Below are 115,343 nucleotides of genomic sequence, written 5' to 3' on the forward strand. Positions count from 1 at the left end.
TATTTCGATGGCAGAGATCTGCTGATGCTCATTTAATAAATCCTTTGCAAAATCAATCGGAACAATAATCAAGTCATCAAAGCCGGGTTGGAATTTTAAAATGCCGCTTGGTGGAATCCTTCGGGTCCGAATGTCATCTAAAGGATTAACGCTATTTGGGGAGGCTTGTTTATCGGGGCTATGTAAAACTAAGTTGTTTTCTTGATCATCTTGCAAAGGAACTTGCAGGTTTGCCTGCACCTGGGCGCCAAGAATTGCGTAATTTACACTGTCCATTTTAACATCGAGTTCACCAACAAACAACATCTCCTTGGTTGCATGATTGTGAAGGCTTTCAGGCTCGACTCCTTTTATTCGGCCAACAAATTGTTGACTACCAAATTCTGCTAAAATTTTTTCTTCCAGCACTTCACTATAAGCACTAATGTTGGGGTTTGCTCGAAGTTGCTTGAAGTTTTCACCAGCGCTGGAAAACACTTTTCCAGAAGAAGGTTCTATTCTAAGCTCGGGTGAGAAGATACTGTATTGAGAGAGAATGAATTTCTCCAGACCGTTGTAGAAAGACAAGACGATCACCAAGGCCGCTGTACTAACCAACACCCCGATAACACTTATGCTTGAGATAATGTTGATCGCATTGATTGATTTTTTCGAAAAAAGATAGCGTTTGGCAAAAAAGAAGGACAGTCTCATATTTTTATGCTCTAATAAAAGGGTTGGATCGCTTTTCTTCTTTTATCGTTGTACTCGGACCGTGTCCAGGATAGACGGTAGTTTGTTCATCCAATGTATAAATCTCATTAGAAATACTATTCAGTAATTGCTGATGGTCACCACCCGGTAGGTCTGTTCGACCTATACTTCCTTTGAATAGGACATCTCCCCCAATAAGAAAATGATCCTTCTGGCTATACAAACAAAGGTGTCCTGGAGAATGTCCTGGAGCAAATATTAAAGAGAGTTCGTGCGCTCCCAGCTGAATGGTATCCTCAGGTGTAAGAAAGGTTTCTGGGATGGGAGATGGTTCATACCTGATTCCCATTTGCGGCGCATAATTTTGAACGCGGACCAAAAGAGGAAGTTCTTGCTCATGAAATTCAGGGAGAAGACCGTAGGTTTCCCAAATAAAATGATTTCCAAGGACATGATCAATGTGGCAATGCGTGTTGAACAGGCGTGTGGGTTTCAGTCCATCCTTCTCAATAGCCTCAATAAACGCTTGTTCTTCCTGATAACTATGCATCCCTGGATCTATGATGAGACAGTTCTTGTTCTCATCGAAAAGGATATAGGTATTCTCCTGATAAGGATTAAAGACCAAAGTTTTAATTTGTAGCATAATCAAAAATAGAAATTATTTCTACCAAAAAGAGCGTAATTATGGTAATTGTCCTTTTTGAACAGAACAGATTAGTTCCAGATAATAAAAAGCCTTAGGGTAAAACACTCACCTCTTCATTCCAAATCTCCCAGTTTTTCTCAGCCTGTAAAATGAGCATTTGCAAACCGTTTTTAGTGGTAGCTCCTTTTTTTTGTCCAATGCTCAAAAAACGTGTTTGCTCGGGATTATAGATCAGATCATAAAGCAGATGATTTTCAGAGATTCCCTCATAGGGGATATCTGGGCATTCCTGCACATTTGGAAAAGTTCCTAAGGGGCTGCAATTAATTAAAAGGGTGTGTTGCTGTACGCTCTGGACCGTTAACTCTTGATAAGTAATGGTCTGATCGCTTTTGGTTCTGCTAACAACTTGATAGGCAATGCCGAGTTTTTTAAGACTATAGCAAACGGCTTTGGTAGCACCACCATTTCCAAACACATAGGCTTTTTTATGATGTTCTTTCAATAACGGCCTCAACGACATCTCAAAACCAAAGGCATCCGTATTGAATCCCTTGAGAAAGGTTTCTCCATTCTCAAGATGACGAATTTGAATACAATTTACTGCAGAAATTTCTTCTGCCTCCTGAGAGAGTTCATCCAGATAAGCCATCACAGATTGTTTATAAGGAATAGTTACATTTACCCCATAAAAATCCTTGTCTTCTAAAATTTTGCTCGCGAATTGGTCTATATTGGACAAGGGGTAAAGATCATAATCCACATCTTGGATCCCTTCTTTTTTAAATTTATCTAAGTAATATTTTTTAGAGAACGAATGCCCTAAAGGATATCCGATCAAACCTAATTTCTTCATTAATTTCCAGTATATTTTCTAATCAGATCCACTATGGTCATATTGTCTTGAAGCTGCGGCAGATATTCAAACAAGATATGATGTTTGTCAGGATCCGTATATAAGGCTATATCAAGATAGTTTAAGGCCTGGGTGTTTTGCCCGCTCGCAAATAAATATGCGGTCATACGGTAATAAAGAACGGCCTCTTCAGGATTATTGATAATGGCATCCGTGATAATATCAATAGCCTTATCAATTTGCCCCTGTTCATAGAGAAGCGAAGAATAATCCAACCATGCCTCCGGATCCTCCGGATTCAATTCGACAACTTTTGCATAGGCCTCCATGGAAAGGTCAAATTGCTTCAATTTATAACGAGCATCAGCAATAGCAAACCAATAATCTGGATTTGTATCGTCAATTTCCAAGGCTTTTTTGAAAAAGTGGATGGACTCGAAATAGCGGTCCTCAAAATCTAAGGTAACCCCAATTCCAAACCAAGCATCGCTCTGAAAACTATCTAGTTTTACGGCTTTTTTATAATACAATCTTGCTTGATCCATCTCATGGAGCTTCTCATAACATTCTCCAATGGAGCAATACGTATCAGCAGAAGCGGGTTCGTATTCGAAGGTTTGTTTATAAACCTCTATCGCCTCGTTATATCGATCCAAATTTAACAAGGCATTGCCTTTGTTAAAATAGGCGGAGGAAAAATTCTCCTTAATTAAAATAGCATAATCATAGGCATCAATGGCCGCATTAAAATCTTCAAGTTTCAGATAGGCATTACCCAAATTATACCAGGATGCATAAGAATAAGGATCGGTATCGATGTATTTAAGATAAAATTGAATACTATCTTTTTGTTTATCCATGACGTCATAACAGAAGGCAATTTCATACAAGGCCTCTTGGTTATTTTTGTTAATAGATAAGCATTTTTTCAAGTAATGGATTGCCTTCTCAAATTCACCTTGAATCTGATAAAACTCACCGATTTGGTAATAGATCTCATCCTTTGCCTCTGCAAATTCAAGTGCTTTGAAAAAACTTTCCTCAGCTTCTTCATTTTTTTGCAAAACCGTAAGCACAGTTCCTCGAATTAAATGAATTTCAGATTCAGATGAATCGAGTAGTTCTGCTTTCTCTAAGGCTAATAAGGCATGATTATATTGTTGCATGCTGACCAATATCTGCGCCTTTTTCAAATGGAAAACAGCTTTAAAGGGGTGTTGAGCCGAAGCAAAGTCGATAACTTCTAAGGTTTTAATCGGATCATTTCCCATGATATAATAATCAATGATACTCTCAAACGCATTAGCGTCAAAAAAGTATTGGTCTTGATTTCGCAGCATTTCTTCATAACGATCAACCGAGGATTTTTGTTCCTCTGGAGATCCATAATCAAACTCTTCTTCCATATGCCTCTTTTTTTAAAATTACTTCCCCTGAATTCTATGTTGAATTTACCAATTTTTAAAACGCTCTATCCTAAAATCTTTTCAACATATCCACAATATTGGACAAAATAAGTGTACAAAGGTATAGAAGCGAATGTCAATTGAATGTCAAACAAAGCCTAACGCAAAAAAGCCAGCTCATTGAGCTGGCTTTTCGATTATTTAAATTGTTAAAAAATTAACAATTATTTTTTGATCTCAACACGACGGTTTTGAACACGACCTTCTTCAGTATCGTTAGAAGCAACTGGGTTAGCTTCTCCGTTTCCTGTAGCAGTGATGCTTGAAGCAGAAACACCAGCGTTAACTAGGTATTGTTTTACTGCGTTAGCACGGTCAGTAGATAAGTTCATGTTGTAAGCGTCAGTACCTTCAGCAGATGCATAACCATCTAAAGTAACTGATGCATTGTTATCTTTCAATTCTTTAGCTAATTTATCTAAAGTAGAGTAAGATTCAGTTTTTAATACAGAGCTATCAAATTCGAATTGAATTGGAGCGAAGTAACCTGTAGAACCTTCTTCAGTTAATTCTTGCGCTTCAGGGAATTTGATTGGACATCCTGATCCATCAACAACTGTTCCTGCTGGAGTTCCAGCACATTTGTCAAATTTGTCAGAAACACCGTCTCCGTCAGAGTCTTTGCTCAATTGATCAACAGTACCTTCTAAAGTAGATACACGTTGTTTTAAAGCTTCAACTTCATTACGTAACGAAGGATCTTTCAACTCGTCGTACAAAGTAGCAACAGGGTTAGTGAAAGTTAAGTTTTCTTTATCACGCGATCCTAAAGTGAATTCTAAACCACCAGTTAAGTGAGAGAATTTACCTTTGTAGTCAGTTCTAGCTTCACCGTATAACAAGTTATCATCAGAGAAGTTCATTGTGTAACCTAAGTTCAAGGCAACAACTTCAGATAATTTGAATTTAACACCAACTCCAACTGGGATAAATCCAGTTAATTTGTTGTCTTTAGTTCCGTCTGGTTCACGATCTCCTAATACACCTTCACCCCAAGTTCCTTTATAGTCATGAGCAACATTTTGGAAATCGTTGTCTGAATATAATACAGGGTTACTTGCTAATACTCCCATACCTACTTTAGCGTAGAAGTTAACAGCATTTTCTCTTCTCATGAAATCAACAGTACCTAATTGGAAAACTCCATTTAAGCTAGCTGACCAGTTTACATTAACTTCTGCTGATTGAGCGTTATATGGACCTTCGCTTGCAGGACCTGATAGGTCATGGTTGTAAGTTTTGATACGACCACGGTTACCTTCTAATTCTAAACCGAATAAGTGAGAGAATTGTTTACGGATAGTTAATCCATAATATTCACCTACTTTATTTTGGAAGTATCCAACTTTTTGTCCGAAAGGATTAGATCCACCTAGAATAGTTCCTGGTGTAGTGATACCACCTTGAACACCGATTGACCATGTTCTGTATTGTGATCTACCACCAAATACAGTTGGGGTTTGTGCTTGTGCAGTTTCTGCGAAACCTAAAGCGGCTACTAGAGAAGCTGCAACAGCTGTTTTTTTAATTGTAGAATAGTTCATACTCTTTTTTTTAAGGTTATTAAATTTTTAATTGTTTCTAGTTACAAAGCAATTTAACATAACTTAACAATAACGGTGCCAAAAAACGTCGATCAGTCAATTGCTTATTTTGCAAACTAAAACTTTTTCGTTTGCCGCGTAAAAATACTTATAAACGGCATATTTCGCAAATTTTTTATCAATTCTTTATTATAATTCGATAAAAATTAGCCTGTTAGGGTTTGTTGTAGACTTTTCCCTACAGTATATAGTGTATAATAGCCAAGGTTAACCCGCCTAAAATTGCGCTTACAGGTATCGTTAGCACCCAAGCCCATAGTAAACTAATGGTTACACCCCATCTTACAGCAGATACACGTTTAACAACACCAACCCCGATAATTGCACCGGTGATTGTATGTGTCGTTGAAACCGGGATACCAAAGTGTTCCGTAAGTCCTAAGGTAATAGCACCTGCAGTTTCCGCACTTACCCCCTCTAAAGGTGTAACTTTGGTAATTTTGGTTCCCATGGTTTTTACAATCTTCCATCCTCCACTCATTGTTCCTGCTGCAATCGCGGCATAACATGCTAAAGGTACCCATTCAGGCATTTCCTCAAAGGATCCAATTACATTCTGAGCAATTAAGGCGGTGGCAATAATACCCATTACTTTTTGTGCATCATTACCTCCATGTGCAAAACTTAAAGCACCCGAAGAAATTAATTGTAATATTTTGAACCAGCGTTCCGCAACACGTGGTTTTGCTTTCTTGCAGATGTTAATAATAAGCAAGGTTATAATAACAGATATAGTTAAACCGATCAGAGGAGCTAAAACAATAAAGGAAACTATTTTTAAAGTAGCGCTCAAATTGATCGCCTCCATTGGATTTGCACCCAGAAAAAGTGCATAAGCCATACCAGATCCTGCAAAACCTCCAATTAAGGTATGCGAAGAACTTGAAGGAATACCATAATACCAGGTAAACAGGTTCCAGGCAATTGCAGCAACGAGTCCTGCTAGAATAACCTCTAGGGTGATATATTCCTCGATAACGGTCTTGGCGATGGTGTTGGCGACCTTATGGTCGGTAAAAACGAAATAGGCAATGAAATTAAATATTGCCGCCCAAAGCACCGCCATAAAAGGGGTAAGAACTTTGGTGGAAACAACAGTCGCAATAGAATTGGCTGCATCGTGGAATCCATTGATGTAGTCAAAGGCAATTGCCAAAACAATTACGACAACTAATAATGTGGTCATCTTTTATTTTTTTAAAGACGTGAAAAAACAGTGAAAATAGAACGCTTACGCATTCTTCACTAAAATACTTTCTAAAACATTGGCAACATCTTCACATTTATCTGTTGCATCCTCCATTGCTGAGAGAACCTCTTTATGTTTGATTAGGTTAATAGCGTCTTTTTCGTATTCGAATAAATCAGCAACTGCTTTATCAAAAATGTAGTCTGCTTTATTTTCTACACTATTGATTCTTACGCAAGAATCTGTAATATTTCGAATATTTTTTAAATCCTTAAGCTCAAATAAAGCTTTAGCGACATGTTCGGTAGCCTCCACAATTAGTGTTGCGATTTCTTTCATTGGCTCACTTGGTTGCTCCACTTTGTAGAGTTCCATTCTATTGGATGCACCATGAATAAAATCCGCTACGTCATCTAGGGAGCTCGCCAGGGCATGAATATCTTCGCGATCGAATGGAGTGATAAAGTTTTTTCCTAACTCCAGGTGAATCTGATGAGTCAGACCATCTCCTTTATGTTCTAGGTCTTCCAATAATTTCCAGTTTTCTTTCCTAACCAGAGGGTCCGTAGTATGAACACTCTCCTTAAGTAGTTTGGCCATTTCAATTAGATTTGAGCCTGCTTGCTCAAAAAGAGGGAAGAATTTTTTATCCTTAGGGACAAAATATTGAAAAATACCGTTCAATGACATATTTTATATTTTTAGTATGGCAAAATTATGGACTTAATGTTAAGTTAATGTTAAGTTTTGAAAATTCTTAATTTTTCTGCGCTCTAGCGAGTGTAAAGGAGAAAGTTGTTCCAATCCCTTCGGTACTACGCACATGTACATTTTGTTGATGCGCTTCAATGATATGCTTGACAATTGCTAAACCTAAACCAGAACCACCAATATCCCGCGAGCGGCTCATGTCCGTGCGAAAAAAACGTTCAAAAACCCGAGAAAGATTTTTTTCCTCGATTCCTTGACCATTATCGGTAATCTCAATAAGGATTTCATCAATTAACAAATGGGTCTTAACGATTGTTTGACCACCTTTCTTTCCATATTTAATGGAGTTTTCTAGAAAGTTGGTGAGTACTTGGTGGATTTTTTTCCGATCTGCCTTGACAAAAACAGGGATGTTATTTTTAGGGTTGAACAGAAAGGAGATGTCGTTCTCTTTCGCCGAATATTGCAAATCATCCATGGTTTCTTGAATCAAGACATTGATGTCAAATTTTTCCATCTCCAGAGAAACCTCTCCAGATTCTAATTTAGCAATTTCATCCAAATCGTGAATCAGGTAGCTTAAGCGGTCAATATTCCTAGCCGCTCTGTTTAGGAAAGATTTAGCCATCTGGGGATTATCATCAATCATCCCATCGCGCAAGGTTTCTATATATCCCTGTATGGCAAACAATGGCGTTTTGAATTCATGTGAGATATTGGAAAGAAATTCTTTACGGAACTTTTCCTGAGCTTTAAGTTGATCGATTTCCAAAACCTTTTGGCTGGCCCAATCACGAACCACTCTTTCGGCATCGCCAATTAAATCATTTGATCGTTGCTGACCCAAGGCATTTTTTAAGTCTTTACCCAGTTTTAGGTTATGGATGAGCTTATAAACTGATTTGATGCGTTCATAAATAAACTTTTGAAGCAGACTATATAAGAAGATGAAACTTAATGTAAAGCTTATAGAAAGAGAGATAAAAAAAGTGGTTAAGTCCTGATTATAGTAATAGGATATACCCGAGAGGATCGAAGAAAAAACAAAGCTAATAATTAGGATTAGGGTTTGAAAGCTCATTCTTTTTCTCCTTAGGGTTTAAGCTTAAACTTGGGCGATGATGGTTTTCCCGCCAACCACATTATCCCCAATTTTTACATTGACTTTTGCATCCAGGGGAAGAAACAAATCCACCCGAGAACCAAATTTAATAAAACCAAACTCTTCACCTTGTTGAACCTGATCGCCTTGTTTAACATAATAGACAATTCGTCTAGCCAAAGCACCGGCAATTTGTCTGAATAGAATTTCCACATCATTGCTTTTTTTTATGACCACCGTTGTCCGTTCGTTATCTGTGGATGACTTTGGATGCCAGGCCACTAAAAACTTTCCAGGATGGTATTTAAAATAAGAAACGACTCCGGATACCGGATTACGGTTAACATGTACATTGATCGGTGACATAAAGATAGAAACCTGTATGCGTTGATCCTGTAAATATTCTGTTTCTTGGGTTTGTTCAATCACCACAACCTTGCCATCAGCAGGACACAAGATGACTGAATCGTCCAAGAGGATCTTTTTAGTTGGACTGCGAAAAAACTGGACAATCGTGATAAACAGAAAAATAGAAACAAGATAAATAAGGTAACGTAGCCACTCCTGAAACTGAAAATAGTGTGCAAGCGCTAAGAGAATAAAAATAAATAAAACCACTAGCGCTAGGCTTGTATATCCTTCTTTATGAAATTTCATGTATCAAAATTTTTTCAAATATAAATATTAACAATCAAAAAGAATTAAGGTTCTTGTGTTCTAATTACTTTAATGCTGTGAATCAGGATTGAACCTTTTTGATTCAAGGATATCTTGCCTTGAATTTTCAAGGAATCGGCAAGATATTCTCCTTTTGAAAAAGAAGGAATATACTGTTGAACAGATTTTGCTGCTTTTTGAAAATCGGCGGCTATCTCCGGTGGTAATTCGCTTAAGAGCTTGAACATTGAGGCCGCCCCATCAGCATCCACCTGAACGCTATAGGTAAAGTCATGATTAAAAGCATAAGAAGGACGCGTTGCGGATAAGCTGTTGCTAAGGTATTCTCCAAGATAGTAGGTAAAACCAGCGAACTCATCATAGTTACACTGTTTTGAAACTAAATTTTCGGCTCTTTGAAACCCGTCTAACGGGATTTTTGGATATACCGGGCTCAAATATTTTGCCTCAGCGAAAGCGTCATAGCCTTGTTCTAGTTTTCCATTATCATAATATTCCTCTGCGGTTAACACCTGGGACTTGCCGTCCACAAAAAACACTTGCCAATAGCCATTTGGTAGGCCATTTTTAAGCTTTCCCTTGTGTTTAATAAAAGAATAACCATAGGGATTGTATCCAGAAAATGGAACCATCATTTCATAGGATCCATTCCCATTTTCAACACTTAATTTTCCCTTACGGGTTCTGAACTCGACAATTTTGGTGTAATCCACGCCAAAGGCCAAACTCAGCATACGCCTTCCATCGGGATAATAATAATGCATTTGATCTGTGGGAACATCCTTTTGATACGTCATCTCCCATTTCACAGTCCCATTTGGATGATAGGCCTTGAATATTCCATCTTTTAGTCCATCCGAATAGTTTCCCTCCAGAACAATTTCGCCCTTTAGGTTAAAATCAGTGAAACGCCCATTAAATTTTGAATGGGCTGCATCAAAACCAGCTAATCGCTCGATGGATTTAAACTCACATGTTTTATCAACTAAAAAATAATTCTGATCAAAGTAGAACCGAACCATTCCTTCCCCAGAGGGTTCAAAATAAACCGCTTTTTCCTCTTGAGCACTGGCCCAAAACTTACCCAGCAGAGAAAACAGAATAAGAAGAAGAACATGTTTCATACTAATGCGCCTGTAACCAATTATTTCCTTGACCTATTTCAATTTCAATAGGGACCTCTAAATCCATCGCGTTTTTCATGCGTAAGGCAATTATCTCCTTAAACTCATCAGCTTCAGCCAACGGAACATCAAAGACAAGCTCATCATGAACTTGCATAATCATTTTTCCTTTCAAGCCCCTTTGTTCAATGTCCTTTTGAATGTTGATCATGGCTACTTTGATTAAATCTGCTGCCGAGCCTTGGATGGGAGCATTGATCGCATTTCTTTCTGCAAACCCACGAACAGTCATGTTCGCCGAATTGATATCCCTGAGATATCGTCTACGTTTTAAAATGGTCTCCACATATCCATGCTCTTTGGCAAACTCAATCACCTCACTCATGTACCGTTTAATTCCAGTATACTGATTAAAATATTGATCAATAATTTCGGCTGCTTGTTTTCTGGAAATCCCCAGGTTCTGCGATAAACCAAAGGCGGACTGTCCGTAGATAATACCAAAATTCACGGCCTTTGCATTTCTCCTCATCTCTGAACTCACCTGGTCTAAGGGAACACCGTATACTTTGGCTGCGGTGGCCTTGTGAATATCGAGACCTTCTTTAAAAGCCTCAAGCATATTTAGGTCCCCAGATAATTGGGCCATGATACGCAGTTCAATTTGCGAATAATCTGCTGAAATCAATATCCAATCCTTATCACGACTAATAAATGCTTTTCTAACCTCCCGGCCCTTCTCTGTTCGAATTGGAATATTTTGCAGGTTCGGGTTGGTTGAACTCAAACGTCCTGTTGCTGCTACCGCCTGGTTGTAGGAAGTGTGAATCAAGCCGGTCTGTGGATTCACTAAATTTGGAAGCGAATCTACGTAGGTTGATTTAAGCTTCACTAGCTGCCTAAAATCCAAGATATCCTGAACAATGTCAGATTTATGAGCCAAGGTCAACAAAACATCTTCCCCCGTTTTATATTGCCCGGTCTTTGTTTTTTTTGCTTTAGGATCTAGTTGTAACTTGTCAAATAACACCTCGCCCAACTGTTTGGGGGAGGCAATATTAAAGGTAACACCTGCCTTCTCATAGATTTGTTGCTCCAATCGAGCGATATCAAGCTGTAATTCTTTTGAAAATTGATGCAGGGTCTGTTGGTCAATCTTCACGCCATTTTTCTCGATTTCGGCAAGCACATGGACCAATGGAAATTCAACCCTTTGGGCTAATTCTAAGGTATAGGTTTGCTCTAATAAAGGAGCGAGTTTGTTTTTTAGTTGCAGCGTAATGTCTGCGTCTTCACTCGCATATTCCTTGATCTTTGCTAGCTCCACATCACGCATCGTCCCTTGATTCTTTCCTTTGGGACCAATTAGATCCGTGATCGAAACCGGCGTATATTTCAAGTAGGTTTCAGCAAGATAATCCATGTTGTGACGCGTATCGGGATCAATTAGGTAATGCGCTAGCATAGTGTCAAAAACATTTTCACTCACATTTACGCCATAACGAGAGAGCATCAAAATATCGTATTTAAGATTTTGACCAATTTTTGTAATGCGGTTATCTTCCAAAACGCCCTTAAATAACGCCACTGTTTTAATTGCCAGTTCCTGGTCGGCGGGGATCGGAATATAATATGCCTTTGAGGGCGTGATACTAAACGATAAACCAACTAATTCAGCTTGCATGGCATCAAGTCCTGTTGATTCCGAATCAAAGCAGAAAGCAGTTGACTCCGCTAGCTTTTGCACAAGTTCCAATTGGCCCTGCAACTCCTCCAGAAGTATGTATTCATGGGTAGTCGTTAGAATCGTTGCCAGGGGAGTGTCCTGTGAGGAGCTAGAAGCTTCCTGTTGGGGTTCACTAGGAACGTATTGAGTGAATAGATCCATTTGATTGGATTTTGGCTTCCCGGAATCCGACAGGCTAAATTCCTCCCCAAAAATTCTTTTACCCAGAGTCCGAAATTCCAATTCTGAGAACAGGGATTCCAAAATTTCTCTATTCGGATCTTCAAGAATGAGTGCCTTCTCGTCAAATTCTACAGGAACATCCAATAAAATAGTCGCCAGTTTTTTGGAAATCAATCCTTGCTCGGTAAAGAGTTCCAGATTTTCTTTGAGTTTTCCCTTTAGTTTGTCTGTATTGAGCAGCAAATTTTCAACCGAACCGAATTCTTGAATTAGTTTTTTTGCTGTTTTTTCTCCAACACCTGGAATTCCTGGGATATTATCCACTGCATCACCCCACAACCCTAGAATGTCGATCACCTGGTGCACATGTTCAATTTCCCATTTTTGCAGAATTTCATTAACGCCAAGGACTTCTGCTCCATTGCCCATTCTGGCTGGTTTATAGATAAAAATTTGATCGGAAACCAATTGTCCAAAATCTTTATCGGGAGTCATACAAAAAACCGAAAACCCTTGTTTTTCTCCTTCTTTGGCAAGAGTTCCGATTATGTCATCAGCCTCATAACCATCTTTGGTAATGATGGGAATGTTAAATCCTTCAATCAATCGAAAAATGTAGGGAATGGAAGCTGATAGATCTTCGGGCATGGTTTGGCGTCCGGCTTTATAGGTCTCAAATTCCAAATGGCGAAGAGTAGGGGCCTGGGTATCAAAGACCACCGCAATATGTGTTGGTTTTTGATTCGCCAAGACTTCCAGTAAAGTATTGGTGAAACCCATGATTGCCCCTGTATTTAATCCATATGATGTTAAACGAGGGTTTTTACTTAATGCAAAATAGGCTCTATAGATCAGTGCCATCCCGTCCAGCAGAAATAACTTTTTCAAATTCTTAATTTTTTAGCGTTATTAACAAAGTTAGCAAAATCAATTTCACGGAAAGATTAATTATTTTTTTCCATTTTTGTGCAAGCAAGAGAAGAATTTTAGCAGAGCAAAAAACAATATGCGAGGACTAGTGAGAAAATCCACCGGAAGTTGGTACCACGTACTGGACCAACAAGGTAACACCTATGAATGCAGGATCAAAGGAAAGTTTAGAACCTTGGATATCAAGACGACGAATCCTATTGCCGTCGGGGATTGGGTGGAATTTGAACAAGAAGAAGGGCAGCAAAGTGCAATCATTACGAAACTTATCCCGCGTAAAAATTACATTATTCGTCGTTCGGTGAATCTCTCCAAACAAACCCAAATTATCGGAGCTAATCTGGATTTAGCGCTATTGGTTGTTACACTTGCCTCACCTGCAACCTCGACAGGTTTTATTGATCGGTTCTTAGTGACCGCAGAGGCCTATGGTATACCGGCGATGTTAGTGTTTAATAAATTAGACCTCTTCTCAGAGCAGGGATTAGAAATCCTGGAAGAGTATACACAACTCTATGAAAGCTTAGGTTATCCCTGTTATAAGGTCTCGGCTCTCCAGGGATCACATGTGGAAGACCTAAAAAAAATGCTTAAAGATAAAATAACCCTGGTCTCAGGACATTCGGGGGTTGGAAAATCCACCTTGGTGAATGCCATTATCCCCGGTTTAACCTTAAAAACAGGAGAGATATCAGAGTCCAACGATAAGGGAAAGCACACCACCACTTTTGCTGAAATGTTAGATCTTCCCTTCGGAGGCAAATTAATTGATACCCCAGGGATTCGTGAGCTGGGAATTGTGGATATACAAAAAGAAGAACTTAGTCATTATTTTCCTGAAATGAGGAAACTAATGAACCAATGCAGATTCAATAACTGCCAACACCTGAACGAACCAGGTTGTGCTGTCCAGCAGGCGGTTGCCGATGGAGAGATTGAACCTTCCCGCTTTGAGAGCTATATCAGCATCTATCAAAATGAAAATAATAGATCCTAAAGAAACATATTGGCCTTTGGTTTGTATTAAATTTGCCGAATCTCGGTAAATCTAATATATCAAACTATGAAGTTAATCTGGAAATGGATTATTGGGGTATTTTTCCTGCTGCTTATTGCCCTTGTGGGAGTAAGTTGGTATTTGAGTCATAATTGGAAACCAATTCTCGAATCCAGACTCAAAGAAACCGTAGAAAAATCAACTTCTGGACTCTATAAGCTCTCTTTGAAGGATATAGAGATGAATATTCCTTTAGGAAGCGTAACCCTTAGAGAGGTTGAATTAATTTCAGATTCTACGGTTTATAAAAAAATGGTGCTTGCACGTACAGCTCCCAATACCCGCTTCCATTTAAAAGTATCTGCACTAAAAGTGAGACGATTCGATCTCTGGGATGTGTTGATGAATAGGAAACTGTACATCCGAAGCATAGCCATTGAATCTCCGCAAGTACATATGATTAGCCAACGGCATGCCTATAATGATACCATTCGAACCCAAGCACCCAAAACCCTTTACGATAACATAAAGGATGTATTCACCTCGGTAAATGTCCGGGACATGCAACTTGAAAACATCAAGTTCAAATATTCTAAAATAGAAAACGGGAAATCTAGTGACTTGGAGCTGGATTCTGTTGGCGTGAAAATAAAAGATATTTTGGTAGATAAAACCAGCATAGGCGATACCAGCCGGTTGTATTATACAAAAATGGTTGAAATTGATGTGCCAGGGTTCGAGTATGCCCTTTCCAATGGGTTTTATAAGGCTAGCTTTGATCGCTTATTAATCAACACTCAGGACCAGAATGTGCTTTTTACAAAAGTCCGTTATGTACCCCGGATGAGCAAAAAGGAATACTTCAATACCAGAAAAGAAAACATAACCATGGTCGAACTCAAATTCGACACCCTCCGTTTTGAGCAATTGGATTTTAAACAGGTAATCGATAACCAGCAAACTATCGCCCAAAAAGTGCAGATAAAAAACGGGTCGATTTCGCTTTATAACGATAAACGATACCCTAAAAAATCAAGGTCACAAATCGGAAATGCTCCACATCAGCGCCTGATGGCAGTGAAACAGCTCATCCGTCTAGACTCGGTATTCTTGGATCAAATTGACCTTCTTTATGGAGAGTTCAGTGCGAAACATGGCCGTCAAGGTGAGATAACCTTTGAAAAGACGAATGGGGTAATTACCAACCTAACCAACGATAGTTTACTCCTGCTGAATAATCGGATCTTAAGGACCCAGGTCCAGACCCGGGTAATGGGAAAAGGACTTTTAAAGTTGGACATGGGGATGGATTTGCTAAGCAAAAACGGCGCCCACACGTACAAAGGTAGTCTGGGCAGTATGGATGCCAGAGCCTTTAATCGAATTTTGGATCCCTTACTTCGTGTGAAGATCACCTCAGGAAATATTCGTAGGGTCAGTTTTAATATGCAAGGAACTGATCGTAAAAACTGGGGTGAGTTTCGATTTGATTACACAAATCTAAAACTCAATATTGAAAATATTCTAGCACCCAAAACGAGTAAATTTAGGAAGGGACTCGCATCCTTTGTGGTAAACAGCATTTTAATAAATGAGAGTAATCCGGATGAAAAAGGAATTCACCACATCGCCAAGGTAAATTATACGCGTGTTGCTTCTCATTCTTTTTTTAAGACCATGTGGCAAAGTATGCTGGAGGGAATAAAATACTGCGCAGGCATTAGCAAGCAACGAGAAGCCAAGTTGATCGGTGCTGCTCATGAGGCCAAAGAGGTTGTACAGGAGTCGAAAAAAGTAGTGAAAAAGACCAAAAAATTTATCAATGGAATCTTCAAAAAGAAAGATCGTGGAGAGGATAAAGAGGAGGAAAAAAAATAGTTTCACGTGAAAGATTTACGTTTAAGTGCGTATTTTTTTTATAATTGTACTAGATGGACTCATTTTTTAGCTTCCTAACTTACATATTTCGGCACCGCAGAAAAAGAGTAGATCAATTTGTATTCTACGTGAGTCTGGTTTGTGCACTCACCACCATTATTCATGTGGGTTACATTACAAATCAAGAAGTTGCACAGAAAACGGAGCAGGCGGTTCTAGTGATGTATTACTTCCTATTTCTATTTGAGGTGATCCGTACAGCCTCATCGATTCTGGTGGCCCGGCGAATTACCGTTTCTCATTATACAGGTGTATTTGTTTCTGCTTATTTTATATTTATAACTCTAGCCCGGTTCAGCGGAGGGTTTTTACACCCTTTTGAAAAAGATGAGTGGATGTATCTGGGAATTGCCATTATCTTTATTTCTGAGTTGTCTAAGAGCACCTTGTTTTTTGATAATTTTTATTTTAATCCGACCATTCTATTCGTCATTAGCTTTTTAATCCTCATTTTGATTGGGTCATTCCTGCTCATGTTGCCTCGGACCACAACCCAGGCTCCATTAAGCTTTGTGGATGCTTTTTTCATGGCCACCAGCGCGGTTTGCATAACCGGACTTAGCGTAACGGATATTTCCAGTAATTTCTCTGTGTTTGGGCAATCTGTAATTATGGGTTTGATACAAGTGGGTGGGTTGGGAATCATGACATTTACTGGTTTTTTTGGTTATTTTTTCTCCGGCGGATTCTCTTTTAAAAACCAATTGATGTTTGGTGAGATATTGGGAGAGAATAAACTTAACTCGGTTATTTCAACACTTTTAACAATCATTTTTATCACCTTAATATTCGAATTTATTGGCGCAGTTTTAATTTTCAGTTCCCTGGACTCGGCGCAATTTTCATCCCTTGGTCATCAAATTTTCTTTTCGAGTTTTCATGCCATTTCTGGATTTTGTAATTCTGGATTCACCATTATCCACCAAGGCATTGGCAATGAAGTTTACCGGTTTAATTATAATTTCCAGCTTGCTTTGTCTTCCATGTTTATTTTGGGAAGCCTTGGCTTTGGAACTATTTTTAATTTCTATACCTGGGGCAGGGAAAAAGTGAAGGCCTTGATTTGCCGGTTTATTTTAAAAAGTAAGTACCGTCATAAACCTCAGGTCTTCACGTTTAATTCAAGATTTGTGGTCATGTGTAATCTCTCGGTGCTTCTGGTTGCCACGGTATCTTACTTCTTGTTGGAAAGTAAACACAGTTTACTGGCAGATGAATCGATATATGGCCGCTGGGTCTCTTCTATCTTTATGGCCAATTCATCCCGTTCGGCAGGATTTAACAGCATCGATATTAATTTTGTTTCTGTTCCAACACTGATTATGATTGTGACCCTGATGTGGATTGGTGTTTCTCCAGGATCTACCGGAGGAGGAGTAAAAGTAACCACGGTAGCCATTGCCCTGATGAACATATTTTCGCTAGCCAAAGGAAAGGAGTCTCTTGAGCTTTATAAGAGACGAATTGCCCCGGAGTCTATTAATAAGGCATTTGCTATTATGTGGCTTTCCTTTTTAAGCATTACCATTAGCTTTGTGCTGTTGAATTTTACAGATCCTGATAAAGAAATGGTACCCCTTCTTTTTGAATCCGTCTCGGCTTATACGACTTGCGGACTATCTATGGGTATAACCTCTTCACTTTCTGCGAGCGGCAAAATTGTGTTGATGTTTACTATGTTTGTTGGCAGGGTAGGTATGCTGACCTTGCTGGTCGCCTTTATTAAGAATACCAAAAACAAAAGTTATATTTATCCAACAGAAAAAATATTATTCTAAGCTGACGCATATTTTTATACCTAAAAAGCACTCTTTTAATCATGAAATACATCATACTCGGACTTGGACATTTTGGAAGATCACTCGCTATTCATCTTACAGAGCTAGGCCATGAGGTGATTGCTGTGGATAAAAAAATGACCATCGTTGAACAAAATAAAGATCGCATTACCCATACCGTGTGTCTGGACAGCACCGATCAAGAGGCTGTCAGCTCTCTTCCTCTAAAAGAGAGTCATGCCGTCATTGTTGCCATTGGCGAGGAAGAAGGGGCTAGTTTATTGACGGTAGCACTTTTAAAAAAACTGAAGGTCAAGCGCATTATAGGGCGGGTGGTTTCCGATTTGCAAAAAACGGTGTTGCAAGCCATGGATATTGATGAATACATCATGCCTGAGGAGGAAACCGCAGAGCGTTTAGCCATGCGCCTGGATAATATTGATATTGTGGATTCCTTTAAAATTTCTGAAAAATACAGTATTGTTGAGACCAAAGTGCCTGCTAAATATGTTGGGATGACCCTGAGAGAGGCCGATCTGACCAATATCTATAAAGTCATTGTTCTAACCACCATTCATGTACAAAATACGCAACAAAAGGACGGAAGCAACAAAATTTCCAAAGAGGCCTCTGGGATCGCTAAATCGGACACTGTATTGCACGAAAATGATCTTTTAGTCCTGTTCGGAGAGCTATCAAACATAACAAACCTGATCCAAAAGAGTTAAATCGAACCCCCTAAAGGAGGATAAAACCGCCTGTTGGGGCAAATAAAGAACGGGATATTCCTAATTCTGATAACTTCTTGTCAATTATTGAAATCAATTCTATATTTTTGGAGCTAGAACATTCATAATCCTTTATTAAAATACATGAAAAATTGGTTTAAGGAAAATCAGAATCACCTGATCATTATAGGGATCTTTTTATTATTAGTTGTTTTTTATTTTTCCCCTGTTTGGCAAGGTAAAACGCTATTGCAAAGCGATGTGATGCAAGCTCGTGGTTCCCAAAAAGAACTTTTTGATTTTAAGGCAAAAGATGGTAAAACACCATTATGGACCAACTCTATGTTTGGTGGAATGCCAACGTACCAAATTTGGTATGATCATACCAACAACATCACAACCCATATTGGACCCGCGATCCGTTCGGTATTTCCGCCACCGGCCGATGTCTTTTTGTTTTTCCTTTTAGGAGGATATTTCTTGTTCAGTGTGCTGAAAATTCGGCCTTGGCTGGCTGCCGTTGGTGCGATTGCTTTGGCCTTTTCCTCCTATAATATTGTGTATGTTGAGGCTGGGCACATCAGTAAAGCCTATGCCATTGCCTATATGGCACCCATTATCGGTTCTGTTATTCTCTGTTACCGGGGAAGCAGGCTTTGGGGGCCGGTCATGCTTTCGCTATTTTTAGCCTTAGAGCTTAGGGCGAACCATGTTCAGGTTACCTACTATTTATTTATTGCGATGCTTATTTTAGTAGGCTTTGAATTGTATTACGCAATTCGTGATAAAAAAGTAAAAAATTTCATGCAAGCCACCGGGCTTCAGCTAATTGGAGTTGTTTTAGCCGTTTTGGTGAATGCCTCTGTTTTATTCCCAACCTATGAATACAGTAAGCTTACCATTCGCGGAAAAGCTAATCTGAGTAAAGGGACAGACGCCCCAGCACAACCCTCGGCAGGTTTGGATAAAGAATATGCCTATGCCTGGAGTCAAGGAATAACGGAAACGCTTACCTTCTTAATTCCAGATGCTTTCGGAGGAAAAACGGGCGGCCTTTTGGGACCAGAATCCAATGTAGTAAAAACCTTAACGGGTATGGGTATTCCTCAAGCACAAGCCCTACAGGCAGCGAACTCGGCCACACCAACCTATTGGGGGGAGAAAAGCTTTACCCAGGGACCTTGGTATTTCGGGGCGGGTATCATCTTTTTGTTTATTCTAGGTGTGGTGATTGTCAAGGACCGTCTGAAATGGTGGATTCTGAGCGCTGTGGTTTTAACCCTGTTGCTCTCCTTTGGCCGACACTTTCCGCTGGTATCGGATTTATTCTTTGACTATTTTCCGATGTACAATAAATTCAGGGCTGTTGAATCTATATTGATCATTCCTGCAGTTCTTATTCCTTTACTAGCGATCCTGGCTCTTAATGAAATTATAACCAGAGGACCGCAGATTAAAGATTTAGATAAAAAAATGTTATATACGGCGTCAGGAGTTGGTCTGGTGTGCTTATCAATCGCCTTGATGCCAAGTTTGCTTGATCTTCGTACCTCGAAACATCAAGGGTATGTTTCGGAGTTAACCCAAATTCTGGGAGATCCAGGGGCTACCACGCAAGTGGTCAATGCTTTATTGAAGGATCGGGCCGATATGGCCTCAAGTGATGCCTGGCGTTCTTTCTTCATCGTCACATTAAGTTTCGGCCTATTGTGGTTGTATGTGAAGAAGAAATTTAGCGTCGCGGTACTCATTGCCGGAATCGGCGTGATTACATTGGTTGACTTATGGTCACTGGATAAACGGTATTTAAATAATGACTCATTTGTTGATAAGAGCACCTATGAGCGACCAATTCAAGAAAGGGAAGTAGATCAGTTGATTCATTTGGACAAGGATTTGTCTTACCGTGTATTCGATTTAAGTACCTCTCCGTTCCAAGATGCCAGCACCTCGTATTTTCACAAGAGTATTGGTGGGTACCATGCCGCTAAATTGATGCGCTTCCAGGAGTTGTTGGAGAATCAGTTCGATGGAAAGATCAATCAAGATGTACTGGATATGCTGAATGTCCGCTACATTATTTCCAAAGACCCGACAAACAATTCTGAGCGAATTGAGCGCAGAAGTTCTGCGCTAGGCAATGCCTGGTTTGTGGATAATATACGATTTGTAAATAGCAGCAATGCTGAAATGGATGCGTTAGACACCTTTAATCCAAAGAAAGAAGCGATTATCCACGAGGGACTTAAAGATTTGTTCGGAAAGCAAACAGTTGGAGCGCCGGTAAATGCGGACATCAAATTGGTATCCTACCATCCGGATACCATGAAATATGAATACAGTTCAGGAAGCAATGTGTTTGCGGTATTCTCTGAAATATTTTACGATAAAGGATGGAAAGCCTATGTAGATGGAAAAGAAGTGCCGATCATCCGGACTGATTACTTGTTAAGAGGACTTGCTCTTCCCTCAGGAAACCATAAGATCGAATTTGTGTTTGCACCAGCTTCAATGGCCATAGGCAATGTCATTTCATTAATAGCGTCCATCCTCATGATACTGGGCTTTGTTTTTGCCGTTTGGTTATCCTTTAAAGGCAATAAGAAACTAAAAGCGAAGGGATAATAATCCCTTTAGGGAATCCTATTTTTTACTCAGCCTACTTTGATTCTTCAAGGTAGGCTGATTTGATTTGCGACAGGGCGTAACCTGTGGAATACAAACTTCAATTGCGGTAATTAAAGGAATCTCTGAACAGGGGATTTAAATGATTGCGTTCTTTTTGGGCATCGTTGCTTTTGGTTCGGTGACCTTGAAGGTTCTTCGGTGATGTTCCGTAAAACCCAACTTAAGGACCGTTTTGCGATGATGAATGGTTGGATAACCTTTATTACTTCGCCAGTTGTATTCTTGGAAATGATCCGCTAGATTATCCATGTACTCATCCCGGTAGGTTTTTGCCAAAATAGAGGCTGCGGCGATCGATAAATATTTCCCATCTCCTTTGACAATGCAGCTGTAGGGCATATCTCCATAAGGAACAAATTTATTGCCATCGATAATCAAGTATTCGGGCTTGATGGATAATAAATCGAGCGCTCGATGCATGGCTAAATAAGACGCCTGATGGATGTTTATTTGATCAATTTCCTGGGCAGACACGCTGGCAACAGCAAAAGCTACCGCCTCATTTTCAATGATAGGACGTAATTCCATACGCTGTTTTTCCGATAGTTTTTTGGAATCATTGAGCAGTGGGTTGGCATAATCCGAAGCGAAGATCACTGCCGCAGCAAATACAGGACCTGCCAGACAGCCTCTACCAGCCTCATCGCAGCCAGCCTCCAAAAAATCCAACTGAAAACAAGGTAATAAACCAATGGAATGAATCATTGCGCTAATTTAGCAAATTGAATTTGTTCTCGAAAATAATCCGAATTGTAACTATTTTGTGATGCAATGACCTTTACATTAATTTACACTTTTTCTTATTTCCTTTGCTGATGAACATATATGGGATGTTTTCAGGAAGATCCCATTATCGTAAATCATTGGCAATATTTGAAAAAGATGTATCATAAATTATTAATAGCCTTTTTTTTTGTTTTTGCCTGTTCTGTGGCTAGTGCGCAGAAAAAAAAGGGAAAGGACCTTCGGTTTTTAGCACAGATCCCAGTGCAGGTAGATGGAGATATTGAGGAATGGCAAGGCCAACTCAGTCCCATCGATCCGGATTCCAGCTGGAGCTTTGCGGTAAGTAATGATGCCCAGTATATATATGTAGCCCTGGAGATACGGGATCAATCCTTAGTTGCGCAATCTGCCCGATATGGAATCAAGGTAAACATAAACCCCCAGGGGAAAAAAAGAGAAGGGGCTCGACTTTTTTTTCCAACACCTGATGCGGAGTCGTTAAGGGCATTGGGAAACGAAGAAAATTTGGACCAGATGAATGTTCCCCAGGAGCTCATCAAACGCAGCCGAGGGTATAATCTATACGGTTTTGCTCGCATTGTGGATGGTAGTTTATCGCTTGAAAATACCTATGGCGTTCTTGCCAAAGCTAAATTGACCGCTCAAAACAGACTGATCTACGAGTCTAGAATTCCTATATCAGCGATTGGAATTGAAGATGGAGAAAAACCCATCGCTTTAAGCATTGAAATTAATACCCAATTTTCGCAGTTGCAAAAAGCACTCAAGAAAAAGCAGAATCAACGAACCAACCGTTATGGTGGGTACCAACCCAGTCTGAAATCTCCTTATAAAATGGATACCGAGATCTGGATAGTGGATGTATTGAATAAGAATTAGAAGATAGCTATGAATAGTAAAATTTTTAAAGCCGTAATGATACTTTGCCTGATGAGTATTGGGGCAAACCTAAAAGCCCAAAGTGGGCGTCTAGTGCAAGGCATGTTAAGAGATACAGAATCCAGGCCAATTTCAGGAGCTTCAGTCCGACTTTTCTCTGCGCAGGATACTATGGCGACCAGCTCCAACAATGCTGGATTTTATACCTTTGAGAACGTGAAAGCAACCAAATTCACCATTCAGGTGAGTAGTCTAGGTTTCGACACATTCAGCAAACAAGTGGATTTTCCATTGGGCGAAAACGTGATCAGAGTTCCAAGTTTTGAACTGGCTGTTAATTCAAAAGAAATAGAGGAGGTCGTGATTAATGGTGTTTTAACCATTCAGGTTAAAGGTGATACGGTTGAATACAGCACCAAGGACCTAAAGCTTCGTGAGGGATCCGTGGCCGAGGATGCCCTAAAAAAACTCCAAGGAGTGGAAGTTGATAAGGACGGAAATGTCACCGCTCAAGGAGAATCGGTGACCAAAGTTCGAATCAATGGAAAAGATTTCTTTGGTGGAGACGTTAAGACAGCCACAAAAAACCTCCCGGCGAATATAATCGAAAAGATTCAAGTTGTGGACGATTATGGCGACATGGCAAACATCACTGGAAATAAAAGTGGTGATTCGGAGAAGATAATCAATATACAAATAGACCCAAAATACAATAAGGGGTATATGACCACCCTTCGTTTTGGTTATGGTACGGAAAAACGATACCAGGCTACAGCGATGTGGATGGGTATGACGGACAAGTCGCAGGTTTCTGTTTTAGGAAATTTAAACAACATCAACGCCCCGCTGTTTGACTTCAATACCATGGGCTCTGGAGCTCGTAACCGTCAAGGTGGCGGAGGAAGGTCCTCAGGCATGTTTGGGAGTAGAGATGGCCTAACCGATGTGGGATCAATTGGGTTGAATATCCGTCATGATTTCTCTGAAAAGTTAAAAGTTTATGGAAACTATTCTTTTGGTCGGGATGACAATAAAACCTTGACCAACCGGATCAATCAATACGTCTTTACAGAAGGTACGCAAGAAGAATCGAGTAGTCTGGATGCCAATACCATCTCCGCAAGTCACCGTTTGGAGGCGAACTTAGAATGGAACATTTCAGACAATGATTACATCAAGTTGACCCCGCAGTTTGGGTTTAACGACACCCGGGTGAATTCAACTTCCATAAGCCAGTTTTTTGATGTGGATGGAACCTTAAGCAATAAAGACCAGGAGACACTGGCATCCAACTCACAGGTACCGAGGTATAGTTTGTCAGGGCTTTACAATCGTAAACTTGGTGAGAACGGACGTAACCTCTTTATTAATTTCAATTACGACAATGCGCCAACCACAAGCGATTTCGACCGGGTCCTGGATCGTCTGATTAACGATCCAAACAACGCAGGAAGTACCATGAGTGAAATTTATCAGCGTACCCTACAAGAAGTTAATAACAAAAGCTGGAACGCAGGAACCAGTCTGTCCTATACCGAACCGGTATCAACAAATGGGAAAATCGAATTAACCTATGATCTAAACATCAATAATTACGTGAACAAGCGGTATCAAGATGCCTTTGATGAGAATGGGGCAGAATATCCGAACGACGACCAAAGTGTTGTTAATTTTCACTACGATCAGGATTACGCTTTTACGACCCATCGCATCGGGGCAAACTATGCCTTTGAAAATGATAAAGTAAAATATTCCGTAGGGGCAGCGGTTCAACCTTCTTTATTAAAAGGAAACGCCTCTAGCGATACCGAAAATACCCTAATCGATCGCAAGAATTTAAACGTGATGCCTATTGCACGTTTTGAATATAAATTCTCAAGACAAAAGAACCTTAGCGTTAATTATTCGGGACGCTCTTCTGAGCCAAGTCTGGATCAAATCCTTCCTTACGAGGTGAGTTTGAATGAAACCAACAAAACCTATGGAAATCCGAACTTGGACCCAGAATTCGAACACCAATTGAGAATGCGTTATCGGGGTGGAGACTTTCAAAAAGGAAATGTATTCTTCGCTATGTTAAGAGGAAATTTGACCAACAATAAAATTGTTTCATTTGTGAAAAGAGTACCGGATCCGCAGAAAGGGTTATTACAAGAAACGCGTTATTTAAATGAAAAAATTGATCCTGTATATGGCGTGGGGACCTTCTATCATTTCGGTAAATCCATAAAAGAGAAAACGTATAACATTATGCTAATGGGAGGGATTAACTTTAACAAACATGTTTCCTATACCTCCAATGACATAGATGCCGAGCAAGGTCTAAAGAATATCGCTAACAACTGGGTGTTCAATCAAGGGGTTATGTTCAGATACAATCCTTCAGAGAATTTTGAAATCAATCCAGGAGTTCGTTATGCCTATAACTTCACCAAGAATTCTTTAGGAAGCATGAATAACAACGTGTCAACCTGGACTCCGACCTTGATTGGATCGGTGAACTTGAGCCCTACCACTATTTTTGGTGTCGATTTATCAAAGAGCTTCAACAAGGGGTACGGAGACTTAAGTGATGCAAATCCCTTTATCATCAATACCTTTGTTGAGCAAAAGCTAATGAAAGATGACCGGGCGACAATTCGTCTTCAAGCCTTTGATTTGCTCAACGAACAAACCAATTTAAACAGGACTGTGCAAGACAACATCTATTCGGATACACAAACCAATCGTTTGGGAAGGTATTTTATGTTAACCTTTACCTTTAAACTACAGAAATTCTCTGGCGTTCCCCCGAGCCAGGACAATGAATTCCCTGGGGGAATGCGAAGACCAAGAATGTAGTGAGAAAAAAGGAGTAAAAAAGAGCGGTTGTCAGTACAGGCAACCGCTCTTTGTTTGCGGCTGAGAAATGGGCAGAAAGAAGAGTCCCAGTTATCACTTGTATTCCCTACTTTTGTGCATGGATCATAAAATTTTCCAATTAGAGAATGGGTTGCGCATTTTGTTGCATCCTCACGAGTCAACCATAACACATGCCTGTATACTCATCGACGCTGGATCGCGGCATGAGCGAAGCGGTAAATTTGGAACAGCACATTTTATTGAACACTTACTTTTTAAAAGAACTCAGCGCCGCGGGACCAATCAGATCCTCAATCGCCTAGAAGTGGTTGGAGGGGACCTGAATGCGTATACCACCAAAGAATATACCTGTGTCCATGCCTCGTTTTTAAATCCTTATTTAGAGCGAACTTTGGACCTTTTCGAAGACATTATCTTTCACTCGACATATCCTACAGAGGAAATGGAAAAGGAAAAAGGAGTGATTCTGGATGAGATGGCTTCTTACCAAGATAGTCCTGAGGAATCAATTATGGATGATTTTGAAGATTTACTCTTCCAGGGAACGGGGCTTGGCCATAATATTTTAGGACTAGAGGACGATTTAAAGTCGATTTCTCAGCAAGATATCAAAGACTTTACACGCGAACATTACACCACCTCAAATATCATTATCGCCATTTCGGGGAATTACACAGAAAAAAAGGTACTTGCTTATGGACAGAAAATATTTGGTGAGTTAACGCCCACTCCTTGGCATAGAGCGCTCCTTACAGATGTGGCCGTGAACGTGAAACAAGTCAAACAGCAAAAACCGATAAATCAAGCGCATTATGTGCTAGGAAGTAAAGGTTATAGCATTTTCGATGATCGCAAAACCGGTCTTTTGCTGTTAAATAACCTTCTTGGTGGTTTTGGGATGTCCTCAATTTTGAATTTAAATATCCGGGAGAAATACGGCATTGCCTATACCATCGAGTCCAACTACAGCATGTACGCAGATACCGGCCTATTTAGCATTTATTTTGGAACCGATGAAGAAAAGGTTGATAAGGCACTTTCTCTGGTGCACAAAGAACTAAAAAAATTAAGGGATGAACCGTTAAAGGAAACTTTCCTGCAACGTGCCAAAAATAAATTTAAGGGGCAAATTGCCCTTGCAGAGGAAAGCCGCATGAGTTTAATTATTGCTGAGGCAAAAAATATTCTTGATTATGGACACGTAATTGGTCTGCGGGAAGTCTTTGAAAAAATAGATTTGGTGAGTTCTCAGGATATATTAGCAATCGCCAATGAGGTACTGAGTGATAAAAATCTCTCTTCACTTTCTTTCCTTCCCGAAGATTAAGTTTATTTTTGATAAATAAAAGAATTCTATATGAAGACAGCGTATATTTTCCCCGGTCAGGGCGCACAATTTGTTGGTATGGGCCAGGATGTTTATAGTTTAAATGAGCAAACAAAGGAATTGTTTGAAAAAGCAAACGAAATCTTAGGTTTTCGAATTACCGATATTATGTTTCAAGGTACCGAAGAAGATTTAAAACAAACCAATGTTACCCAGCCAGCCATATTTTTACATTCCGTGATTCTGGCGAAAGCGTTAGGAGAAGATTTCCAACCCTCGATGGTTGCAGGTCATTCTCTTGGTGAATTTTCTGCTTTGGTCGCCGCTGGTGCCCTTTCGTTTGAGGATGGTTTACGTTTAGTTGCCAAAAGAGCAAATGCGATGCAAGAGGCAACTGAGCTTCAGGCCGGAACCATGGCCGCTATTTTGGGGTTAGAGGATGAGATCGTCGAGGAAGTATGCCAGGGGATTGATGATGTGGTTGTGGCTGCAAATTACAACTGCCCGGGTCAATTGGTTATCTCAGGGAGCATAGAAGGTGTCGATGAGGCTTGCGAGAAGCTCTTGCAGGCAGGAGCAAAACGCGCTTTAAAATTAAATGTTGGCGGAGCGTTCCATTCCCCGTTGATGGAGGCTGCAAAGCAAGAACTACAGGCAGCCATTGAAGAGGTAACGATTCAAGCCCCGATATGCCCAATTTATCAAAATTACGACGCCCAACCTTATGTTGAGCCTAGTCAGATCAAAGCGAATTTGATTTCCCAATTAACTGGAGCTGTTCGTTGGAGACAAACCATAGAAGCGATGTTGGCTCAAGGGGCTGAAAATTTTGTAGAAGTGGGGCCAGGAAACGTCTTGCAAGGCTTGGTTAAGAAAGTAAACAGACAGATTCCGACAGCCTCAGCAAGTATCTAAAAGAATAGAAACTACATACTGGTTTGTCTATAAAAAAGGGAAAATCTAAAGATTTTCCCTTTTTTATAGACAATTATCCATCAGGAGTTACATTTGAGAAAGGTCTAAGCGGATCGGCAATGAATAACGAACGGGTACTTTGCGTCCATTCTGAACAGCAGGATTCCATTTTTTCGATTTCTTCAAGGCATTGATTGCAGCCTGAGCTGTCCCGTATGATAAATCTTTTACTATCTCGATATCCGTCAAATTGCCATTTCTATCAATAACAAAGGATAATTCTACAGTCCCTTTCACCCCAGCATCGATTGCTGCTTGCGGATATTGATACGCATTAAAAACAAATTTACGGAATTCTTCAATCCCCCCAGGATAGGATGCCGGCACCTCAACCGATTCAAAGTCGTAAACCTTATTTGGGTCTCCACCTTCAACTCCTTTGGTTGAACCTGTAATGGCTCCATCAACCTTGTTAGGACCAAACTCACCCGTTGGAACACCTGTCGCGCCTGGTGTAGCTTTCAGCGTCATTCGGGCCGGTGTTGCATTTTTTTCCTTGATTTCTTGCTGGGAAACCAAGTCTTCTTTCACCCGGTTTGCATCCACAACGATCGCCTCAGGGAAGCGAATCAGATCCACGGCGGGGGGATCCTGGGCAATACGCTCAGGTGGCGCTTCTTCTTCCGGAAGAGGTTCTTCAATTGGGGGATCCGGTACGACCAGATCCTCCAGGGTAACCGGACTCGAAATCTGCACAGCGGGAGTCTCAATCTGAGGAAAAACAGTGATATTGAAGACTTTTAAAGCCACCAAAGAGAGTACTAGGGCGGAGACCGAAAATAAAGCGATATTGGTTGCTTCTGGTCCAAACTTACGTAAGGCATAAGCTCCATATTCCTTATTTCTATTCTCAAAAACAACCTCTAACCACTCATTTTTAAATAAATCTAATTTTGCACCTATCATGTTTTTATGAGTTATGCTGATAACTACCACGATGGAATCAAAACACGCACAAAACCTTTTCCTTCAGATTTTATTGTGTATGACATTCACGCGAGTAACATCGGCTGTGTATTAAATCATTCAAAATGCGGTGGGGCGCCCAATCTCATTTGAAATGATGATGCTTTGTTTGCGCAGATTCCATAAAAATACAACAGATAAAATAATCTGGAACCTAATCTCAAGATGATTATTGGCTTATTTACAGCATCTTAAGAGTTTTAAAAGATTTTTTAGACGACGGGTGTTTCTTGAAATAAGGAACAAAAAACCCCGAGACATGCTCAGGGCCTTCATTGAAATGGATGTATCCACTTAACCTGTAGAATGAATTGATTTGGACAGAATCAACCAAATTGCGGCGACCCAATTTCATCATCCAATCCCACAAATCAACTAGCGCTCCACTAATATGTTAACTTCGCAAAATCAACTTTGGCCTTCTCAAGCTGAGTGAACCAATCTTGACCATTTTTATCTTTTGTCCCAAAAGCCGTTACAGCCATCTCTCTTAGATCCTTACCTGCTGCAGCACTCCAAAAATGTACGAACTCGCCCATATTCATATTCCGAGTATACTTTTTGCCACCAGAAATAGGTTCGGTGGGAAAATTCTCACTCAACATTTTGAAGAAATTATTCAGCACTTTTGTCTGCCCATGATTCTTATAAATGGGGTAAAACCAGTCCTTGTACCAGTGTGTATTCGCTCTAGGAAAATCATCAGTCTGGCCAAGCATACGATTATGCCATGATTCCGCCTTTTCACTCAGACCAATACCTTTATAGAGGTCATATTGATATATTTCCATCCACTTGCTATCGCCCCAGATCGAAAAAGCCGGTGACTCCAGGGTTTGATAAGCACAACTTTCTACGATATGACCAATCTCGTGCGCTAGAATATCCAGGGGTTGCCCTGTGCTGTCGCTCCAAGAGTTTTTTTCTAAGCCAATATCGACCACGTTATTGTACCCATGACTAGCACTCAGATAATAGGCCGGATGTCCTCCGAAGTACTTGTCGGCATGCAAAATGACCTTAAGTCGGTTATCCTCTCCAAATCCACCATAGGTGTTCCATGAATATTTCCACATCTGACTGGCAATCCTTACTGGCCAGGTAATCGCTGTATCCATGTCGTCGTCATAATAGAGCGCGATATATTTCGCGTAATCCTGCAGCTTGACAATCTGCCTGTGCTCAAACCAATCTTCCTGCCAACTGGCTGCAGGAGGATCTTGCTCGTCAATATCGGGGTCAGGAGCAGCATTTTTCTTAGTACATGTACACAATAAGATAAACACAATCAGGGTGCTTCCCAATAGCATAAATTTTCTCATAGTTTTCGTTTTATAAATTGATTTCTAAACGTATACTTTTAATAAACAGTACCTAATAAACAGTACCTAAAGGGAAACGGTTTTCGGGTAGCAATTCGTACGTGGTATTTCCATTATAACCGACTAAAGCTCTTTATTTAAGAATGTTAAGCTGGTTGGGATAATAAAAAACCCCGAGACATGCTCAGGGTTCTCCTTGAAATATGTATAATTACTTATAATGCAAATGCTTTTTTAACCTGCTCTACGTAGTCCAATCTCTCCCACGTAAATAGATTTACTTCAATCGTTTTGCTTTCACCGTTTGAGGTTTCAAAGGTTTTATTAACTGTTTTCGGTGTTCTTCCCATATGCCCATAGGCTGCGGTTTCAGAATAGATAGGGTTTCGAAGACCTAATCGGGTTTCAATACCGTAAGGCGTCATGTCAAACAATTCACCAATTTTATTTGCAATCTCTGAGTCACTCATCTTTACCTTACTCGTGCCGTAGGTATTCACGTAGATTCCCATCGGGTCCTTCACTCCAATCGCATAGGATATTTGAACCAATAGCTCATCAGCCACACCCGCGGCTACTAAATTTTTTGCAATGTGACGTGTTGCATAAGCGGCCGAACGGTCAACTTTTGAAGGGTCCTTACCAGAGAACGCACCACCACCATGACCACCTTTTCCGCCGTAGGTATCCACGATAATTTTCCGTCCCGTAAGACCGGTATCACCGTGAGGTCCACCGATGACGAATTTTCCAGTGGGATTAATGTGGTATTTAATATCATCTGTAAACAAAGCTTGTAATTCAGGTTTAAGTTGGGCTTTCACCCGAGGCACTAAAATCTGAACAATATCTGCTTTGATTTTTTCTTGCATTTCTTTTTCACCGGCAAAATCATCATGCTGAGTAGAAATAACAATAGTATCGATGCGAATCGGTTTATGATTATCATCATATTCCAGGGTCACCTGAGACTTAGCATCCGGGCGAAGGTATTTGATTTCTGAATCTTCTCGTCTTAGGGCGGCAAGTTCAAATAGCAAACGATGGGAAAGATCCAGAGCCAATGGCATGTAGTTCTCTGTCTCATTATTTGCATAACCAAACATGATTCCTTGATCACCGGCCCCTTGTTCTTGTCTAGATTTCCGGTCTACTCCTTGGTTGATGTCTGCTGATTGTTCATGGATAGCGGAAAATACCCCACATGAGTTCGCCTCAAACATATATTCAGACTTCGTATAGCCGATATCCCGGATTACCTGACGCGTAATTTTCTGTACATCAAGATAAATGTTGGATTTTACTTCTCCCGCTAGGACAACCTGTCCAGTGGTAACCAAAGTTTCTATTGCAACCCGAGCATTTTCATCCCATGCCAGGAAGTTATCAATTAAAGCGTCCGAAATTTGATCTGCAATTTTATCTGGATGTCCTTCAGAAACAGATTCGGAGGTAAATAAATATGCCATATGTGTTTAAATGAATTTTAGCACTTTTTTTCAGTGGTTGCAATCTCCCATCAGCATCAGATATAATGCATTATGCAAATCAGTCCACCATTTGTGTGGCACAAAGCTACAATACTTTGTAATATTTAAAAAGTATTTCACTCAAATTATTATCTTTAACCGAATTAAAACAAGGTGATGACAAAAAAACGGATTCTGTTCGTAATCAATCCTATATCTGGAGGAAAGAAGAAAACTGCATTCAATAAGCAGGTACTTGAGGTGTTGGATTTAAACCGGTTTGACCCAACGTTTAAGCTAACCAACCACGCCAATCACGCCTATGAATTAGCCAAATCGGCGATTGATGAGCATTATGATGCGGTGATAGCGGTTGGCGGAGATGGGACTATTAACGAGATCGGTTCCGCTTTGGTGGGCTCCAATATACCCTTGGGTATTATCCCTGAGGGATCCGGCAATGGTTTAGCTCTCTATTTAGGAATACCTATGAATGAATCAGCCGCCTTACGCCGGATAAACCGTTTCGAGACCTTATTAATAGATTGCGCGAAAGTAGCGGATAATTATTTTTTTAATATGGCGGGGCTCGGTTTTGATGCGAGTGTTAGTGATAAATTCGCTGGTCAGACCTTCAGAGGCCCTGCTGGTTATTTAAAAACAGTCCTCAATGTCTTGAGCAACTACAAACCCAAAAAATATGAATTAATTATTGATGGCACCGCTTATGAGCGGGAGGCCTTTATGATTTCAGTAGCCAATTCACCACAATACGGGAACAATGCCTACATCGCGCCAAATGCCTCGGTTACCGATGGTCTTTTGGACGTTTGCATCGTCCATAAATTTCCATTGTACTCCCTTCCGATGATGGTTTTTCATTTATTTAATAAAACAGCCGACCAGTCCGAGTATGTAGAAATTATACCGGGGAAAAAGATAACCATTAGACAAGAAGGAGGATCTCCAGGGCATTTAGACGGGGAGTCGATGGACCTAGGTAACCAGATTGATATTGAGGTAATGGCGAAATCGCTCAATATTATTTGTTAAAAAAAAGCCAAAAGAAATGAGCAAGCACAAAAAACAACGCTTCGAGGGCGTGGTATATTCCACCGCAGATGATTTTCAGTACCAGGATAACCAAGTTGAGGAAAATCAGCAAACCTTACCCGCCAATAAACAAAAAGTAAAAGTGGGACTGGACAAAAAGTCCCGTAAGGGAAAGGTAGTGACGTTAATCACGGGATTTATTGGTTCACAAGAAGATTTGGAGGCTTTGGCCAAGGTTTTGAAGCAAAAATGTGGTGTTGGAGGGAGCGCAAAAGACGGAGAAATATTGATACAAGGAGATTTTAAAGAAAAAATTATCCAATACTTAATGGATCAGAAGTTCCAGGTAAAATCATTTGGTGGATAATTCAAGCAAGGTCTCTAAATGTTTAAGAAACAAAGAAGTAATTGATTTTGAGCAGGACTAAATTTCTCTTTGTATAGTTCTCCATGTGAGTGAATACTTACTTATTTTTTACATTTAACGATTTGATAATTTGCATATCAAAAAAAAAATGGTTTTCATTGTAAAAAAATAAACAGAAATGTTCAACCGTTGTGTGATAGAAAAGAATAGCCATTGATGTAGAACTGCTGAAGAATATCAATGGATGAGTACAAGACCCAATAAACGGTGAAAAACCGGATATCTTCATTTTAATTTTGGTTTTAACAGAAAATGTTATATTTGTTTTGAATTTACGTAATGTAAGGGCATTTAGTTTACATAAAATTGAATTTAACTTTAATAATTAAACAACAGTAAAAAATCTAAAAATTAGTAAAAAATGGCAAACGCACCAAAAACTACATCAGCCCCAGCTAAGCAAGAGAGCGGTAATGCGGGTAATTTATTTGCGAGTTTAGCAATTATCATTTGTTTAATCATTGGTTTCTTGGTTTACAAATTCGTAATGGGAGATCCTGCAAACTTTATTGATAATAACCCAGAGAACCAACCATTACCAGGTAACTATTTAGGTATGGTATACCACGCTGGATATGTGGTTCCGGTACTTATCGGATTATTCTTAATGGTATTTGTTTTTTCAATCGAGCGTTTTATTGTAATTGGTAAAGCTTCTGGAACTGGAAACGTAGGAAATTTTGTGAGAAAAGTACAAGGTTTATTAAGAACCGGTAACATTGACAGTGCAATCTCTGAATGTGATAAACAAAAAGGGTCTGTTGCAAATGTAATTAAAGCAGGTCTTTTGAAATACAAAGACGTTGAAGCTCATCCAGGCTTAGACACAGAAAAATCTATATTAGCTATTCAAAAAGAAATTGAAGAAGCTACTACCTTAGAAATGCCAATGTTAGAGAAAAACTTAACAGTTATCGCTACATTAGTTTCTATCGGTACATTAACAGGTCTATTAGGTACAGTAACAGGTATGATTAAAGCATTCTCGGCTTTAGCAACTGGTGGTACTCCTGACTCGGCAAAATTAGCAAATGGTATCTCTGAGGCCTTGATCAACACGGCTACAGGTATCGGTACATCTACAGTTGCTATTATTTTCTATAACCTTCTTACTTCTAAGATCGACACATTAACATATTCTATCGACGAGGCTGGTTTCTCAATTGTACAAACGTACGCAGCAAACCACAAATAAGAATGAGTGCAAAATAATTGAACATTTTTTATGGAATGTTTAGTTAAAAAGCATCATGATTACAAACGAAATAGAGTGTACAATTTAAAGAAGTAAAGAAATGGGAAAAGCAAAAGTAAAAAGAGCCAGCACGACGATCGATATGACCGCGATGTGTGATGTATCTTTCTTACTTCTTACCTTCTTCGTTTTGACAGCAACTGCTCGTCAACCTGAAACACTTATTGTAGATACTCCTGCATCAACTACCTTGGATAAATTACCAGACGACAATTTGGCAATCATCACAGTAGGAGATAAAGGGAAAGTGTTTTTCACGATCAAAAATCCTAATGTTAAGGAAATGACTTTGAAAAATATGTCTGCTAAATACGGTGTTGCTTTCTCCGAAGAAGATTATGAGAAGTTCAAAGGCCTACAAGATTTTGGCGTGCCTTTCAAGCAATTACGTGCTTTGCTTTCGTTAAAGTCGGATGCCCGTACGCTTGAAGTTCAACCAGGAATTACCGTTGATAGTACTGAAGAACTATCAAATGAATTATACCACTGGGTTCAACAAGCAAGATTGGCAACGGTTGAATTCAACCGTGACCGTGAAGCTGCTGAAAAGAATTTCACCAATCCAGGTCCATTGACAATAGCGATCAAAGCAGATGCTGAAGAGAAGTATGCAGTAATGAATTTGATTATTGAAACCCTGAGAAACCAAAAACAAAACAAGTTCAGTTTTGTAACCGGTTTACGTCAGGAAAATTAACAAAATAAAAAATGGCTGAATTAAATCAAGACTCCGGCGGAGGCAAAAAAGGTGGTAAAGTTAGGTCGAAGAAAAACGGAGGTAGGGTAGATTTAACCGCGATGGTGGATCTTGCTTTCCTTCTGATTACCTTCTTCATGCTAACAACCTCTTTGAACAAGCCACAAGCCATGGATGTTAACATGCCTGATAAGAATAAGGATAAAACTGAACTGAAGCCCGAAATTGAAATCGCGGACAATCGTTCCATCACCTTATTATTAGGTTCTGATAACAAAATTGCTTGGTATTATGGACAATTGGCTAATCCAATTTCTGCGCCAGCTGTAGTGGACTATAGCAAAGAGGGAATCCGTAAAATCATCCTAGAGAAGAAAGCACAGGTTCCTCAGGTAGCAGGTGGTAAAGACTTAATCGTCGTTATTCGTCCAAGCGATAGGGCTGTTCAACGAAATATCGTTGACATATTAGATGAAATGAAAATAACTGATGTTAAACGTTTTATGATCTCGAAAATCAAACCTGAAGAAATTGAGGTTTTGGAATCGAATGGAATCTATAACGAATAATTAATCAGTAAAATAAGGAAAAACATGATTGGTTCAAAATTAGATTTATTTAAGAAAGAATGGCTTGACGTCGTTTTTGAAAATAGAAATAAAGAATATGGAGCTTATGCCTTACGTAAGTTTGCGCCAAGAGCGACCAATATTGCACTATTTTCAGTATCCGCTGTCGTTCTCTCTTTGGTGGCTTTAAAAGCCTTCGATATCAATATTTTTCCTGAGAAAGTAGCTGAGGAAGTAGAAGTTGTGACTCCGGTAACTTTAGAGGATTTGGAATTACCTGAACCTCCACCGGAAGAAGAACCTCTTCCAGAAGAAGAAGCTCCTCCTGAACGTATTGCAGAGGAACCACCGGCAGAAGACTTAATCCGTTTTCCAGAGCCGAAGGTTGTTGATGCAAGACAGGTAACGGAAGAGGTGGTATCTCAGGAAGAAATCAAAGAAAAAGACGCCACACCGGCTCGGATTACCCTGAAGGGTACCCCAGGAGCAACAGGCGTTCCAACTGGAGAGTTTGGCCCTAAAAAAGTTGAGGGAGCCATTACAGGTTCAACTAAAGGAGTTGAAGGCGGAGACCCGAATAAGGTTTACGACTTTGAGTCAGTAGAGGTGCCCGCATCTTATCCAGGAGGGATTAATGAATTCCGTAAATTTGTTAACAGCGCTTACCAATATCCGCAATCAGCGATTGAAGCTGGGGTAAAAGGTACCGTAGAATTATCGTTCGTAATTGATAGAAATGGTAATTTGACCGATATCAAGGTGGTAAAAGATTTATCATACGGAACAGGCCAGGCTGCAATCAATGCATTGAAGAAATCGAAAAAATGGAATGCTGCCGTTCAAAATGGACGTAAAGTACCGGTTCGTTATTCATTGCCGATTCGCTTAGACCTTTCACAAATGTAATTCGATATGTCGAATCATTTAAAAAGAAATAATTTTAGACAGAAATCGCCCACACAGCGATTTCTGTCTATTTTAGGACTTTTCATGTTTGCGTTTTATTTTACCTTGGGCTTACTTATTATTTTTTGGAAAAATTTTCCACTAGAGATAGACCCAACCTATAAAACCATATTTGGAATCCTATTAATCGTATATTCATTTATGCGGTTCGCTCGTCTGTGGCAGAATAATTTTAGAAATTAATTAATCCTTTTCAGGTTTATTTATTCCAAATAATATGAAGTTAACTAATTTTGTATCGTTGTTGCTGCTTGCTTGCGTGTTGATGATTTCTAGTTGTTTTAATCCTCAGGAGAAACAGACTGCGGATCAAGACAGCGTAAAACAACATCAGAATGATATTTTGACAGGTGAAATCTCTGTGATTGTCGATGAGGCTATATTGCCGATCGCCAGTGAGCAGGTCGAGGTGTTTAAAACCTCATATACAGGTTCAACGATCAAACTGATTCCTCTACCTGAGAGAGAGGCTATCAATGCGTTGATTGAAGGACAGGCAGAAATTGCCATTTTAGCGAGAGAATTGACAGCAGCCGAGAGTTCAGGGTTTAAGAGCCGTGAGATTCGTCCAAGAATCTTTCCAATTTTTTATGATGGAGTCGTTTTTATAAATAATATTGCTTCCGCAGATACTTCAATTGACATTAATTCGTTAACTACATTGTTGAAGGGAGAAGACCAGAGTAATACCTTGGTGTTTGACAACATTAATTCCAGCACTGTTCGAATGGTGAAGGATTTAACGAAGGTGGAAAAAATTTCTGCACGTTCTGTGAAAGCCCTTAAAAATTCAAAAGATGTGGTTGAAATGGTTTTAAAAGATAACAAAGCCATCGGGATCATGTCCTACGGACAATATATGGATTGCAGAAGGCAATTTGGAGATGAAAATAAAATTCGTATCTTAAGCCTTCAAAGTCTGAAAGACGGTCAACCAGTCGGGTTCTATAAACCCTCTCAGACGACATTTGCAACGAATGAATACGCATTGAAATCGACTTTTTATGTGTTGAATTACCAACCCAATATGGGGTTGGGCATAGGTTTTTCTGCTTTCTTAACAGGAGACCGTGGACAAAGGATTGTCCTTCGTTCAGGCTTATTGCCTGTAACAATGCCAGGAAGAGAAATTATTATTAGAGAGAATATAAATTAGTTAATAACAAAGAGTAAATAATATATTATGACAAACAGCAAATTATTTTTAAGCCTTCTATTAGCTGGCGCTGTTGGAACAGGAGCTGCTAACGCACAAAGTTTAAAAGATGCTAAAGCAGCCATCCAAGCTGAACAATATGATAAAGCGAAGGTTATGTTGCAACAATTGGTTGAGAAAAAGGCAAAAGATGGTGAAAACTATTTTTATTTAGGACAAATTCACTTGATTAACGATAAGGTTGATTCAGCCGCTCTCGTTTTCCAACAAGGGATTACCAATGCGCCTAAAGAAACAGAACTTAACACAGTTGGTTTGGGTATTGTTGATCTTCAAAAAGGAGATTCTACAGCTGCGGGAACGAAATTTGCAGAGGCGACAAAAGATCTAGGTAAAAAAGATTATTTACCATTGTACTATATAGGTAGAGCTTATATTGATGCACCAAAACCAAACTACAAAAAAGCAGTTGAGTATTTAACCCAGGCAAAGGAAAAGAATGCCAAGGATCCTGATATTCCAACTGCATTAGGAGATGCTTATGCCGGATTACGTGAGAGTAGTCTTGCATTTGTGGCTTACCGTGATGCCTTGGCAATTGATGATCAGTTACTGGCACCAAAAATTGGTCAGGCAATCATTTCACGTAGAGCGCAGGCCTTTGATGTTGTCCTGGAAGATCTTACCGCTTTAGCTGGTGAGCATCCAGAATACGGTCCAATTTACCGGGAGTTGGCAGAGACCTATTACTTATCTTCTGTAAAAGGTCCTGAGGATAAATACCGTGAAACCAATCAGAAAGCGGTAGAAAATTATAAAAAATATCTTTCTTTAACTGGAGATCAATCCATTGAAGCAAAAGTACGTTATGCCGATTTCTTGGTTTATTCAGGAAACTATGAAGAGTTAAAAACAGTAGCACAAGAATTATCTACTGTGGAAGGCGTTGATGCAAAAGTTTACCGTTACTTAGGATATATTACCTTGTTACAAGATAAGGATTATCCAAAGTCATTGGAATACATGAATACCTTATTCTCAAAAGTAGATACGAGCCGTTTGATTGGTCGTGACTACTTATATGCCGGTTTAGCGAACATCATCTCAGGTGATGCGGACAAAGGGGCAGATTTATTGAGGATTGCTGAAACCAAACAAACTGAAGACGAAAACTACGATGAGGAAATCTCTGAAACGGCTTTCGCGAAGTATCAAGAAGGGGAAACCGCTATTGCAGCAAAAATCTTTGCTTTGCCTGCGGCGAATCCTAAGTCAGCTTATTACTACGATTCGAACTTCTATATGGGACAAATCGAATACGGTATCGGTTCCAAATTGGTATCTCCAACAGATGGTACGCAGTTAACACCTGAAGAGGCAACAGCTAAGTTTCAAGAGGCTAAACCGCATCTTGAGGCCGCGGTGAAAGCGTTGGAAATTGCGACTACCTCAGGAAAGAAAGAAGTAGATGATAAGTACAAAATTTCAGGATTATACTACAAAGGCTTAAGTGAATTAGCTTTAGACAACGTGATGTATGACCCAGAAAACGCAAAAGGAATATTTGTGGATTCTTTCACGAACCTTCTAGCTGCTATCGCTGCCTCTGGTAAAACAGATGATGCAACAAACGTAGCATATTCAGCGGATGCACATAATTATATCGGGTATTACGTTTACCTTAAAGGTGATCATCCGAAAGCCAAAGAACATTTTGGTAAAGCTTTGGAACTAAGACCAGATGATGCATTTGCAAAACAAATGTTTGATGCTTTGTAGGTCAAAATAAAAAAAGTAAAAGTGGGGTTTTTCGAAGAGAAGGACCCCACTTTTGTTTTATGCTGTAGTGCCTGGCCGTTACATTGTGTTCAAAGGACACTTATTTATAATCGTTCAAAATAGTAAAAAGGGCTGATTAGCACCAAAACCTCCCTTTTTTTATTGATTTCTTTTGTTAATTTTGTTTGACTACAAATATAGAGAGAAAAACGGTATGAATGAGCTAGCAGGTCAAAGTGCACCTATCGATTATATTCCGATCTTAATACAATTAGCTGTTGCTGTGGGTTTTGGCGTAACCACGATCATCGCCACGCATCTGATCGGTCCAAAAGTTCGCACACAGAATAAATTAGGGGCTTTCGAGTCCGGTATCGAAGTTGTTGGTAATGCTCGACAACCCTTTTCCATTAAATATTTTTTGGTCGCAATCCTATTCGTCATTTTTGATATTGAGGTGATCTTTATGTACCCTTGGGCCGTGAACTTCCGGGAATTTGGATTTGCAGGATTAATTGAAATGTTTGTTTTCATGGGACTCTTACTATTGGGTTTCATTTATATCATAAAAAAGAAAGCATTGGATTGGGATTAAGCGAAAAGCTTATTTTCACTCCTTTACGCTAATTTTACTAAAATGAGTACGATTACTTTAGCAGATACACCTCCAGGAATTGAAGGAGCGGGATTCTTCGCAACAAGTTTAGATAAAGCGATTGGTTTAGCCCGCGCTAATTCGTTGTGGCCTTTGCCGTTTGCAACCTCCTGCTGTGGGATTGAATTTATGGCAACCATGGGATCTACCTATGATTTGGCTCGTTTTGGAGCGGAACGCCCTAGTTTTTCGCCTAGGCAAGCAGATATGCTTTTGGTGATGGGAACGATTGCTAAGAAAATGGCTCCGGTATTAAAACAAGTCTACGAACAAATGGCAGAACCCCGTTGGGTAATTGCTGTTGGTGCTTGCGCCTCGAGTGGTGGTATCTTTGATACCTACTCCGTTCTTCAGGGCATTGATGAGATTATTCCAGTAGACGTATATGTGCCTGGATGCCCGCCGCGTCCTGAGGCCATATTGGATGGCGTAATGCGCTTGCAAGATATTGTAAAAAACGAATCTTTAAACAGAAGAAATACGCCTGAGTATAAGGCGCTATTGGAAAAATACGGAATTGCAACAAACAATGGATAAGTTGACAAATCAGTTGGTTTTAGAAAAACTTACTTCTCAATTCGGGGAAAAAGTAACGAATATATCAGAGCCGAAAGGGCTTCTAACTTTAGAAATCTCCAAGGATCAAATTATAGAGCTGCTTAGGTTCATCAAAGAAGATGAACTTTTGCAGTTTAATTACCTGACCGATATTACGGCTGTTCATTACCCTAATCAGGACAACCCCTTTGCCGTAGTCTATCATATTCACAGTTTCGTCAATCATCTTCGGCTACGGGTGAAGGTGTATTTAGAGGGGACTAACCCTAGCATTCCAACGGCAACGGTTCTATGGAATGGGGCAAACTGGATGGAGAGGGAAACATTTGATTTCTATGGGATCAATTTTGAAGGTCATCCGGATCTACGTAGGATTTTAAATATGGATGATCTGGAGGTTTTCCCTATGCGTAAGGAATATCCTTTAGAAGACCCGAACAGGGTAGACAAGAAAGACCTTTATTTCGGAAGATAAGGAAAGAATCATGAGCAAAACGATTACACAAATCTCACATAATGCACCTGTTTTAGATGATAATGATCCTCAGGATGAACTAACCACGCTGAATATTGGACCCACCCACCCGGCGACGCACGGGGTGTTTCAAAATGTGGTTCAAATTGACGGAGAAAGGATTGTCAGTGGTGTTTCTACCATCGGTTATATTCACCGGGCATTTGAAAAAATAGCTGAACACAGACCTTATTATCAAATTACACCTTTAACCGACCGTTTGAACTATTGTTCATCGCCAATCAATAACATGGGTTGGCATATGACTGTTGAGAAGTTATTGGATATTGAGATTCCTAAAAGAGTACAATACATGCGTGTTATCGTCATGGAGCTTGCTCGGATTGCGGATCATATTATTTGTAATGGAATTTTAGGAGTAGATACGGGAGCGTTCTCAGGATTTCTGTATGTGATGCAGGAACGTGAATTCATTTATGAGATTTACGAAGAGATCTGTGGCGCCAGACTAACCACCAATATCGGTAGGATTGGCGGGTTTGAACGTGATTTCAACGATGTTGCTTTTGCAAAGATAAATGAGTTTTTAGAAAGATTCCCTCCGGTACTTAGGGAATTCCAAGAATTGTTTGACCGCAATCGAATTTTTATAGAACGTACCTCGAATGTTGCCGCAGTAACGCCGGAGCAAGCCTTGGATTATTCCTGGTCTGGACCAATCCTTCGGGCAACGGGCGTGGATTATGATGTTCGGGCACATTCACCTTATTGTTCGTACGAAGAATTCGATTTTGAGATTCCGGTTGGAACCAACGGGGATGTATACGACCGCTATATGGTTCGAAACGAAGAAATGTGGCAATCTATGCGTATTATCAAGCAAGCGCTACAAAAAATAGAAAAAGAACCTAAAGGAGTATTTCACGCAGATGTCCCTGCATTTTATTTACCACCAAAGGAACAAGTATATACCAATATGGAAGCATTAATCTATCACTTTAAAATTGTGATGGGCGAATGGGATGCACCAAAAGACGAAGTGTATCATGCCGTAGAGGGAGCAAATGGAGAATTGGGTTTTTACCTGATCAGCGATGGCGGCAGAACCCCATATAGACTTCACTTCAGAAGACCTTCATTTGTCAATTATCAAATGTTTGCACCAATGAGTAGCGGAATGTTGCTTTCTGATGCCATTCTAAATATGAGTAGTTTAAACGTAATAGCAGGAGAATTAGATGCTTAGTGTTAAAGAAAACCTTATTGTTGAGTTTTCGGTAGAGCTTTTAGGAAAGTTTTCCGAGATTGTTAGCCGGTACCCTGAAGGTAAACAGAAATCAGCACTGTTGCCTATCCTGCATTTGGTGCAGGCGCAATACGGCTGGCTCAGTGTTGATGCGATGGATAAAGTTGCTCTTTTTCTAAACATCAAGCCTATTGAAGTATACGAGGTAGCGACTTTTTATTCCATGTATTTTCTTGAACCTAAAGGGAAATACGTGTTAGAGGTTTGTCGAACTGGACCTTGTTGTCTGGTTGGTGCCGAAAAAATAATGGATCATTTAGAGAATTCCCTTGGGGTCAAAGAAAATCAGGTAACCCCAGATGGTTTATTTTCTTGGAGAGGAGTAGAATGTTTAGCGGCTTGTGGATTTGGACCTGTTCTACAGATTGGTCCTGAATACACTTTTTATGAACAACTAACTCCCCAAAGTGTGGACGAATTAATTGGGGATTTAAAGCAAAAAGCAAAAAGCGAAGCTTAGCATATGGGACGTAAGTTATTATTAGAACATATAGGAGTGCCCGGTATAAACACCTATTCTGTCTACAGAGAAAAGGGTGGATACAGGGCTGTCGAAAAGGCACTTAAAACCATGTCTTGGGAGGATGTCCTGGAGGAGGTTAAGAAGTCCGGACTCCGTGGACGTGGAGGAGCAGGTTTTCCTACAGGCCTAAAATGGAGCTTTTTGGCGAAACCAGAAGGCGTACCACGTTACCTGGTTTGTAATGGTGATGAATCCGAACCTGGAACATTCAAGGATCGTTACCTAATGACCTACATTCCTCATGCACTTATAGAGGGAATGATCGTATCAAGCTATGCCTTAGGAGCAAATACCTCTTATATTTATATACGTGGAGAAATGATGCCACAAATTCGCATCATGGAAAAGGCTATTGCTGAGGCGAAAGCGGCAGGCTTTTTAGGAAAAAATATTCTTGGAACCGGATACGATCTGGAGATTTATGTGCAACCTGGAGCAGGGGCCTATATCTGTGGAGAAGAAACCGCCCTTTTGGAATCTTTGGAAGGCAAGCGAGGAAATCCACGCATTAAACCTCCCTTTCCCGCGATTGCTGGATTGTATGGATGTCCTACTGTTGTAAACAATGTGGAGTCTATCGCAGCAACCGTTCCTATTATCAATGATGGTGGAGAAGAATATGCAAAGATTGGTATTGAAAGAAGTACAGGAACAAAATTAATATCGGCATCTGGAAACCTGGTTAAACCAGGCGTATATGAAATCGAAATGGGTCTTCCTGTTGAAGAATTTATTTACTCAGATGAATACTGTGGCGGTATTGCCGGCGGAAAGCGCTTAAAAGCAGTCGTAGCCGGTGGTTCTTCGGTTCCTATTTTACCGGCGAACTTAGTAAGTAAAACCCTGAAAGGGGATACCCGTCTGATGACTTATGAGTCTTTAGCCGATGGTGGATTTGTGAGTGGGTCATCAATGGGTTCAGGAGGCTTTATTGCCTTTGATGAGGATCAATGTATCGTTCGTAACACCTATAATTTCACCCGTTTTTATAGACATGAGAGTTGTGGACAATGTTCCCCTTGTCGTGAGGGAACGGGCTGGATGGAAAAAATCCTTTACAAGATTGAACACGGGATAGCCAATAGTTCGGACATCGATTTGTTGTGGGATATTCAACGGCGAATTGAAGGAAATACCATTTGCCCATTAGGGGATGCAGCAGCTTGGCCTGTAGCGGCAGCAATTCGCCACTTTAGAGATGAATTCGAATGGCATATTTCTCATCCTGAGCTGGCACAAAGTAGAAACTATGGTTTAGCAAACTATGCCGACCCTTTAGTTACCCTTAGCGAATAAAGGATCAATAGAAAAGGAATTTAACAATGGCAGAAGAAGTACAAAATTTTAAGGTTACCATAGACGGCATCACGATTGATGTTGCTCCTGGTACCACGATATTAAATGCGGCAAGGCAAATTGGTGGAGATATCGTTCCACCGGCAATGTGCTATTATTCCAAATTGGAAGGTAGTGGAGGGAAATGTCGAACCTGTTTGGTTAAAGTTAGCAAAGGATCGGAGAAGGATCCAAGGCCAATGCCAAAACTGGTAGCCTCTTGCCGTACCACAGTAATGGATGGTATGGAGGTCATGAATATTACTTCCCCTGATGTGGTTGATGCAAGGAATGCGATCGTTGAGATGCTTCTTATCAATCACCCGCTGGACTGTCCGGTATGTGATCAGGCTGGAGAATGTAAATTGCAGGACTTAAGCTATGAAAATGGTGTTTTGCAAAACCGGTATGAATTCGATCGCAGAACATTTGAGCGTATCGATATCGGTGAAAAAATTCAATTGCACATGAACCGCTGTATTCTGTGCTATCGCTGCGTGTATGTGGCCAATCAATTGACCCCAGAGCGCGAACACGGAATCCTACACCGCGGAGATCACGCTGAAATTTCTACTTTTATTCACAATGCGTTAGACAATGAATTCATTGGTAATGTGATCGATGTATGCCCTGTTGGTGCTTTAACCGATAAAACCTTCCGATTTAAGAATCGGGTCTGGTTTACAAAGCCTGTTGATGCACACCGAGATTGTCCGAGCTGCAGTGGAAAAGTAACCCTTTGGTATAAAGGAGACGAAGTTCTTCGGGTAACCGGACGCAAGGACGCTTACGATGAGGTGGATGAGTTCATCTGTAATACTTGTAGATTTGACACCAAAAATACCTCGGATTGGGTATTGGAAGCTCCGAGCCCAATAAGCGACACCTCAGTGATTGATGCCAATCATTATCATTCCTTTGATAACCCAGCAGTTATTAAACACGATGCAGTGCTTCAAGAGGCGAACCAGGAACAATTAGAAAGATCTGAAAAATTAAAATAACCGGTAGGGAAGATGGAAACAGCTTTTATTTTAGAGAAGTTAATCTTAGCGGTCATCGTTTTTGTTGTAACCTTGGTTATTGCAATGTATTCAACCTTGGCCGAGCGTAAGATTGCAGGATTTATGCAAGATCGACATGGTCCAGACCGTGCTGGATTATTTGGTATTTTACAACCATTATGTGATGGTGGTAAATTCTTTTTCAAAGAAGAAATCATTCCAGCAGGAGCGCATAAAACCTTATTCATATTGGGACCAACGATTGCGATTATTACAGCATGTATTAGTTCGGCCGTAATCCCTTGGGGAGGAACCCTTACCATTGGGGATAGGGCCATTTCTTTGCAAGTTGCCGAGGTGAACATTGGTGTATTGTATATTTTTGGGGTAATCGCTTTGGGTGTATACGGAATAATGCTTGGTGGATGGGCCTCGAACAATAAATTTTCCCTGATGGGAGCTGTGCGTGCAGCTTCGCAAAGTATCAGTTATGAAATCCCAATGGGGTTGTCTTTAATTGCTTTGCTAATGGTTACAGGGACTCTTTCTCTGGGAGAGATCGTTGCGCAGCAATCAGGGTTTTTAAATTGGAATATCTGGGCGCAGCCTTTGGGTTTTATTGTTTTTATCACTTGTGCTTTCGCCGAGTGTAACCGGGTACCTTTTGACTTACCTGAATGTGAAACCGAATTAATTGGCGGATACCATACGGAATATTCATCCATGAAACTTGGTCTATTTATGTTCTCAGAATACATCAACATGTTTGTGTCTTCTGCGCTTATGGCCGCGTTGTATTTTGGCGGATATAATTTTCCGTTCATGCATGATTTGGGGTTATCTGAAAACTGGATTACCATCATTGGTTTATTGGTCTTTTTCCTTAAAATATTTGGGTTTATATTTTTCTTTATGTGGATTCGTTGGACACTTCCTCGCTTCCGCTATGATCAATTAATGAACCTTGGATGGAAGATGTTAATTCCTCTGGCGATTGCAAACATTGTGCTGACCGGACTTATTACCATTATTAAAGACACTTATTTTTAATCGGAGGGCTTTATGCAGTCGTTATCAAACAGAAAAAAAGTACTTGAACAAAAGCCGATGAGCTTTTGGGAGCGGATTTATTTGCCCGCTATTGCCAAAGGGTTGTCTATTACAATAAAACACTTCTTTCGGAAAATTCCTACCATCAAATATCCCGAGCAAATTAGACCTTACTCGAAGAATTTTCGTGGACAGCATTCCTTAAAGCGTGATGAACAAGGAAGAGAGCGTTGCACGGCCTGTGGTCTGTGTGCCCTATCTTGTCCTGCCGAGGCCATCACGATGACTGCTGCCGAGCGCACCAAAGAAGAGGCTCATCTTTACCGTGAGGAGAAATATGCCGCTGTGTATGAAATCAATATGCTGCGTTGTATCTTCTGTGGTTTGTGTGAGGAGGCCTGTCCAAAAGAAGCTATTTACTTAGATGGTTCCCATGTGACAGCAGATTACCTGAGAAAAGATTTTATATATGGAAAGGATAAATTGTTGGAGGCAAAATTTGACATTACAAAATTATCCGAGCAAACCACAAATAATTAAGATATGACCTTATTCTATTTAGTAGCATTTTTGTCTATATTCTTTGCCCTGATGACCATCTTTGCAAAGAATCCGGTGCATAGTGTGTTGTATTTGGTTATTACCTTTTTTACCTTCACAATTCATTATATTTTATTGAATGCGCAATTCCTTGCGGTCGTTAACTTCATCGTTTACATGGGCGCGATCATGGTTTTGTTTCTGTTTGTTTTGATGTTACTAAACCTAAACAAAGAAACCGAGCCCATGAAATCGCATCTTGTCAAATTTATGGGTGTTATTGCGGGAATGTGTTTGTTGATTACCTTTTTGGGCGCCTTTAAAGTCATCCAAACAGACAACATTATGGTTCAAGCTCATGCCGACATCGGTTTGGTAAAGAATCTTGGGAAAGTATTGTTTAAAGACTTCCTATTGCCTTTTGAGATTTCCTCCATCCTGTTATTGACAGCAATGGTAGGAGCAGTATTATTAGCTAAGAAAGAAACGCGAGTAAAACAAAATGGATAGTATTCTTCAAAATATGCAGGGGATACCCCTCAATCATTATTTGATTTTCTGCAGTGTTATTTTTACCATTGGGGTGATCGGGGTGCTGATTCGTCGGAATGTTATCATCATCATGATGTCCGTTGAATTGATGTTGAATTCAGTGAATCTTCTTCTGGCGGCATTTTCAGCCTACAGGGGAGACGCCAGCGGACAGGTGTTCGTGTTTTTTATTATGGCTCTTGCTGCAGCAGAAGTTGCTGTTGGATTAGCAATTATCATTATGGTTTATAGAAACACCAAATCAGTGGATATTGATTCCCTGAGCAAACTGAGGTGGTAAGAAATTGATTATTAGAGAAACAGAAATATGAAAGAATTAATATGGGTCTTACCGCTGATTCCTTTGTTTGGATTTGTGATTTTGGGATTGCTTAGAAAGTCTCTGCCAAAAACAATCATTTCCTTGATCGGTTGTGGAACTATCCTGATATCATTTGTACTGAGTTGCGGAATATTTAATGAGGTCTATCAATTGCGTGCTACTGGCGCAGATGGTGTGCTTTTAGAACGTGTCTTTAACTGGTTTACGGTCGGAACACTGAGTGTAGATATTGGCTTTTTGGTCGATCCTTTAAGTGCGATGATGCTTTTGATTATTACAGGAGTCGGTTTTCTGATTCACCTGTATTCAGTTGCCTACATGAGTCATGATGAAGGCTTCGGTAAATATTTTTCGTATTTGAACCTATTTATCTTCTTCATGCTATTGTTGGTGCTGGGTTCAAATTACTTGGTGATGTTCATTGGATGGGAAGGCGTTGGTTTATGCTCTTACCTTTTGATTGGATTCTGGTTTAAAAATACGAGTTATGCCAAAGCTGCCAAGAAAGCATTCGTAATGAACAGAATTGGAGACCTCGGGTTTCTGATTGCCATGTTCTTTATCTTGGTCAACTTTGGATCATTAGAATACAATACCGTTTTCACCCAAGCCTCAAATCTTGCCAGTGGAGACAGTACATTGCTTGTTATTACCTTATTGCTTTTTGTAGCGGCAACAGGTAAATCCGCACAAATTCCGTTATTTACATGGCTACCGGACGCCATGGCTGGACCAACTCCTGTGTCTGCTTTAATTCACGCAGCCACGATGGTTACAGCAGGAATCTATATGATTGCCCGCTCAAACATTATGTTTACGCTTTCTCCGGTGACTATGCAACTTATTGCCATCGTTGGGGTAGCAACGGCCTTGATTGCAGCGTTTGTTGCCATTACGCAAAATGACATTAAGAAGGTCCTTGCTTATTCGACCGTTTCTCAACTAGGATACATGTTTCTGGGGTTGGGTGTTGGAGCCTTCACAGGGGCTTTTTTCCATGTTCTTACTCATGCCTTTTTCAAAGCTTTATTGTTCTTAGGTGCAGGTTCTGTAATCCATGCCATGAGCGGCGAACAAGATATGCGTTCCATGGGAGGATTAAAAAAACACTTGCCTAAGACCTATGCAACTATGTTGATCGGTACGATCGCTATTGCCGGTATTCCTCCTTTATCAGGTTTCTTTTCAAAGGACGAGATTTTAGCATACGCTTTCGAGCAAAATCCTGTGTTTTGGATCCTTGGATTTTTAGGCGCATTGTGTACAGCTTTCTATATGTTCCGATTACTTTACCTGACTTTCTTTGGGGAATTTAGAGGAAACACACACCAACGGGAACACCTACATGAATCGCCATGGCAAATGACAGTTCCATTAATTGTTTTAGCGGTGCTTTCAATTTTTGGTGGTTTGCTTAATTTACCTGCTGCTCTGCATGGAAATCATTGGTTAGCGGAGTTCTTATCGCCAGTATTTGCCAAAAGTACTTTGGTGTCCGAACCCTTTAGTCTTTCCCATACGAGTGAATATATTCTCATGGCTGCCTCAGCCATTGGAGCGATCGTGATGGCCTTCGTTGCCTACGGAAAATATGTGAAGAAATCAGCTATTCCACTGGCTGATGATCAAAATAGCGCACCAGGATTCTTGTATAAACTATCCTACAACAAAGTGTACATCGATGAATTTTATGATGCGATCATCGTTCGTCCGCTGGATAAGCTTTCTACCTTTTTCCATCAGGTTGTCGATCGATCAGGAATTGACGCTTTTGTAAACGGTATTGCTGATTTGCTGGGATCCTCTGGAAAGGGAATACGTCAACTTCAAAGTGGATATGTTGGCTTTTATTTATTCATGATGGTGATTGGAGTGGTTGCTTTCATGTTATACGGTTTATTAACGATCTAGAACTGAATTTTAGGAATCAATGGATAACCTTTTTATACTGCTGTTATTACCTGTTATAAGCGCTATTCTTTTAGCCTTTATCAAAACACCATCGAGCAGATGGGCAGCTTTAATTTTATCGCTTTTACAATTGGGACTAACGGTTCCATTTATTTGCAATTTTACGCCCGATGGAAGTATACAATTCCTGCAGTCCTGGAGTTGGATTGAGGCCATGGGTATTCGTTTTCAAATTGGTCTGGACGGCATTAGCCTTCCTATGGTGATTTTAACCAATGGATTAATTCCACTGATAATTCTCTCGAGTTTTGGACAAAACCAAAAAGGTGGTTTTTACGGCCTTGTCTCTTTCATGCAGGCTGGTTTAATTCTTGTGTTTATAGCCTTGGATGCTTTTTCATTCTATGTTGGATGGGAAGCGGCGTTAATTCCAATATACTTTATCTGTGCGTTATGGGGCGATGGGGATCGCATCCGCATCAACCTTAAATTCTTTGTGTACACATTCTTCGGTAGTTTACTGATGTTGATTGCTATCATCTATCTGTATCAGCAGACCAGCGCAAAGGATATGTCCTGGCAGACACTTGCTACCCTGGATTTATCCCTGGAGGCACAAAGCTGGGTTTTCTGGGCTTTCTTTATTGCTTTTGCTATTAAGATTCCTTTATTCCCTTTTCATACCTGGCAGCCGGATACCTATACACATGCACCAAGCACAGGAACAATGCTCTTATCGGGGATCATGCTTAAAATGGGACTCTTTGGATTGTTGCGCTGGCTATTGCCTCTGACTCCACTTGGGGTGGACCGCTTTGGTGAAATTGCCTTGGTGTTGAGCTTGATCGGTGTGGTCTATGGCTCAATTATCGCCTTCAAAATGCAGGATGCAAAACGTTTGATTGCGTATTCCTCTATTGCTCACGTAGGACTTATTGCTGCGGGGATCTTTTCGCTAAATCAACAAGGTCTTCAAGGGGCAATTTTACAAATGATTAACCATGGTATATCGGTTATTGGGTTATTCTTTATTATAGAGATCATCTGGCAACGTACCGGAACCAGGAACCTGAAGGAACTTGGTGGCCTGGCAAGCAAGATGCCTCGACTTGCCATCTGCTTTTTAATCATTCTGATGGGGGCTATTGGCCTTCCACTAACTGGTGGATTTATCGGCGAGTTTCTGCTCATAAGAGGCGTTTTTTCATTTTCAGATTATGGTGTTTGGTATGCCGCCCTGGGAGGAACTACCTTGATATTAGGCGCAGTGTATATGCTTCGGTTTTATCAAAAAAGCATGCTCGGGAGTATTTCTGAACAGCACACTAACATTAAAGATATTCATGGCTACGAGCTGGTACTCCTTTCGATCATTGTTGTTTTGGTGATTGCAATTGGAGTTTTACCGAATGGTTTGTTAGGACTTTCGGAAGTTTCAGTATCGGACTTATTACATCACATTAAATAGAACGAGTTTAACATTATATTATGGGTGCGATTATCACACTTTCTTTATTAGGTATTCTGATCTTATATATAGGCTTGTTCAAAGCAAAGAATGCCTTATTACCGGTGAGTATATTCGGTTTGCTTTTGGCTTTGGGTTTTCTGATATGCGATTGGAGTTCACCGGCAACCCCTTTGTACCAGGGAATGGTCTTGTTTGATCATTTTTCGATTTCTTTTTCCATTCTGAGTATCGCGATTACCGTATTAATCCTATTGTTATCCAGGGATTACTTTAAGTCGATCTCTGAGCACGTTGCTGAATATTATACCTTGATTATTTTCTCACTCACCGGGGCTATATTGGTGTGTTCTTACCATAATTTCGCCATGCTTTTTATTGGTTTAGAGATTATGTCAGTCGCCTTGTACATTCTAGTGGGTATTCGTCGTAAGGATAAATTTTCTAACGAAGCCTCCTTAAAATATTTTTTGATGGGCGCTTTTTCAACCGGTTTCTTATTGTTCGGCATTACCTTAATGTATGGGGCAGCCGGTAGTTTTGATCTGGCGGTCCTAAAACAGTATGTGATCGATAACCCAAACGCTATATCTCCATTGTTTTATGCAGGTATTCTGCTTTTAATGGTGGGATTATGCTTTAAGGTAGGAGCTGCACCTTTTCACTTCTGGACGCCAGATGTGTATGATGGTGCGCCTATTTTGATCACCATGTTTATGAGTACAGTGGTAAAAATTGCTTCGTTTGCTGGTTTCTTAAAGTTATTTAGCATGGTGCTTGTACCCCTTGATGCGTTCTGGATTCCAGTTTTATTGACGGTCGTGATTATCACCTTATGTGTAGGAAACATTTCCGCATTAATGCAGACCAGCTTTAAGCGTATGATGGCTTATTCGAGTATATCTCATGCTGGATATATGTTGTTTGCGATCCTATCTATAGGAGCGAACTCAGCCTCGGCAATCTTAACCTATTCGATGGCTTATGGTCTGGCTTCCATTGTAGGCTTCGGCGCGTTGATTCTGGTCAACCGTAAGGTTGGTTCAGATCAGTTCGAGAGTTTTAATGGATTAGGGAAATCCAATCCATTACTTGCCTTTTTGGTCACCATAGCGATGTTGTCTTTAGCAGGAATTCCGCTAACCGCTGGTTTTATTGCGAAGTTCATGATGTTTACCCATGTGATGAGTGATTATCACACAATTCTCTTAGTACTTGCTGCTGTCAATGCCGCTGTAGGTATCTTCTATTACTTGCGCGTGGTTGTTCATATGTATTTTATGAAAGCAGAAAAAGAACAAACGATTCAATTTCCTGTGAATTTTCAAATTGTATTCATTATCGCAATAATCATCACTTTTGTTTTGGGTGTATACCCAAATGCGATTGTCGGTTTAATTTAAAACCCTTAATCCTCAAGAGAGTCTTATTTATAAAAAAACATAAAGAGATTACAGTGCCAGTTTTCAAACCATTTGAGGTTTGTTACTGGCATTTCTTTTTGAGTTGAATGTTCTTTAAAATATTTTGTAGACAACCATTGACTTTTTGAATGGACAATTTTTAGTATATTGAGAGATGTCTAAGTATAGAACCCGTTGGGACTGGTATGTTTTGTTGCTTTGTAATGGGATTATTCTCTTGATTTTAATACCCTTGATGTTATTCAAGCAGGAGAGTATTGCAGAGATGTTCCTTGTCATTCCTATTGTCCTGGGTATGCTGACGGGAATACTTCTGTTGGTATACATAAGCACTTCCTATAGGATCCATGGAAGATATTTACGGTACCGTTCCTTGGTATTATTTGGAAAGATCAATATAGAGGATATCCATAGACTGGATATCGGGAAAACGCTTCACGTGGGAATGAGGCCCGCCTTTGCCAGAAACGGTATTATTATCTATTATAAAAAATACGATGAAATATATGTCTCACCAGTAGACAGCGATAGCTTTGTCAATGAGCTACTCGGCATCAATCCACAAATTGAAGTGTGCTATCATAAAAAATGAAATAGTTGAAATTCCACCGACTGAGATAATCTCAAGGACGCGAATACTCTTCTATAGCAGATTAAGCGATTTTCCTGTTTTTAAAAAGAGGAAAATTCAAAATTTAGTTCCAGATAATTCAAAGTTTAACTTCAGATAATTCAAAATTAGAATGCATATATTTCAAAGTTTGTGTATATTTGGTTAAATAAAACTAGGTATTTATGTCTGAATGGATAGAGAGAACAATGGCTCAACAGATACGGAAACGGATTACACAATATCCGATACTAGCCGTAACAGGTCCCCGTCAGTCCGGCAAAACCACCTTGCTTAAAACACTGTTTCCCGATTATGAGTATGTGTCTCTTGAAAATCCAGATCATCGGTCTTTTGCTCACCAAGATCCAAACGGGTTTCTTCAACTCTATGCAAGTAACATCATATTGGATGAGGTTCAAAGAGTACCAGAATTGTTTTCCTATTTACAAACAGTAGTAGATAAATCTGGTCAGATGGGACAGTACATCCTTTCGGGATCTCAAAATTTTCATTTACTTCAACACATTACCCAGTCATTGGCTGGTCGGGTTGCACTATTCCGACTATTGCCTCTAGATACCCAAGAACTAGCGTACGCTAAAAAATTGCCTGCTAATTATTTAGATGCTTGCCTTCAGGGAGGATACCCGGCTATTTATCACAGAGGATTGGACCCAACGGATTTTTATGCCAACTACATTCGAACATATATTGAAAAGGACGTAACTGAGTTGATCAACATCCGTGATATTAACAGCTTTCGCACATTTCTGGGCTTGTGTGCAGCAAGAGCAGGGCAGCTTTTGAACTTGAGTGCACTGGCTAATGATTGCAATATTTCACAACCCACAGCAAAAGCTTGGTTGTCTGTTTTAGAAAGTAGCTATCTTGTTTTCTTGCTCTATCCTTATCATGATAACTTTAACAAGCGCTTGGTAAAAACGCCTAAACTGTATTTTTACGATGTTGGTTTACTAACCCATTTATTAGAAATTCGTGAAGCTGAAGAATTGGCTATTAACCGGCTCAAGGGGAATATATTTGAAAATTTCGTGATAGCCAATTTCCAAAAGTTTAACGAGAATTGGTACCAGCACCTTCACTATTATTTTTGGCAAGATCACAATGGACTGGAAATAGACCTGTTGCTAAAAACAGCAAATGCGTTTACCGTATTCGAGGTTAAATCTACTCAAACCTTAGGTGGTACACTGTTTAAAAATCTGCAGCATTTTAGTGAATTGGTGGAGCCGCAATCTGTTCGTTCATACCTGGTTTATGGAGGAGTTAAGGCTTTAGTTCGAAGCAATGTGCAGGTATTGCCGTGGAAAATGCTCGAGCAACCCTGGTGAGCCGGCCTGCAGATTGAGGCACAGGTTCCAAATATTCTCTTTGGCAAAGTCCCAAGTAGAGATTTTTCTTTTAAATTAGGTGATATTCCACTAAAAGGAGAGTAGGGTGGATTTTTGTCATTAAGCATATAAACTTTGACAACAAATTGTATCTTTATGATATCCCAGTATTGATTTATGAGAAGTGTCCGAGGCGGTTATATTTTTTGGTTAATGATTTTATTTCAATTTCTGGCAATGGACTCATTGTCTGGACAGACTTTGTTGAAAGGAAGGGTTATTGATCAAACGACAAAAAGTCCTATTTCAGGGGCGACAGTTACGGACCTTACAAGCAACAGGGCAACCTCGGCTGACGCTCAGGGCGTTTTTTTACTTCCTCTGAGTTCTGAGACCAAAGAAATTGAAATTCGGGCGATGGGTCACAAAACTATTAAGGTAACGATTCCCTCTGATTTAACGGATTGGCAGATTGAGATGCAACCCGATGCCAGTAAAATTGAGGCCGTTTCCATTGAGCATAAAAGGAAATACAGTAATAAAAATAACCCTGCTGTGGATTTAATCGATTTGGTCATCAAACACAAACGCGCCAATCGAATTAGCTCAAAAGATAGTATACAATTTGATCAATACGATAAATTAAAGGTCGGTTTTGTTGATCCACGACCTATATTCAAAAAGGGTAGTAAAAGCTTAAGGTTCTTCTTTGAAAATTTAGACACAACAAGTGTCCCCGGCAGGGAACTGTTAACCTTATACTTAGAGGAAAGCCTTGCTAAAGTGTACGGTCAAAAGGATCCGACCAGGTTCAAGAAACAAATTCATAGTCAAAAAAAGACTGAATTTGATCAACGTTATGTGAATAATACCAATATTCATCAATACATCAATTATCTTTTTCAACAGGTAGATCTGTACGATGAGAGTGTGTTTTTGGTGAACAAACAGTTTTTAAGTCCTTTGGCAGATAATGGTAAACTTTTCTATAAATACTACATTACCGATACAATCTTCAATGACCAAGGGTATTTCATTCAACTGAATTTTGAACCCCGAAATTACAATGACCTGTTGTTTTCAGGAACATTGCAGGTTAGTATGGATGGTAGTTATGCGGTTTATAAGGCAGATGTTCGGGTCGATGAGAAAGCAAATTTGAATTGGATTAAAGAGCTATCTATTTCCTTTCGTTATCAAAAAAATGAAAAAGGAGTCATGCTTCTTCAGCGGACCAATACGTTTATGCTTTTTGGCCTTAGCAATAACGATGCAGTATTTGCGAGCCGCGTTAGTCTGAATAGCAATTACCAGATCCCCTCAAGTTTTCCATCGTCAGTCTTTCAGGGCGCACCTGTGGAAGTCCTGGCCAAGGTGGATGAGAATCTTTCCAACAGACCGGTGGAGCTGAACCCTACAGAGCGAAAAACGTATGAAAATATTGAAACCCTAAATAACAAACAGAGTTTTAAAACACTGCTGGCCTTAGGGTATTTAGTCTCTCAAGGATACCATAATATTGGAAAATTTGAGCTTGGTCCCCTGGAGTATCTCTATAGTCAGAATAACATTGAGGGAGACCGTTTCCGTCTTGGCGGCCGCTCCACACAGAATTTAACAGATAAAGCGTACCTGGAAGGGTACCTTGCCTACGGTGCAAGAGATGAGCGCTTGAAATATTTCTTGCGCACGGCCGTCACCTTAAACGGAGAGTCAGTTGTTCGGTTTCCTGCGCATTATTTGGAGGCCTCCATTCAACGTGATATTCTAGAACCTGGCCAACAGATAGCCTTTTTAAAAGGGGATAGCTTTTTTCGTTCCATCCGTAAAAACAGTCCAACCAAATGGTTCGACACCTGGGCTTACCAGTTTCAGCACGTCATTGAATTCGGAAACCACTTGAGTCTCACGACTGGATTCACTCACATGAATAGAAATACAATCGGCGATTTGCGTTTGGTGAACTCTGGCAATCCGGATTTGCTCTTAAGTAATATACAAACCAATGAAATGCATGCCGAGCTGCGCTGGGCACCGCATGAAAAATTTTACTACCGAAATTTGGACCGGAAGACGGTTGTAGAAAAGCACCCGGTGTTTAACCTAAAATATACCCGTAGTCTGCAAGGCATCAAGAATACGAGTTTCCCGTATGAAAAGTTGAACCTTTCTGCATCGAAAAGGCTTTTTCTAAATCAGTTGGGTTTTGCTGATTTACGGATGAGTTCTGGAAAGATATGGGGAACTCTTCCCTATACTTTATTGGAACTTCCCAACGTAAAGCAAAAAGAAGATCGCCATAAAATTGATTACGACATGATGAATCCAATGGAATTCGTCGCTGATGAATACCTGAAATTGAGTGTTTTTCATGAAATGCAGGGGTTCTTATTGAACAAAATTCCGTTTATCAAAAAGCTAAATCTGAGAGAAATCTGGGGCACTCAAATGTTTTATGGTCAATTAAGTGACCGCAACAATCCGTATTTGAGTGATCAGGTGGTTCATTTTGATACCAATGAGCAAGGACAGACCCTGACACATGTGCCCAATAAAACTGCTTATTTAGAGGGATCAGTGGGTCTTGATAATGTTTTTCGGATTTTTCGCGTGGAATACGTCAAACGATTAACCTATCAAGGATTGCCCGATGTGAATAAAGACCGATTCCGGGTTTCTTTGCATATTAATTTCTAAGTATGGATTATCAAAACTTAAACATCGAGATTCAAGCCGGTACGGCTTGCATTCGTATTCAAAGGGAGGCCCAGTTGAATGCCTTGAACTATCAAACCATCACGGAATTAAAACACGCCCTTATGGCCTTTAAGGAAGAGAAGACGGTGTCTGGTTTGATCATCACGGGAAGTGGTGATAAAGCATTTATAGCCGGGGCAGATATCAAAGAATTTCAGGGAAAAAATGCCCAGCAGGCTGCCGAGCTTGCTCGATATGGTCATGAATTAATGGACATGCTATCCACTTATCCAAAACCTGTGATTGCCGCCATTAATGGTTTTGCCTTAGGCGGAGGATTAGAGCTTGCCCTTGCCTGTCACATGCGAGTTGCATCCACAAGCGCCAAGATGGGTTTGGTGGAGGTTTCCCTTGGCTTAATTCCTGGCTACGGGGGGACTCAACGGTTAGGCGCGTTGGTGGGGAAAGGAAAGGCGATGGAAATGATCCTAACCGGGGAGATGATTGATGCGCAGGATGCCTATAAATGGGGTCTTGTAAACCATCTCGCCTCGCCAGATGAGCTACTGGAAGCCTCTCAAAAGATTCTAGATAAAACGTCTACCCGTTCACAAAATGCGATAGCCCAATCTATTGCGGCAATTTGCGCTGGCGAAAACAAAGATATTGATGGATTTCAGTTTGAGATTGAGACTTTTGGTCAGTGTTTTGAAAGTGAGGATTTCAAAGAAGGATTGCAGGCCTTTATCGAAAAACGCAAACCCAATTTTCCCTCGTAAACTTTTATTTTGCTCCGAAACATTTCTAGTACAAACCAAAGCCCCACTTTTTCTGTTAAGCAGTAGGAAGCGATATCCCGGGGTCTGTGGATTAGCTGGTTGAAACTAGAACAGGTATATGAGTAACAACGATGTTTTTTCGCAAAAAGAGCGTAACATAATCATATTGATCATTGTTTTGGCGCTAGGAGGTGTCATTGTCTATGCTACTTCGGGCATCTTGGGAGCATTTTTGGGCGCTTTGCTCATGTATACCTTATTTCGCAATCTGAATATCTTTTTGATTGAACGTTGGGGATGGCCTAAACCGCTTTGTGCTATCCTGATCATTCTCATTTCCATTTTTATCATCGTTTTACCGGTCGCTGGCATTTCCAAATTACTCATCGAGAAAGCATTGTATTTACAGCAGAACCCTGAATGGATCAAAAAAATAATCGCCACGATTAATCATTTCTTTGGAGACCAGCTCGGACAGCCCGATCTGTTGATCAAACAGCTTCAGAGCAGTTCCACTTTTCTGACTCAATTGCTAAGTTCTGCTGTTGGGGGTGCTGCTGATTTTCTGTTAGAAATCATGGTGTTGTACTTCCTGCTTTATTTTTTGTTTGTCCACTACAAAGCCTTTGAAGGGAGCTTGCTTCATTATCTTCCTTTCGACGATGAACAGGCTTTGGTCTTCGGACAGGAACTCAAAAATATCACATATTCCAATATACTAGGACAAACGGTGGTGGCCATTATTCAAGGTGCAAGTTTATCGTTTGGTTTTTGGGTATTTGGCGTTTCAGATCCTTTATTTTGGGGTGTTATATGTGCGATTTTATCATTTGTTCCGTTGTTGGGACCGCCCCTAATTTTTGTTCCGGCGGCGGTAATTCTTATTGCACAAGGGAAAAATTGGCCGGGGATAGGTTTATTGATCTGGGGATTTGGTTTTGTGATCCAGATCGATAATGTCTTGCGGTTAATCATTGCCAAAAGGATTGGGGACATTCACCCCATAATTACGGTTTTGGGTGTCATTATCGGTATACCCTTATTTGGTTTAATGGGTTTGGTTTATGGGCCCTTGCTGCTTGCCTATTTTTTAATAGCCGTAAAAATCTATAAAAGCAATAAGCGACTCTCCCATAAAAAGGACTTTTTACAGCAGCAAATTAACGACCCTTAAAGGAGAGGAATTAATCCGAAACCACATAGCCCAGCATATAGGCATTAAAACGCTCGTAATAGACGTTAAAATGATGAGTTTGATTGGCCTTACTTAAATCTAAGCTCATCACTCCCTGAGGACGATACTCGAAAGGGGCAATGAGCATGTCATTCAAAAAAGAAATGCCTTTATTGCCTTGTAATTTGTAGACCGCTTCTTTGGCGCACCAACACGCATAAAGCTGATCCACATAATCCTTTTCTTGGATGAAGTCGAGTTCCACAGGTTTGAGAAATTTGTCTTTAATGCGTATGACTTTATCTTTAACAATCTCCAAGTCAATGCCGCAGGGTCCTTTGCTACTGAGCATGACGCCGGCATAATCGTAGGAATGGGTCAGTGATATTTCATAGGGAAAATCAGGCAGGAAGGGTTTACCATTTACATCTGAAGGGCAATTAATATGCTCTGGGGTTTCCAGCAAATAGCGCAAAAGAACTCTTGTTGCCAGCCAATGCAGCGTGCGCTTACCTTTCGATAAACTCTTTAGTTTCGCTTTCTCGGCGTCGTCCAATTGCAATAAAGCCTCTAACTCTTGCGAGCTCTCTTCTATCTTCCAAAGAGCGATGCGACTATGTGCATCTATTTCCTTTAAATAAGCTAATGCCATAATCAAATGTAATAAGAAAGATAGGCTATTGCAATGATTAGATGCTTTTTGCAAAGTGCAAAAAAAAACTATACCCCGAACTGCCTCGAGGTATAGCCCAGTTTATCAAACAGTTTCTAATTAAGAACTAACCTGTCTTGAATACTATTTGATAACCTTATCTATTGGGGTGTGTTGTTTAATCGTTTTAATGGGCACCCACCGTCTCTCCCTTTTGAGACGCAATTGCTTGAACTGTATAGTTATAACGAAACATAAGGAGGACTTATTGTGAACAGACCGACTATTTTTTAATTGAAGTTTATGGCGCGAAAAAGTCGCTAAATAAGGTATTGTATAAGGGCTCATGAAACGCATTTTTTTGCTTGTTTATTTTGAGGCAATCAGCATTATTTGACTTGTATGATCCAAGTGAATAATGTATTTTTGAATCCTGTTCAAGCCGAGCAGCATAGCGCATCAATATGATATTATCAGATAAAAGAATTTTAGAAGAAATCGATAAAGGGAAAATTGTCATAGAGCCTTTTGATAAAAAATGTTTAGGCACAAATTCTTACGATGTCCATTTAGGGAAATATCTAGCCATGTATAAAGAAACTGTGCTGGATGCAAGAAGACATAACGAAATTGAACATTTTGAAATACCGGCAGAGGGGTATGTTTTAGAGCCAGGTAACTTGTATTTAGGGGTAACCCTTGAGTATACTGAAACCCACAGCCATGTTCCTTTTCTAGAGGGTAAATCCAGTACGGGACGTTTGGGAATTGATATTCACGCAACCGCAGGAAAGGGAGATGTTGGCTTCTGTAACACCTGGACCTTGGAAATTTCTGTAGCGCAGCCCGTCCGGGTATATGCAGGGATGCCTATTGGGCAACTGATTTATTTCGTGGTTGAAGGAGACATAGAGACGCTCTATAACAGCAAGGGAAATGCAAAATACAACAACAAAACCATTAGACCTGTTGAGAGTATGATGTGGAAGAATTCCTTCTAATCAAATAAGAAAAGAACAAACTAAAAAGCAGGTTGAATTCCAATTCAACCTGCTTTTTAGTTTGTTTAGTCTTGGGATTTTTTATCCACCAAATTCCATCAGGTAAGATTTCAAGAATTCATCCAAATCTCCATCCAATACAGCTTGCGTATTGGAGGTTTCCGTGTTGGTTCTTAAATCTTTAATTAATTTATAAGGATGCAAGACGTAATTTCGAATTTGGGATCCCCATTCAATCTTCTTTTTCGATCCCTCAATAAGATCTGATGCTTCTTTTCGCTTACGCATCTCAATTTCATACAACTGCGATTTCAGCAAGCGAAAGGCATTTTCTTTATTTTGAAGTTGAGACCTTGATTCCTGATTCTTGATGATAATTCCGGTTGGCTTATGGTGAAGACGAACGGCGGTTTCTACCTTATTTACATTCTGTCCACCAGCTCCACCTGCGCGGAAGGTATCCCATTCAATCTCCGAATCTTTTACATCAATCTCAATGTTGTCATCCACTAGGGGATAAACATAGACCGATGCAAATGAGGTATGTCTTTTCCCGTTGGAATCAAAAGGGGATATCCTTACCAAACGGTGGACTCCGTTTTCGCCTTTTAAATAACCATAAGAGAAATCTCCTGAAAATTGCAGAGTTACTGTTTTAATACCCGCAACCTCACCCTCTTGATGATCCTGCTCGGTAACTTTATACCCCTGTTTTTCGCCCCACATAATATACATGCGCATGAGCATTGCGGCCCAGTCGCAGGATTCCGTACCACCAGCTCCTGCTGTAATTTGTAGAATCGCATCCAGCTGGTCCTCCTCGGCGCTCAGCATGTTTTTGAACTCCAAATCTTGGACTTGCTCTAAAGCAATTTGATACTGTTCTTCAACTTCTTTCTCGGTCGCATCTCCACTTTGAAAAAATTCATGGAGAATCCCCGCATCGTCGATGGAGGCCGCAACAGCGTCGAATTGATCCGTCCATACCTTGTTGTTTTTTATGGCATGAAGGACTCTTTCGGCGGCTTTGGAGTCATTCCAGAAGTCCGCTTGAAGTGTAATCTGTGTTTGTTGGTTTATTTCTTCTTTTTTCGCATCGATGTCAAAGATGCCTCCTTAGAGATACCAATCGATCCCTCAAGTCTTGAATTTGTTCTTTGGTCATAGGCACAAAGATAACATAAAATTGAAGATAGATTTCCTGTTATTGTTTATCTTTGATCAAAAAAGAAGGATATGTTACCAAAAATAGATTTTACCACAACGCAAGCCTATAGATATTTAGCCGATCATTTTATCAGTATCAATGAAAAAAGCTTAAAAGAGCTTTTTGAGGATGATCCGCAGAGGTTCCAAAAATTCTCGATCGAATTCCAGGATATCTTAGTGGATTATTCAAAAAACAGGATTGACGAGCAAACTATTGGTTTACTCATGCAACTTGCCAGAGAGTGTAAACTCGATGTTGCAATTAAAGCAATGTTTGATGGGGAAAAAATAAATGAAACCGAAGGTAGGGCGGTTTTGCATACGGCGTTAAGAAATCAATCATCGAAACCTGTTTATGCCGATGGAAAGGATATTATGCCCGATATCCGTGGCGTTTTGGCCCGAATGAAGGACTTTAGTGAACGCATCATATCGGGAAGCTGGAAAGGGTATACAGGAAAAGAAATCACCGACGTGGTGAATATTGGCATTGGAGGTTCTGATTTAGGACCTGTGATGGTGAGTGAAGCCCTAATGGCCTATAAAACCAGGTTGAACGTACATTTTGTGTCCAATGTAGATGGAACTCAGATAGCCGAAACCTTAAAAAACCTAGATCCTCAAACCACGTTATTTTTGGTTGCCTCTAAAACCTTCACAACCCAAGAGACCATGGCTAATGCCTTAACAGCTAAGGAATGGTTTCTAAAATCAGGTGCTGCCTTAGAGGATGTAGCTAAACATTTTGCAGCTTTAAGTACCAATGAGCAAGGAGTTTCGGCATTCGGTATCGATACGCAGAATATGTTTGAGTTTTGGGATTGGGTAGGAGGAAGATATTCGTTATGGTCAGCAATTGGATTATCCATATGCCTAGCTGTGGGATTTGATAATTTTCAAGAATTATTAGAAGGAGCCTATCAGGCAGACGAACATTTTAAAGAAACTGAATTTGAGCAGAACGTTCCAGTGATTTTGGCGATGTTGGGCATATGGTACAACAACTTTTTTGAGGCGGAGAGTACCGCTATTTTGCCATATGATCAATACCTACACCGCTTCGCCGCATATTTTCAACAAGGCGATATGGAAAGCAATGGAAAGTACATTGATCGATCAGCGAACAGAGTGGAATACCAAACTGGCCCCATTATCTGGGGAGAACCTGGAACAAATGGTCAGCATGCTTTTTATCAATTAATCCACCAAGGAACCAAACTTATTCCTTGTGACTTTATCGCTCCGGCTATTTCTCATAATCCAATTGGCGAACATCATCAAATGTTGCTTTCTAATTTCTTTGCCCAAACTGAGGCCTTGATGAATGGGAAGACAGAAGAGGTGGTTGTTGCTGAATTGCAAAAAGCGGGTAAGAATGAACAAGAAATCCAACAATTGAAAAACTTCAAGGTCTTTGAGGGGAACCGTCCGACCAATTCCATTTTGATAAAGCAAATCACCCCAAGAAGCCTAGGAACGCTGATTGCATTTTACGAACATAAAATATTCGTTCAAGGAATTATTTGGAATATTTTTAGCTTCGATCAATGGGGGGTAGAACTTGGCAAGCAACTGGCAGGGCAAATTCTACCGGAATTGCAGAATAATCAGCAGGTAAGTACCCATGATAGTTCAACAAACGGCTTAATCAATCAATATAAGAACTGGAGAGGCTAGAAGATAAGAATTAGCACTTTATTTTTCAAGAAAGAACCGTATCAGCTAAAACTGATGCGGTTCTTTTTGCGTTGCTTATCATTTGCCGAATAAAACAAGACCTGATTTAAAGAAGATCACAAATTTTAGTATTTTTTGCCTTTATTATAGTCCGAACCTACAGGACACACTTTCATTTTTAAATTGCTTTATTAAAATAGTTTTACTATTTTTAATACAAACTTTAAATATAGTAATGAATTTTTATAAACGAAATATATATCCTGCATTGGAGGAGCACTTAAATAAAAAGCAAATCACGGTGTTAACAGGGATGAGGCGTACGGGTAAGACAACATTAGTGAAGCAGTTAATGCGGGATTCTCTGATTACACAGAAGTACTATTTCGATTTGGAACGCATGGATAACCGAACTTTATTTTCGGAACCAAATTATGAAACTATTATATACGCGCTTACCCAACAGGGTGCGGATTTTAGAAAAAAGGTATTGATCGCCATTGACGAGATTCAACTGGTGCCAAATTTACCGAGCGTACTAAAATATCTGTACGATATATACGACATCAAGTTTATTGTCACGGGCTCAAGCGCATACTATATGAAGAACATGTTTTCCGAATCATTAGCAGGACGAAAAAAGCTCTTTGAAATATATCCCCTTAGCTTTGATGAATTGCTTTCCTTTAACGGTGTAGCAGTCGCTCCTGCTTCCATAGAAAATCAAGGAATATTCGTCAAATCAGAATATGAGCGGTTAAAAAATTACTATGAGACCTATATTAACTATGGAGGATTCCCTGAGGTTGTATTGTCGACCTCAATTGCGGATAAAAGTGATATGATTCAGGATATTATCAGTTCTTATATTAATTTTGATATTGCTCTGTTATCGGATATTCGTAATCCATCCAATCTTTATAAACTTATAAGGTTATTAGCCGTTCGAATAGGTACTAAACTAGATATCTCTAAGCTTACCAGCCTGACAGGAATATCTCGTCCAATGCTAGAAAATTATTTGGATTTGCTGGAGCAGAGTTATCTGATTCGCACGATCCCTGTACTTTCTAGGAGCCCCGATAGAGAAATCACAAAAGCAAAGAAAATATACTTTTTGGATAATGGAATTGCCGCTGCATCGGCTCAGCCAGGAAGTGGGGCCCTGTTTGAAAATGCGGTATTTAATCAATTGCTACACTATGGTGAGATTGCTTATTATCAATTGAAAACAGGAAAGGAAATCGATTTTATCCTTAACAAAGAGATTTGTTTTGAAGTAAAAGAGACAGCCAGCGAAGCAGATCTTAAAAATTTAAAAGCGATTTCTGGAAATTTATCTATTGATAAGGGTTATGTTATAGGAAGACACCCTGGGAAATTATTTGAAGGGTTCATTTGGGGAGGATTTATAAGGAGCACCGTGAAGTGATAATGAATGCTATTAAAAAATTAACGATATTTAGGGTTTCCAATTTACCCTAAAAATGAATCAGATGAAAAACCAACTCTTGTCTAATTTAAATTTCAAAAAGCTAAGCTTAATATGCTTGTTAGGTGGGTTAAGTTTCACCCATGTACAGGCACAAGGCTATCCAGGAACTAAGCAAAAATTAGAGCCTATCGTCCAGCAAATTATAAAAGAAGCGAAAGAAAACTCAGAGTTAGAGCAATTGGCTTTTGAACTGTTGGATGTGGTAGGACCAAGGCTTGTAGGAACTCCACAAATGACCAAGGCTAATGAATGGGCCCTGAAAACATTTCAGCGCTGGGGCATTAGCGCTAAAAACCAACAATTTGGCGAATGGCACGGCTGGGAGCGTGGCATCTCACATATTGATATGACCTATCCTCGTCAAAAAACGCTTGCCGGAACGCAACTCGCCTGGAGTCCTAGCACCAATGGGAAATCTATTGAAGGGGAAGTAATTGCTCTCCCAGAATTCACTGATTCTGTGAGTTTTAAAGAATGGTTACCCCAGGTGAAAGGGAAATATGTACTGGTGTCTATGCCACAACCGACCGGTAGACCAGATGCGAACTGGAAGGAATTTGCGACAGCCGAATCCTTGGCGAAAATGCACAAAGAAAGAGATTCTTTAAGTCGTGCATGGTATAAACGTATTCAGGCAACAGGATTACAACCGAATTCCATTCCTTCGGTCTTGGAAGACGCTGGCGCTGTAGGCATTCTGAGTAGCTATTGGTCCAAGGAATTTGGAGCCAACAAAATTTTCGGAGCCCGGTCACACGTTGCCCCTTCGGTAGACTTATCCTTAGAAGATTATGGGATGTTGTACCGCTTAGCCGAAAAGGGATATTCACCTAAGATAAAAGTAGAGACCTCTTCTAAACATTTGGGAAATGTCCCTTCTTTTAATACAATTGCTGAAATAAAAGGATCCGAGTTTCCTGATGAATATGTCATTCTTTCGGCTCATTTAGACTCCTGGGAAGGAGGTTCTGGAGCAACGGATAATGGTACCGGTACTATCGCGATGATGGAAGTTGCTCGAGTTTTAAAGAAAATACTTCCCAATCCTAAACGGACTATTCTTGTCGGGCTATGGGGTTCTGAAGAACAAGGATTGAATGGCTCAAGATCTTTTGTCTTGGACAATCCTGAAATTATTGAAAAAACGCAGGCGGTTTTTAATCTGGATAACGGTACAGGCAGAGTGGCTAATATTGGTGGCTCAGGCTTTGTTCATGCCTATGATTTTATGGGCCGATGGCTGTCTGCAGTTCCTGTAGAAATAACCAAAGATATAGAAACAAATTTTCCGGGTTCCCCCGGATCAGGTGGATCAGATCATGCCTCTTTTGTTGCCGCTGGAGTACCCGGATTTATGTTAAGTTCATTATCCTGGGGATACTTTAGCAATACTTGGCATACCAATCTAGACACCTATGATAAACTCGTGTTCGATGACCTTCAACAAAACGTGATATTAACGGCTATTCTGACCTATAAAGCATCCGAAGAACCAGCATTAGTAAACCGTGAACGTCGCGTGCTGCCTGCGGGGGCAGACGGTAAAGCATCCCCTTGGCCAGCCATTAGACAGCCACGTAGAACCGGAGTTGGTTATTAAAAAACGGGCAACCAATAATACAGCGGCTGTTGGATTAATTTCCAGCAGCTTTTTTTAAATTTCAAACGAACACGAGGATATCCTGGTGAAAAAAAATAATAAAATTTTTGAGAATTAACTTTTATAATCGTAATATTGCAATATAACAAATGTACACATGGGACTTACGAAAACTGAGATGTTCACCGTTGAACAAAATAGACTAGCTTCTCTATTTAAGGTTTTGGCTCACCCTGCGCGGATTGCCATTCTTCAATTTATTATCAAATCGAATGCTTGTATCTGTAATGATTTGGTAGAGGAGCTGGGATTGGCACAGGCAACTATTTCGCAACATTTAAAGGAGCTGAAGAACATGGGCATCATTCAAGGAACTATTGAAGGCAAATCAGTTTGTTATTGCATTGAAGAGGGTTTATGGAATGAATTTCAAACGGAAATTAATGCCTTTTTTAATCAGGATGTACATGTTAAGCAGTGTTGTTAAAGCTTTTTTGCCTTAATGATCGTAACATTGCAATATATCATTAAACAAAACTAATCGCATACTATGAAACTATCCAACATCAAGGAAATCTTAACAACATTAGATCGTGTTGAATTTCAATTAGAGAATGGAACCTTTGTTCCGGAACACTTTCACGTAACTGAGGTAGGACAAATAACGAAAAATTTTATTGACTGCGGCGGTGTTATTCGCTCAGAAAAGGTGGTCAACTTTCAACTTTGGAATGCCAATGATTATGAGCACAAACTAAAACCAGGTAAACTGCTTAAGATCATTAATCTTTCCGAAGAGAAATTAGGTATACAGGACGCGGAAATTGAAGTAGAATATCAGAGTGATACCATTGGGAAATACGATTTGGATTTTAATGGGAAAACTTTTCTTTTGAAAAACAAAACAACCGCCTGTCTGGCTCAAGATGCCTGCGGAGTTCCTTCCAAACCAGAATTTATAGAATTGTCAGTAAATCCTGCGAACGCTTGCACGCCAGGTGGTGGATGCTGTTAATTTCATGAAGAAAGAATATATCTACTCTAGTTAAGGGGGATGCTTAGCGCTGGAAAAAATCACAATCAAATGATGGCGATCAAAAGTAATATACTCGCCATAGCCCAGCTTTTTCTCAAATTGGGTTTTATAGGATTTGGAGGGCCTGCCGCACATATTGCAATGATGCAGCAGGAGGTGGTTTTGAAAAAAAAATGGATGAGCGAGCAGCATTTTTTGGATTTGCTAGGGGCTGTCAATCTCATACCGGGCCCTAACAGTACGGAAATGGCCATACATATCGGGTATTATAAAGGCGGGTGGAGAGGGTTGGTTGTCGCCGGATTATGTTTTATTATTCCAGCCATCTTATTTACTGGAGTCTTTGCATGGCTGTATAGATTATATGGACGAATGCCGGAAATTCAACCCTTCATCTATGGCATAAAACCAGCGGTCATTGCCGTTATTATCGGTGCTGTTTTTCCTTTGGCAATGCGGTCTATAAAATCAACGAAATTAGGAGCTATTGGCGCCTTTGTATTAATCGCTTCGCTATTTGGGGTGAATGAAATTTACCTCATGTTCGCAGCGGGATTACTGGGAATGACAACCTATTATTTCCAAAACAAAGGACCCAACAATTTTCAAAGTATAGTCCCAATGGTTTTTTTACAAATCTCTAATAGTGATATTTTTTCCCAGATCAACCTCAATCTGTTTTGGATATTTCTAAAAGTTGGAGCTATTCTTTACGGAAGCGGCTATGTTTTATTTGCCTTTTTAGATACCGAACTGGTATCAACAGGATTGTTGACCAGAGTACAACTAATGGACGCCATTGCAGTCGGCCAGATTACGCCTGGTCCTGTATTTTCATCTGTTACATTTGTTGGATATCAAATTAATGGCGTAACAGGAGCCATTGTCTCGACCATAGCCATTTTTCTTCCGTCCTTTATATTTGTTGCTTTACTGCAACCCTTGATGAAAAAAATGCGTAGCTCCCGTAACTTATCTGCATTTCTGGATGGCGTAAATGTGGCCTCAGTAGCAGTCATAGCAGCCGTATGTTTCATCATGGGAAAAGAATCATTAAACGATTTCAGGTCTATTTCAATCGCGATCCTAAGTGGTCTTGCTGTGTTTAGATTCAAAAAAATAAACAGTGCCTTTATTGTCATCGGTGGAGCACTACTAGGGTATCTGTTCTATCAATTTTAACGTATCAATTTTTCTCATTATGTATCCTACATTAACACAAACAATTCGACAAATCGAACTACAAAATCTTTCCCAAGAACGTAAAATCGTATTACAGCCCTTAATAGATTTTATACAGCACAAGGTAGACCATAAACAGCAAATAGATATAAATTTCATTTGTACACACAATTCCCGCAGAAGCCATTTATCTCAGGTGTGGGCGCAGCTTGCCGCAACACACTATGCTGTTGTGGATGTGACAACCTATTCAGGAGGAACAGAACAGACGGCCTTATTTCCAAAAGTGGCAGAAACATTGGGGGACCAAGGATTCTACGTTTTTAAAATTGCCGATACTGAAAACCCAATATACGCGATAAAATACAGCGATAATGCCCTACCAATTATTGCCTTCTCAAAACAATACGAAAATCCTTTTAATCCGGTATCTGGATTTGCCGCTGTCATGACCTGTTCTCAGGCAGACGGAGCATGTCCTTTTATCCCCGGGGCAGAAAAAAGAATTCCCATTACCTTCCAGGATCCAAAAGTCTCAGATAATACACCCCAGCAGACACAAGTATATGCTGAACGGAGTTTAGAAATCGCGCGCGAAATGTTTTATGTTTTCCAGGCCATTAAAAAATAACCAATGAAATCAAAATTAAAATTTCTGGACCGCTACCTCACCCTATGGATATTTATGGCTATGGCGGTAGGAGTAGCTCTAGGACATCTATTTCCAAACATTTCTGATCTTACAAATGCATTATCGGTAGGAACGACCAATCTTCCTCTGGCTATTGGACTAATCTTGATGATGTATCCACCACTTGCAAAAGTGGATTATTCCCTTCTACCTGGGGCATTTAAAGATAAAAAGGTTATTGGAATATCCTTATTTCTTAATTGGATCGTTGGTACCGCGCTCATGTTCATCTTGGCTGTTCTGTTTTTAAGAGATGAGCCGGATTATATGACGGGTTTGATTTTGATTGGTCTGGCCAGATGTATTGCGATGGTCATTGTATGGAATGATTTAGCCAAAGGAAACAGGGAATATGCAGCCCTTTTGGTGGCCTTAAATACTGTTTTTCAAATAGTTACCTACAGTTTTTTGGTCTGGCTATTTATCAATGTGTTACCCAGCAAATTGGGGTTAGCAAATTTTAATGTAAGTGTATCTATAGAAGAGGTTACTGCGAGTGTATTGATTTATTTAGGAATACCTTTTCTGGCTGGATTTATCAGCCGTTATGTGCTGGTAAGATTAAAAGGTATAGTATGGTATAACACAAAATATATTCCTAGAATATCACCCATCACCTTATATGCGCTTTTGTTTACTATTGTGCTGATGTTTAGCATGAAAGGGGATAAAATAGTAGAATTGCCCATGGATGTGCTAAAAGTTGCCATTCCCCTTATTATCTATTTTATCCTGATGTTTTTCGTCAGTTTCTTTGTCAATAAGTCTTTGGGAGTTCCCTATGATAAAAATGCATCCATAGCCTTTACTGCCACAGGGAACAACTTTGAGCTGGCTATAGCGGTATCCATATCAGTCTTCGGGATTCATTCTCCTCAGGCCTTTGTGGGTGTAATTGGTCCGTTGGTTGAGGTTCCAGTCCTGATACTCTTGGTAAAAGCAAGCCTATGGTTGAAAGCACGCTATTACCCGCAACATTAAATCCAGGAGGATTCTATCTTCTTTACCTTGGGCAGTAATCCCGAAGGTTCAAACCTTCTAGAGCTAGGGAAAAAGTAGTTTATGCTGAACATTTTTATGGATTTTTCAGCAACAAATAATATATTTACCGCCAGTATAAAAAGGAAATGGTGTTCTTCCTTAACCAACCGCCCTAAAAAAGCTGATGACGCCTGGTTAATCATTAATTAGTATACATTAATCAGGAAAACTATGTCAAAGATGCAGCGTTCAAAAACAAAAAACAGCATACTTCAAGCTAAAGTATTTTTTCGAATATACCCAGCCTTACCCTATATAGTCAAATGGTTGATTATCAGTATTTTTATTGGGTTCGCGGTTGGTTCAGCCTCGGCTGGTTTTCTTATTTCGTTGGACTGGGCGACTGATTTTAGGGAAAGTCATCTCTGGTTGATTGCTTTACTTCCAATTGGTGGACTTGCTATTGGTTTGTTGTACCACTATTACGGTAAAGATGCGCAGCAGGGAAATAACCTTTTGATTGAGACGATTTTGAAACCTGGAAAAACAATTCCATTTCGCATGGCTCCTTTAGTCTATCTGGGAACCATTGCGACGCATATTTTCGGTGGATCGGCTGGAAGAGAGGGGACAGCTTTGCAAATGGCAGGGGCAATTGTAGACCAATTCAGTAAACCGTTTCATCTAACTTCGTCTGAGCGAACAATCCTCATTATATGTGCAATTGCGGCTGGTTTTGGTTCTGTTTTTGGCACTCCATTGGCCGGAGCTGTTTTTGCTCTGGAGGTTTTTCTAATTGGACGTATTCGCTACAATGCGTTATTTCCTGCTTTTGCCTCGGCAGTACTCGCTGACTGGGTTACCCATCTCTGGCAGGCAAAACATACACAATACCAGATTGGCCAAGTCCATGAGGTTGATTTTTTAGCCATCCTATACAGTATTTTGGCCGGACTGGTTTTTGGGTTATGTGCGGCGTCTTTTAGCAAAATTATTCATTGGGCAACGGCTCAATTTAATAAACGAATCACTTTTGCTCCAATGCGGCCATTTGTGGGTGGTATTTTTGTGGCATTGGCTGTATTGGCTATTGGCACAACGAAATACATTGGTCTAGGCATTCCCAGTATTCTGGAATCTTTCCAAATGCCATCGGAGCCTTACGATTTTGCCCTTAAGATGATCTTTACCATCGTAACGCTGGCTGCAGGATTTAAAGGAGGTGAGGTAACCCCACTATTCTTTATCGGCGCAACGTTGGGCAGTGCACTCTCTTTATTGATTCCTCTACCGGTCGGGTTACTTGCAGCAATGGGTTTTGTGGCCGTGTTTGCCGGGGCAACCAATACTCCGTTAGCGTGTATGTTGATGGGAATAGAACTCTTCGGTACAGATTGTGGTATTTATGTGGCCATTGCCTGCGTGGTATCCTATCTTTTTTCAGGACATAACAGCATTTATGGAAAACAAAGAATTGGCGAACCTAAAAACAGTCGATTTAGTAACTACATAAATAAAACTCTTTCAAACCTATAATTGGATTGCGCAGTGGATTGAGGTGTCTGATTCTAGTTTAGATTTCCGAATGATCCTCATAGAAGACTATTGTACAGTTTCTTCTGAAATTGTACTTTTGTTCGATCCGATAAAAAAAAACAACGGAAATATCTTCCCATTTACTTCACATCGATTGTTGACTAAACACTTATTTATTTCATTATTTTTGTTGGCTGGCTTTTGGTACTGAGGGTTTCTCCAGAAGGGCTCGCTATTTCATTTATACATTTCAAACATCTACCTACATGCAGAAAATTTTCAACCTTTTTGATTTTAAGCAGAAAATTAACTACAAAAATGAAATATTAGCAGGTCTAGCTGTGGCGATGACGATGATCCCAGAGTCGTTATCCTTTGCGATATTGGCCGGGCTATCTCCTTTGACAGGACTTTATGCCGCATTTTTAATGGGTATCGTGACCGCTGTTTTGGGAGGTAGACCTGGAATGGTTTCTGGAGGAGCGGGAGCTACGGTTGTTGTTCTGATCGCATTGGCAGCCTCCCATGGGGTGGAATATCTGTTCGCTGCGGTTGTTCTAGGAGGCATATTCCAAGTATTAGTCGGGCTCTTTAAATTAGGTAAATTTGTTCGGATGATTCCTCAACCCGTCATGTATGGTTTTTTAAACGGTCTTGCCATTATCATTTTCATGGCACAGGTTGCACAATTTAAAATTACGCAGAACGGAATTACAGATTGGATGCAGGGACCTGCCTTGTATTTAATGATTGGATTAACGCTTCTCACTATTGCCATTGTGTTTGTTTTGCCCAAATTCACTAAGGCTGTTCCAGCATCTTTGGTTGCTATATTGGTTGTGTTTAGCCTTGTTTATTTTTTCAATATAGAGACGAAAAAAGTGATCGACATTGCCAGCGTTGGGGGCAGCTTACCTTCTTTTCATATTCCTGAAATTCCCTTTAATCTGGAAACTTTTAAGATCATTTTTCCCTATGCTTTGGTCATGGCCGGCGTGGGATTAATTGAAAGTTTGTTAACACTAAATATGGTGGATGAAATAACAGGTTCCAAAGGGCAGTCTAACCGTGAGGCTGCTGCTCAGGGTATTGCAAATATAACGAACGGTTTCTTTGGAGGGATGGGAGGCTGCGCGATGGTTGCTCAAACCTTGGTCAATGTAGGTGCTGGAGGTCGGTCCAGACTTTCGGCAATTATTGCGGCAGTTGCCATTCTGGGGATCATTTTAGTTGCGGGTCCTGTGATTGAACAGATACCTATGGCCGCATTGGTTGGGGTAATGATGATGGTTGCAATCGGGACATTTGAGTGGGTAAGTTTTAGAATAATAAACAAAATGCCACGGCATGACATCTTCGTGGGCATGCTGGTTGCGGCGATAACCGTCCTTATACACAATCTAGCACTAGCGGTATTGGTTGGAGTGGTTATCTCGGCGTTGGTGTTTGCCTGGGAGAGTGCTAAGCGGATTCGTGCGCGAAAATTTATTGATGAGCAAGGGATAAAACATTATGAGATTTACGGACCACTTTTTTTTGGTTCCGCCACGACCTTCCTAGAGAAGTTTGAGGTTTCTGATGACCCTGATGAAGTGATTATAGATTTTAAAGAAAGTAAAGTGGTGGATATGTCCGCAATTGAAGCTTTGAACAAGATTACCGAGAAATACCACAAGCAAGGAAAGAAGGTGTTTCTACGCCATTTGAGCAAAGACTGTAGAGAACTATTAAAAAATGCTCGGTCGGTTATTGAAGTGAATATTATGGAAGACCCCACTTACAACGTGATGACCAATAAATAATGCATGAGCTATTGAGAGGAATAGGCTGGGGTAGCGAGACAAAGCCAACATGTATATTATTTCTGAATTCGTTTTTAAGAAGTAAATCCTGAGGATTTCTACCCCAGGATTTATTCATCTGGACTGTGTTATTCTGTTGCTAGGTCAATAACGCCTAAATCTTTAACCTCTCCGGTTCCAACGGTTACATTCTCCACAGCAACGGTGTCAAAACCCTCTACAGTAGGTTCTGCAACCACTTTATAATCACCCTGAGGAACTCCAGGAAAATAGAACATTCCTAAAGAGTCTGTCAAAGTTCCAATCGTATCTTGACCAGCAATTGCATAAATATTTGGCCAAGCCTCAACTGGTGTAATCGAACCTTTGATTGTTCCTGAAACCGCGAGAGGAATCGCGCGTACAACTGGTTTTAATGAGTAACCACCATTTCCATTTTGAACAATTGATTTAGAGGCATCAAAATCCAATAATAAGGTGTAGGCCACATTAGGCAACAAGTCATCCTGAACTTTTAATTTTACGCCCGAAGACTGTCCACTAGGAGTTTTTAAAGGATGTGAAACTCCATCGACAATGATTTCATTCCCTTCTTCTTCTAAGATCAATCTTATTTCCTGAATCCTTCCTGAGGGAACATCATCATGACTCGCAATGACGGTATCCTTTCCCATGCGGTATTCTAGAATATCAAACGGTTCTCCCTCCACATCAATAATCCGACTTCCGCCTGCTGTTAAAATTTCAATTTCATCAATGTTTAAAAGGATTGCATCGTAATTTGCTGGAGCGTCTGTCATTTTAATTGTTACAGGAGTGTTACCCGTTGGGATACCATTGTCTGTTGTACAACTTCCCAAAGCAAATGTCGCAAGAGCTATGGGCAGAATCCATTGTTTTTTCATAGTGTGTTTGTATTTATTTTTCGTTAGGCACATACTAAAACAATAAATATGCCATCTCCTTGCCGATTTCGATTGACTTAGGATTATTAAGGTTCAGGTAAAAAAAGAAATAAAATCACGAAATCTTTCCCACGCTAATTTGGCCCCCGGAAAACTAAAGACTGTTTCCTGTTAATCCGTTTTTAATCGTCATTATCTCAAAAATAACGACCGCGCACGGTAGCGAATCATTTGAGGCAACCTATTTTGATCTAAAATTGAATTTTTTGGGGTTGGAAGAACTAAACTGGATGAAAAATGCTTAATTTAAGGGGAATATCTAAAAAACCTAACATGAATAACCTAAGAGTCCTATCATTTACCTTATTACTAGCAAGTTTTAGCTTTTTGCTTCCCAAAAGTAGTTTTGGAAATCCAGTAGAATATGATATCTGTATTTATGGAGCTACTTCCAGCGGTGTAGTAGCAGCATATACAGCCATAAAAATGGGGAAAAGTGTCGTGTTGATCGCTACAGACCAACATATAGGAGGGTTATCCTCGGGAGGGTTAGGAAAGACCGATATTGGCAACAAGCAGGTCATTGGTGGTATCTCCCGAGATTTTTATAGACGTTTAGGAAAGATTTATGGTCAGCCTGAGGCCTGGTTATTTGAACCAAGGGCAGCTTCCAATGTCTTTGATCAATATATCAAGGAGGCCAACATTCCTATTATTTTTGATAAACAGATCCTGAGCGTAGAAAAAGAGCAAACCCAAATTAAATCCGTAACGCTGGTAAACAGCAAGGGTTCCCAGAAAAAAAAGCAAAAAATAACAGCGAGCGTATTTATGGATTGTACCTATGAGGGAGATCTGCTTGCCTTAGCAGGTGTTTCTTTTGCCCTTGGGCGAGAGGACAATAAGCAGTACGGGGAAAGCAATAGCGGGTTTCAATTACCGGAATATCGAAAGGTTTCAGGATTTCACCAATTTCCCGATGGAGTTAGTCCGTATCAAGATCCCAAGGATCCTAAGAGTGGTTTACTTTGGGGAATTAGCGATGCCGGGGTAGCCCAAAGGGGATCAGCAGATAGCGGAGTTCAAGCGTATAATTTTCGAATATGTTTGACCGATAGTGCTGAAAATAGGATTCCAATTACTAAACCCAAAGGATATGATCCAAAAAAATATGAACTTCTGGTACGTTTATTTCAGGCGCAACCGGATGTACTGGATATCAACAGGTATTTTATCTGGAGTAAAATGCCTGGGCGTAAAACAGATGTCAACAATCGTGGCGCATTCTCTACCGATATGATCGGAGCTAATCACAAATGGCCAGAAGCTAATTTTGGTGAGCGGGAGAAAATCTTCCAAGAGCATCTAGCCTATACCAAGGGTCTACTCTATTTCTTTGTGAGTGATCAAAGAGTCCCGGATTCCCTGAGAAACTTTATCTCGAAATGGGGATACCCTAAGGATGAATATATGAAGACGAATCATTTTACACCCCAATTGTATGTCCGAGAGGGCCGACGAATGGTTGGAGCGTATGTTATGACTGAACACAATTGCACCGGAAAAGAAAAAATAAACGATCCTATTGGGATGGCGGCATACCAAATGGATAGCCACAATGTTCAAAGAATTGTTGTTGATGGCATGGTGAAAAACGAGGGGAATGTTGAAATTGGAGGCTTTAAGCCATACCCTATTTCTTATCGATCCATAACCCCAAAAAGCAATGAGTGCACAAATTTATTGGTTCCTGTAGCCCTGTCCAGCTCCCATATTTCATTTGGCTCCATTCGAATGGAACCGGTATTTATGGTGCTGGGTCAAAGTGCTGCTGTTGCAGCGGTGCAGGCCATAGATGAAAATAAAACTGTTCAATCGATCGATTACCTCAAGCTAAAAAAAATGTTATTGTCGCAGGATCAGGTGCTGCAATACATCCCAAAAGGATAAGTTGTTGTCTGGCTTCTTTGGATGGTGCATTTTAAAGTAAAAGCATAAAAAAAGCAACGAATAATAACCCTCAAGTTACTATTCGTTGCTTTCTTAGAGCCAATCCAGCGGACTAATTTTCCAGCATTAATGTTTCAATCTGTTTTAGGAATTTCTGTGACCCGTAATTGGCAAATCCCGTATGATGAAACCGGATTCTCCCATTTTTGTCCAATACAAGGGTCGTCGGTAATGTTCCAGAGTAAACATCTGCTGGGAAATTTGCATCAGACCGGAATATGGGAATTGAAAACTTTTCATTATCCAAATAAGCTTTGGCTATCGCGGGATCGCTGTCCTGATTAATGGTTAAAAAGAAAATATCGGGATTTCCTTTGTAGACCGTATACAAGGTTTCGATAGAAGGGAGTTCTGCCCGACATGGTGGACACCAGGATGCCCAAAAGTTGATAAAGACGACTTTGCCTCGTAGTGACTTGGTGTTTTGAATGCTTCCGCGCTCATCCTTAAAGTCAAAATCGGTCGTAATCTGGTGCGCGTTCTTGGCATCTTTTTGATCTATGTTTGCATTAAAAATCCCTGTCCACATCAATTGACGAAGAACGAATGATTTTGCCTCCGGGCTGACTAGAAGTATTCCGGCAGCGGTGACCATCAAAATAGTGAAGGCATTTTTCTTTAGGTATGACCATGCATTCCCGGATGGCTGTTTTTTGGAATTCTCTTGAATGTTCTGCATTATGCGTGTGTTTTCAAATTTGTTTGTTACTTCCCAATAATTGTTTGAGTGCTTTGATTAGTTCAGGATTTCTATAATCCCTACCTCCCTCGATTCGCGCGATCAAGGTTCCCTGCTTATCCAGTATCACTGTTGTTGGAATGGCGCCGCCTAAATAATCGGCAGGGATAGAACTCACAGGTACATAAACAGGTAAATCGTATTTCTTATCCGCCATAAAGGCGCTGGATTTTTCTATATTGTTATCCACATCTACCATCAAAAATACGATATCTTCTCTTTCTTTAAAGGATTGTTTGAGTTCGTTAATAGAAGGCATTTCATGAATACAAGGCGGACACCATGTTGCCCAAAAATTAATGAACACCACTTTACCTTTTAAGGAGCTTATGGAAACTGTTGTTCCGTCCTTATCCTTGAATAAAACCTCATTTTCAGCATATGCTGGTGCTGAATGGTCTGCTTTGGGCGTATGAGTTGGTGTAGATTGCTCTGTTCTGTTTTTTTCTTTATTGGTAGTGCAAGAGAGCAGACAAAGCCCCGCTGTCGTGAATAAGGCAAATATGCACAATGTTGTTTTTCTAAATTTTATGTTCATGTTATTTTATTTTTCCGATGGTGATTTCTTGTGAGGGATTGATTAGGACTTCATCCTTAACAGACAGGTCTCCGAAGATTTCGCTTAGTGAATCTATGCGGATACCCTCTTGTACAGGAATTTGTTTTATTTCTTTGTCTTTAAGCAGGAGTACATAGCTTCCAGCGGTTGTGTTTAAGATGCTTTTGCTTTGAATCCAATTTGAGGGGTTTTGCCGTTTTAATTTTAACGTTACTTGCGCGTAATCGCCTCCCTGCAATTCCCCTAAGGGATTGTGAACATCGAATTCAAGTGTGAGGGATCTATCTTGCTGGTCCAGTAAACCCGAAGTACGGGAAAGCGTGGTCTGAAATGTTTTACCTGGCTGGGAGCTAATCGTAAAGCTCGCGGACATTCCCGTATGAACCGAGGATGCATGCTTTTCAGGTAAAGATAAGGTCAGCCGAAGTTTATTGCTTTGGGCTATCTTAAATAATGGCGTATTGCTGGCTGTTCCTGCTAATGCTCCTACAGAGACATTCCGTTGGGTAATCACTCCCTCAAAAGGTGCCGTGATGCGTAAATACTGTTGCAATTCCGAAGAATGTGCTGTACCCGCTTTGGAAGCATCATAGGTGGATTTTGCACTCTCCATAGTGCTTTTGGCCCTGTCGAGTTCGATATCTGCTACGGCTCCTGTTGTTTTGGAGGCCATAACCAACCGCTCATAAGCCTGTTTTGCATACAGGTAATCACTATACCCCTTTTGCTCGGTGGATTTCTCTGAAAGATACTTCTGCTGCATCTCGGGAGCTTCCAGTACGGCTAGGAGCTGTCCTTTGTGAACTCTTTGTCCACGCTCAACGTAGGTTCGTTTTACAAACCCGCTGACCTTTGCATGAATCGCTACCTGTTCAAAGGGCTTGAGCTCCCCGGGAACGGTTAGTTCGTATTCGGGATTAATGCGCTGTATAGGAACAGTCTGATAGTTCACTGACTTTGGCGGCTCATTTTGGGGTTGAATTTTTTGTGGTTCTTTTTGCGAACAAGCTGAAAGTACCCAAATGAGCGAGGTACCCAGAATCAATAACTGCATTGATTTTTTATTTATAGAAAGGGTGTGATGCATTATTTATCGTTATTTAAAGGTTGTTGTGTCGTCTGATTGCCCGATAGTTGTCTGTAATATGTGCTATGCTCATCATCAGGGTCTAAAGAGGGACTTAGCACAATAGACCTTGAAATTAGGGATGAAAAGAAATGGGGAACCAATATAAGAATGGTTAGGGTGGAGGCAACTAAACCTCCAATAACGGCTCTCGCCAGTGGGGCTACCTGTTCCGCGCCCTGCCCCAGACCCATGGCCATGGGTAACATTCCAGCAAGCATTGCCGCAGCAGTCATCAACACAGGTCTCAGTCGTGAGGAGGCTGCTAGTCTTGCAGCGTTCGCCGGTTTTAAGGCCAGGTTTTTACGATAGTATTCGGCTTGATTAACCAACAATACCGCATTGGAGACGGATACCCCCAGAGACATAATAATGCCCATGTAAGATTGCAGATTGAGTGTACTTCCTGTTAAAAAAAGAGCAATAAGGCTACCCGCAATCACAGCCGGCAATACAGAGAGAATAACCAAAGGCACTTTGAAGGATTGGTAATAGGCCGATAACATTAAAAATATGGCTACAATGGCGACACCTAAACCGGCCAACAGACTCTCTAGCGTATCCTCTAAAAGGGGCAAACTCCCCTCGGTCCAGACACTCGTTCCACGAGCAGGCACTCCTGCATCCTTAATGGCTTGCTTGACTGCTCGTGAGGCCGTGCCCAAGTCTTTTCCATAGACATTGGCCAGGATCGTAAGGTAACGGTTTGGTCCCTTGCGGTTGACCTGGGCCGGAGCTGTAGTCCTGCGAATGCTCGCCACATCTTCCAGTACAGGACGCATATTGCCAGCTTTGAGGGGCAGTGAACGTAAACTTTCTTGGGAGATAATACCTGGGGGTATCTGGACTTGTGTCTGGAATACAAGTCCAGATTTTGGATCAATCCAAAGGTTTTTATCCGTAAAGCGAGTTGATGAAGTAGCCGTAATCAAACTGCGCGTAATATCCTGCATGGTTAGCCCAAACTCTCCGGCTAGCTCACGATTGACATTGATTTCTAGGCTTGGATAGGCAAGAGGTTCAGCAATGCGGACATCCCGCAAATAAGGAATTTCCTTTAGGTTGTCCTGGATTTTGGATGCATGTAGAAACGCAGACTCTAGTTGTGCTGCTCCTACCTTTACCTCAATAGGTGTCATCGCTCCCTGCCCCATAATCTTTTCGGTGAGCTCCATAGGTTCAAAATTGAAAGTGACCTCGGGATGCTTGTGGATAATCTTTTTACGGAGGTTTTCTTTAAAATCCTCGACGGAGCCGGAAAAAATATTCTGATTGATGGAAACCTGCAATACTGCTTCATGGGAAGAATTGCTGAACAGGAAGATCGGGTTGATAGGGGAGCCTGCCGGATGCATACCTACGAATGCAGAGGTAATATTCAGCCCATTTTCGGGTAATTCATCCTGAATATCTTGGGTAATATTTTTTACAATCTGTTCTGTTTTTTCGAGTCTACTTCCCTGGGGTGCTTGAATACGTATTTGAAAATCACCATTGTTAGAAACAGGCATTACATCCAGACCAACACTACCTATGAGTACACCCGCCAATGCGCCTGCCACCAACACATATCCAATAAAAAGCGGCAATCCCTTCGTCCGATATTTGCGCATCCGATGGGAATAATGAACACGAAATTTTTCAAAGAATGCGCGCTTTCTTTTCGAATTTACCGGGGTGATATGCTTATTTTTCATCAGCCAGTTCGCCAGTATGGGCACAAAGGTTTGTGAGGCTAAAAAGGATGCAACCATGGCAAAGGCAACCGCCATAGACAATGGCATAAACATGTCCTTGGGAATTCCTGTCATCATAAAAGCAGGGATGAGCACGGCAAGAATACACAGTAAAATCAACAACTTAGCGGTGGATATTTCAAGCAAAGCATCCATTATGGCCCGCTGTTTGGGTTTTCCCAGTTCCATATGCTGGTGAATATTTTCTATGGTTACCGTGGCCTCATCCACAAGAATACCAATAGATAAAGCCAGACCGCTTAAGGTCATAATGTTAATGGTTTGTCCGAAAAGGTAAAGAACCGTCACCGCCGAGAGTATAGCAATCGGAATGGTCAATACGACGATGAAAGCTCCACGGCTGTCACCCAGAAACAACAAAATAACCAATCCGGTAAAAACCGCCCCTAAAATACCTTCGTGGATCAGGTTGGAAAGTGACCGCTCGATATAGGTTGATTGGTCAAATTCATAGCTAACCTTTACATCTGGAGGAAGTTGATCTTTGAGCAATGGGATGGCAGCCTTCAGGTTTTTTACGGCCTCTAAGGTAGAAGCATCTGCTTTTTTGATAATCGGAAGGTAAACCGACCGCTTACCATTTACCAAGGCATAACCGACGGTCTGATCGGCTCCATCTTCCACGCGCGCAACATCGCCAACATATACCGTACGGTTTTCACCAGTCTTTACTGGGGTTCGCAATAACTCCTGTGGCCCTTTGGCGATAGAATTAATGGGGGCCATCAAGTTTTCATCTCCTATACGGATATTTCCAGCTGGAGATGGGAGACTGTTTTTTGTTATCGCTAAGGTAATCTCCTCTGGGCTTAACCCGTTAGCTTGCATAGCTTCAGGGTCAATATTGACAACAATCGAACGAATGTTTCCTCCGAAAGGAGCTGGGGAGGTAATCCCTGGAATTTGCGTAAACATCGGTCTTATTCGTGTTATAGCCAATGTTTGCAGCTCATTTACTGAACGCTGTTCGCTTTCAAAAACCAACTGGCCTATCGGTTGGGAGCTTCCGTCAAAACGAACAACCATTGGAGGAACAGCTCCCGAAGGCAGAAAGCCCATTGCCCTGGAGACGGATGTTGAAACCTCCGCGGTAGCTTGTGCCATATCGGTCCCAGGATAAAAGGATAATTTCATCAATGTTAAACCTTGTACACTTTTAAAATCAAGATTTTTCACACCGGTAACGAATAGGAGTACCTTTTGGAATTCGTTGGCCATAAAGCCATCCATGTAGGTCGGAGAGAGTCCCCCATAGGGCATGGCGATGTACATTGCGGGCAATTCCACCTGAGGGAAAATGTCTACGTTTATTTTCTTTATAGCGTTATAGGAAAACAAAGCAATTGCCAGTACAACGACCATGATCGCAATGGGTTTCCTTAAGGCAAATCTTATGATGTTCATTTAGAATAAATTAAAGGTTGTTAAACAAAAAGTCAAAATCGCCCGTTAACTCCGCTCTAGCACAAAGAAGTAACCAATATTCACCAGAGGCCTGAATATGATCGTTTTCTGTCTGTTCCAGAAGAAGACGTATCTGCAAAAGTTCGCTTAAGGTGATTAAGCCACTTGTATATCTAGCTAGATACATCGTATAGGCCTTTTGAGATTGCTGAACGGCGAGTTTAGTTTTGTGAAGCTGTTTGTGTTGTTGTATGATTTTCACCTGCCCGGCAAATAAGTCCGCTTGTAGGGCCTGCTGATATTGGGTGTGAAGAAACATTGAACCTTCGGCTTCTTTAAGCAATTTTTGCGATTTGAGCGCTTTGGTATGTAGGCTTGTTAAGTTCCAGGTGATACCGATGCCTGCCAAAAAGTTACTGCTTGAATTGCTAAACCCGTCTTTCCACTCGCCCGATACGCTTCCCTGAGGACTTATACCTGTAGCCCGATAGGCATAACCAGTCAGCAACTTAATTGAGGGTAATGCGGCTTTTTTTTCTGCCTGAGCGCTTAAGAGATAAAATTCGGACTGTTTATCCAATGCGGCTAAAATGGGATGTGAAGGATTGGGTGTATTCCCGGTGTTTAGCGTGTATTTCAGGGGGTTGCCAAAACGTCCGGCCGAGGCAGAATAATCAAGGGTATCTTGTGGGTAGAGTTCAAGTAGCTTGATGAGCGAGGCGTCTTTAAAACCATCCCATTTCTCAGACTCGCCCATGGCCAGCACGTAGGAAGAGCTAGCCAGTAAACTATCTGCAGCAGGTCTCAACCCTGAGGCGGATAAACCCGAGGTTATTTTGCGAATATGATCCAGTCTCTGGGCATTCCTTTGAGACCATTTTAGTTTAGCATCGTTGTACAAAAGGGAGATATAACGTTCGGATAATGTTTTTTTCAGTTTGAGCAGATAGGCTTCTTTTTCGCTTAGCGATTTGGAGAATAAGGCCGCTGCTGCCTGGTTTAGTTTTCGCTGTTTTCCGAAAGAAAATAATTCCCATTCCAAGGTTCCAGAGACGAAAGTATTTGCCGCAGTGGAACTTCCATTCAGAGGTAGCGCTGAACCGTTTACATTAAAAAGACCTGCCTGTGGGAAAAAAGCCCCTGCACTTCCCTGATGAGTTCCATAGGTGTTCTGTGCTTGTGCCTTCAGCTGGGGTAACATTTGACTCTTTAGCTCCAACTGATCGAGCCTGGCAGCATCAATATGTGCTATTTTGGCTCCCACGCCTGGATGATTTTCTTCGACTTTAGGCCACAAGCTGCCTAAAGTATGTTCCTGTTGCTGTTGTGCACATAGCGGAAAGAAAGCAACAAGGGCAAGCCAAACAAGCGTGCTTGCCATACTCTGTTTTACCATATTCGTATACAATTTGTATAGATCACAAAGGGCGATCTAAAACTATTTTGAAAAAATAAAATTGAATGTTAGCCTATTACCCCTCAAGGGTTAATAAAGCAAAGGGAATGGGGTATTACAGATGATAGATGATAAGCTTGTGATAGGCTAGGAAGAGCGGAACAGGGGTTTTGATTTTGCCGCTTCCAGTATAAATCGGGTGTTTATTTTCGGAATCAACTTTAGGATAGCTGAACAGGAAAAGAAACGAAACGATGAACGTTACAGCTGGCAATAAGCCGTCTGCCTTGAATGATTTTTTTTGAACGGTAGGAGCATTTCCAAAGTCTAGTTGTGCACATTTTTCAACCATATTCGCCGAAAAAAGACGAGTACCTTTCGGAAAGCCCTGTTCTGTTTTGCTAGGAACACCAACTAAGCTTTTGATGCTTGTCTTCAGAGCACAGGAGGTAAGTAATACCAAAAGTATTGTCGCAAATACGAAGGAGTATTGCTTACAATGCGTTAAAATATTTGGTACAATCTTATTCATGAATCCGCTAAGCTAGTTTTATTTGATTAAAGATGCAAGAGGTAGGATCTGTTTTACGTTTTTTTAACAAGAACAACATAAGCCTACTTGATTTTCTCTTTTGAAGCAGGTGCAACACGCAAAGCATCTTGAAAAAGAAAACGGGGATGCTTTGATTGACAAAACATCCCCGCCTTAATTTAACGATATCTGTGTTTACCGAAGATTAATTCGTGCTAGAGAGGGCCGTCTTTTGTGGGACGTCCTTTAACCGAATCAGGTCCGTGATTACATTTGCACTTTCTTCTAAAACAAAATCATATTCTAATTTTGGTTGAGATTCCCCTTCTTTCCATAAAGGTAAACCTAAGAAGGCAAGTTGTTTGTTGAAGCGATCGCGTTGTTTGATTCGAATTTTTTCGCGTTCAGCTTTCAGCTTATCTGCATTTAGACTAACCGATGGAATTGAATCATTGTTTGTGAATTCTTTAATATCCTCTAATAAGAAAGAATAGGCAGGAGATTTCTCCATACGCTTCTCATGAATCGCACCTAATTTGGTTTTGATGGCTGTCAAGTCACCAACGCTTGCAAAGTTACTTGGTTTGATTTGGTCCCAAGGCAAAGCAGATGGTTCTGAGCTCTCTCCAAATTTTTCCGCGGTGTATTGGGTTGGGAATGTAAAATCTGGGGTCACCCCTTTGTGTTGGGTACTACTTCCGTTAACACGGTAGAATTTACCCATCGTCAGATTTATCTGACCGAATTCTGGTGCTCCACTTGGGGTATCCGGGTCAGCCTCCCCAGAAGCTTTTATTAAAAGACGATTGGTTGGGCTAATGAAACGAGACATTTCTACCGCGTTTTGAACAGTCCCTTTCCCGTAGGTAGTAGAGCCTAAGATAATTCCTCTACCGTAGTCTTGGATCGCTCCTGCAAAGATTTCAGATGCCGATGCAGAGAACCGGTTGATGATTACACCAAAAGGACCTTCCCAAATTGCACCAGGATCTTGATCGCTATCTACTTGGATCCGGTCTCTGGTATCTCTAACTTGTACCACAGGACCTTGGTCAATAAATAAACCGGTTAACTCGATCGCTTCTTGAAGCGATCCACCTCCGTTATTTCTTAAATCCATTAAGATAGCTTGTACACCGTCTTTTTTCAGGCTATCAATTAATAAGCGTACGTCTCTGGTTGTACTCTTATAATCTTTTTCTCCGCGTCTGATGGCATTAAAATCAATGTAGAATTTAGGAAGATTAATGACACCCACTTTATAGGTCTTTCCGTCCTCCCCTTTAATCATTTTGATTTCACGCTTCGCAGATTCTTCTTCTAAAATTATTTTTTCACGGGTTAAACGAACAATTTTTGGACTACTTGAAGGATCTGCTCCCGCTGGAAGAATTTTCAAGCGAACAACCGTTCCTTTTTTGCCTTTAATCTTAGCAACCGCTGCATCCAGGCGCCATCCAATAATATCCTCAAATTCCTCATCTCCTTGGGCAACGCCAACGATGCGGTCATTGATCTGAAGCGTTTTATCCTTAAATGCGGGTCCTCCGGCGATGATCATTTTAATGGTCACCATTTCGTTTTCCATCATCAATTGTGCTCCGATACCCTCCAAGGTATTCGACATACTCTCATTGAATGCCTGGGCAAAAGAAGCGTTATAGTAAGTCGTGTGGGGGTCTACAGCATCAGTCAACGAAGACATAATTAACTGGAAGGCATCATTTGCATTTGTTTTCTTGCTTTGAGAAATCAAATTGTTGTACCGGCTACGGATCGTTTCTTTATTTTTTTCCTCATCCAGCTCTGCAGAGTCTGAGGTGGCAAGTCGTAAATTCAACAGGTCGTATTTTACCCTTTTTCTCCATTGATCTTTCAATTGAGAATCGCTGGTAAACCAATCTAGTTTTTCCCGGAACATGATGTAATCTTCCTCTTTCGAGAAATCGTGCTTTGAATCAACTTCCTGCAAGGCGTAATTTAAACATTGCAAATAACGCTCGTTATATTTATTAAAAATATAAAAGGCACTCGATAAATCTCCCGCTTTAAAATCTTGGGCGATGGTGGTTTTAAATTGTTGGAAGTCTGCAATATCTTCTTTCAATAAGTAATTTTTTCCTTGATCAAGGCCCTCAATTAAATTATTGAAAACAATTGCCGAGATGGAATCATCCAAAGGAACCTTTTTGTACGTAAAATTTTCTAACAGGTTGGCTACTTCTTTTGCAATGATCTCATGTTGAGTCGTTGGTCGTAGGGGAACCCCTTGTTCTTGTAAGTTGATTCGGGGTTTAGCGCCACAGGCAACGATGGATATGATCGCAAGGCAAAAAATAAGATTTTTAAACATATTGTATAATTGTAATATTAATTCAATTTTTAGATACCAAAACAAAAATTAACCTTAAACTAATTCTAATTCTTAGTACTCAAAAGCTAAATTAATCAAAAAAATATCATTGTTAGTTGCTAAAACGTAAAATATTCATATCAATTGTCATTTTACCGTTTTTTTAAGAAACCTTAACAGTTCCGAGGACTTATCGGGATAGAAAAGTACTCTAAACCGGAGAAAATCCTGACTAAAAAAGTTCGTTTCGCAGTTGCCAATACTGTGTTAATTCCTTTTCAGCGTCCTCAAAGTTTCCCATTAAAAGGTAAATTTCCCCCAGTTTATCATGGATGGCAAGTTGTAGAATTTTATTGTCATCATCACTCGCCAATATTTTAGCATTTTTAAATTCGGTCTGTGCCACCTGGTAATTCTGTTGAATGTATTTGGAATAGGCCAGCATATACTCAATGTCTGGTAAATGTGTCTGTATCCTTTTTTCTATGGAGATATCTCGGGCTTGAATCAAAAACCATTGGGCCTGAATATGTTTGTTTCCAAGTTGATATATTTTTGCGAGTTTGACCAGAGCATTCACTTTGCCGGAATAGTTTTTCGCCTTGTTAAATATAGGGATGGCCTTTCTGATGATGGTGTTCTCGGCAGCGTCGTAATTTTTCACATAAGCATTGATCATGGCAATTTTTACCAAGGTATTTGCTTGATCCAATTTTACATTATCAGTGGTAGCATCCTTTAAGAAGCTCTCTTGTAATTTGGCCGCCTGTGCAAAATTACCAGTATACAGATACGCACTTGCTAAATTTTGTTCCAGCACATTTCGTTCGGTCTTAGCGTTTAAATGGCTAACCGCATTTATTCCTCGAGCTAACATGGCAATACTCTTGTCAGTTTGCTTAGTCTGTAGGAGCTCCCAGGCGTACTCGTTTGCTAATGCTGCTGCAAGACCGGCATTGTTGTTTTTTTCAAGCTTGGTGATTAGTTCATTCCATGCCTTTTCGGAATCTGGTAATGGTTTGAAATTCGAGCGAACATAGCCGGAATTAGGCGTAAATTTAAAGTCATCTCGATAATGGCGGAAATCCAGTTTACGAGAAATGGAATCGTAGAATCCTTTTTTCTCCTGGTAGGAATCTGTAATTTCTTCTTGTTTGGTTCTAGGGGCCGGTAAAACATACACCTTTGGGCCAATTCCAGTAAAGCTTTCGTCGTACTTCCTGACAAAACCTGACGGATCCTGTGAGTCTTGGTCCGTTTGGGCTTGAAGCCCAAATAGGGTAAAAATAAAGCTTAAGCTTAATATAATATGAATTTTGTTGAACATTCTCTGTTTTCGTTTTTTCAAAAGTATGAATTTTGAATTTAGATATAGCAAGCGCTTAAAAGCTTTGACACTCAGTAGATAATCCTCAGGTGCTCGAAATTGTCCGCTCATCCCTTTCTGGCTTCCCTTAGATCAAATCAGAAACCTTATATTTGTTATATGGCAACAAGTATACCTTTAGCAGAACGCATGAGACCCAAGAATATTGCGGATTATGTTGGTCAGAAGCATATTATTGGTGATGGAGCGGTTTTATGGAATGCTTTGCAACAAAAAGCAATTCCGTCTATCATCTTCTGGGGACCTCCGGGAGTTGGTAAAACCACATTAGCTTTACTGATCGCCCAGCAACTTGATCGTCCATTTTACAGTCTGAGTGCCATTCAGTCCGGAGTAAAAGATGTCCGGGAGGTGATTGAAAAAGCCGAAAAGATGAGTTTGCTTAATCAAGAACAGCCAATCTTATTTATCGATGAGATTCATCGGTTTTCTAAGTCCCAACAGGATTCCTTGCTGGGAGCGGTTGAAAAAGGAACCGTTACACTGATTGGGGCTACGACAGAAAATCCTTCTTTCGAGGTGATTTCTGCCTTGTTATCCAGGTGTCAAGTATATGTCCTGCAGGAGCTCAGTAAGACAGAACTCATCGAAATTGTTGATTCGGCCTTGCGCTCGGATGAGATCCTAAAAAACCAAGACATTCACATTCAGGAGTATGAAGCGCTCCTTCAACTATCTGGCGGAGATGCACGCAAACTATTGAATATACTGGAACTGGTCACTGGTGCAGCAGTTCACCAAAATAAACCCATCACCAATGCTTTTGTGGCAAGCCATGTCCAACAAAATCAGATCAGATACGATAAGACGGGTGAACAACATTATGATGTAATTTCAGCGTTTATTAAATCCATACGAGGAAGTGACCCCAATGCGGCTCTTTATTGGCTTGCTCGAATGATCGAGGGTGGAGAAGAGGCCAAATTTATTGCCCGAAGATTACTCATACTCGCCTCTGAGGATATTGGAAATGCGAATCCAAACGCACTTTTGCTCGCCAACAACTGTTTCCAGGCCGTCAGTGTCATCGGCTGGCCCGAGTCCAGGATTATCTTGGCGCAAACCGTGACTTATTTAGCAAGTTCACCTAAAAGCAACGCGTCCTATGAGGGCATCAATAAAGCGCAATCTATTGTGAAACAGTCGGGCAGTCTATCTGTTCCTATGCATCTTCGAAATGCCCCGACTAAACTCATGAAAGAGTTAGACTATGGGACGGATTATCAGTATGCCCATAGTTATCAGGGTAATTTTGTTGACCAAGAGTATATGCCTAAGGAACTCAGTGGGTTGAAGTTGTATGATCCCGGTAAAAACCCAGCCGAAGAGAAATTAAGACAATCATTGCAACAGAGATGGAAGGGAAAATATGAGTATTAAGTTTAATTTTTTACTTTTGTGAGAAGATGCCAAAAACATTTACAGCAATAGATTTCGAATTAGCGACTTCCAAGTACAGCAGCGTATGCTCTGTTGGAATCGTAAGCGTCGTTCAGGGAGAGGTGGTTAATGAATTTTATAGCCTGGTTAGACCTCCAGAAAATAAATACATGTGGCAAACTTCCAGAGTTCATGGGATCAAAGCCAAACACACAGCCTCGTCTCCTACATTTGCTGAGTTGTTTCCGCAAATTAGGGAAATCCTTCGCAATCAAAAAATGATTGCCCACGATGAACAACTCGATCGTTCTGTCTTAAAAGATACCATGAGTTTTTATGGATTAGATTATGAGGAACTGAATTTGGGAGATCAGTGGGAGTGTACTAGTAAAATATATAAAGCGCTCGGTTTTATACGAACGAAACTTAGTATTTGTTGTGAGCTGATGGGGATTCAAATCAATCCACATGATGCCCTTTCTGATGCTAGGGCTACTGCTGAGCTATATCTTTTGAGGGATCAAGCAATGTTAACCAAGAAAATGGAAAACGATGAGCAAAATAATTAATGTCGTATTATCTGGCGGAGTTGGATCCCGCCTGTGGCCTCTTTCTAGAAAATCAAGACCAAAACAATATCTTCCAATTTTTTCAGGGAAAACGCTCTTTGAATTAACCGTTGAAAGGAATAAAGAATTAAGCACGGCAGTTACCCTGGTTGGTTCTTGCCAAAATAAAGAGCTTGCTTTACCGGTCTTAACGGGTTTAAAGCATACCATTATTGCTGAATCTGTACCTAGGAATACAGCTGCTGCGATTGCATTTGCTGCCTTCGCCTCCGATAGAGACGATATTTTAATTGTTACGCCTTCAGATCATTTAATTGAAGGGGATCAAGCCTATAATGAGGCCATTAACCAAGGCATTGTTTTCGCTGAACAAGGATATATTGCGACCTTTGGCCTTCTGCCGAGCCGACCTGAAACAGGGTATGGATATATCGAACACGATGGCAATTCCGTTTTGTCTTTCCGAGAAAAACCAAATGTTGAAACGGCCAGAGATTTTCTGAAGGCCGGGAACTTCCTTTGGAATTCAGGGATTTTCTGTTTTAAAGCCGGAGTTTATCTGGAAGAATTGATTCGTTTTGAACCTAAATTGTATTCAGCTGCTGAGACCGCTTTTGCATACGCAGAAGATTTTGTATTAGACCAAAAGCATTCCGAGTTAATTCCATCGAAAAGCATCGATTATGCTGTTTTGGAACGTAGTGACCTAATTAAGGTGGTTCCGGCCAAATTTAAATGGTCAGATATGGGAGCTTTTGATTCATTATTTGATTATTTTAAACAGAAAGGTCATCCGATTGATGAGAATGGCAATATTGTTGTAGGTACAGATAAGCATGCTGTATTTGTCGGTCTAAGTAACTGTATGTTAATTAATACCGAGGATGCACTGTTAATTCTTGATCGCAGTCATGCGCAAGATGTTAAGTTAGTATATGAACACTTAGAAAAGGAAAATTCACCATTGGTATAAGTTGCTGTAGCGTTTGTGGACACATACACGTGTTGTTAACAGAATATGTTAATAACATTAAATTAAAAAATGTATTATTGGCAGCCTTTGCGCGTATAGCGCTAAGGTCGATCAAAAGTTAAACTTATAAAAAAAACTATGGGGTTTTGGCGTAAACTGTTTGGAATAAAAGAAGAAAATTTAAACACACACCATAATAAGCTTGCCTGGATTGGCTGGGATATGCACAATCATATTCTTCCAGGAATTGACGACGGAAGTGAAAACTTGGAGTCATCGATGATTTTAATCCACGGTTTAAAAGAGTTAGGAATCAACAACTGTGTTTGTACCCCTCATATTATGAATGGCGTGCATAACAATACGCCCCAAAGCATATACGATTCTTATAAGAAGCTAAAGGATCATCTTAAAGAAACCCACACCAATTTTAATTTAGAATACAGTGCAGAATACATGATTGATGACCAGTTGGGTCATTGGATCCAGTCCAACAATCTTTGCTTGATCGCCGATAAATACATGCTCATTGAGATGTCGTACCTATCGGAATCAAAATCGCTTTTCAGTATGATCAAAGCGATTATAGATCGAGGATATCAACCTGTACTTGCTCACCCCGAACGGTATAATTATTACCACAACAACTTTAAAATATTCGAAGAAATTAAACAAGCTGGTTGCTATTTACAATTGAATTTACTATCCGTGAGTAAGTATTACGGGGAGAATGTAAAAACAGCTGCCCTTACCTTGATGCGTGCAGGAATGTACGATTTAGTGGGCACTGATATGCACCACACACGTCATCTGGAGGCGTTGAAATCTGTTGCGAAAAAATACAATATTCAGGAAATGCTAACCAATTGTGAAATCAAGAACACCGAATTGTTTAAAAAGGAAAGTGGAATTAGAATAGCCTAGAGAAAAATTACCTTGTTTGAGTATGCTACCTCCAAGCATCACCAATGAAATTTTTAGAGATAGTTTAACCGACAATTAATCTTGCCCCGTGAACCTCAAGTTAATTTGCACTTTTTTAAGGTGTAGATGAAATCTAACGTGCCAATTTTTTTTTAATAAAAGCGGCTATTTCGGAATTTATACACTTAAAAGCGCATTTTATGACCTAATTACCAGGACTTTAAAGAACGGTCTTGGTCAGTAAATATCCAGGCAATCTCAATTATTTAGTGTCCTTTTATAGGCCGGCCAGAATTCTGCTCCGTAATAATGTCTATTAATTCCAATGAATTATCCATTTTGTTTTAAAGGATCTTCCTGTAAGTTTGAGCATTGAAAAACCAAATTATAAAACAATAAGTAGCGCATCATAAATTATGAGAGTAGAACAAAAACCTGGAAATGGGAAAAACTTCTATGTTTTGAGTATATCATTTATCTCTGCCTTGGGTGGATACCTTTTTGGGTTTGATTTTGCTGTTATAGCAGGAGCTTTACCGTTTCTTAGGCCGGAATTTAATCTAGACGCTTGGTGGGAAGGGTTTCTTACCGGTTCTTTGGCTTTAGGATGTATTGTTGGTTGCCTATTCGCAGGAGCTCTAGCCGATCGTTATGGTAGAAAACCGGGATTAATGATCTCAGCTTTAATCTTTGCTGTTTCCTCTCTAGGTATGGCCTTTTCCCAAGGGCTGGGTGGATTTGTGTTTATGCGTTTTGCGGCTGGAATAGGTGTTGGGATGGCATCTATGCTAAGTCCTTTATATATTTCGGAAATTTCACCAGCGAATGTGCGAGGACGTAATGTTGCTATTAATCAACTAACTATTGTTATAGGAATCTTAGTCACCAATTTGGTGAATTATTCGATTTCAGGAACCGGGCCTGAGGCATGGCGATTAATGTTTGGTTTAGGAACAATACCTGCGATTCTTTTTTTTATCGGTGTGTTTTGGCTCCCTGAGAGTCCTCGATGGTTAATTAAGGTCGGTAGGCTTGATCAAGCGAAGGTCGTCTTAGCAAAAATAGGCAATCCTGATTTTAGTAAAAGAACTTACCAGACTATTCAGCAATCTTTAGATGGTTTAAAAAAACAATCTTTTAAAGATGTATTTGCACAAGATGTCAGACCTGCAGTTGTGATAGGGATCACATTAGCCGTTTTTCAGCAGTTATGTGGAATTAATGTTGTTTTTAATTATACTTCAACCATATTTGAGTCTGTTGGCGCCGACGTGGACAGGCAACTCTTTGAGACAGTAACCATTGGTATTGTAAATTTGATTTTTACCATTGTTGCCATGTGGCAAGTTGATACGTTAGGTCGAAAACCCTTATTACTCATTGGATCTTTAAGCTTATCAGTCATCTATATCTTCTTGGCATTTTTACTCCAGGATCAAGCTGATGCAGGACTGATTTCAATTTTTGTATTGTTGGCTATCGCTATGTATGCAATGTCTTTAGCACCAGTAACCTGGGTCCTTATATCTGAAATTTTTCCGAATAAAATACGAGGATTAGCCTCTTCGGTAGCGATCGTTTGCCTCTGGGGAGCCTTTTTTATTCTAGTATTTACTTTTCCCATTCTGGCCAAAGTTCTCGGTGCTTACGGACCTTTTTATATGTATGCTGCAATCTGTCTGATAGGGTTCTTCTTTATAAAGTATAAGGTTAAAGAAACCAAAGGCCAAACTCTAGAAGAATTAGAGCAAAAAATGAGTAAACAAAATATAAGAACAGATTTTAAGTAAGTATAATGAATGAACTTTTTGTAAGCGTTTGGCAAGAGCGGAAAATTATTCCTACCTATGGAACAGGAGAACCTGAAAAAAATCCCATGTTTTTCGAAAGGCGCGTGTATCAAGGTAGCAGCGGAGTGGTATATCCAAACCCTGTCATTGAAAAAATTTATGACCAGAAGGAAGATGTCGCGTATACCGCATTATTTCTTGAGAATAAATATTTGAAAGTCATGGTTTTACCAGAGCTAGGAGGTAGAATTCAAATGGCTTATGATAAAATAAAAGAACGCCATTTTATTTACTATAACCATGTCATTAAACCTGCCTTAGTTGGATTATGCGGACCGTGGATTTCCGGTGGAATAGAATTCAACTGGCCCCAGCACCATCGACCTAGTACTTTTCAACCTGTTGATTATTCTATCCAAGAAAATGAAGATGGAAGCAAAACAGTTTGGGTCAATGAGATAGAACGTATGTTTGGGACCAAAGGTATGGCTGGTTTTACACTATATCCAGATAAGGCTTATATAGAGGTAAAAGCTAATATATATAATCGTACAGCTATTCCTCAAACATTTTTATGGTGGGCAAATCCGGCTGTAAGCGTCAATGAGCACTATCAGTCTGTCTTCCCTCCTGATGTAAACGCCGTATTTGATCATGGAAAGCGTGATGTGTCGAGTTTCCCGATTGCCACAGGGACATATTATAAAGTAGATTATTCTCCTGGAACAGACATTTCAAATTATAAAAATATCCCGGTGCCGACTTCTTATATGGCAATTAAGTCAAATTACGATTTTGTCGGTGGGTATGAAAATGATACCAAAGCAGGTCTATTACATGTAGCAAACCATCATGTTTCACCAGGTAAAAAACAATGGACATGGGGAAATGGGGATTTTGGGAAGGCATGGGACCGTAATTTAACAGATAATGATGGTCCGTATATTGAATTAATGACAGGTGTTTTTACCGATAATCAACCTGATTTTACCTGGTTGATGCCCTATGAAGAGAAATCTTTTACACAGTACTTTATGCCTTATCAAGAATTAGGGTTGGTGAAAAATGCAACAAAAGATATTTTAGTTTATGTGGATATTAAAGGAAACAAGGCACTTGTTAAAATATTTTCAACTTCAGTTCAACTGAGAAACACACTTCATGTTTGGATTAAGGAAGAATTAATTTACCAGCAAGAGTTTGACTCTTCACCACAGCGTGTATTTATCCAAGAGATTGAACTCTCCAGAGTAGTTGTAGATGATGATTACCGAGTAGTAGTTCAGGATCACTATGGGAATGAATTGATTACATACAAGCCACAAGAGGATAAAAGTAACCAGAAGACAGAGCCAGCTCAGGCGGCCCTTCGGGTAGATGAAATCAAGAATAACGAACAACTTTATCTAACGGGACTTCATCTTGAACAATATCGACATGCAACATATAATCCAGTCGATTACTATCAAGAGGCTCTTCGTAGGGATCCAACAGATGCCCGGAATAATAATGCCTTGGGCAAATGGTATTTGCGAAGAGGAATATTTAACAAAAGTGAATTGTTATTCAAAGAAGCCATCAATACCTATACGCAGAGAAATCCGAATCCATACGATGGAGAGCCCTATTATAATTTGGGACTTTCACTAAGGTTTCAAAATAAAAATAAAGAGGCTTATGAGGCCTTCTATAAAGCTGTTTGGAATAGTGCTTGGCAGGATAGCGGGTATTTTTCCTTAGCTCAAATCGACCTAATAGATAATAATTTGAGACAGGGTTTAGCGCACATTGAATGGGCGTTGGACCGGAATGCCCGCAATGGTAAAGCATGGGTTATAAAATCTGCAATATTACGGAAACTAAATAATTTTGAAGAGAGTTTAAAAGTCTCACAAGAAGCAATAAAAAGAGATCAATTCAATTTGGGGGCATTTTTTGAAATAACAAAAGTTTGCTCGGAATTAGGTAAATCTGAACAGCGACAAGTAGCAATAACTGAATTATTGACACGTTCTAGGAAATTTGAAAACAGCTTCTTGGAATACGCGCTTGACTATGCTGCTGCGGGTCTATATGTGGAGGCTATTGAGCTATTGAGTTTACTGCAGCTGAACGAGAGCACCCAACCAATGATATTCTATTATTTAGGGTGGTTTAATTTCAAAATTTCAGAGAAACAAGAAGCATCGGCTTACTTAAAAAGAGCGGCCGCCGCGAATCCAGAGCTATGCTTTCCCAACCGGTTAGAGGAAATTGACATTTTAGAATATGCGATTGATCACAATCCTGAAGATGCAAAAGCGCCCTATTATCTTGGAAATTTATGGTACGATAAAAGACAATATGAAAAGGCCATTGAAATGTGGGAATTGTCGCTCAAACGGGATGAAACTTTTCCTACTGTTCTTCGAAATTTGGGTATCGCATACTTCAACAAAAAGGACAATCCAAGAGTAGCTTTAAATTGTTATGAAAGGGCTTTTAGCAAGGACTTTAACGATGCTCGGGTTTTTATGGAGCTGGATCAATTGTATAAACGTTTGAACAGATCGCCTCAGGACCGTTTATCTTTATTAGAAGACCATAGCCATTTGGTTGAAAGCAGAGATGATTTATACTTAGAAAGAATTACACTATACAATTCTCTAGATAGACCTGATAAGGCATTTGAGCTTATCCTTGCCCGTAAATTTCATCCATGGGAAGGAGGTGAGGGAAAAGTCGCTGCTCAATATGTACACAGTTTAGTGGAGCTTGCGAAGGTGGATATTTCAAAAAACAGGTTTGAACAAGCAATTGAAAAACTGGAGCAGGCAAAAAGGTATCCCCACACTTTAGGTGAGGGGAAACTAATTGGAATAAAAGAAAACGATATCAATTACTGGATGGGCCTGGCTTACAGCAGAACAGGAGAAAAGGATTTAGCCATTACGAATTACCAAAAAGCTACGCATGGCAGCGATGAACCTGAAGCAGCTGTATTTTATAATGACCAACAACCAGATAAAATATTCTATCAAGGTTTAGCTTGGGAGAAATTAGGTAAAAATGAAATTGCTGATAACATCTTTAATCGTTTAATCTCGTATGGTAAGCAGCATGTAGAGGACAAAGTGCAGATAGACTACTTTGCTGTGTCTCTCCCCGATATGTTGATTTTTGAAGATAATTTGCAACTACGAAATAAGAATCACTGCTTTTATATTATGGGACTGGGTTATCTGGGTCTTAAACAATTAAAGAAAGCAAATGAAATGTTCGAGAAGGTTTTGGTTGAAGACAAGGCTCATCTTGGAGCAATAATTCACTTATCTCTCGCTGAAGAATTCAAAAATAGAGGACCATTGATTCTTTAAGCCGGATAAATTGAAGAGCTAAACATTAGATAAATTCTGTACAAGAACCAACAAATAGTATAATGATTTTCAAACGACACAAAATATTTTTAGTTTCAATAGGGTTGATAGGATACCTTAGCTTGATGGTGCTAAGCGTTCAAGCGCAGCAGACTCTTTCATTAAAAGGAACTTGGCAAGTAAAATTAGATTCTCAAGACGTGGGTATTGAGCAAAAATGGTTTCTGCAGCAATTCGAAACGGCAATAGAATTACCAGGAACCCTTGATGATGCCTCTATTGGAAAAAAAAGCAGTCTCTCCGCCCAGAAGCTAGAAAGAGATATTTTGTTAAATCTCACAAGAAAACACACATATATTGGACCCGCTTGGTATTGCAAAGAGATTATCGTTCCCAAGAACTGGAAGAATAAGGATATTGAACTGCTGCTAGAAAGAGTAATCTGGAATACACAAGTCTGGATAGATGGAAAAGAGGTTGGGTCAGCAGAGAGTTTGAGTGCTCCCCATAAATTTGATACGGGTTTATTACTAACTCCAGGGAAACATTTACTTGTGATACGGGTTGATAACCGTAAAAAACACGATATTTCGTATAATAATATGGCTCATGCCTATACCAATGGAACCCAGATAATTTGGAATGGTATCATTGGCCAAATAGCGTTAAAAGCTAACGATCGTTTAAAAATTAAGCAGGTGACTATTTATCCCAAAATAGACGATCGTTCCGTGACCATCCATGCTGTAATGCATAATGGCTTAAAATCGACAGGTAAAACAGTCTTGGAAGTATTGATAAAAGATGGAGATACTAGAACAATCGCATCAGAGAGGATTATTATTGAAAGTCCTCTTCAGGGTTTTGAGAAAGAAATAAAACTTAACTTGGGAAATCAAGCGGTTTTATGGGACGAGTTTAACCCTCAATTATATACAGCCCAGCTCACCCTGAGTAATGAAAATCTTTCAACGAAACATGTTATTGAATCTAAATTTGGTTTAAGACAAATTTCGACTCAAAACAACTTTATTGAGCTAAATGGACGCCGTATTTTCCTAAGAGGGACTCTTGAATGTGCTATTTTTCCGTTAACCGGTTATCCTCCAATGGAAAAGACAGGCTGGTTGAAAGTATTTGAAACGGCTAAAGAATATGGCTTAAATCATTTGAGATTTCATTCGTGGTGTCCTCCAGAAGCTGCATTCCAAGTTGCTGATTCTATGGGATTCTATCTTCAAGTAGAACTCCCTATATGGAATTCAAATATAGGGCAACAAGGAGAGATGAACAAATTTATTGAACAAGAGGCTCAGCGAATAATCCAAGAATATGGGAACCATCCATCATTTTGTTTTTGGGCATTAGGGAATGAGCTGCAGGGTGATTTTACCTATATGGAAAACCTATTGAATACCCTAAAAGCAAAGGATAACCGTCGATTGTATACGACTACCGCTTTTACTTTTGCACAAGGGCATGGAATTGAACCTGAACCGGCAGATGACTTTTTTATTACCCAATACACCAAGGAAGGATGGGTGCGAGGTCAGGGCGTTTTCAACACCATTCCTCCAAACTTTTCAACAGATTATTCGCAAGCTACCGACGGGATATCGGTTCCTTTGATAACCCACGAAATCGGCCAATATTCAATCTATCCAAACCTGAAGGAGATTGAAAAATATACAGGAGTGTTGGATCCGTTGAATTTTAAGGCAATAAAAAGAGATCTGATAAGCAAAGAATTATTTCATCTTGCGCCCAAGTTCACATTAGCAAGTGGAAAATTTGCGGCGAACCTTTACAAAGAAGAAATCGAAAGGGCATTAAAAACAAAAGACATTAGCGGTTTCCAGCTGTTAGATTTACATGATTTTCCTGGTCAGGGTACTGCTTTGGTCGGTATATTAGATGCTTTTTGGGATAGTAAGGGTTTGATGAAACCCGAAGATCATCGAAGGTACTCCTCAGAGGTTGTTCCCCTAATTCGATTTCCTAAAGTAAGTTATTCAAACTCAGAACTATTTCAGGCTAGTATTGAAATTGCAAATTTTAGTGATTCAGCACTGCAAGGGGTAGTTCCATCTTGGACAATCAAAGATAAAACAGGGAAAATAATATTTCAGAATAAATTAGACAAACAGACGATTTCCATAGGTAATGGAATTCCCTTAGGTGAGATTTCTTGTGATTTAAAACAGGTCCAACGTGCACAAGCTTTGACCATAGAGGTGGAACTAGAAGGTACTGAATATAAAAATAGCTGGAAAATATGGGTTTATCCTCGCCATATTGAGACAGAGAATCCGGAAGTGTATTTTACAAGGTCCCCATCCGAGGCCTTCAGAGAGCTTGCATTAGGCAGAAAAGTTTTGCTAAACCCAGACACGGCACATATTAGGGGTGTTGAGGGCCGCTTTGCACCAGTGTTTTGGAGCCCGGTGCATTTTCCTGACCAGCCAGGAACGATGGGTATACTTTGTAACCCAGCACACGCTGCTTTTGAAAATTTTCCAACTGATTTTTATTCCGATTGGCAATGGTGGGATCTAATCACCTCTTCAAAGACGATGATCATTGATTCTCTTGAGATGAGTCAGGATCCTCTAGTACGGGTAATTGATAATTTTTATAAGAATCGTAAAATGGCTAACATAATTGAAGCTAAGGTGGGAAAAGGAAAACTTATCATGGCATCGGTTAATCTTTCAGACGAATTGGAAACCAGGCTATCTGCAAGGCAGTTGCGCTATAGTTTAATCCAATACATGAAAAGCGAAAATTTCTCGCCTGCGGAAGAATTAACGATAGATCAGCTCAAAATGCTGCTCACGAAAAATTCCATAGAATAACCGTTATAAATTGTTTTTATGATGATTCCTGTATCGGATTGGGGCTATTTTCATCAAGTTCTTGAATAATCTTGAAAAATAATAAGGATCTGAAAAGCCTAATTCGCTGCAAATTTCCTTGATGGACATATCTGTAAAATAGAGGAATTGACAAGCTTTATAAATTTTTAGTTGATTGAAGTATTGAATCGGAGAGGTGCCAGTTTTCTTTTTGAATAAATCAGAGTAATGTGATGCAGAAATATTTTGCTCATCTGCTAGGAACTGAAGAGTGAAGTTTTCCCTTAGATTCTCTTTCATGAAATTGATGGACTTATCAATGGAACTAAGCGTATAGAAAGAAGGGAATATTTCTTTATGATAAATAAGGTAAGAGAGAAATTGGAACAGGTTGATGTTTGCGAGTTCAAGACTTCGTTGATCAAAGCTATTTTCAATAATATTAAAAATGCTATTGAACAATTCAATTCTGTCCTCTTCGTAAGGAAAAGGGTATACCCGGGCTGGAGTATTATTACAGTATCTGGTGTATAATAAATCTGAGTTTTTCCCCTCAAAGTGGATCCAGTAAATACTCCAAGGATCGTTGGTTGATGAATAATAATGGTGAGGAGTGTTTCGAGGTATAATGAAATAATGATTGGGTAAGAGGAAATGGTTTTCACCGGATACGTTAACAGTTCCCTTTCCTTTAATACAGTAGAGAAGGATGTATTGAACACTTCCTCTTTTACGCTCTCTGTGATGGTGATTAGCATGAGGATAAAATCCAATTGCCGTTAAATAGAGGTTATTAATGAGGATGTTTTTTGAAATATCATTGTGTACTTCCGGTGGAATAACAATCATTTTTTGGCCAACAAAGCCTTCTTTGATTTTTATTTCCTGTTCGTTGTTATCCATGATTTTTTATAAGACTAGATTAACAGATCTTTTTAGCTAGGGTTAATAAAAAAGAGTTGCAATTATGAGACACATAATAACTGGTTGTGAAAACTCATCCATTCGGTTAAAAATGGTGTTCCATACCAAATATAGTGAATATTTATGAGAATGTTTAACCGAAAATTGGGGGTGATTCCCTATTCGAATAGATCTTTTATTTATTAATAAGTCAATAAAATGAAAAGTATAGACAATCTGAAGAATAAAGATGAGACGAGTACTGACAAATATATACTAACAGTGTCTCACAAGAGAGAACAGAACCATTTATTTATCCTAGCTAGACATCGTTTTATAAAGAAAGAGATTTCTGGCTTAAATATTCTTGAGCAAATTAGAGAATGCGCTCGGAATCTAACCACTCTAAAGTTTGAGCAGGAAAGGAGGATAATTGGTATGCGTTAACCAGGTAAAAGTAACACTATTATAATAAAACCAGAGATGTTGTAGCACCTCTGGCTAAAAAATAAGGGTTACAATCTTTAGCAAATGAATTAACCAATTAATAATTCCAGCATGTAAATGCGATTATAACCACCCAAATGTATGAAAATTGACACGTATAACCTTTATGAGGCTCTTGCAGTAAACAATAAAATATCACAACGGAAGAATTTACTGTTAGCCGCTATGATACTGCTAATAATACCAGTTAAAGCGGGATCTTTTAGTCGAGAAATAGACTTTTCTAAAAAAAATGTATTCACTAGGATTACACCGAAAAGCGGAACAAATTCCCTGAACGACTTAACCTCAGCAAAACGAACACCTAGAAATGTAATGCAAGTTACATCAAAGCATCCATTAACGTACTCTTTTGAAAATCAACTCTTAAGCGAAAGATTTATCTCCTCGATAAGGGGACAAAGTAATCAAAGAGGATTTTTGATTAATAGCGAGCTAAAAAACCAAAAAGCCGAACCGATAACTGTATCTGGAAAAGTTGTCGACATGGATGGTCAACCCTTGCAAGGGGTAACCGTTAGCGTGAAAGGTAGTAATTTAAGCACAGCAACAAATCAAAATGGAGACTACACCTTACTTATCCCGGAGGAAAACATGACCTTGATATTCTCTTTTGTTGGTTTTAAAGCACAAGAAAGAATCGTGAGTGGAAAGGGGAATTTGAATGTGACTTTGACAGAGTCGATCGGAAGCTTGGAAGATATAGTGGTTGTAGGTTACGGGACGCAGAAAAAAATTAATGTAACTGGCGCAGTGAGTTCGGTCAACATGAAAGACATGAAAACACCTGTTCCTAATCTCTCAAATGCACTTGCAGGAAAAGTTGCAGGAATTATTTCTGTGCAATCGAGCGGTGAACCAGGATATGACAATTCGACCTTTACAATTCGAGGAATTGGCACATTTACAGGCAGTGTTTCCCCATTAATCATTATCGATGGGGTTCAGCGCGACGATGTCAATAGTACATATGGTGGATCCTTTAATAATATCGATCCAGAAGATATTGCGAGTATCTCTCTATTGAAAGACGCATCATCAACGGCGATGTATGGGGCTAAAGGAGCTAACGGAGTGATGATTATAACTACCAAACGAGGGGTTGCGGGAAAACCGAAGATTCATTTTAAAGGAGAATCAGGTTTTTCAAGTTTTACAAAGACTCCAAAGATGCTGGATGGCATTAAATATATGGAATTGTTAAATGAAGCAAGAGAAAATATGGGACTGAGCCCGAGTTATTCAGAAGAGCTTATCCAAAAAACAGCGAGTGGATTAGATCCTCACTTGTACCCGAATGTAAATTGGATAGATGAAATTTACAAGGATAACTCCGTGCTTATGAACTCAAACTTAAGTATAAATGGAGGGGGTGAGGCCGCACGTTATTATATTTCTGCCTCATTTTATAATCAAAAAGGACCTTATAAAGTTTCAAATTTGAACAATTATAATCCAAATCTAGACTTTAAACGATATGATTTTAGGAGTAACGTAGATGTCAATCTGACTAAAACCACTCTGATACAATTAAACCTTAGTGCGATGTTGGTAAATTCTAGGTATCCAGGAATATCAGCAGGAAACCTTTGGTATATTTCGTTCGGCACAACCCCAATTGCTTATCCAGCAAGATATCCAGATGGGAAGTGGGCTGGTCCCTTTAACAATGGAGGGGCTAATCCTTTGAATGAGGTCCAGAATAATGGATATTCTGACGAATTTAAACCGGCTATCCAATCCGTGTTAACACTTACTCAACAGCTTGGTTCTTTAACCCAAGGGTTATCTACTTCAGCGAGATTTTCATTTGATAGTTATGGAGATTTTGGAAATAGAAGGACGGGACGAAACGATCTTTGGCTAGCAACAGCTCGAGACCCAAATGGTGAGATTATTTATAATCAGAGTAGAATAGGCGAACAATTTTTGGGTTATAGTCAAAGTTCCACCGGAGAGCGTGTAATGTATCTGGAGACAAGTCTCAATTATGATCGGAATTTTGGAGATCATGAGATAGGAGGTATGATTTTATATAATATGCGTAACCGATTGGTGAGCACAGCCGGACAGGTAATAGGAGCTATTCCATATCGTAATCAAAGTTTAGCTGGCAGGTTAAACTATGGATATAAGGATAAATACTTGTTAGAAGTAAACGCTGGATATACGGGGTCAGAGAATTTTGATAATGGACAAAAATTTGGTCTTTTTCCTTCTATTTCAGCAGGTTGGGTGATTTCAAATGAAAGTTTTTTCGAACCCTTTACAGACCAATTTAATCTTTTGAAGCTTCGAGGCTCATACGGAGTTGTGGGGAACGATAATATCGGCGCAGGCGGAAGATTTCCGTATTTAACTCAAATTGGAGGAGGAAATAGCACTGGTTTTGGACTCAACGGAAGTTGGGTCGGCGGTCAAAAAGAGCAAGTATTGGGCGTGCAAGATTTGACTTGGGAAAAATCTTACAAAGGTGGAATCGGATTGGAAATAGGCTTATTTGGCAAGCTTAATTTAGTTCTAGATGGTTACCATGAAAGGCGTAATGATATCTTGATAAGGCGCCAATCTATTTCTTCTGTTGCCGGTTATAGCGATCTTAATATTTTTGCAAATATAGGTGAAATGGAAAATTTAGGTGCAGATGCAAGTCTGGAATACAATGATCAGTTTGGGGAGGTAGGTCTAAGATTATTCGGGAATGTAACGTACAGCAAAAATAAAGTTGTTTTCGCTGATGAACCTGTTAGAAAATATAGTTATCAGAGCCAAACAGGCAAAAGCTATGGCGAGTACACTGGTTATATATCGGACGGATTTTTTACTAGTACAGAAGATATAGCTGCTCGTCCCGAGCAAAAATTCAATCCTGTATTTCCAGGTGATTTACGGTATATCAACTTGAATCCTGAAGATGACAATATCATTGATGCCTTTGATTATACTTTCTTAGGGAAATCATGGTTTCCTTCCTGGCTATACGGTTTAGGGTTTTCTACAGCTTTCAAAAAATTTGATATTTCTTTATTTTTTCAAGGAACTGCTGATGTGGGAATTATGGCGAATGGGTCTGGAGTTAGTGGAAATGGCGCAAGCGGTGTTGGAATTATACCCTTTTCTGGTATAGGGCAATATCCCAATAACACAATAGCAAATGTGGAAGATCGTTGGACAGAGGAAAATCCGGATCAAAACGCATATTACCCGCGTTTGACTGTGGCAAGTCTTTCCGATAACAATTATTTAGAGAGCACGCACTGGTTGAAAGATGGTTCTTACATCCGCTTAAAGCAAGCCTCCTTGGGGTACAATATCACATCACAACGATTGGAAAAGATTGGTTTCTCCACGTTGTATGTCTATGGATCAGCTCAGAACCTCTTTACATTCAGTAAATTCAAATTATGGGACCCGGAATTAGGATCCAACGGAGCCAAGTATCCAATTAATAGAATGATAACTTTTGGATTAAGAGCACAATTTTAAGCAACCTAAATTTAAAATAATGAAAAAGAAAGATATAAAAATTGCCGTATACAGTAGTATTGCCATTTGCTTTTTGCTACTGAATCAAGGATGCAATTACTTAGATAAAAAACCAGATAATTTGCTTACCTCGGAAATGCTTTGGGAAACCAGGGCAAACGCTGAATCCTACCTTTATCAAATTTATGGATATATATGGACTCCAACCGATGACTATACGGTTTTAGGGGCAAGTGATGAAACCTCCTGCAGTGTACAAGGGGTAAATGTTCGAAAAATGATTACTGGTAACTGGAATCCTCAAAGTGGCTATTGGAATAATTACTGGAATTCAAATTATGCTGGCATAAGGCAATCCTTTGTATTCGAGGAAAATATCGACAAAATGCCTGAGGATATCATTAGTGAAAAACTAAAAATTCAATACAAGGCAGAAGTCCGCTTTCTAAGGGGGTGGTTCTATTGGAAATTATTGCGACAATATGGACCTTTTGTAAAGTTAACAAGCACTCTAGGATTAAATGACGATTACAATCAGTATTCGCGAGCTAGTTTTCAAGAATGTGTCGACTACATAAATGAATTGATGGACCTAGCGGCACAGGACTTACCAGATGTATGGACCTCTTCTTCGAATTATGGCAGACCAACAAAGGGCGCTTGTTTGGCCGTGAAATCACAAGTTACCCTATTGGCTGCCAGTCCTTTGTGGAATGGAAACACAAGGTTTCTAAGTTTCAAGAATGCAGACGGGACTCCATTAGCCCCATTAGAGTATAAGGAAGATCGATGGAAGATTGCAGCAAATGCTGCAAAGGCCGTAATCGATTTGAATGTGTATAAACTTTTTACCAATCTAGATCAGGGAGATGCAACATTTGATCCTTATCTATCGTATCGCAATTTATTTCTAACCAATTGGAACAGTGAAATTATTTTCTCGACAAATATGGCCGAAACTTGGCAATGGGGACTTGAGAAACGTAGTGCGCCAGCACCTGGAGGATACAACATGCAAAATGCTACTCAGAATATTGTTGATGCTCATTTAATGCGAAACGGAAGAAAGATCGATGACCCTGCATCGGGGTATAAAGAGGAAGGGTTTACTCAAATGGATGACCCAGCAGAATGGGGCCGATCCAGTGATGGTATTAATCGGGGATATATCCAAGGAAACTCAAACATGTATAAAGATAGAGAGGCTCGCTTCTATGTGAATATCCTTTATAACGGTAAACCTTTACTTCCAGCACCTACGACAGATGATCGCAATTACTATTCTTCTGCCGAGAATGCAGACGGAAGAGGGAGAGCCGAGTTCTATTATTCGGGGAAGTCTGGACTTGGAATAAACAATAGCAGCGGGGATATGACAGGTTATATTGTTCAGAAAAATGTTAGCCCTGCATCCAATATTCGGATGGAACGTGCAGCATATCGCCCATTTATTCATCTTCGTCTTGCTGAGATCTTTCTTAACTATGCGGAAGCATTAAATGAATCAGAACCAGGACATGCTGATATTCTATTTTACCTCAATTTGGTAAGGGAACGTTCAGGGCTACCTAAATTAGAATCAGTTTATCCTGAGGTAATAGGGAATCAAAGTGAAATGCGCAAGTGGATTTTAAGAGAAAGACAAATAGAGCTTGCCTTCGAAGGTGACCGTTATTTTACTTTGATACGGAGATTGATGATGGGAGATCCAAAGGTCCAAAATGTTTATCGAATGAATATTGGATCCAATGATAACAACCAAGGGTTTGCTTTTGCAGATTTTTACAAAAGAACATTGCTCCAAGAAAGGTATTGGGATGATAAAATGTATCTATTCCCCATCCTTCAGGATGATCTTGACAAAAACACGTCATTGGTACAAAATCCAGGCTGGTAATAATTGACTTTAAAGTTTTAAATCGTATTTTTATGAAAACCAATATAAAGAAATATTTACTCATGTTTATGGTAATGGTTATTACTATTTTGAGTTGTAAAAAAGAACAGCAAAACGTATCTCATAGCCCAACCTCACCCATTGTTATCCATGAATTCTTTCCAAAGCAAGGTGGAGGTGGAACCCAAATTCTTATTAATGGAGAGAACTTCTCCAATGATACCTCAGAAATATCCATCAGTGTTAATAATATTCCGTTAAAAATTATAGGAGCTAGCAACAAACAAATTATGGCTGTAGTTCCTAAAAGAGGCGGAACTGGTCCCATTAAGGTAACTATTGGAGAGAATACGGGAATTTCGCAGGCGGACTATAATTATTTGTATACCAGGACAGTTACAACGTTAGCGGGTAATGGTACACCCGGTTTTGCAAATGGTAAAGGAACGGATGCCATGTTTAATTTCAGCGGGGAATCTTGGTATAGGACAAGCGGAATTGCTGTTGATGATCAATTGAATGTATATGTAACTGATGTAGGAAATCACTGCATTCGCAAGATTGATCAGGAGGGAAATGTGACTACCTTGGCCGGTAGTCCAGGTGCAGCAGGAAATGCCGATGGAAAAGGGTCCGAGGCTCGCTTTAACATCCCTTACGGACTAACTATAGATGATCAGGGAAATTTGTATAGTGTAGATCCAGGAGGGTGGGATGTAAGAAAAATAACACCCGATGGCACTGCCTTGAAAATTCATAGCACTCATGTTGAACCTTGGGCAATAACTTTTGATAAGAAATCGGGGAATATTTATTATGCTGGCTGTGTTTCCCCGGCAGATATTTTTCAGCTTAGTGCTGATGGTACTGTTAAAAAAGTGATCTCTGGATTGAATTATCCATCCGCTCTTGCTTGTGATGACAAGGGAGATTTATACATAACAGTACATGGTGATAGTCAAATCCGAAAATATATTGCCCCAAGCTGGGAAGGTTCTGTTATTGCAGGGTCGGGTCAAGTTGGCTGGGTAGATGGTGCTCCTGCTACCGCTGCATTCGCTTACCCTTGGGGAATGTCGATAGATGCGCATAATAATCTCTATATCGCTGGTAACGGAACCGCTGGTGGTGATATTAATAGTCCAGACCAAAGTATCCGTAGAATCGAGGCAGAAGACTACCTAGTCAGTACTTTTGCGGGATCAAATGCCGCAGGGAAAACCGATGGTATAGCTGCGGGGGCATCTTTTAGTGTCCCGAGCGGTGTGGCTGTTGACAAAAATGGAACTGTATATGTTTTGGATAAGAATAACAATAGCATTAGGAAAATAGTTTCTGAATAAGGTGGAAAAGTGACCTGAAATTACTTTTAGAGCGTTAGGATTCTGTTCTAACTGAAATTTCCATGGTGAAAAAAACAATAAAAAATATCTAATGAAAAAAAATAAAGAGAATATAAGGAGAAGCAGAAGAGATTTTGTGAAACAAAGTTGTCTTTTATCTTTTACTATTCTGGCATCTCGTTTTCCAGTATGGAGCAAAAGTTCATTTGTTAATTTGCCTCCGATCCACAATATACCAGCGGAAAAAAAAATAGATCAAGCGTGGCTAACATCACTCATGCAACGAGGTGACCCTGTTCGGTATTTAAAAAGTCAGAATGAGCTCAAATATATAGGTATGCCAATAGGAGGACTACACAGTGGAACCGTATATCTAGGAGGTGACGGACGATTATGGCTCTGGCAAATTTATAACCAAACGATCGAAAATACCCATGAAGGAGTGGATCCAATGACGGTCGATTGGAATGATGGAAGTAGTGTAAGGAAAATTCGATCTAGAGATGGTGCGGCCTATATCGAACCTGTTCGAGCTGAAAATAGACGTGTATTAGACCAAGGATTTGCCGTACGGATTATCCAAAATGGGACCACCATTATTAAAGAACTTAACCAAGAAAGCTGGGACGAAGTTAGTTTTGAATCATCGTATCCAATGGGAATAGTAAGATACACCAGCAAGAATTTGCCCCTAACCGTGAAGCTAGTTGCTTATTCTCCTTTTATACCATTAGAAGTCGAAAAATCATCTTTGCCAGTGACTATCCTTAGTGTGACGCTAGAGAATACCTCTGATCAAGAACTTTCTGTAGATATTTTAGGCTGGATGGAAAATGGTGTGAATAAATTATCCTTACAGCCTGATCATGCGCTTCATGGTACAAATATTATAAAAGATAAAAAATCAACTACGGAGCTGCAAAATGAAGCTGATATTCAAGAGAATGTAAGTTCAATTTTCTTTCAGTGTAAAAGTGAGAATGGTGAATTGGAGAAAGCGCCTGATGCCGGAAGCATGTATTTTATGATACATGCGCCTGGGGGGAGGGTAAATACAGATTGTAGACCATGGCCCATAACATCTAGTCTATTTGATGCCAACAAAGTAGAGCTGACAAGAAGGAATCCCTCAAGTAAGTCTGTAGGATCTATCACAAGATCCACAACTTTGGGCCCTAAAGAACAAACCCAAGTGAATTTTTCCATCGGCTGGCATTTCAACAATCCTAATCCGAAACTTAAGGAGCTAGTGGCAGATGCACATCAAGGTTATTATTATGGTTCCAAACATAAAGATGCAAAGGCCATTAGTACATATTTGGCTGAGCATTTTGTGCATCTCTCTAGCCTAACTCAACGATGGGTAGATACATGGAGGTCCAGTACTTTGCCCTATTGGTTTCTGGAAAGATCCATATTAAATATTGGGACTCTTGCAACGGCAAACACTTACCGCTTTGCCAGTGGACGCTTCTGGGGATGGGAAGGCATAGGCGCCTGCGCTGGCACGTGTACCCATGTATGGCAATATGCACAAGCCGTAGGACGTATATTTCCGGAGCTAGAACGAGATTTGCGAGAACGGGTAGATTTAGGGATTGCTTTTAAAGAAGATGGTGCTATAAGTTTTCGAGCAGAAAATGAAACCAGGCCAGCTATTGATGGACAGGCGGGTATAATTTTGAGATGTTATCGGGAACATCAGATGAGTGCAGACGGTGAATTTTTAAAAAGAAATTGGTCTAAGCTTAAAAAAGCTGTTGAATTCATAATTGCTCAGGACAAAAATGGAGATGGGATGACCGATACACCTATGGAAAACACCCTCGATGCGGTATGGGAAGGAGAAATTTCGTGGATTGTAGGACTTTGTATTGCTGCGGTCAGAGCGTCTCAAGCTATGGCCGAGGAAGTGGGTGATGGTGGTTTTGCAAATATTTGTAAAAAATATGTCCAACTCGGAAAGGCAAATATGGAGAAGCTCTTATTTAATGGCGAATACTTCATCCATAAAGCTGATTCCGCACAGGGAAGAAGCAAGCTAGGTTCCTACAATACTTGCCATATTGATCAAGTGTATGGTCAGGCATGGGCTATGCAAGTGGGCTTGCCACGTATATTGGATAAAGAAAAAACGTTGAGCGCATTACAATCCCTCTGGAAATATAATTTTACGACAAATGTTGGTCCATATATAAAAACACATCTTGGCGGTCGTCCTTATGCTGTAGCTGGAGAGGGAGGAATGATCATGAATACGAATCCCCTAAATGAAGACAATCCATATGGAGATAATGTCAGTTGGCAAATGGGATATTTCCATGAATGTATGAGCGGGTTCGAACACCAGGTTGCCGCACATATGATGGCCGAAGGGATGGTAGAGGAGAGTATCGTATTAACCCGGATGATACATGAGCGATATCATGCGGCAAAGCGTAATCCCTACAACGAAATTGAATGCAGTGATCATTATGCCAGAGCGATGGCAAGTTATGGTACATTTTTGAGTGCTTGTGGTTTTGAATATCATGGACCTAAGGGATATATGGCTTTTTCTCCAAAAATTCAGCGTAATTTTTTTAAATCCGCCTTTACAGCCGCCCAAGGATGGGGTAGCTATTCCCAGGAAAAAAAGGGGCATAAACAAAACCATTCCATTAGCCTCGCCTACGGTTGTTTAAAGTTAACTACTTTGTCAGTTGATAAATTAATTGAACCAAAAACTGTAGAAGTAAAGGGCTATTTAAATGAGAAAGTTATTCCGGTGGGAGTTAAAAGCCTGGAGGGTGCGTTTCATATACTTTTTGAAAATCAATTAGAGTTAATAGCCAATGATATATTCAGGATTGAAATTAGGGCTTAGCCTATCTAATAAAGATATTAACCATTTGATAGATTCGATTAAATTTTGTTTTAAGCTTTTTGCCCTTTGAATTATGAAGAATAATATATCAAAAAAAATATACATTGGATTTTTTTTATACGGACTGCTCATTACAGCTTGTTCAACAATTAATATCTTCCAACCAAAAAGAACTACTGCCCATCTTGAAAATCGCTTGAATTTAGACGGTAGCTGGCGTTTTTCAATAGATTCGATGGATCTTGGGACTAAGAAGGAGTGGTATAAACAAGTCTTAAAAGATGAAATTGACTTACCTGGTTCGATGACGACAAACGGTAAAGGAAATGAAGTGGATATGCATACACCCTGGACAGGAACTATTGTTGATTCTTCGTGGTTTAACGATTCTGAATATGCAAAATACAGAGAACCGGGGAATGTAAAAGTGCCCTATTGGTTACAGCCAGAAAAATATTATAAAGGGGCGGCTTGGTATCAAAAAGAAATTAGTATACCCCAAGAGGGCTTTGAGAATGGAGCAGAACTTTTTATTGAAAGGAGTCACTGGGAAACTAGGCTTTGGATTGATGATCAAGAGATAGGGACAAGAAATAGTTTGGCAGCCCCACATAGATATGATTTAAATAACCTGTTAAAACCAGGGAAACACCGAATAACAATTCGAGTTGATAATCGAGTAAAAGACGTTGAAGTGGGAGAGAATGCACATAGTATTTCGGACCATACGCAGACCGATTGGAATGGCATGATTGGTAATATCTTTATAAAGGCCCATAATAAGGTCAACATAAATGACATTCAGCTATATCCCGACATAAAAAAGAATAAAGTTTACGCGAAAATCAGCATCTTAAACAAGAGAGAAGAAACTGATGCGGAAATCAACCTGTTTGTTTCTCAAAAGGAGTTGGGCAATCTAAAAGAAACTAAGCGGAATATACATTTAAAAACGGGCTTGAATTATGTGGAAATTGATTATGATATGGGGGATAGCCCTATGTTGTGGGATGAGTTTTCGCCAACAATATATCAAATGCAGGCAAACCTTAAACTGAACGGGTTCACTGAGGATGTTAAACTGGAGAGTTTTGGAATGCGTGAATTTTCGGCAAACGGTACACAAATTTTGATTAACAATAGGCCTGTTTTTCTAAGGGGCACATTGGAGAGTTGTATTTTTCCATTAACTGGTTTCCCGCCAACTGATCAGGCTTCTTGGGAAAGGATCTTTGTCATATGTAAAGAATATGGACTAAATCATGTCCGCTTTCATTCATGGTGCCCACCTGAAGCTGCGTTCGCTGCTGCAGATAAACTAGGCGTCTATTTACAAGTGGAAATTGGAGCTTGGTCACCAGGACTAGGTGATGGAAAGCCAATTGATCAATTTATATATGATGAGAGTGAGCGTATTGTGAAAGAATATGGAAACCATCCTTCGTTTTCATTGATGGCGTATGGCAACGAGCCCGGTGGGATAAATCATGTAAAATACTTAACTGAATTTGTTAACCATTGGAAAGCGAAAGACTCCAGACGATTATATACTTCCGCTGCTGGCTGGCCAGCGATTTCTGAGAATGATTTTAATAACATTCCTGAACCCAGAATTCAAGGTTGGGGAGAAGGGCTGAAATCCATCATCAATAGCCAAAAGCCATCAACTGACTATGACTGGCGAACGAAAATTGAGGATTACACGATTCCAACTATAAGTCATGAAATAGGACAATGGTGTGTGTACCCTGATTTTTCAGAGATAAAAGATTATACTGGAATTCTCAAAGCAAAAAATTTTGAAATTTTCCAGGAAAAGTTAAAGGAAAATGGATTGGGAGATCTAGCAGAAGATTTTTTAATGGCCTCTGGAAAGCTGCAGGTTTTATGTTATAAGGCCGACATCGAAGCAGCACTTCGAACTCCAGGATTTGGAGGGTTTCAGCTTCTCGATTTGCATGATTTTCCGGGACAAGGTACGGCGTTAGTAGGTGTTTTAAATCCCTTTTGGGAAAATAAAGGATATGTAAAGAGTCATACTTTCCGCCAATTTTCAAATCAAACAGTACCGTTAGCACGTTTTAAGAAAATGACTTATTTAAACAATGAGACGATCAGAGTGCCTATTGAAATTGCGCATTATGGGAAAACTAAATTGCAAAACGTGAACCCTATCTGGCAGATTATAGATGCAAATGGTAAAACGAAGGCTAGCGGTAAATTGAAAGCAGGTGATATTCCGTTAGGGAATAACTATTCTTTGGGTGAAGTTGAATTCGATTTAGCGGCATTCAATAAAGCGGTAAAATTGACTTTAAAAGTTAGCCTAGACAGTTTCAGTAACCAATGGGATTTTTTCGTATATCCCAGTACATTACCGAGCTTTGGGGAAGAAATCTACGTCACGCAATCTTTTGATCACAAAGCCAAAAGTAGATTGAAAGTAGGTCAATCTGTACTGTTAAGTCTTAAAAAAGGTGCTCTAAAAGCTGAAAAGGGTGGTGATATAGCTATAGGTTTCTCTAGTATATTCTGGAATACGGCTTGGACCAGAGGACAGGCCCCGGTAACATTGGGCATTTTATGTGATCCTAAACACCCGGCGCTGTTAAATTTTCCGACAGAATATCATAGCAATTGGCAGTGGTGGGATGCAATGAGCAATTCAAATGCATTAATGTTGGATGCGATCCATCAGGATTTGAAACCTATTGTTCGGGTTATCGATGATTGGGTTACAGCAAGACCGTTAGGTTTGGTGTTTGAATGCAAAGTTGGTAAGGGGAAATTGATAGTTTCAGGAATCGACTTTTTAAAAGACTCAAAGAATAGACCCGAGGCGAGACAATTAATGTTTAGTTTGAAAAAATACATGACAAGTGAACAATTTAATCCTAATATTGAGCTTAAGGAAGAAGATATTGAGGCGTTAAGCCTTTGAGGGAGCTAATTTAAATGACCTGAACTTCTAGTAGATAAACTCAACGTTATAGTTGAATTGTTACGATCGATATAAATCCCAAATAAATAATTTACCTTGTGTACTATTTAGAGATCTATATCATGAGGAATTATTTCATTCTTTTGGCCGCTTTATTAACTGTTAATTTAGCTGCTGCCCAGAACAAAGCAGATCAAAAACCAGAACCCACCCAAAACCCAAACTACGACCAAGCCCTGGCTCAAAAACTAGGAGCCGATGCGTATGGCATGAAGGCTTATTTCCTGGTCATACTAAAAACAGGTGCAAATAGCTCGCAGGACAAAGAATTCGTGAAAAAGAGTTTTGCCGGCCACATGGAGAATATGGAGAAATTGGTTCAACAAGGAACACTAATTATTGCGGGACCAATGGGAAAAAATGAAAACAATTACCGAGGGCTATTTATTTTGAATAATGTTTCCTCCAAGCAGCAGGCTAAGGAACTGTTACAATCAGACCCAGCTATTAAGGCCGGACTTTTGAGTTTTGATCTTTACAACTGGTATGGATCAGCCGCATTAGCAGAATATTTGCCGGTCTCAGAAAAAATTTGGAAATTGAAACCTTAAGACAATTTAAGTACTATGGATAACAGCAGAGTTTATAAAATGATTTTTGCAGGAGTATATCCTCATTATATTGCAAAAGCAGAAAAGAAAGGCCGCACCAAGCAAGAGGTCGATGAAATTATATTTTGGCTGACTGGATACGATGAGAAATCTCTTCAAGAACATCTGGATAATAAAACCAATTTTGAAACCTTTTTTGAAAATGCCCCACATCTAAACCCAAACGTTTCTCAAATTAAAGGCGTTATTTGTGGATACCGGATCGAAGATATAGAAGATGAACTGATGAAAAAGGTGCGCTATTTAGATAAACTTGTTGATGAGTTAGCTAAAGGAAGGCCAATGGAAAAAATTTTGAGAAAATAATTTATTTTTTAAGACCTTCTTTAATCCTTTTAATATTGATGCAAACCGAACAAAGGAGCATATATTGCTCGGGGAAATCCCTAAGGCAAAAATAGATTATAAGAAGATTGAATGACCAATTCGTTTTTCTTTAGCATAGGAAAATTCAATAGTTAGTAGACTTCATTTTTAACGTGTTGTCTCCAATATTATAAGCATAGACTGATGCGGGTAAAAAAGTTAACGTTATTTCACCAATTTCTTTTGCACCTAATTTGTCTATACTAGTTACCAAGGCGCTGTTCAATTCGTTTGCTTTACAGAACTGAATTAAACTTGA

The 115,343-nt window shown here is 39.9% G+C and carries 91 protein-coding genes and 1 riboswitch (2 of these 92 cut by a window edge); of the genes, 63 read left to right on the forward strand and 28 right to left on the reverse strand.

The features are described from left to right. From AC6CHH_RS00545 to polA, 11 genes are all read right to left on the reverse strand, one after another. On the reverse strand, nt 1–693 hold the 5' portion of the coding sequence (locus tag AC6CHH_RS00545; RefSeq protein ID WP_498278621.1) for an ABC transporter permease. 540 nt of this gene lie to the left of the window's left edge; only the first 693 of its 1,233 coding nucleotides appear in the window; its start codon is at nt 691–693; its stop codon lies beyond the left edge, outside the window. A gap of 4 nt (nt 694–697) precedes the next feature. After that, entirely contained in the window at nt 698–1,339 is a 642-nt protein-coding gene (locus AC6CHH_RS00550; RefSeq protein ID WP_498278623.1) for an MBL fold metallo-hydrolase, read from the reverse strand. Nucleotides 1,340–1,433: 94 nt separating this feature from the next. Beyond that, nucleotides 1,434–2,198: a shikimate dehydrogenase family protein gene (locus AC6CHH_RS00555; RefSeq protein WP_498278625.1), complete on the reverse strand. Its 765-nt coding sequence runs from the start codon at nt 2,196–2,198 to the stop codon at nt 1,434–1,436. Continuing rightward, nucleotides 2,198–3,604 (reverse strand): tetratricopeptide repeat protein, encoded by a 1,407-nt coding sequence (locus AC6CHH_RS00560; RefSeq protein ID WP_498278627.1) that lies wholly within the window; start codon nt 3,602–3,604, stop codon nt 2,198–2,200. The genes AC6CHH_RS00555 and AC6CHH_RS00560 overlap by 1 nt, the downstream gene beginning before the upstream one ends. A 224-nt stretch (nt 3,605–3,828) precedes the next feature. Continuing rightward, complete coding sequence (locus tag AC6CHH_RS00565) at nt 3,829–5,208, reverse strand: OmpA family protein (protein WP_498278629.1); 1,380 nt, start codon at nt 5,206–5,208, stop codon at nt 3,829–3,831. A 238-nt stretch (nt 5,209–5,446) separates the two neighbouring features. Beyond that, nucleotides 5,447–6,454, reverse strand: a complete 1,008-nt coding sequence (locus AC6CHH_RS00570) for an inorganic phosphate transporter (RefSeq protein ID WP_498278631.1) — start codon at nt 6,452–6,454, stop codon at nt 5,447–5,449. Nucleotides 6,455–6,499: 45 nt separating this feature from the next. After that, nucleotides 6,500–7,147 carry a DUF47 domain-containing protein gene (locus AC6CHH_RS00575; RefSeq protein ID WP_498278633.1) on the reverse strand — a complete coding sequence of 216 codons (648 nt, stop codon included), beginning with the start codon at nt 7,145–7,147 and terminating at the stop codon, nt 6,500–6,502. Between the two features lie 67 nt (nt 7,148–7,214). Continuing rightward, nucleotides 7,215–8,249 (reverse strand): sensor histidine kinase, encoded by a 1,035-nt coding sequence (locus AC6CHH_RS00580; RefSeq protein ID WP_498278635.1) that lies wholly within the window; start codon nt 8,247–8,249, stop codon nt 7,215–7,217. Between the two features lie 24 nt (nt 8,250–8,273). Beyond that, nucleotides 8,274–8,927 (reverse strand): phosphatidylserine decarboxylase family protein, encoded by a 654-nt coding sequence (locus AC6CHH_RS00585; RefSeq protein ID WP_498278637.1) that lies wholly within the window; start codon nt 8,925–8,927, stop codon nt 8,274–8,276. Nucleotides 8,928–8,971: 44 nt separating this feature from the next. Beyond that, nucleotides 8,972–10,072 (reverse strand): toxin-antitoxin system YwqK family antitoxin, encoded by a 1,101-nt coding sequence (locus AC6CHH_RS00590; RefSeq protein ID WP_498278639.1) that lies wholly within the window; start codon nt 10,070–10,072, stop codon nt 8,972–8,974. Nucleotide 10,073: 1 nt separating this feature from the next. Next, nucleotides 10,074–12,869 (reverse strand): DNA polymerase I, encoded by a 2,796-nt coding sequence (polA, locus tag AC6CHH_RS00595; RefSeq protein WP_498278641.1) that lies wholly within the window; start codon nt 12,867–12,869, stop codon nt 10,074–10,076. A 118-nt stretch (nt 12,870–12,987) separates the two neighbouring features. Between polA and rsgA the strand changes: the two genes are divergently transcribed. From rsgA to AC6CHH_RS00620, 5 genes are all read left to right on the forward strand, one after another. Next, nucleotides 12,988–13,908 carry a ribosome small subunit-dependent GTPase A gene (gene rsgA, locus AC6CHH_RS00600; protein ID WP_498278643.1) on the forward strand — a complete coding sequence of 307 codons (921 nt, stop codon included), beginning with the start codon at nt 12,988–12,990 and terminating at the stop codon, nt 13,906–13,908. 66 nt (nt 13,909–13,974) lie between these two features. Continuing rightward, the gene (locus tag AC6CHH_RS00605; RefSeq protein ID WP_498278645.1) at nt 13,975–15,786 is read left to right on the forward strand and encodes an AsmA family protein; all 1,812 of its coding nucleotides are present in this window, start codon (nt 13,975–13,977) and stop codon (nt 15,784–15,786) included. A 53-nt stretch (nt 15,787–15,839) separates the two neighbouring features. Then, the gene (locus AC6CHH_RS00610) at nt 15,840–17,624 is read left to right on the forward strand and encodes a TrkH family potassium uptake protein (RefSeq protein WP_498278647.1); all 1,785 of its coding nucleotides are present in this window, start codon (nt 15,840–15,842) and stop codon (nt 17,622–17,624) included. 41 nt (nt 17,625–17,665) lie between these two features. Further along, nucleotides 17,666–18,352 carry a potassium channel family protein gene (locus tag AC6CHH_RS00615; protein ID WP_498278649.1) on the forward strand — a complete coding sequence of 229 codons (687 nt, stop codon included), beginning with the start codon at nt 17,666–17,668 and terminating at the stop codon, nt 18,350–18,352. Between the two features lie 144 nt (nt 18,353–18,496). Then, the gene (locus AC6CHH_RS00620; protein WP_498278651.1) at nt 18,497–20,977 is read left to right on the forward strand and encodes a YfhO family protein; all 2,481 of its coding nucleotides are present in this window, start codon (nt 18,497–18,499) and stop codon (nt 20,975–20,977) included. A gap of 138 nt (nt 20,978–21,115) precedes the next feature. Here AC6CHH_RS00620 and rnhB read toward each other — a convergent pair whose 3' ends face one another. After that, entirely contained in the window at nt 21,116–21,745 is a 630-nt protein-coding gene (gene rnhB / locus AC6CHH_RS00625) for a ribonuclease HII (protein WP_498278653.1), read from the reverse strand. 177 nt (nt 21,746–21,922) lie between these two features. On the opposite strand from rnhB, the gene AC6CHH_RS00630 reads away from it, so the two are divergent. The 4 genes from AC6CHH_RS00630 to fabD all read left to right on the forward strand — a co-directional run bounded on the left by AC6CHH_RS00630 (nt 21,923) and on the right by fabD (nt 27,770). After that, nucleotides 21,923–22,666 (forward strand): hypothetical protein, encoded by a 744-nt coding sequence (locus tag AC6CHH_RS00630; protein ID WP_498278655.1) that lies wholly within the window; start codon nt 21,923–21,925, stop codon nt 22,664–22,666. A gap of 9 nt (nt 22,667–22,675) precedes the next feature. Beyond that, the gene (locus AC6CHH_RS00635) at nt 22,676–25,507 is read left to right on the forward strand and encodes an outer membrane beta-barrel protein (protein WP_498278657.1); all 2,832 of its coding nucleotides are present in this window, start codon (nt 22,676–22,678) and stop codon (nt 25,505–25,507) included. Nucleotides 25,508–25,625: 118 nt separating this feature from the next. After that, nucleotides 25,626–26,855, forward strand: a complete 1,230-nt coding sequence (locus AC6CHH_RS00640; RefSeq protein ID WP_498278659.1) for a M16 family metallopeptidase — start codon at nt 25,626–25,628, stop codon at nt 26,853–26,855. Between the two features lie 30 nt (nt 26,856–26,885). Then, entirely contained in the window at nt 26,886–27,770 is an 885-nt protein-coding gene (gene fabD, locus AC6CHH_RS00645; RefSeq protein ID WP_498278661.1) for an ACP S-malonyltransferase, read from the forward strand. A gap of 87 nt (nt 27,771–27,857) precedes the next feature. Here the strand turns inward: fabD and AC6CHH_RS00650 are convergent, their stop codons facing one another. The 3 genes from AC6CHH_RS00650 to metK form a co-directional block, all read right to left on the reverse strand. Next, the gene (locus tag AC6CHH_RS00650) at nt 27,858–28,736 is read right to left on the reverse strand and encodes an energy transducer TonB (protein ID WP_498278663.1); all 879 of its coding nucleotides are present in this window, start codon (nt 28,734–28,736) and stop codon (nt 27,858–27,860) included. Nucleotides 28,737–29,182: 446 nt separating this feature from the next. Continuing rightward, the gene (locus tag AC6CHH_RS00655; RefSeq protein WP_498278665.1) at nt 29,183–30,118 is read right to left on the reverse strand and encodes a hypothetical protein; all 936 of its coding nucleotides are present in this window, start codon (nt 30,116–30,118) and stop codon (nt 29,183–29,185) included. Nucleotides 30,119–30,333: 215 nt separating this feature from the next. Further along, the gene (metK, locus tag AC6CHH_RS00660) at nt 30,334–31,587 is read right to left on the reverse strand and encodes a methionine adenosyltransferase (protein WP_498278667.1); all 1,254 of its coding nucleotides are present in this window, start codon (nt 31,585–31,587) and stop codon (nt 30,334–30,336) included. Nucleotides 31,588–31,764: 177 nt separating this feature from the next. Here metK and AC6CHH_RS00665 point away from each other — a divergent pair, with 177 nt between their 5' ends. The 27 genes from AC6CHH_RS00665 (at nt 31,765) to AC6CHH_RS00795 (ending at nt 59,227) form a co-directional block, all read left to right on the forward strand. Continuing rightward, nucleotides 31,765–32,640 carry a diacylglycerol/lipid kinase family protein gene (locus tag AC6CHH_RS00665; protein WP_498278669.1) on the forward strand — a complete coding sequence of 292 codons (876 nt, stop codon included), beginning with the start codon at nt 31,765–31,767 and terminating at the stop codon, nt 32,638–32,640. A gap of 16 nt (nt 32,641–32,656) precedes the next feature. Then, nucleotides 32,657–33,007 (forward strand): translation initiation factor, encoded by a 351-nt coding sequence (locus AC6CHH_RS00670; RefSeq protein ID WP_498278671.1) that lies wholly within the window; start codon nt 32,657–32,659, stop codon nt 33,005–33,007. A gap of 421 nt (nt 33,008–33,428) precedes the next feature. Next, complete coding sequence (locus tag AC6CHH_RS00675; RefSeq protein ID WP_498278673.1) at nt 33,429–34,262, forward strand: MotA/TolQ/ExbB proton channel family protein; 834 nt, start codon at nt 33,429–33,431, stop codon at nt 34,260–34,262. Between the two features lie 100 nt (nt 34,263–34,362). Continuing rightward, nucleotides 34,363–35,019 carry an ExbD/TolR family protein gene (locus tag AC6CHH_RS00680; RefSeq protein WP_498278675.1) on the forward strand — a complete coding sequence of 219 codons (657 nt, stop codon included), beginning with the start codon at nt 34,363–34,365 and terminating at the stop codon, nt 35,017–35,019. 11 nt (nt 35,020–35,030) lie between these two features. Then, nucleotides 35,031–35,588: an ExbD/TolR family protein gene (locus AC6CHH_RS00685; protein WP_498278677.1), complete on the forward strand. Its 558-nt coding sequence runs from the start codon at nt 35,031–35,033 to the stop codon at nt 35,586–35,588. A 24-nt stretch (nt 35,589–35,612) separates the two neighbouring features. Continuing rightward, nucleotides 35,613–36,494: an energy transducer TonB gene (locus tag AC6CHH_RS00690; protein WP_498278679.1), complete on the forward strand. Its 882-nt coding sequence runs from the start codon at nt 35,613–35,615 to the stop codon at nt 36,492–36,494. A gap of 277 nt (nt 36,495–36,771) precedes the next feature. Continuing rightward, complete coding sequence (locus tag AC6CHH_RS00695) at nt 36,772–37,710, forward strand: PstS family phosphate ABC transporter substrate-binding protein (RefSeq protein ID WP_498278681.1); 939 nt, start codon at nt 36,772–36,774, stop codon at nt 37,708–37,710. Between the two features lie 27 nt (nt 37,711–37,737). Continuing rightward, nucleotides 37,738–39,489, forward strand: coding sequence for a tetratricopeptide repeat protein (locus tag AC6CHH_RS00700; RefSeq protein ID WP_498278683.1), 1,752 nt, complete (start codon nt 37,738–37,740; stop codon nt 39,487–39,489). A gap of 214 nt (nt 39,490–39,703) precedes the next feature. After that, nucleotides 39,704–40,084: an NADH-quinone oxidoreductase subunit A gene (locus tag AC6CHH_RS00705; protein ID WP_498278685.1), complete on the forward strand. Its 381-nt coding sequence runs from the start codon at nt 39,704–39,706 to the stop codon at nt 40,082–40,084. Between the two features lie 42 nt (nt 40,085–40,126). Beyond that, nucleotides 40,127–40,681 (forward strand): NADH-quinone oxidoreductase subunit B, encoded by a 555-nt coding sequence (locus AC6CHH_RS00710; RefSeq protein ID WP_498278686.1) that lies wholly within the window; start codon nt 40,127–40,129, stop codon nt 40,679–40,681. Then, nucleotides 40,674–41,177 (forward strand): NADH-quinone oxidoreductase subunit C, encoded by a 504-nt coding sequence (locus tag AC6CHH_RS00715; RefSeq protein ID WP_498278687.1) that lies wholly within the window; start codon nt 40,674–40,676, stop codon nt 41,175–41,177. The genes AC6CHH_RS00710 and AC6CHH_RS00715 overlap by 8 nt, the downstream gene beginning before the upstream one ends. 10 nt (nt 41,178–41,187) lie before the next feature. Beyond that, a complete protein-coding gene (gene nuoD / locus AC6CHH_RS00720; RefSeq protein WP_498278688.1) occupies nt 41,188–42,423 on the forward strand; it encodes an NADH dehydrogenase (quinone) subunit D in 1,236 nt (411 codons plus the stop codon). Further along, nucleotides 42,416–42,943, forward strand: a complete 528-nt coding sequence (locus AC6CHH_RS00725) for an NADH-quinone oxidoreductase subunit NuoE family protein (protein ID WP_498278689.1) — start codon at nt 42,416–42,418, stop codon at nt 42,941–42,943. The genes nuoD and AC6CHH_RS00725 overlap by 8 nt, the downstream gene beginning before the upstream one ends. 3 nt (nt 42,944–42,946) lie before the next feature. Continuing rightward, entirely contained in the window at nt 42,947–44,302 is a 1,356-nt protein-coding gene (gene nuoF / locus AC6CHH_RS00730; RefSeq protein WP_498278690.1) for an NADH-quinone oxidoreductase subunit NuoF, read from the forward strand. A gap of 26 nt (nt 44,303–44,328) precedes the next feature. After that, nucleotides 44,329–45,345, forward strand: coding sequence for an NADH-quinone oxidoreductase subunit G (locus tag AC6CHH_RS00735; RefSeq protein ID WP_498278692.1), 1,017 nt, complete (start codon nt 44,329–44,331; stop codon nt 45,343–45,345). Between the two features lie 12 nt (nt 45,346–45,357). Next, nucleotides 45,358–46,395 carry an NADH-quinone oxidoreductase subunit NuoH gene (gene nuoH, locus AC6CHH_RS00740; protein WP_498278694.1) on the forward strand — a complete coding sequence of 346 codons (1,038 nt, stop codon included), beginning with the start codon at nt 45,358–45,360 and terminating at the stop codon, nt 46,393–46,395. A 12-nt stretch (nt 46,396–46,407) separates the two neighbouring features. Next, complete coding sequence (locus AC6CHH_RS00745; RefSeq protein ID WP_498278696.1) at nt 46,408–46,935, forward strand: NuoI/complex I 23 kDa subunit family protein; 528 nt, start codon at nt 46,408–46,410, stop codon at nt 46,933–46,935. 3 nt (nt 46,936–46,938) lie between these two features. Then, the gene (locus tag AC6CHH_RS00750) at nt 46,939–47,445 is read left to right on the forward strand and encodes an NADH-quinone oxidoreductase subunit J family protein (protein ID WP_498278698.1); all 507 of its coding nucleotides are present in this window, start codon (nt 46,939–46,941) and stop codon (nt 47,443–47,445) included. After that, nucleotides 47,438–47,767 (forward strand): NADH-quinone oxidoreductase subunit NuoK, encoded by a 330-nt coding sequence (gene nuoK / locus AC6CHH_RS00755; RefSeq protein WP_498278700.1) that lies wholly within the window; start codon nt 47,438–47,440, stop codon nt 47,765–47,767. Before AC6CHH_RS00750 ends, nuoK begins: the two co-directional genes overlap by 8 nt. 27 nt (nt 47,768–47,794) lie before the next feature. Next, a complete protein-coding gene (gene nuoL / locus AC6CHH_RS00760; RefSeq protein ID WP_498278701.1) occupies nt 47,795–49,720 on the forward strand; it encodes an NADH-quinone oxidoreductase subunit L in 1,926 nt (641 codons plus the stop codon). Nucleotides 49,721–49,739: 19 nt separating this feature from the next. Next, nucleotides 49,740–51,188 (forward strand): complex I subunit 4 family protein, encoded by a 1,449-nt coding sequence (locus AC6CHH_RS00765; RefSeq protein ID WP_498278703.1) that lies wholly within the window; start codon nt 49,740–49,742, stop codon nt 51,186–51,188. A gap of 20 nt (nt 51,189–51,208) precedes the next feature. After that, the gene (locus AC6CHH_RS00770; protein WP_498278705.1) at nt 51,209–52,591 is read left to right on the forward strand and encodes an NADH-quinone oxidoreductase subunit N; all 1,383 of its coding nucleotides are present in this window, start codon (nt 51,209–51,211) and stop codon (nt 52,589–52,591) included. Nucleotides 52,592–52,766: 175 nt separating this feature from the next. Beyond that, the gene (locus tag AC6CHH_RS00775; protein WP_498278707.1) at nt 52,767–53,204 is read left to right on the forward strand and encodes a PH domain-containing protein; all 438 of its coding nucleotides are present in this window, start codon (nt 52,767–52,769) and stop codon (nt 53,202–53,204) included. 203 nt (nt 53,205–53,407) lie between these two features. Continuing rightward, complete coding sequence (locus AC6CHH_RS00780) at nt 53,408–54,577, forward strand: ATP-binding protein (RefSeq protein WP_498278709.1); 1,170 nt, start codon at nt 53,408–53,410, stop codon at nt 54,575–54,577. Between the two features lie 213 nt (nt 54,578–54,790). Continuing rightward, the gene (locus AC6CHH_RS00785; RefSeq protein ID WP_498278711.1) at nt 54,791–57,274 is read left to right on the forward strand and encodes a DUF5686 family protein; all 2,484 of its coding nucleotides are present in this window, start codon (nt 54,791–54,793) and stop codon (nt 57,272–57,274) included. Nucleotides 57,275–57,276: 2 nt separating this feature from the next. Then, nucleotides 57,277–58,053, forward strand: coding sequence for an enoyl-CoA hydratase/isomerase family protein (locus tag AC6CHH_RS00790; RefSeq protein ID WP_498278713.1), 777 nt, complete (start codon nt 57,277–57,279; stop codon nt 58,051–58,053). A 118-nt stretch (nt 58,054–58,171) separates the two neighbouring features. Continuing rightward, nucleotides 58,172–59,227, forward strand: a complete 1,056-nt coding sequence (locus tag AC6CHH_RS00795) for an AI-2E family transporter (protein ID WP_498278715.1) — start codon at nt 58,172–58,174, stop codon at nt 59,225–59,227. 10 nt (nt 59,228–59,237) lie between these two features. Here AC6CHH_RS00795 and AC6CHH_RS00800 read toward each other — a convergent pair whose 3' ends face one another. Beyond that, nucleotides 59,238–59,879 (reverse strand): 4'-phosphopantetheinyl transferase family protein, encoded by a 642-nt coding sequence (locus tag AC6CHH_RS00800; protein WP_498278717.1) that lies wholly within the window; start codon nt 59,877–59,879, stop codon nt 59,238–59,240. Between the two features lie 464 nt (nt 59,880–60,343). Here AC6CHH_RS00800 and dcd point away from each other — a divergent pair, with 464 nt between their 5' ends. Continuing rightward, the gene (gene dcd, locus AC6CHH_RS00805) at nt 60,344–60,880 is read left to right on the forward strand and encodes a dCTP deaminase (protein ID WP_498278719.1); all 537 of its coding nucleotides are present in this window, start codon (nt 60,344–60,346) and stop codon (nt 60,878–60,880) included. An 81-nt stretch (nt 60,881–60,961) separates the two neighbouring features. Here dcd and prfB read toward each other — a convergent pair. Continuing rightward, a protein-coding gene (prfB, locus tag AC6CHH_RS00810) for a peptide chain release factor 2 (protein WP_498278721.1) occupies nt 60,962–62,045 on the reverse strand; the annotation gives its coding sequence in 2 pieces (ribosomal slippage) (nt 60,962–61,984 and nt 61,986–62,045; 1,083 coding nt in all). Between the two features lie 71 nt (nt 62,046–62,116). Between prfB and pgi the strand changes: the two genes are divergently transcribed. From pgi to AC6CHH_RS00860, 10 genes are all read left to right on the forward strand, one after another. Next, nucleotides 62,117–63,766: a glucose-6-phosphate isomerase gene (pgi, locus tag AC6CHH_RS00815; RefSeq protein ID WP_498278723.1), complete on the forward strand. Its 1,650-nt coding sequence runs from the start codon at nt 62,117–62,119 to the stop codon at nt 63,764–63,766. Between the two features lie 235 nt (nt 63,767–64,001). Beyond that, nucleotides 64,002–65,198 (forward strand): ATP-binding protein, encoded by a 1,197-nt coding sequence (locus AC6CHH_RS00820; RefSeq protein ID WP_498278725.1) that lies wholly within the window; start codon nt 64,002–64,004, stop codon nt 65,196–65,198. Between the two features lie 64 nt (nt 65,199–65,262). Next, nucleotides 65,263–66,861, forward strand: a complete 1,599-nt coding sequence (locus AC6CHH_RS00825) for a M20/M25/M40 family metallo-hydrolase (RefSeq protein WP_498278727.1) — start codon at nt 65,263–65,265, stop codon at nt 66,859–66,861. A gap of 157 nt (nt 66,862–67,018) precedes the next feature. Beyond that, on the forward strand, nt 67,019–67,348 hold the full coding sequence (locus AC6CHH_RS00830) for an ArsR/SmtB family transcription factor (RefSeq protein WP_498278729.1): 330 nt from the start codon (nt 67,019–67,021) through the stop codon (nt 67,346–67,348). A 63-nt stretch (nt 67,349–67,411) separates the two neighbouring features. After that, a complete protein-coding gene (locus tag AC6CHH_RS00835) occupies nt 67,412–67,876 on the forward strand; it encodes a DUF6428 family protein (RefSeq protein WP_498278731.1) in 465 nt (154 codons plus the stop codon). A 69-nt stretch (nt 67,877–67,945) separates the two neighbouring features. Beyond that, nucleotides 67,946–69,079 (forward strand): chromate efflux transporter, encoded by a 1,134-nt coding sequence (chrA, locus tag AC6CHH_RS00840; protein WP_498278733.1) that lies wholly within the window; start codon nt 67,946–67,948, stop codon nt 69,077–69,079. Between the two features lie 19 nt (nt 69,080–69,098). After that, nucleotides 69,099–69,710, forward strand: a complete 612-nt coding sequence (locus AC6CHH_RS00845; RefSeq protein WP_498278735.1) for an arsenate-mycothiol transferase ArsC — start codon at nt 69,099–69,101, stop codon at nt 69,708–69,710. A 3-nt stretch (nt 69,711–69,713) separates the two neighbouring features. Next, complete coding sequence (gene arsB, locus AC6CHH_RS00850) at nt 69,714–70,751, forward strand: ACR3 family arsenite efflux transporter (protein ID WP_498278737.1); 1,038 nt, start codon at nt 69,714–69,716, stop codon at nt 70,749–70,751. A gap of 133 nt (nt 70,752–70,884) precedes the next feature. Further along, a riboswitch (Fluoride riboswitch) is annotated at nt 70,885–70,952 on the forward strand. A 39-nt stretch (nt 70,953–70,991) separates the two neighbouring features. Further along, on the forward strand, nt 70,992–72,287 hold the full coding sequence (locus AC6CHH_RS00855; RefSeq protein ID WP_498278739.1) for a voltage-gated chloride channel family protein: 1,296 nt from the start codon (nt 70,992–70,994) through the stop codon (nt 72,285–72,287). A 266-nt stretch (nt 72,288–72,553) separates the two neighbouring features. Beyond that, entirely contained in the window at nt 72,554–74,089 is a 1,536-nt protein-coding gene (locus AC6CHH_RS00860) for a SulP family inorganic anion transporter (RefSeq protein WP_498278741.1), read from the forward strand. A gap of 128 nt (nt 74,090–74,217) precedes the next feature. Here AC6CHH_RS00860 and AC6CHH_RS00865 read toward each other — a convergent pair whose 3' ends face one another. Next, a complete protein-coding gene (locus AC6CHH_RS00865; protein ID WP_498278743.1) occupies nt 74,218–74,994 on the reverse strand; it encodes a DUF4382 domain-containing protein in 777 nt (258 codons plus the stop codon). Nucleotides 74,995–75,327: 333 nt separating this feature from the next. On the opposite strand from AC6CHH_RS00865, the gene AC6CHH_RS00870 reads away from it, so the two are divergent. Next, nucleotides 75,328–76,944, forward strand: coding sequence for an FAD-dependent oxidoreductase (locus AC6CHH_RS00870; protein WP_498278745.1), 1,617 nt, complete (start codon nt 75,328–75,330; stop codon nt 76,942–76,944). Nucleotides 76,945–77,056: 112 nt separating this feature from the next. Here the strand turns inward: AC6CHH_RS00870 and AC6CHH_RS00875 are convergent, their stop codons facing one another. From AC6CHH_RS00875 to AC6CHH_RS00910, 8 genes are all read right to left on the reverse strand, one after another. Beyond that, a complete protein-coding gene (locus AC6CHH_RS00875; RefSeq protein ID WP_498278747.1) occupies nt 77,057–77,683 on the reverse strand; it encodes a TlpA family protein disulfide reductase in 627 nt (208 codons plus the stop codon). A 13-nt stretch (nt 77,684–77,696) separates the two neighbouring features. Then, nucleotides 77,697–78,281, reverse strand: a complete 585-nt coding sequence (locus AC6CHH_RS00880) for a TlpA family protein disulfide reductase (protein ID WP_498278749.1) — start codon at nt 78,279–78,281, stop codon at nt 77,697–77,699. A gap of 1 nt (nt 78,282) precedes the next feature. Continuing rightward, nucleotides 78,283–79,356 (reverse strand): efflux RND transporter periplasmic adaptor subunit, encoded by a 1,074-nt coding sequence (locus AC6CHH_RS00885; RefSeq protein WP_498278751.1) that lies wholly within the window; start codon nt 79,354–79,356, stop codon nt 78,283–78,285. Nucleotides 79,357–79,388: 32 nt separating this feature from the next. Further along, nucleotides 79,389–82,589: an efflux RND transporter permease subunit gene (locus AC6CHH_RS00890; RefSeq protein WP_498278753.1), complete on the reverse strand. Its 3,201-nt coding sequence runs from the start codon at nt 82,587–82,589 to the stop codon at nt 79,389–79,391. A gap of 10 nt (nt 82,590–82,599) precedes the next feature. Beyond that, complete coding sequence (locus tag AC6CHH_RS00895; RefSeq protein WP_498278755.1) at nt 82,600–83,970, reverse strand: TolC family protein; 1,371 nt, start codon at nt 83,968–83,970, stop codon at nt 82,600–82,602. Nucleotides 83,971–84,100: 130 nt separating this feature from the next. Further along, entirely contained in the window at nt 84,101–84,517 is a 417-nt protein-coding gene (locus AC6CHH_RS00900) for a hypothetical protein (RefSeq protein ID WP_498278757.1), read from the reverse strand. Nucleotides 84,518–84,722: 205 nt separating this feature from the next. Next, nucleotides 84,723–86,870, reverse strand: coding sequence for a carboxy terminal-processing peptidase (locus tag AC6CHH_RS00905; protein WP_498278759.1), 2,148 nt, complete (start codon nt 86,868–86,870; stop codon nt 84,723–84,725). Between the two features lie 232 nt (nt 86,871–87,102). Beyond that, the gene (locus tag AC6CHH_RS00910) at nt 87,103–88,197 is read right to left on the reverse strand and encodes a tetratricopeptide repeat protein (protein WP_498278761.1); all 1,095 of its coding nucleotides are present in this window, start codon (nt 88,195–88,197) and stop codon (nt 87,103–87,105) included. 159 nt (nt 88,198–88,356) lie between these two features. Between AC6CHH_RS00910 and AC6CHH_RS00915 the strand changes: the two genes are divergently transcribed. The 7 genes from AC6CHH_RS00915 to AC6CHH_RS00945 all read left to right on the forward strand — a co-directional run bounded on the left by AC6CHH_RS00915 (nt 88,357) and on the right by AC6CHH_RS00945 (nt 100,104). Further along, a complete protein-coding gene (locus AC6CHH_RS00915; protein WP_498278763.1) occupies nt 88,357–89,637 on the forward strand; it encodes a replication-associated recombination protein A in 1,281 nt (426 codons plus the stop codon). 26 nt (nt 89,638–89,663) lie between these two features. Next, nucleotides 89,664–90,206 (forward strand): exonuclease domain-containing protein, encoded by a 543-nt coding sequence (locus AC6CHH_RS00920; protein ID WP_498278765.1) that lies wholly within the window; start codon nt 89,664–89,666, stop codon nt 90,204–90,206. Continuing rightward, nucleotides 90,190–91,179 (forward strand): mannose-1-phosphate guanylyltransferase, encoded by a 990-nt coding sequence (locus tag AC6CHH_RS00925; RefSeq protein WP_498278767.1) that lies wholly within the window; start codon nt 90,190–90,192, stop codon nt 91,177–91,179. The genes AC6CHH_RS00920 and AC6CHH_RS00925 overlap by 17 nt, the downstream gene beginning before the upstream one ends. Before the next feature lie 138 nt (nt 91,180–91,317). Beyond that, a complete protein-coding gene (locus tag AC6CHH_RS00930; protein WP_498278769.1) occupies nt 91,318–92,103 on the forward strand; it encodes a tyrosine-protein phosphatase in 786 nt (261 codons plus the stop codon). Nucleotides 92,104–92,519: 416 nt separating this feature from the next. Continuing rightward, complete coding sequence (locus AC6CHH_RS00935; protein ID WP_498278771.1) at nt 92,520–93,893, forward strand: sugar porter family MFS transporter; 1,374 nt, start codon at nt 92,520–92,522, stop codon at nt 93,891–93,893. A gap of 5 nt (nt 93,894–93,898) precedes the next feature. After that, a complete protein-coding gene (locus AC6CHH_RS00940) occupies nt 93,899–97,249 on the forward strand; it encodes a DUF5107 domain-containing protein (RefSeq protein ID WP_498278773.1) in 3,351 nt (1,116 codons plus the stop codon). Between the two features lie 62 nt (nt 97,250–97,311). Beyond that, nucleotides 97,312–100,104 carry a DUF8487 domain-containing protein gene (locus AC6CHH_RS00945; RefSeq protein WP_498278775.1) on the forward strand — a complete coding sequence of 931 codons (2,793 nt, stop codon included), beginning with the start codon at nt 97,312–97,314 and terminating at the stop codon, nt 100,102–100,104. Between the two features lie 3 nt (nt 100,105–100,107). On the opposite strand, the gene AC6CHH_RS00950 is transcribed toward AC6CHH_RS00945, so the two are convergent. Then, complete coding sequence (locus tag AC6CHH_RS00950) at nt 100,108–101,007, reverse strand: AraC family transcriptional regulator (protein WP_498278777.1); 900 nt, start codon at nt 101,005–101,007, stop codon at nt 100,108–100,110. A gap of 219 nt (nt 101,008–101,226) precedes the next feature. Here AC6CHH_RS00950 and AC6CHH_RS00955 point away from each other — a divergent pair, with 219 nt between their 5' ends. The 8 genes from AC6CHH_RS00955 (at nt 101,227) to AC6CHH_RS00990 (ending at nt 115,024) form a co-directional block, all read left to right on the forward strand. Then, complete coding sequence (locus tag AC6CHH_RS00955; RefSeq protein ID WP_498278779.1) at nt 101,227–101,454, forward strand: hypothetical protein; 228 nt, start codon at nt 101,227–101,229, stop codon at nt 101,452–101,454. A gap of 141 nt (nt 101,455–101,595) precedes the next feature. Continuing rightward, nucleotides 101,596–105,000 (forward strand): SusC/RagA family TonB-linked outer membrane protein, encoded by a 3,405-nt coding sequence (locus AC6CHH_RS00960; protein ID WP_498278781.1) that lies wholly within the window; start codon nt 101,596–101,598, stop codon nt 104,998–105,000. A gap of 19 nt (nt 105,001–105,019) precedes the next feature. Next, nucleotides 105,020–106,897, forward strand: coding sequence for a RagB/SusD family nutrient uptake outer membrane protein (locus tag AC6CHH_RS00965; RefSeq protein ID WP_498278783.1), 1,878 nt, complete (start codon nt 105,020–105,022; stop codon nt 106,895–106,897). 32 nt (nt 106,898–106,929) lie between these two features. Beyond that, nucleotides 106,930–108,240: an IPT/TIG domain-containing protein gene (locus AC6CHH_RS00970; protein ID WP_498278785.1), complete on the forward strand. Its 1,311-nt coding sequence runs from the start codon at nt 106,930–106,932 to the stop codon at nt 108,238–108,240. 91 nt (nt 108,241–108,331) lie between these two features. Next, nucleotides 108,332–111,106: a GH116 family glycosyl hydrolase gene (locus AC6CHH_RS00975; protein WP_498278787.1), complete on the forward strand. Its 2,775-nt coding sequence runs from the start codon at nt 108,332–108,334 to the stop codon at nt 111,104–111,106. 73 nt (nt 111,107–111,179) lie between these two features. After that, nucleotides 111,180–114,047 carry a DUF8487 domain-containing protein gene (locus AC6CHH_RS00980; protein ID WP_498278789.1) on the forward strand — a complete coding sequence of 956 codons (2,868 nt, stop codon included), beginning with the start codon at nt 111,180–111,182 and terminating at the stop codon, nt 114,045–114,047. A gap of 122 nt (nt 114,048–114,169) precedes the next feature. Then, nucleotides 114,170–114,658: a YciI family protein gene (locus AC6CHH_RS00985; RefSeq protein ID WP_498278791.1), complete on the forward strand. Its 489-nt coding sequence runs from the start codon at nt 114,170–114,172 to the stop codon at nt 114,656–114,658. A 15-nt stretch (nt 114,659–114,673) separates the two neighbouring features. Then, a complete protein-coding gene (locus AC6CHH_RS00990) occupies nt 114,674–115,024 on the forward strand; it encodes a DUF2200 domain-containing protein (protein WP_498278793.1) in 351 nt (116 codons plus the stop codon). A gap of 145 nt (nt 115,025–115,169) precedes the next feature. Here the strand turns inward: AC6CHH_RS00990 and AC6CHH_RS00995 are convergent, their stop codons facing one another. After that, nucleotides 115,170–115,343: the 3' portion of an ATP-binding protein gene (locus AC6CHH_RS00995; RefSeq protein ID WP_498278795.1), read on the reverse strand. It continues 1,266 nt past the right edge of the window; the window shows 174 of its 1,440 coding nt (coding positions 1,267–1,440); its start codon lies beyond the right edge, outside the window; its stop codon occupies nt 115,170–115,172.

It is taken from the genome of Sphingobacterium sp. GQ94, assembly GCF_059758715.1.

Coding starts and splice junctions, on each gene's coding strand:
- AC6CHH_RS00620 (WP_498278651.1), top strand. CDS start 18,497: ATGAAAAATTGGTTTAAGGAAAATCAGAATCACCTGATCATTATAGGG.
- AC6CHH_RS00920 (WP_498278765.1), top strand. CDS start 89,664: ATGCCAAAAACATTTACAGCAATAGATTTCGAATTAGCGACTTCCAAG.
- AC6CHH_RS00860 (WP_498278741.1), top strand. CDS start 72,554: ATGCAGAAAATTTTCAACCTTTTTGATTTTAAGCAGAAAATTAACTAC.
- AC6CHH_RS00890 (WP_498278753.1), bottom strand. CDS start 82,589: ATGAACATCATAAGATTTGCCTTAAGGAAACCCATTGCGATCATGGTC.
- AC6CHH_RS00915 (WP_498278763.1), top strand. CDS start 88,357: ATGGCAACAAGTATACCTTTAGCAGAACGCATGAGACCCAAGAATATT.
- AC6CHH_RS00580 (WP_498278635.1), bottom strand. CDS start 8,249: ATGAGCTTTCAAACCCTAATCCTAATTATTAGCTTTGTTTTTTCTTCG.
- AC6CHH_RS00695 (WP_498278681.1), top strand. CDS start 36,772: ATGAAGTTAACTAATTTTGTATCGTTGTTGCTGCTTGCTTGCGTGTTG.
- AC6CHH_RS00835 (WP_498278731.1), top strand. CDS start 67,412: ATGAAACTATCCAACATCAAGGAAATCTTAACAACATTAGATCGTGTT.
- AC6CHH_RS00590 (WP_498278639.1), bottom strand. CDS start 10,072: ATGAAACATGTTCTTCTTCTTATTCTGTTTTCTCTGCTGGGTAAGTTT.
- AC6CHH_RS00665 (WP_498278669.1), top strand. CDS start 31,765: ATGACAAAAAAACGGATTCTGTTCGTAATCAATCCTATATCTGGAGGA.
- nuoD (WP_498278688.1), top strand. CDS start 41,188: ATGAGCAAAACGATTACACAAATCTCACATAATGCACCTGTTTTAGAT.
- AC6CHH_RS00610 (WP_498278647.1), top strand. CDS start 15,840: ATGGACTCATTTTTTAGCTTCCTAACTTACATATTTCGGCACCGCAGA.
- AC6CHH_RS00880 (WP_498278749.1), bottom strand. CDS start 78,281: ATGAACATAAAATTTAGAAAAACAACATTGTGCATATTTGCCTTATTC.
- AC6CHH_RS00925 (WP_498278767.1), top strand. CDS start 90,190: ATGAGCAAAATAATTAATGTCGTATTATCTGGCGGAGTTGGATCCCGC.
- AC6CHH_RS00785 (WP_498278711.1), top strand. CDS start 54,791: ATGATTTTATTTCAATTTCTGGCAATGGACTCATTGTCTGGACAGACT.
- pgi (WP_498278723.1), top strand. CDS start 62,117: ATGTTACCAAAAATAGATTTTACCACAACGCAAGCCTATAGATATTTA.
- dcd (WP_498278719.1), top strand. CDS start 60,344: ATGATATTATCAGATAAAAGAATTTTAGAAGAAATCGATAAAGGGAAA.
- AC6CHH_RS00585 (WP_498278637.1), bottom strand. CDS start 8,927: ATGAAATTTCATAAAGAAGGATATACAAGCCTAGCGCTAGTGGTTTTA.
- AC6CHH_RS00910 (WP_498278761.1), bottom strand. CDS start 88,197: ATGTTCAACAAAATTCATATTATATTAAGCTTAAGCTTTATTTTTACC.
- AC6CHH_RS00680 (WP_498278675.1), top strand. CDS start 34,363: ATGGGAAAAGCAAAAGTAAAAAGAGCCAGCACGACGATCGATATGACC.
- AC6CHH_RS00980 (WP_498278789.1), top strand. CDS start 111,180: ATGAAGAATAATATATCAAAAAAAATATACATTGGATTTTTTTTATAC.
- AC6CHH_RS00800 (WP_498278717.1), bottom strand. CDS start 59,879: ATGGCATTAGCTTATTTAAAGGAAATAGATGCACATAGTCGCATCGCT.
- AC6CHH_RS00895 (WP_498278755.1), bottom strand. CDS start 83,970: ATGGCAAGCACGCTTGTTTGGCTTGCCCTTGTTGCTTTCTTTCCGCTA.
- AC6CHH_RS00560 (WP_498278627.1), bottom strand. CDS start 3,604: ATGGAAGAAGAGTTTGATTATGGATCTCCAGAGGAACAAAAATCCTCG.
- AC6CHH_RS00565 (WP_498278629.1), bottom strand. CDS start 5,208: ATGAACTATTCTACAATTAAAAAAACAGCTGTTGCAGCTTCTCTAGTA.
- AC6CHH_RS00930 (WP_498278769.1), top strand. CDS start 91,318: ATGGGGTTTTGGCGTAAACTGTTTGGAATAAAAGAAGAAAATTTAAAC.
- AC6CHH_RS00820 (WP_498278725.1), top strand. CDS start 64,002: ATGAATTTTTATAAACGAAATATATATCCTGCATTGGAGGAGCACTTA.
- AC6CHH_RS00725 (WP_498278689.1), top strand. CDS start 42,416: ATGCTTAGTGTTAAAGAAAACCTTATTGTTGAGTTTTCGGTAGAGCTT.
- AC6CHH_RS00655 (WP_498278665.1), bottom strand. CDS start 30,118: ATGAGAAAATTTATGCTATTGGGAAGCACCCTGATTGTGTTTATCTTA.
- AC6CHH_RS00885 (WP_498278751.1), bottom strand. CDS start 79,356: ATGCAGTTATTGATTCTGGGTACCTCGCTCATTTGGGTACTTTCAGCT.
- AC6CHH_RS00780 (WP_498278709.1), top strand. CDS start 53,408: ATGTCTGAATGGATAGAGAGAACAATGGCTCAACAGATACGGAAACGG.
- AC6CHH_RS00630 (WP_498278655.1), top strand. CDS start 21,923: ATGTATCATAAATTATTAATAGCCTTTTTTTTTGTTTTTGCCTGTTCT.
- AC6CHH_RS00855 (WP_498278739.1), top strand. CDS start 70,992: ATGCAGCGTTCAAAAACAAAAAACAGCATACTTCAAGCTAAAGTATTT.
- AC6CHH_RS00765 (WP_498278703.1), top strand. CDS start 49,740: ATGGATAACCTTTTTATACTGCTGTTATTACCTGTTATAAGCGCTATT.
- AC6CHH_RS00615 (WP_498278649.1), top strand. CDS start 17,666: ATGAAATACATCATACTCGGACTTGGACATTTTGGAAGATCACTCGCT.
- AC6CHH_RS00935 (WP_498278771.1), top strand. CDS start 92,520: ATGAGAGTAGAACAAAAACCTGGAAATGGGAAAAACTTCTATGTTTTG.
- AC6CHH_RS00975 (WP_498278787.1), top strand. CDS start 108,332: ATGAAAAAAAATAAAGAGAATATAAGGAGAAGCAGAAGAGATTTTGTG.
- AC6CHH_RS00875 (WP_498278747.1), bottom strand. CDS start 77,683: ATGCAGAACATTCAAGAGAATTCCAAAAAACAGCCATCCGGGAATGCA.
- AC6CHH_RS00570 (WP_498278631.1), bottom strand. CDS start 6,454: ATGACCACATTATTAGTTGTCGTAATTGTTTTGGCAATTGCCTTTGAC.
- AC6CHH_RS00960 (WP_498278781.1), top strand. CDS start 101,596: ATGAAAATTGACACGTATAACCTTTATGAGGCTCTTGCAGTAAACAAT.
- chrA (WP_498278733.1), top strand. CDS start 67,946: ATGATGGCGATCAAAAGTAATATACTCGCCATAGCCCAGCTTTTTCTC.
- AC6CHH_RS00690 (WP_498278679.1), top strand. CDS start 35,613: ATGATTGGTTCAAAATTAGATTTATTTAAGAAAGAATGGCTTGACGTC.
- arsB (WP_498278737.1), top strand. CDS start 69,714: ATGAAATCAAAATTAAAATTTCTGGACCGCTACCTCACCCTATGGATA.
- AC6CHH_RS00670 (WP_498278671.1), top strand. CDS start 32,657: ATGAGCAAGCACAAAAAACAACGCTTCGAGGGCGTGGTATATTCCACC.
- AC6CHH_RS00825 (WP_498278727.1), top strand. CDS start 65,263: ATGAAAAACCAACTCTTGTCTAATTTAAATTTCAAAAAGCTAAGCTTA.
- AC6CHH_RS00900 (WP_498278757.1), bottom strand. CDS start 84,517: ATGAATAAGATTGTACCAAATATTTTAACGCATTGTAAGCAATACTCC.
- AC6CHH_RS00745 (WP_498278696.1), top strand. CDS start 46,408: ATGCAGTCGTTATCAAACAGAAAAAAAGTACTTGAACAAAAGCCGATG.
- nuoL (WP_498278701.1), top strand. CDS start 47,795: ATGAAAGAATTAATATGGGTCTTACCGCTGATTCCTTTGTTTGGATTT.
- AC6CHH_RS00950 (WP_498278777.1), bottom strand. CDS start 101,007: ATGGATAACAACGAACAGGAAATAAAAATCAAAGAAGGCTTTGTTGGC.
- AC6CHH_RS00575 (WP_498278633.1), bottom strand. CDS start 7,147: ATGTCATTGAACGGTATTTTTCAATATTTTGTCCCTAAGGATAAAAAA.
- AC6CHH_RS00945 (WP_498278775.1), top strand. CDS start 97,312: ATGATTTTCAAACGACACAAAATATTTTTAGTTTCAATAGGGTTGATA.
- AC6CHH_RS00990 (WP_498278793.1), top strand. CDS start 114,674: ATGGATAACAGCAGAGTTTATAAAATGATTTTTGCAGGAGTATATCCT.
- fabD (WP_498278661.1), top strand. CDS start 26,886: ATGAAGACAGCGTATATTTTCCCCGGTCAGGGCGCACAATTTGTTGGT.
- rnhB (WP_498278653.1), bottom strand. CDS start 21,745: ATGATTCATTCCATTGGTTTATTACCTTGTTTTCAGTTGGATTTTTTG.
- AC6CHH_RS00830 (WP_498278729.1), top strand. CDS start 67,019: ATGGGACTTACGAAAACTGAGATGTTCACCGTTGAACAAAATAGACTA.
- nuoF (WP_498278690.1), top strand. CDS start 42,947: ATGGGACGTAAGTTATTATTAGAACATATAGGAGTGCCCGGTATAAAC.
- AC6CHH_RS00970 (WP_498278785.1), top strand. CDS start 106,930: ATGAAAACCAATATAAAGAAATATTTACTCATGTTTATGGTAATGGTT.
- AC6CHH_RS00685 (WP_498278677.1), top strand. CDS start 35,031: ATGGCTGAATTAAATCAAGACTCCGGCGGAGGCAAAAAAGGTGGTAAA.
- AC6CHH_RS00715 (WP_498278687.1), top strand. CDS start 40,674: ATGGATAAGTTGACAAATCAGTTGGTTTTAGAAAAACTTACTTCTCAA.
- AC6CHH_RS00700 (WP_498278683.1), top strand. CDS start 37,738: ATGACAAACAGCAAATTATTTTTAAGCCTTCTATTAGCTGGCGCTGTT.
- AC6CHH_RS00795 (WP_498278715.1), top strand. CDS start 58,172: ATGAGTAACAACGATGTTTTTTCGCAAAAAGAGCGTAACATAATCATA.
- AC6CHH_RS00955 (WP_498278779.1), top strand. CDS start 101,227: ATGAAAAGTATAGACAATCTGAAGAATAAAGATGAGACGAGTACTGAC.
- AC6CHH_RS00605 (WP_498278645.1), top strand. CDS start 13,975: ATGAAGTTAATCTGGAAATGGATTATTGGGGTATTTTTCCTGCTGCTT.
- AC6CHH_RS00550 (WP_498278623.1), bottom strand. CDS start 1,339: ATGCTACAAATTAAAACTTTGGTCTTTAATCCTTATCAGGAGAATACC.
- AC6CHH_RS00775 (WP_498278707.1), top strand. CDS start 52,767: ATGTCTAAGTATAGAACCCGTTGGGACTGGTATGTTTTGTTGCTTTGT.
- AC6CHH_RS00965 (WP_498278783.1), top strand. CDS start 105,020: ATGAAAAAGAAAGATATAAAAATTGCCGTATACAGTAGTATTGCCATT.
- AC6CHH_RS00870 (WP_498278745.1), top strand. CDS start 75,328: ATGAATAACCTAAGAGTCCTATCATTTACCTTATTACTAGCAAGTTTT.
- metK (WP_498278667.1), bottom strand. CDS start 31,587: ATGGCATATTTATTTACCTCCGAATCTGTTTCTGAAGGACATCCAGAT.
- AC6CHH_RS00750 (WP_498278698.1), top strand. CDS start 46,939: ATGACCTTATTCTATTTAGTAGCATTTTTGTCTATATTCTTTGCCCTG.
- AC6CHH_RS00790 (WP_498278713.1), top strand. CDS start 57,277: ATGGATTATCAAAACTTAAACATCGAGATTCAAGCCGGTACGGCTTGC.
- AC6CHH_RS00675 (WP_498278673.1), top strand. CDS start 33,429: ATGGCAAACGCACCAAAAACTACATCAGCCCCAGCTAAGCAAGAGAGC.
- AC6CHH_RS00940 (WP_498278773.1), top strand. CDS start 93,899: ATGAATGAACTTTTTGTAAGCGTTTGGCAAGAGCGGAAAATTATTCCT.
- AC6CHH_RS00555 (WP_498278625.1), bottom strand. CDS start 2,198: ATGAAGAAATTAGGTTTGATCGGATATCCTTTAGGGCATTCGTTCTCT.
- AC6CHH_RS00640 (WP_498278659.1), top strand. CDS start 25,626: ATGGATCATAAAATTTTCCAATTAGAGAATGGGTTGCGCATTTTGTTG.
- AC6CHH_RS00705 (WP_498278685.1), top strand. CDS start 39,704: ATGAATGAGCTAGCAGGTCAAAGTGCACCTATCGATTATATTCCGATC.
- AC6CHH_RS00735 (WP_498278692.1), top strand. CDS start 44,329: ATGGCAGAAGAAGTACAAAATTTTAAGGTTACCATAGACGGCATCACG.
- AC6CHH_RS00845 (WP_498278735.1), top strand. CDS start 69,099: ATGTATCCTACATTAACACAAACAATTCGACAAATCGAACTACAAAAT.
- AC6CHH_RS00710 (WP_498278686.1), top strand. CDS start 40,127: ATGAGTACGATTACTTTAGCAGATACACCTCCAGGAATTGAAGGAGCG.
- AC6CHH_RS00770 (WP_498278705.1), top strand. CDS start 51,209: ATGGGTGCGATTATCACACTTTCTTTATTAGGTATTCTGATCTTATAT.
- AC6CHH_RS00865 (WP_498278743.1), bottom strand. CDS start 74,994: ATGAAAAAACAATGGATTCTGCCCATAGCTCTTGCGACATTTGCTTTG.
- AC6CHH_RS00905 (WP_498278759.1), bottom strand. CDS start 86,870: ATGTTTAAAAATCTTATTTTTTGCCTTGCGATCATATCCATCGTTGCC.
- AC6CHH_RS00985 (WP_498278791.1), top strand. CDS start 114,170: ATGAGGAATTATTTCATTCTTTTGGCCGCTTTATTAACTGTTAATTTA.
- rsgA (WP_498278643.1), top strand. CDS start 12,988: ATGCGAGGACTAGTGAGAAAATCCACCGGAAGTTGGTACCACGTACTG.
- nuoH (WP_498278694.1), top strand. CDS start 45,358: ATGGAAACAGCTTTTATTTTAGAGAAGTTAATCTTAGCGGTCATCGTT.
- AC6CHH_RS00635 (WP_498278657.1), top strand. CDS start 22,676: ATGAATAGTAAAATTTTTAAAGCCGTAATGATACTTTGCCTGATGAGT.
- nuoK (WP_498278700.1), top strand. CDS start 47,438: ATGGATAGTATTCTTCAAAATATGCAGGGGATACCCCTCAATCATTAT.
- AC6CHH_RS00650 (WP_498278663.1), bottom strand. CDS start 28,736: ATGATAGGTGCAAAATTAGATTTATTTAAAAATGAGTGGTTAGAGGTT.